This window comes from uncultured Arthrobacter sp. (genome assembly GCF_964021775.1).
Classification (GTDB): Bacteria; Actinomycetota; Actinomycetes; order Actinomycetales; family Micrococcaceae; genus Arthrobacter.
In genome coordinates this window covers 223,397-335,158 of sequence record NZ_CAXHZI010000003.1, presented here as the reverse complement: position 1 = coordinate 335,158, position 111,762 = coordinate 223,397, and the positions used below count along the sequence as shown (strand labels likewise).

The following is a 111,762-nucleotide window of genomic DNA, read 5'->3' as shown; positions in this document are numbered from 1 at the left end:
GCTGCCCGCCGGACGCTCCCTCACCTCTGGCAGCTACCCGCCGGACGCTCCCTCACCTGCTGAGGGAGCGTCCGGTTTTTGCACGCAAAACCTGAGGGAGCGTCTCATGATGCGCTGGGGTCGGACACCTTGCCCATGAATAGCGGCAGCCCGGTCTCGACGTGGACGATCTCGTACTGGAACGGCCGGTCGAAACGGATCACCTTGTCGGCGGCGGTGCCGCTCACTGCCCGCGCGTTGATCTGGGTCGCGGCGGCGGCAATCGTGCCCTTCTCCGCCGCGGTAATGGTGGCGGATTGGCCTGCCTCCGTGATTTTGAGGCCGCGCTGGATCGAGTCGAAGTCGCTCTCGGTCCGGAGCATTTCCTGCAGGCCCAGTTCGGCGAAGACTTGGCGCAGCTCGAAAGTGCTCTTGAGGTCCCACCGCGGCAGGAAGAGTTGCGTCGGTGCCGGGGGCGCGGTCTCAAGGGCCCGCTCCACGTCGGCAAGCTTCTGCGCGTCGAGCCTGGAAGCCCCTGGATCCGGCAGCACCAGCCGCATTACGAAGCCGTCGGCATAAGGCAGGTCCACCGCCTCCCAGCCTTTGCCCCGGGCGGAGGCGAGCTCCTGGACGCCGGACATGGTGGGGACCGAAACCTGCCCGCCGTCCGCCGTCGTGAAGGGCCGGTCGGAGGTGTCCGCCGGGTCGAAGGGGACCTTCCACGCCGAGGCGAAGTACACCGCATTGAGCACGCTGAAAGTGTTTTTGCGGTTGTACTTCGCGGGCGCCTTCTTGATCCGCCCGCCGGTGTTCTTGTTCACCCAGGCGTCGATCGCCGGTCCGGTGGTGTCCTCATCCTGAAAGTCCACCGGGTACACGCCGGTGCCGTAGTACCGGGCCAGGGAATCCAGATACCGTTCCCCGGTGGGCACGCCCTTGTCCACAAACAGGCCGTTTGCGCTGTGCAGGACCGGCCGGCGGGGCGGGTTCTTCTCGTCCACCGTGCCGGGGTCGCCGTCGAAGGCCTCCAGGGATGCGAGCAGTGCATTCAAGGCCTCGTCACGGTGCTGGGTGGGGAGGCCCAGGACTTTGTCCATCTCGGCAGCCGTTGCCCCGGTCGCACCTGTCCGCAGCATGGCGAGGGCAATCAGCAGGCTGCCCGGGGATGAGACCACGTTGCCGTTTCCGGCCGCCCCGCCGTCTGCCAGAAGCGCGGCGCCAAGTTTCCGCGCCGACGCCCGGAGCTGAGCCAGCTCGGCCGGGTAGGCGGAGCGGTCCGCCGCAACGCGTTCGACGCCGTCGGCCTTGAGCAGCGCCGGCGGCGCGGCCGAACAGGCCGAGAGGACCAGCGCCAAGCCCGCCGCGGCAGCCATGAAGCGTGCCGGAATCTTCTGTTTCATTGCGCCCCCAAGGCCTGCCCAACCGCGTGGAATCGCGGAGATCCGCCTAGGGCCAGTCAAGCACCGGGGGCTGGCCCGCGGCTAGCCCTTGGCCATTTCGTTGCTTCCCCGCCCAGTAGATGCGTCGTCCCTGTGTGTCACCCCGCACGGAACCGTCGAAACGAAGGTGGGCCGCCACCGCGCCGGTCCACGAGGGCCCGGCCCGTCAGCGCCGCGGGATGTTGCGCAGGTTGCTGCGGGCCATGCTCACGGCTTCGCCGGCGCCCCGATTGAGGACCACCTTGGACATGGCCGTGGCGAAGCCCAGGATCTGCGCGCCCTTGACCTTCGGCGGGATCGAGAGTGCCTTGGGATCCGTGATCAGCTCCACCAGCGACGGCCCGGGGTGCGCAAACGCCTCCCGGTACGCGGCCTCGATTTTCGCCGGGTCGGTCACACGGACGGCGTGGAAGCCCAGGGCGCGGGCCACGTCGGCGTAGTTGGCGTCGGGCACGTCGACGCCAAAGTCGGGCAGCCCGTCCACCAGCATCTCAAGCTTGACCATGCCCAGGGTGGAGTTGTTGAAGACCACCACGTTGACCGGGAGCCGGTGCGCTGCGACAGTGATCAGCTCGCCCAGGAGCATCGACAGGCCGCCGTCGCCGGAGACCGAGACCACCTGGCGTCCCGGGTAGGCCAGCTGGGCGCCGATGGCGTGCGGCAGCGCGTTGGCCATGGAGCCGTGCAGGTACGAGCCGATCAGCCGGCGGGTGCCCAGCGGGTTGATGTACCGGGCGGTCCAGACGTTGCACATGCCCGTATCCGCGGTGAAGACCGCATCCTCCGCCGCCACCTGATCCAGCAGCGAGGCCGCGTATTCGGGGTGGATCGGCTGGGTTTTTTCGACCTTGCGGGTGTAGGCGCCAACGGCCTTGTTCATCAGCCGGTCGTGCTTCTTGAGCATCGAGTCGAGGAAGCGGCGGCTCTTCTTCGGCTTCAGCAGGGGCATGAGGGCCGCGAGCGTGGGCAGCACGTCGCCGTGCACGGCGACGTCGACGTCGGTCCGCCGGCCCAGGTTCTGCGCGGCGCGGTCGACCTGCGCGGTCCGGGTCCCGGGCAGGAACTGGTCGTAGGGGAAGTCGGTGCCGAGCAGGATCAGCAGGTCCGCGTCCTCGATCCCCTCGGCCGCGGCGCCGTAGCCGAGCAGGCCGGTCATGCCGATGTCGTAGGGGTTGTCGTACTGCATGAAGTCCTTGCCGCGCAGCGAGTGCCCGATCGGCGCGGCGAGCAGTTCGGCGAGCGCGATCACCTCGTCGTGCGCGCCGTCGACGCCGGCCCCGGCGAAGATGGCCACCTTCCCGGCGTCGTTGATGGCGTCCGCAAGCTCCCGCACGCTCGCGGGGTCAGGTACCAGCGCCGCCGGCCGGAAGGCTGCCGGCGCCGGGGTTTCGGCGGTCGCCTCCAGCCCGGCGATGTCGCCGGGCAGGGTCACGACGGCGACGCCTCGGAGGGCGACGGCGTGCTGGATGGCGCTGTGCATCACCCGCGGCGCCTGTTCTGCGGTGCTGATGAGTTCGGAGTACACCGAGCACTCGTTGAAGAGCCGGTCCGGGTGGGTTTCCTGGAAGAAGCTGCTGCCGATCTGCTTGCTCGGGATGTGCGAGGCGATGGCGAGGACCGGCGCGCCGGAGCGGTTGGCGTCGTAAAGGCCGTTGATCAGGTGCAGGTTGCCCGGGCCGCACGAGCCGGCGCAGACCGCGAGCCGGCCGGTCAGCTGGGCCTCCGCCGCGGCGGCGAAGGCCGCGGCCTCCTCATGCCGGACGTGGATCCAGTCGATCCCGCCCTTCGCGGCGCCGCCGGTCTTCCGGACGGCGTCGACAATCGGATTGAGGCTGTCGCCGACAATCCCGTAGATCCGCTGCACGCCGGCAGCTTGGAGTTGTTCGACGAGCTGGGTGGCAAGTTCCTTGGCCATGGGTGCACGCTCCCGCGAGGTGGATCGATGAGCTGACACTGGCCAATATAGTCCGCCCACCTTGGCGCGGGTCCCAGAAGGACGCTCCCTCAGGTTCTGCAGCGGTTCCATGAACGCTCCCTCAGGTTCTGCAGCGATTCCATGAACGCTCCCTCAGGTTCCGCAACAGATCACTACACGCTCCCTCAGGTGATGCGCAGATGCGTCACACTGAAAAACGCCGAATCTGCGGGAGCGTCGCACCCACAGGCGCAGGACCTGAGGGAGCGTCCGGCGAAACCGCGCAGGACCTGAGGGAGCGTCGGACCGGAAACCGTCGGGCTCAGCTCCCCGAGTGGGCCTGCAGGAAGGAGTAGACCTCGGTTTCGTCCACGCCGGGGAAGGCGCCGGGCGGCATCGCCGCGAGCAGGTGCGAGTGGGCGCGGGCCGACGGCCAGGCGTTGCCGGCCCACTCCGCGGTCAGCGACGCCGGGGGCCTGCGGCAGCAGCTCTCGTCCGGACAGGTGGACTTGGACCGCTCCGTGGTGTCGCGGCCGCGGAACCACTTCACCTGCGCGTAGGGCACCCCCACGGAGAGTGAGAATTCCCCGTTCGCGGACCGCTCCGTCCGGGCCGTGCACCAGTACGTCCCGGCCGGTGTGTCGGTGTACTGGTTGTAAGCGCTGAACTTGTCCGGCACATCGAACACCACCCGGGAGGTCCAGTTCTTGCACGAGGGCTGGCCCTCGATGGCGCCGGTGTGGTCCTGCGGGAACGTCACGCCGTCGTTCTCATACGCCTTGTAGATGATGCCGCTCTTGTGAGTCTTCTGAAAGTGCGTGCGCAGGTCCAGGTGCTGCGTGGCGAGGTTGGTGAAGCGGTGCGCGGCGGTCTCGTAGGACACCGCGAACGCGTCGCGGATGTCCTCCACCGCGATTTCCTTCGCCGCTTTGGCCTTCTGCAGGAAATCCACGGTGGCCTGCTCCGGCAGCATCAGCGCTGCCGCGAAGTAGTTCGTCGCGACCCGCTGCATCAGGAAGTCGCCGTAGTTCGTGGGCGTCTGGTGGCCCAGGACGTAGTGGCCCAGGGCCTGCAGCAGCACCGACCGCGGGTCGTGGTCGCTGCGGGCATTCTGCGTGAGGTAAATTCGGCGGTTCTTGAGATCCGTCACCGAACGGGTGGAATGCGGCAGGTCCCCCACGTGGTGCAGGCTGAATCCGAGGTGCCCGGCGATGTCCGCGATCACGTGGTGGGACAACGGCCCGGATGTGTGGCCCACCGACGCGAGGACCTTCTGCGCTTCCGCCTCGTACTCCGGGAAGTAGTTGTTCCGCTCCCGCATCATGGCCCGCAGTTCACCGTTGGCCCGGCGGGCTTCCTCCGGTGTGGCGACCTGCTCGTTGAGCCGGCGTTCCAGCTCATGCTGCAGCCCCACCATGGACTCCAGTACATCCATCGGCAGCCGCGAACTGATGCGGATCCGGGGCAGTTTCAGGGACTCGTACAGGGGGCTGCGCTGGTAGCGCTCCAGCTCGATCTCGAGGGCCGCGCGGCGGTTCGGCGGTTCCGCGCCGAGCAGTTCGTCGATGCTGACGCCCAACGCCGCCGCGAGCTGCTGGAGCAAGCCGAGCTTGGGCTCACGCTTGCCGTTTTCGATCAGGCTCAGCTGGCTCGGCGCCGTCCCGACGGCGGCACTTAGGTCATCGAGCGTGAGCCCGGCGGCCTTGCGCAGGTGGCGGACCCTGCGGCCCATGCTGATGACGTCCACCTCCGGCTCTGCAGAGAGGGGCGCGGAGACGGCCTGACGGTTCCAGCTGTTTGGATGCATTTCTTGAGAATACGGGAAGAAGTGCACTTCTTTCCATAGTTTCCCTCTAGCAACCCCATTGAAAGTGCAGAAAAGTAGGTCTTACGGAAAGATTCACACCCCGGGAACCGCCGGCCGGCCCGCAGCGAAGCGGGCCTGCCGGCCCCGGACCCATCAAGGAGACAAAGATGACTGCAGCAATTGAGCCCACCCAGCAGACGCCCGAAGAGCAGGCTGCCGCCCTGGAGCTCGAGTGGGCTGCCAACCCGCGCTGGGAAGGCGTCACTCGGGATTACTCGGCATCCGACGTCGTCCGCCTCCGCGGCCGCGTCTCCGAGGAACACACGCTGGCCCGCCGCGGCTCGGAGAAGCTGTGGAAGCAGCTCACCGCGGAGCACAAGGAGGGCAAGTACACCAACGCCCTCGGCGCCCTGACCGGCAACCAGGCCGTGCAGCAGGTCAAGGCCGGGCTGCGCGCCATCTACCTTTCCGGCTGGCAGGTTGCCGCCGACGCGAACAACTCCGGCCACACCTACCCGGACCAGTCGCTGTACCCGGCAAACTCCGTCCCCACCGTGGTCCGCCGCATCAACAACGCGCTGCTCCGCGCGGACCAGATCGAGTTCTCCGAAGGCATCCAGACCGTGGAGGACTGGATGGTGCCGATCGTCGCCGACGCCGAGGCCGGGTTCGGCGGTCCGCTGAACGCCTACGAGCTGATGAAGTCCATGATCCAGGCCGGCGCCTCGGGCGTTCACTGGGAAGACCAGCTCGCGTCTGAGAAGAAGTGCGGCCACCTCGGCGGCAAGGTCCTGATCCCCACCCAGCAGCACGTCCGCACGCTGAACGCCGCCCGCCTCGCCGCCGACGTCGCCGGCACGCCGTCGGTCATCATCGCCCGCACCGATGCCGAGGCAGCCACCCTGATCACCTCCGACGTCGACGAGCGCGACCAGGAATTCATCACGGGCGAACGGACCGCCGAGGGCTTCTACAAGGTCCGCAACGGAATCGAACCCTGCATCGCCCGGGCCAAGGCCTACGCCCCGTACTCCGACCTCATCTGGATGGAGACCGGCACCCCGGACCTAGAGCTGGCCCGCAAGTTCGCCGAATCGGTCAAGGCCGAGTTCCCGGACCAGATGCTCTCCTACAACTGCTCGCCGTCGTTCAACTGGCGCAAGCACCTCGACGACGCCACGATCGCGAAGTTCCAGCGCGAACTCGGCGCCATGGGCTTCACCTTCCAGTTCATCACCCTGGCCGGCTTCCACGCCCTGAACTACTCGATGTTCGACCTCGCCCACGGCTACGCCCGGGAAGGCATGAGCGCCTACGTCGAGCTGCAGGAGAAGGAATTCGCCTCCGAAGCACGCGGCTACACCGCCACCAAGCACCAGCGCGAAGTCGGCACCGGCTACTTCGACGACATCGCCACCGCGCTCAACCCGAACGCATCCACTTTGGCCCTCGTGGGATCCACAGAAGAAGGCCAGTTCCACTAATCCCCGCCCACGGTGGGCTGTTGATTCCGCTCACCCAAGGCACGACGGCGGCCGGCACCCATGGCGCCGCTGCCCCCGGGGCCGGGAAAGGTAATCCGGAAGCGTGCGTAAAAGGGGCCCCGTCCCCGCCCGGCCGAGCTCTGCGAGGCCAATGGCGGGGACGGGGAATAGCACGCGGAGGATTGCCTTTTTCGGCCCCAAACCGCCCCACCCGCCGTCGAACTTGCTTCTTCTTTAAGGAGAGATTGAAATGAACAGCTTCACTGACAACTTCACTATCAACGGGGTTACGTTGACGGCCCAGCCGATATGCCGGCAGAGCGAAGTGCTGACGCCGGACGCGCTGGCGTTTGTTGCCAAGCTGCACCGGGCGACGGCGGAGCGCCGCCAGGAGCTGTTGCGGGCCCGGCAGGAACGCCGCCAGCAGATCAGCAAGGGCCAGGACCCGCGGTTCCTCCCGGAGACCGCGTCAATCCGCAACGATCCGGACTGGCGCGTCGCTCCCCCGGCGCCGGGACTGACGGATCGCCGCGTCGAGATCACCGGCCCGGTGGACAAGAAGATGGCCATCAACGCCCTGAACTCGGGCGCCAAGGTGTGGCTGGCTGACATGGAGGATGCGTCCACGCCGTCTTGGCGCAACGTCATCCAGGGCCAGCTCAACCTGACCGACGCGCTGGAACGCCGGATTGATTTCACCTCCCCGGAAGGCAAGGAGTACAAGCTCCGCTCCGCCGAGGATCTGCCCACGGTCGTGGTCCGGCCCCGCGGCTGGCACCTGCCGGAAAAGCACATGATCATTGACGGCACCCCGGTGGCCGGCGGCATCGTGGACTTCGGCCTGTACTTCTTCCACAACGCCCGCCGCCTGATCGCACAGGGCAAGGGGCCGTACTTCTACCTGCCGAAGATCGAGAACCACCTCGAGGCGCGGCTGTGGAACGACATCTTCATCCTGGCCCAGGACCTGCTGGGCATCCCGCAGGGCACCATCCGCGCCACGGTGCTGATCGAGACCATCACCGCCGCGTTCGAGATGGAGGAGATCCTCTACGAGCTGCGCGAGCACGCCGCGGGCCTGAACGCCGGCCGCTGGGACTACATCTTCTCGCTGATCAAGAACTTCCGCACCCGCGGACCCCGCTTTGTGCTGCCGGACCGCGGCCAGGTAACCATGACGCAGCCGTTTATGCGCGCCTACACCGAACAGCTGGTGCGGGCCTGCCACAAGCGCGGCGCCATGGCGATCGGCGGCATGGCCGCGGCCGTCCCCAACCGCAAGGACCAGGAAGCCAACGCGATTGCCTTCGAGAAGGTGCGCGCCGACAAGACCCGCGAGGCAGCCGACGGTTTCGACGGCTCCTGGGTGGCGCACCCGGATCTGGTTCCGGTGTGCCGCGAAGTGTTCGACGGCGTCCTCGGCGACCGTCCGAACCAGCTGGACCGCCTCCGCGAGGACGTCACCCCGGATGACCGCGCGCTGATCGACATCTCCTCCACCACGGGCACCATCACCGAACAGGGTGTGCGGAACAACATCGAGGTGGGCATCCGCTACATCGAGTCCTGGCTGCGCGGCAACGGGGCAGTGGCCATCCACAACCTGATGGAGGACGCCGCGACCGCGGAGATCTCCCGCTCGCAGCTCTGGCAGTGGATCTTCTCCCGCGCCATCACGGACGCGGGCGATGTCATCACACACGAATGGGTCGAAGACATGCTGGATGAGGAGTTCGCCAAGCTGGAACGCTTCGAAGGCGACCGCTTCGCCGACGCCCGGGATATCTTCGAGGAGGTCACGCTCAGCAACGAGTTCCCCGCCTTCCTGACGCTGCCGGCCTACGACCGCTTCCTGCACGAAGCCCGCGACGGCGCCGAGCACACCGCCAGCGGAGCGGGCCTCGTGGCCGCCTAGAATTCCGTCCGCCGGGCTGCCACGCCCTTCGCAACAGGCTCCCCGAGATCCGGGGCGGCAGCCCGGCAACGGAACACCCTCCCCGAACCACCCGACAACGGCGTCGAACGGACACTTGAGGCCCATGTTTTCTTCACAACATGGGCCTCAAGTGTCCGTTCGCGCGGGCGGCTGGCTCGCGCAGACGGCGCGGCCCGCGCAGGTGGCTGGGTCAGTGCGGGCGGCTGGGTCAGTGCGGCTTCGGGATGTGGCGCAGGGACAGCGCACAGCCCAGGATGAACAGGGCTACCGAGCCCAGGATCATCAGCAGCGGCCCGGTCCAGGAGCCGGAGATGCCGTGCACGTAGCCCAGCAGGGTGGGGGCAGCGGCGCCGAAGCAGTATCCGGCGCCCTGGACGACTGCGGACATCCGGCCCGCCGAGGCCTGGTCGCGTGCCAGCCGGATGATGGCGATGAAGATCAGGGTGATGCCGCCGCCCTGGGCCACGCCACCGGAGGAGGACCACAGCCACCACAACTCCGGGGCGAGCAGGAGCCCCAACGGCACCGTCAGCCACAGCGCCCCCAGGGTGAGCCCGACCGTCGTCGTGCTGGCAAAACGCGCCACGAACGGAACGCCCAGCCCGCCCGCGATCGCCAGGATCTGGAAGAGCGAGGATCCGGCGCCGGCCGCCGACGGCGCCAGCCCCAGTTCATCGGCCAGGAGGCTGGGCAGCCAGGCGGTGACGCCATAGTAGGAGAAAGCCTGGCCGGCGAAGCCCGCGGTCAGGGCCACGGTGATCCAGCGCGACGCCGGCCGCCCCGCCGTCCGGGTCGGGTCTGCCCCGGGGATCGCTTCGGGCCGGAGCGAGCTGCTGCCGGCGGCCAGCACCCACACCGCGCCGGCGGCAACCGCGAAGAGGGCGCACGCCGCGATGGCCGGACGCCAGCCGAGCAGCTCCGCCAACGGCGCCGTGATCATGGACGTGACGAAGGAGCCGATGTTCAGGGCGGCGGTGTAGGTGCCCATGGCGGCGGCCTGCCTGGCCGGGCTGAAGTCGCGCCGGATGATGAGCGGGACCACAATGTTGCCGATCGTGATGGCGACGCCCAGGATTACGGTGCCGAGCATTACCAGGGCGCCCCCGCCGGCGGAGCGGACCACGACGCCCAGCAGCACGCCCAGCAGGGTCAGCGTGATCGCGAACTCCGGGCCCAGCTTCCGGCCGGTCAGCGAAGCCAGCGGGGCTGCGAGCGCGAAGCAGAGCACCGGGATCCCGGTCAGGAACCCGATTTCGACCGGTGAGAACCCCAGGTCCTGGCGCATGCTCCCCACCACCGGCGCCACCGCGACGAACGGCCCGCGCATGTTGAGGGCGATGAGTCCGATGGCGATCATCAGCAGCGAGCCGCGCGGGATCCTCGCCAGGGCGTTCACCCTGCCGTCCGCGGGCCGGCAACCGGACAGAAGTATGTTTTCATCAATCCCATTGCTATCACGCGGCCGCCGCGGGGCACGCCGCACCCGCCGGAAGATGACGGCCGCAGCTTCACGAAGGTCACCCCGCGCGGTCCGCAGACTAGGGTTTTTGGCATGACGCACGTGATCCGGAAGGCCACCGCCGACGACGCCGGCCCGCTGGCCGAACTGGCCGCCATCACCTTTCCACTCGCCTGCCCGCCGGAATCCCGCCCCGAGGATATCGCCGCGCACCTGGCGAATACGCTGAGCGAAGCCAACTTCCGGGAGTACCTCGCCGATCCGGATGTCACGGTGCTCGTGATCGACGCGGGCGGGACGCTCCGCGGCTACAGCCTGCTACTGGACCGGCGCACGGAGGATCCTGACGTGGCCGGCGTCCTGGACGCCGCGCCGAGCACGGAGCTGAGCAAGTGCTACGTCCATCCGGACCACCACGGCCTCGGCGCGGCGGCCGAGCTAATGCGGGCCAGCATCGCCGCGGCGGCCGGAACAGGCGCCCGCGGCCTCTGGCTCGGCGTGAACAGCCAGAACGCCCGTGCCATCAGGTTCTACGAGAAGTCCGGCTTCCGGAAAGTCGGTACGAAGTCGTTTAGGCTGGGGAAGACCGTGGAGCACGACTTCGTCATGGAGCGCCCGCTCGCCCCCTGACCGCACACCCTCCCCCGCCAGCCAGCCGGCCAGCGCGAACGTACACTTGGGGCCCAAGAAATCCGCGGTTCCAGGGCCGCAAGTGTCCGTTCGCGCTTTGTGAGATGGCGGGCCGGCGGGAATGGGCCCGGGTCCGGCGCGGTTGTCGCCAGCATGAAGATTGAGATCTGGTCCGACGTGGCCTGCCCCTGGTGCTACATCGGCAAGCGCCGTTTTGAAACCGCCCTCGCGGCGTTCCCTCACCGCGACGCCGTGGAGGTGCAGTGGCGCAGCTTCCAGCTGGACCCCTCCCTGCCGGAGCACTACGACGGCACCGAGTTGGACTACCTGAGCACCCGCAAGGGCATGGCGCCGGACCAGGTCAGCGGGATGTTCGAGCACGTGGCAGCGCAGGCCAGCGCCGAGGGGCTCAACTACCGGTTCGACGACGTCGTGGTGGCCAACAGTTTCACGGCCCACCGCCTGATCCACCTCGCCGCCGCGCACGGAAAGCAGGATGCCGCCAAGGAACGGCTGCTCAGCGACCACTTCGAGCACGGCCGCGATATCGGCAGCCGCGAATACCTCACCTCGCTGGGCCTGGAGCTAGGGATCGACGCCGGCGAGCTGGAAGAACTGTTCAGCACGGACAAATACGCCGACGCCGTCCGGCAGGACTTCGCGGAGGCCCGCGCTCTGGGCGTCAGGGGCGTGCCGTTCTTCGTCATCGACCGCAAATACGGCCTCTCGGGCGCCCAGCCTGCGGAAACCTTCACCGCAGCCCTCGAACAGGCCTGGCAGGAAAGCCACCCGCTGGTCATGGTCGACGCCGGCACGTCCGGTCCGGACGGTGCCGCCTGCGGCCCGGACGGGTGCCCCATCTGAGGCAACTCCCCAAGGCGGACGCCTCCCACTCCTGCGCGGACGCCTCCCACTCCTGCGCGAACGTACACTTGCGGCCCCAATAAACCGCCGGCGCGGGGCCTCAAGTGTACGTTCGCGCCCCAGGTGCCAGGCGGCGCGGGGCCTCAAGTGTACGTTCGCGCTTCAGGCGGGCTGGGCCAGTGCTGCGGTAAGACCGGACCCCAGCCCCGCAGCCGGGGCGCACCGGACGATCTCCAGCGCCTCGACGTCGAGCAGTTTCCGGGCGCCGGTCCGGGCGTCCAGGATCCAGAACAGTTCCATCAGCGGGATGGTCTGCGTGACCCGTCCGCGGTGGAACAGCTTGCCGTTGTGCCACGCCTCGATCTCGTCCCCGGCGGCCAGTTCCCCGCACGTCCGGATTGCCGTGTCTTCGACACCCATTTTCAGCTCCTCCCCATCAGCGCCCCGCCGTCGGGGCTCCGTTTGCCACCAGCATGCACGGGCGAAGTTTCGGGGGCGTTTCCGGGGCGTGATTTTCTCGCGACGCGCGCCGGCCCGACCCCGACTACCACCGGCACGTGCGGGGCTGGATCAGCGCATGCAAGGGCGCGCACGCCGAAGCTTCAGCCCTTTTTACTGACAGATCGCGCTAAAGTGTCCGTATGCCCAGGATTTCGGCCGCGAGCAACGCCGCCCAACGAGCCGAGACCCAGCGCCGCATCCTGACCGCCTTCGGCGAATTGCTCTTCACGCACGGGCTGCCCGGCCTGACCATGACCGACGTCGCCCGGCACGCCCGGATCGGCCGTACGGCCGTCTACAACTACTACGCGGACATCGAAGAGCTCCTCATTGCCTACGCGCTGGACGAGACCGAGCGTTTCCTCGTCGAACTGCGCGATTCCCTCGCGTCACTGGAGAACCCCGTGGAGCGGCTGGCGCTCTATGTGCGCGCCCAGGTGGCGGACCTGAGCCGCCGCCACCTCCCGCCGGGCCCCGCGATGGGCGCCGTCCTGTCCCCCGCATCCTTCGCCAAGCTGGCGGACCACGTGGGAGAACTCAGCCTGCTGCTGCAGGACATCCTGCGCGACGGCATGGCGCAGGGCTACCTCCCGGAGGCGGACATCTCCCAGCTCGCCCAGCTCATCCACGGCACGCTCTCCTCCAGCGCGGCGCGGGGCGACGGGGCCGGCCCAGACCCGGAAGCGGAGGCCCGGATCGCCCGGACCGTGCGCTTTATCCAACTCGGTGCCGGTGCCCGGTTCGACGACGACGGCCGTCCCCTCCGGCTCAGCGCCTAGCCGCGTCAGCCGCGCCGTCGAGCGCGGCACGCCCAACGCCGGCCAACGGCGGCGGCCGGCTCAGGGTTTGGGGCTCACCGGGACGATCGTCGGCACGACGGGCAGGGCCGGGTCCTCAACGATCCGGCGGGTCTCCCGCGGGCAGCTGAGCTTGCCCGGCGTCTGGTCCACGAGCGCCGGCTTGGCCAGTTCCTTGAAGTCCCCGGTCAGGATGACGTCCACGCTCGCGTCCTTGCGCCCGTCCTGGACGTAGTCGGAGCCGGGGAGGTTGCGCTGGACGCTGAACGCTCCGGACTGGCCGGCGGCCCCGGACACCACCAGCGCCACCCCGCGGTAGCCGGATTCGGTATTGCCCACCGCGCCCACCACGAACTTGCGGGCCAGGAATTCGTTGGCGACGGTCCGGGCCAGCCCCGGCCGGCTTGTGGAGTTGTAAACGTTCACCTTGATCTTGCCGTGCGGCGTGTAGTTATAAGTCGCATCCGGGCACAACGACGCCGCGGCCTGGCTGCGCTCCGCCGTCGGGATCTTGATCTGGCCGTTCATGATCGCCAGCGCCACCACAATGGCTCCGGCGACCAGCCCCACCAGGAGCACCAGGACGATGCCGTGCAGGATGCGCCGCCGCGTCCTTGCCGGGTTTTCCAGTTCGTCCCGTTCTGCGAAGGTGGCGCGCAGGTCGGAGCCGGTGATGACATTGTGCCCGTGCAGGACGGTGGGGTCCTTGGGCCGTCTAGCCATTTATTACCAGGACGCGGGCGTGGATCGCGGTGCGCTGGTGCAGCGCGGTGCGGACGGCCCGGTGCAGGCCGTCCTCCAGGTACAAAACGCCGCGGAATTCCACGACGTGCGGGAAGAGGTCCCCGAAGAACGTCGAGTCTTCGGCCAGCAGCGCTTCCAGGTCCAGGGTGCGTTTGGTGGTCACGAGTTCGTCCAGGCGGACCGGGCGCGGCGGCAGCGCCGCCCAGTCCTTGGGCGTGTTGAAACCATGGTCAGGGTACGGGCGTCCCTCGCCCACAGCTTTGAAGATCACCATGCAAGCCTAGGGAAGATCCCTGGCCAGGGGAATCACAGAGGCCACGGCGCCGGAGGTTGTGGCCAAACAGTGACCATTTGTCACTCCCGTGCACGGGTGTGTCACCGGCTTGAACGCCGCTGTCACAGCCCTTCCAGGGCGGGTCACCGCACGTCACGGGGCCGCCGCCGGAGGCGAAGTTCCGGCCCTGCTGAGAGAATGGACGCATGACTGAAACCGAGACTTCCGCCCTGCCGCTTTCGGCCCCGCCATTGGCCCTGCTGCTCGACGTCGACGGTCCGGTCGCGAGTCCGCTCACCCGCACCGTCCAGCCGGGAATCATCTCGGATCTGCTGGCCCTCGCGGCCGCCGGAATTCCGGTCATCTTCAACACCGGCCGCTCCGATGCTTTTATCCGCGAGCAGGTGATGGAGCCGATGATCGCCGCCGGGATGCCGGCCGGGATCCTCATCCACGCCATCTGCGAGAAGGGTGCCGTGTGGTTCAGCTACACCGCAGCCGGGCCGGGCGCGGTCCACGTGGACCGGGAACTCGCCATCCCGCAGGTCTTCGGGGACGACGTGCGGCGGCTCGTGGCGGAGGACTACGCCGCCCATATGTTCTATGACGAGACCAAGCGGGCCATGGTCTCCGTGGAGCAGCACATCGCCGTCGCCAATTCCGAGTACCGCGAGGAACAGGCCCTGTTCGACGCCGACGCCATGGATCTGATGCGCCGGCACGGCCTCGGCGTGGTGCGGCTGGACCATCACGCCCCGAACAGCGATGACCGGATCGACTACCGCGTGGACCCCACCATCATCTCCACCGACATCGAATCCGTCCGGCTGGGCAAGGACCTCGGTGCGAGCCGGGCCGTGGAACTGCTGGCGGCCCAGGGGATCACCCCGCAGGCCTGGCGGACGGTGGGCGACTCGCGCACGGACTACGCCATGGCCGACTGGCTGCACCACAACGACCACGCTGTGAAGCACGTGGACGTCCGTCCCGCCGACGGCGTTCCGGTGAAGCCGTACGGGATCCTGACCGCGGCCGATTTGGGCCTCGGCGACGAGGTCATCCACGACGACGCCGGCGCGGCGTTCCTGCGCCACTGGCGGGACGCTCTGGCCGGCTGAGAGCCGGCGCGCCGGGCGGTTTTGCGCCCCGCGTTATTATGCAAGTAGAGACCCTGCACCTTCACCAGCTCGGAGAATCGACATTACAGACGCATTGATCCAGGACGAGATTTACTACGGCAGCCAGGCAACCGAGGACAACCACGCCCACGCGGAGGTCACCTCACCGGCCGCCGTCGCCAGGCTCCGGACGCGCCCGGACGTGGTGCGCCGGCACGGCAGATATGCGCTGATCAATGAGAACCGCACGCCGTACCAGGCCATGGTTGAGGACCTGCTGTTCCTGCGGTCCGTGCTGGCCGGGGCGAACCTGGACTACCTCCTGGTCCGCGGCAACAACGACCGTCCGGTGATTGCCGTGGACTGGAAGAACCGCCGGGAACTCCGCGCCGCGCTGGTGGAGGCCTGCCGGGACGAGCCGTTTTACTCGATGACCGTGGACGCCAAAAAGAAGTCCTCCGTGCTGGTGGCCGACGGGGAGCTTTCCCTCAACCGCCAGGCCCGGATCTTCCGGCTCTACCGGCCCCGGGTGGAGCCGGAGGGCGGCCTGGAGTTCGGCGCCTCGGCCGGTGTCCAGCTGGAGCTCTGGAGCTTCGAGGGCGACGAGCTGATCCTGCCGATCGAAAATTCCCTGACCCGCCGGACTCTGCTGGCCCAGGACGCCGTCCGCGGCACCGTGGAACGCTACGGCCACACCTGGCCCACCATCGAGAACATGTTCGCCGACCACGCCAGCGACATCAGCTTCGACGTCGACCTGGTCTTCTCCTGGGTGGACGGCAGCTCGCCCGAGTACATCGCGGCCCGCCGCGCCCGGATGGCCGGCGTCGTTGTGGGTGAGGGGGACGACCACGAGGCGCGCTTCCGCCAGATCAATGAGCTGAAGTACGCCCTGCGCTCGGTTTACATGTTCGCGCCGTGGATCCGCCGGATCTTCATCGCGACCGACTCCCCCGCCCCGGAGTGGCTCGCGGACCACCCAGGCGTAACGATCGTCCGCAGCGAGGAGTTCTTCGCGGACCCCTCGGTGCTGCCGACGCACAATTCGCAGGCGGTCGAATGCCAACTCCACCACATCGAGGGACTTTCCGAGCACTTCCTGTATTCCAATGACGACATGTTCTTCGGCCGGGCTGTCCGGCCGGACATGTTCTTCACCCCGGGCGGGATCACCAAGTTCATTGAAGCGGAGACGCGCATCGGCCTGGGAGACAACGACGCCGAGCGCAGCGGCTTTGAGAACGCGGCGCGGGTCAACCGCAAGCTGCTCTGGGACCGCTTCGGACGGATCACCACCCGTCACCTGGAACACACCGCCGCTCCGCTCAGGCGCAGCGTCGTCGCCCAGATGGAGCAGGAATTCCCGGCCGAGTTCGCCAAGACGGCGGCCAGCAGGTTCCGGGCGGCGGACAACATCTCCGTGACGAATTCGTTCTACCACTACTACGCGCTGCTGACCGGGCGGGCCGTCACCCAGACCGCGGCCAAGGTGCGGTACGTGGATACGACCGCCCGCGCGGGCCTGAACTACCTGCCCAAGCTGCTGTCCAAGCGGAACATGGATTTCTTCTGCCTCAACGACGGCAGCTTCCCCGAGGTGGAAGCCGAGGAGCGCGCCGAACTGGTGACCGATTTCCTGGAGAAATACTTCCCGATAAAGGCGCCCTGGGAGAAGGAGCAGCGCCCGGCTAGTCCCCGTTAGTTCCGGGTGGTGAGCCGGCGGTGGCCGGGGGTCTGGGCCGGATCTTCGAGCCTCGCCTGCCGCGGAATCCGGATCCCGGCCGCGGCGATCCGCCGCCGGACTTCTTCGGCCGTGACGAATTCGCCCACCGCGGGCAAAGTGTCGCCGACCTGCACCACGGAGTGCACGATCGTGTGCTCGTAGACGTGGACCAGGTTGAAGGACTGCCCGCTGTCCCGCCCTCGGCTGCCGCCCACGGGGACGTTCAGGTCCTGGGTGTAACACGTGGCCGAAGCTACCGAGACGGGGATGCCGGCGAACATCGCCGTCGTGGAATAGTGAAGGTGGCCGCCCAGGATGGTCCGGACGTCGGAGTTCCTCAGGACCCCGGCGAGCGCCGCCTGGCCACGGAGCTCTACCAGCACGGCGAGCTCCAGCACGGACGGCACCGGCGGGTGGTGCAGGGCCAGGATGGTGCCGTCCGGCGCCGGCGTCGCAAGCTCCGCGGCGAGCCACTCAAGCTGCGCCGGACTAAGTTCGCCATGGTGGAACCCGGGCACCGAGGTGTCCAGCGTGATGATCCGCAGACCGTTGATGAAGTAGCTGTGGTCCACCGGGGCGTCGTCGGCGGGTTGGTCCAGCAGCCCGGTCCGGAAGTTGGCCCGGTCGTCGTGGTTGCCCATCGCCCAAATGACTTTGGCGCCCATCGCCTTGCAGGCGGGGTCCACGATGGCACGGAGCTTCGCGTAGGCCTCCGCCTCGCCGCGGTCGGCCAGGTCACCGGTGAAAATCACGGCTTCGGGTCGCGCGCCGGAGGCACGGACTTGATCGAAAAGTTGTCTGAGCCGGGAGTCGCCGTCCACCACACCGTGCAGGGGATCCGTACCGCCCAGCAAATGCGGATCGCTCAAGTGGAGGAGGAAATGACGTGGCCGGGGGTGCTCGGCCTCGATGAGCTCCATTGCAACCTTCCTGGTTGGGTGGGGGCATTTGCCTCCAGCGTCCCTCTCAGTTAGATCTATCCAACCAGACTTTCGGCCGGCAATGTGCAAACTCCAGTAGGCATGTTTGAAAAACGGCAATAATCGGGTAAGCCGGCGGGCACATACCTGCTCGGGTATATGCCGGTATGTGCCCGCCGGAGAGTGGACTACTCGGTTGTGTAGCGGCTAGCTGAGGTAGCCGTTCGGGTTAAGCACGTACTTCGTGGCGGCACCGGCGTCGAACTCGGCGTAGCCCTTCGGTGCGTCCTCAAGCGAGATCGCCTTGGCGTTGACGTTCTTCGCGATCTGGACCTTGTCGTGCAGGATCGCCATCATGAGCCCGCGGTTGTACTTCATCACGGGGCACTGCCCGGTAGTGAAGCTCAGCGACTTGGCCCAGCCGGTGCCCAAGCTCAGCGAGAGCGCACCCTTCTTGGCGGCCTCGTCGATGCCGCCCGGGTCCCCCGTGACGTAGAGGCCCGGAATGCCTAAGGCCCCGCCGGCGGTCGTGAGCTCCATCAGCGAATTGAGCACCGTCGCCGGAGCCTCCTTGGCGTCGTGGCCGTGCCCCTTGGCTTCGAAGCCGACGGCGTCGACGCCGCAGTCGACTTCGGGGATTCCTAGGATCTGCTCGATCTGCTCGGCCGGTCCGCCCTGGGAGAGGTCCACGGTCTCGCAGCCGAAGCTGCGCGCCTGCTTGAGCCGGTCCTCGTTCATGTCACCGACAATCACGACGGCGGCGCCCAGCAGCTGCGCACTCGTGGCCGCAGCGAGGCCCACGGGTCCGGCCCCGGCGATGTAGACGGTGGAGCCGACGCCGACGCCGGCAGTGACGGCGCCGTGGAAGCCGGTGGGGAAGATGTCAGACAGCATGGTCAGGTCCATGATCTTCTCAAGGGCCTGGTCCCGGTCGGGGAACTTCAGCAGGTTCCAGTCCGCGTACGGGACCAGGACGTAGTTTGCCTGGCCTCCCACCCAGCCGCCCATGTCCACGTACCCGTACGCTGCGCCCGGACGGGCGGGGTTGACGTTCAGGCAAATGCCGGTCTTGCGTTCCTTGCAGTTCCGGCAGCGGCCACAGGCGATGTTGAAGGGGACGGAACAGATGTCCCCCACCTTGATGAACTCGACGTCCGGGCCGACCTCCACGACTTCGCCAGTGATTTCGTGGCCCAGCACCAGGTCTGCCGGGGCGGTGGTGCGCCCGCGGACCATGTGCTGGTCCGAGCCGCAGATGTTCGTGGCAACGGTTTTGAGGATTACGCCATGGCGCACCGGGCGGCCCACGTTGGCGGGGTTGACCCCCGGGCCGTCTTTGAGCTCGAAGGTGGGATAGTCAATGTCGATCAGTTCGACTTTTCCTGGCCCTTTGTAGGCAACGGCTTTGTTTCCTGTCATCACTTTCCTCCTGGTTTCACGGACCCCCAAAGTTGAGTGCCCAGTTGTGACTCACGAAGCATTCTGATGCGCCCTCCACAGGGCCTATGTCGGCTGCGCTGCCGACGGGCGGACGTGTCTGCGCCGCGGGTGTGCCCGGTATGTCGGAGGGTGTCGCCAGTCTAGGCCGGAAGCAGGCTTTGGGGTAGGGCCCCTTGTGCCCTTGCGTGGCCCGCTGCCCGGCCGGGGCGGCCAGTTGCCCCGCTGAGTCGACCGGCGGAGGCCCGGCGCGGCGGCCGGCGGAGGCCCGACTTGGGCTCAGCCGAGCGCCTGCCGCACGGCTTCGATGACCTCCGGCGAGTCCGGCTCGACGGTCGGCGCGAAGCGGGCCACGATCTCGCCGTCGCGGTTCACTAGGAACTTCTCGAAGTTCCACTTCACCAACCCCGGCAGCAGGCCGTTTTTGAACTTGGTCAACTGCGCATAAAGCGGATGCTGGTTCCTGCCGCGGACGTTTGCCTTGGTGGTCAGCGGGAAGGTCACGCCGAAGTTGCGTTCGCAGAACTCCGCGATTTCCGCGTCGGCGCCCGGCTCCTGCCCGGCGAACTGGTTGCACGGAACGCCCAGGACGGTGAAGCCCTCCTCCCGGAACTTGTTGTGCAGGGCCTCCAGCCCGGCGTACTGCGGCGTGAACCCGCACTGGGATGCCACGTTCACCACCAGGACCACCTGGCCCCGGAACCGGCCAAAGTCCGTGTCGGTGCCGTCGTTAAGGGTCAGCGGGATGGAATGCAGGGACGTCATGGGGCGGTTTCCTCACGGGCTCGGTGGCAGGAAGAGTTTTCAACTGTGCTTCGGCACCGGAGGGCGCGGGTATGGGTCCGGGGCGCACCGGACCGTCGGGCTATTTTGTCGGGGACGCGACAGGCGCCAGTGGGTCCGCTGGCTTGGTGGCCGCCGTTTCCTGCGGTGCTGCCGTCAGGATAGGCGCCGGAGCGGGCGCGGCCGGGGCCGACGCCGGAGCGGTCACCGCCGTGGTGGGCGTCGGGGCCGGCGCGGGGGGCACGGCCGGGGCCGGCGCGGTGGACGGCGGGGTTGGAGTCGCCGTTGGGGTCGCAGTCGGCGTCGGCGTCGGGGTCGGCGTCGGCGTCGGGGTCGCAGTCGGCGTCGGGGTCGGCGTCGGGGTCGCCGTGGCGGAAGGCGCCGTGGGCTCCGGCTTCACTGTCGAGGTCGGCGTCGGCGTCGGCGTCGGCATCTCTGTGGCGGCCGGCGTCGGCTTGGCCGCAGCGGTGTCCGGAACCGCGGCCACAGGTGTCTCCTGCACCCCGCCGGTGACGGCGTGGGTGTGGTCCTCCGCCACCGGAATCGCCCAGTCCGCGCCAGTGCTCCCCGCGCCGCCGGAACCCTGTTTGCCGGCGCCGGGGGCATAGCTGACCATCTGGATGTCGTCGAGCCGGTCCACTTGCCGTGTTGGAAGGAATTTCCAGTCCAACGGGTTGGCGTGCGAGCCGTTGAGGATCGTCTCGAAGTGAAGGTGGCAGCCCGTGGACGAGCCGGTCGTGCCCACCCGGGCGATGACCTCGTCCACACCCACCGACTCGCCCTTCTTCACGGCGATGCCCTGGAGGTGGTTGTACGTGGTGATGAGACCGTTGCCGTGGTCGATTTCCACCCGGTTACCGCCGCCCCACGGGTGCCATCCGACCGCACGCACCACACCGGCGTCGGCCGAATACACCCGGGTCCCGCACGGGGCGGCAAAATCCTGGCCCCAGTGGAATTCGCCGGCGGTTCCGGTCAGCGGGCTGGTGCGCAGGCCAAACGGGGATGACTCCGTCAGCGACTCGAGCGGAGCCATCAGGAAACCCTTGGGTGGCCGCTGCAGGCCTGCCGATGCCACCCGGAGCTCGATCTTGCCGGCCTTGGACCTGGTCTGGACCGTGGTCCGGGCAAAGGACACCATTGCCCGGCGGTCGACGGTCAGCACCGATGAGCCCCGCCCGGCGCCCGCCGGATCAGCGGACGCGCTGGTTCCGGGATCCAGCAACGCTGGTCCAGGAGAGCCGGTGGCCAGCGCCGGCTGCGACGCCGCCCGGGCTGCCTCCCGCGCCAAGGGGCCGGCAGGCGCCGGAGGCCCAAAAACCAGCAAGGCGAGGGCCACACCAGAGGCCGCCGCCAGGGAGCGCGCAACAGCCCGTGAAGTCTTGGACTGCCCACTCGTTGAGTTTCCCCAGTGTTTTCCCACGATGTGACTCCCGCGATTCTGTCCGCCAGGCCCCCGTCCCAACGGACCCAACCTCTATGTGAACACACTCCGCCGGGTCTGGGAACCTCCGGAATGCCTTGGTTCGGGGCGGATTTCGGGGATTTGGGGCTAGCGCCCGGCGGGCCGCGGAGCGCCCCAGTAGCCGCACCCGGAAAACAGGTATCGGCCCCGGACCGGCCGGGTAAGAATAGGAGTATGCGCAATGTCCTCAGGGAGTGGCAGGCCGAGCTCAAACAAACGTTCACCGGAACCCGGGACGCGGTTCCGGAGTGGGTGGGTCGTCTCGCCGAGGGCGAGGACGCCGGGTTCCATCTCCCCGGTTCCGCCGTCTGGGCGGTGCACGGGGACATGCCGACAATTGTCGCCGGCATCCGTGCGCTGCTTATGCAGGCCCTGCACCCGGGCGCTTTGGCCGGGGTGCACGACCATTCACGCTTCCGCGAAGATCCCCTGGGCCGGCTCGCCGGGACGATCCGCTGGATTTTCACGGTCTCCTACGGGTCGACCGGGGCGGCCCGCGCCGCGTCCGGCTGGGTCCTGCGGCTGCACGAGTCGGTGCGCGGGGACTACATCGATGGCCACGGTGTAGCCCGGCCCTACTCGGCGAATGATCCGGAACTGCTCCGCTGGGTGCACATCGCCTTCACCGATGCGTTCCTGTCCACGCACAAGATCTGGGGCCGGCCGATTCCCGGCGGCCCGGATGCGTACGTGCGCGAATGGGCGCAGGCAGGGAACCTGATGGGGGTGGAGTCGCCGCCCCTGAGCGAGGCGGAAATGCGCCGGCAACTTGACCGCTGGTACGACGACGGCGAACTCAGCTCGGGCCCGAAGGTCGCCGAAACGGTGGCTTTCATCCGCGATCCACCCCTCCACCCGGCGCTCAAGCCCGGATACCGGGTACTCTTCGCGGCCGCGGTGGCCAGCCTCGAGCCTAAGTACCGGGACATGCTGGGGCTGCGGACAGCGCGGCTGGGCCCCGTCCCGCTGCCGGTGAAGCTGGCGACGAAGCTCACGCTCGGCGTCGTCCACCTTGCCCTGGGCAAAGTCGGCCCGAGCGAGCAGGCCGCCCGCGAACGGCTCCGCCGCCTGGGGTTCGCGGGTTAAGTGTGGCGGGGCTTCGGGTGGCTGGCGCTGCGCGGGCGGCTGCGGGACGGGGACTCGCGGCTGCGCGGTTGCGGGTGGCTGGAGTTGCGCGGGCGGCGGAGCTGTCGGCCCTCTACCCGCGCTGGACGGGGCGGGCGGCACCGGCCCGGAATGCAAAAAGGCCCCGGTCCAAAAGACCGGGGCCAAACGCGGAGAATGGGGGATTTGAACCCCCGAGGGCGTTAACCCAACACGCGTTCCAGGCGTGCGCCATAGGCCGCTAGGCGAATTCTCCAGTAGCTTTTGAATCAAAAGCAGATACTAGACTACCTGAACTTCACGACTAAGCCCAATTGAGCCTCGGACCCGCCGCCGCGGGACATGCCCCGCGCCCAGGCCCAACACTGGACATAGTCCCAATCTGCCCACTCCCCGGCCCGAAGAATGAGCATGTCCCGCGGGGAAACCGGCACCAGCCGAATCCCCCACCCGGCACCCACCGGGCCACCCCGCACCTTCCACAGGACACCCCGCCCCCCCCACCCGCCGCGGGACATGCCCCGCGCCCAGGGCCAACACTGGACATAGTCCTAATCTGCCCACTCCCGGGCCCGAAGAATGAGCATGTCCCGCGGGGAAACCGGCACCAGACCTGAATCCCCCACCCGGCACCCCCACCCGCCGCGGGACATGCCCCGCGCCCAGGGCCAACACTGGACATAGTCCTAATCTGCCCACTCCCGGGCCCGAAGAATGAGCATGTCCCGCGGGGAAACCGGCAGATTCGGGGCACGCCCGATCGTCGGGTAAAGTAGTCGACGGCCCCTCATGTGGCGTCATCCTGTTGAACTCCCCCAGGACCGGAAGGTAGCAAGGGTAAATGGGCTCTGGCGGGTGCATGGGGGGTCTTTTATGTCTGTGCCGATTGGTAGGGTTTAGCTGTGACTGTTACTACCGCTCTTTACCGCAGATACCGTCCCGATTCGTTCGCGGACGTTATCGGGCAGGAACACGTCACCGAGCCGCTGATGACGGCCCTGCGGAAGAACCGCGTCAACCATGCCTACCTTTTTTCCGGCCCCCGAGGCTGCGGCAAAACCACCTCCGCCCGCATCCTGGCGCGTTGCCTGAACTGCGCCGAGGGCCCCACGGACACCCCCTGCGGCGTCTGCCCCAGCTGCGTTGAACTGGCCCGCGGCGGCGCCGGTTCGCTCGACGTCATCGAGATCGACGCGGCCAGCCACGGCGGCGTGGACGACGCCCGTGACCTGCGCGAACGCGCCACCTACGCCCCGGTCCGGGACCGCTACAAGATCTTCATCATTGACGAAGCCCATATGGTGACGTCGGCCGGTTTCAACGCGCTGCTCAAGATCGTCGAAGAGCCTCCGGAACACATCAAGTTCATCTTCGCCACCACGGAGCCGGACAAGGTGATCGGCACTATCCGGTCCCGCACCCACCACTACCCCTTCCGGCTCGTCCCGCCGGAACCCCTTATGGCCTACCTGGAACTGCTCTGCCAGCAGGAGAACGTGCCCGTGGCGCCGGGCGTGCTCTCGCTCGTCATCCGCGCCGGCGGCGGCTCCGTGCGCGACTCGCTCTCCGTGCTGGATCAGCTGATGGCCGGGGCCGGCCCCAACGGACTGAACTACGAACTGGCCGTGGCCCTGCTGGGCTACACCCACGCCTCGCTGCTGGACGACGTCGTCGAGGCCGTCGCTGCCTCCGACGCCGCCACCGTGTTCCGCGCCGTGGACCGCGTCATCCAGACCGGCCACGACCCCCGCCGCTTCGTCGAGGACCTGCTCGAGCGTTTCCGTGACCTGATCATCGTGCAGGCCATGCCGGAGAGCGCCCAATCGATCCTGCGCGGCATGCCGGCGGACCAGATCGCGCGGATGCAGAACCAGGCCCACAACCTCGGCGCCGCCGAACTCTCCCGCGCCGCGGACGTCACCAACACCGCGCTCACCGAGATGACCGGGGCCACCTCCCCGCGGCTGCACCTTGAACTGCTGTGCGCCCGCATCCTATTGCCGAGCTCCGAGCAGACCGAACGCGGCATCGCCGCCCGGATCGACCGGGTGGAGCGGCGCCTCAATTACGCCGGGAACGACGTCGGGACACCCGCCACTGCGCCGGCCGCCGGAGCTGCTGTGGCACCGACAGCCGTTCCTCCGACCCCCGCTGTACCGGCGGCCCGCCCGGTGACTGCCCCCGCCCCGGATGCCGGCCGCCCCGCCGGATCATCGGGAGACAGCGCACCCTCCGGCGTCGACGTGCGGTCGGCCAGCCCCGCCCGGGCAGCGGCCACGCAGGCTGCACAGCCGGAACGGCCGCAACTCACGGCGCCCCGGGTCAGCACCCAGGACTGGCCGGTGGAAGCTCCCACGTCCCTGAACGGGATCTCGCGCCCGCCCGCACCCTCGACGTCCGCCCCGGAAAGCCAGCCCGCCGGGACATCACGCCCGGAGCAGGCACCTGCAGACACCGCAGCAGCGGCCGCGGCACCCGCACCCGCCCAACAGTCCCAGCCGTCCCCGTCGGCTCCGTCGGCTCCGACCGAACCGGCATCACCGGCCGCGCCTCCGGCCGGCAATGTCCCCGCGCCAACACCGGCAACGGCGCCGGCCTCAACGCCCGCTCCCGCACCCGCCGCGGCGCCCGGACCCGACGTCGAGGTCCTGCGCCGCGCCTGGCCAGAGATCCTCCAGACCCTGACCAAGATCAAGCGGAGCACCTGGGCGCTGGTCGAACCCAACGCCCAGGTCGGCCACTTCGAGGGCCAGGTCCTGACACTGTCGTTCACCACGGCCGGGCTTGCCGGCGCCTTTGGCCGGGCAGACCACGCCGAAAACCTGCGCCAGGCGATCCATAAGACGATCGGCATCGACTGCCAGATCACAGCCGTAGCCGGCGGCAACAACAGCGCAGCGAGCTCTGAGCCAAACCCAAAAGCGCCCGCTAGCCGGGAGGCCCCGGCCACCTCGGCGGACGTCGCATGGGGCCTGGCCCCAGCGGCCGGAGCAGCGCAGGAATCCCCGTCCAGCCGCGCGGGCAGCACCGCGGACCTGACCGGGGCCGCCCCAGCCGCAGCCCCTGCCACGCCCGCACCAGCGGAAACGGCCACACCCACACCCGCAACGGCGGAAACACCAGCGCCTCAGCCTGACCGGGAACCGGCGGGCCGCCCCGCTGCCTCCCCGGCGGCGGCACCGCCGTACACCGGCCCGGCCGCCGGACCCGCCGCCGGATCTGCCAGCGAACCAGCGTCCGAACCCGGCGGCTCCTACTCCTACCCGGACGACGACTGGGGCCCGCCACGGGACGAGGATGCGCCGCCGCTGGAGGAAGAGCCGCCGATGGACTGGGATCCCTCAGCCCCGGCAGCTGTCCGGCCTGCGCCCGCAGCCGCCCCGGCAGCCCCACGCACCCCGGCACGCGCCCGCACGGGCAACAACGGGCCGGCCGCCACCGCGCAGGCACCTGCCCGCCCCGCCCAGGACTCGTCCCAGGACCCCTGGGCGCGCGCCGTGGAGGAGTCCCCCGGGGTCTGGACCGTCGGCACGGAACTGAATGTGGGGCGCCGCCCTGCGCCCGAGGCCGAGGCTAATCCGGCGCCGCGCGTTCCGGAACCGGAGCCACCGCACTACGAACCGGCCGCCGCCCAGATTCCCGAACCGGTCGGTGCTTTCTCGGCCGGATCCGGCCACGCCGGACCCGGCCCCGGCAACGCCGGCTCCCCGGACACCCGGGCACCCTCACCCCAGCTCGTCCCGGCCGGCGCCGGGCCCGCGGTGATCACTGCCGCGGCCTCCCCGGTCGTGGCCACGGCTCCCGTCGGCGCGCCTCCGGCGTCGGAACGGCAGAGCCTCTACCAGCGCCTGTCCAACAGCCCCGAAGCGGAGGCCGGACGCGCCAAGGCACCCGCGCGCGCCGCGGTCGCCGCCACCAGCTATGAACAGGACATTCCCAGCGCCGACGATGAAACGATCGAGGAATCGGGCGTCTTCGGCCGCGCCGCCGTCGAGCGTATTCTGGGCGGGAAGCTGCTCGAAGAGCGCTCCCTGGACGGAAGCCCGCTGGCGCCGCGCTTCTAGCCCTCCCGGCGGCCACCCGGCCCGCCACTCCCCCAAACGAACGAGGAAATTGTGTACGAAGGTGCAGTTCAGGAGCTGATCGACGAGCTCGGCCGCCTTCCCGGCGTCGGGCCCAAGTCCGCCCAGCGGCTCGCCTTCCACATCCTCGAAGCCGACCCGCAGGACATGAAGCGCCTGGTCGAGGCCATCACCACGGTCAAGGAACGGGTCAAGTTCTGCACCGTCTGCGGCAATGTCACCGAGCAGGAACTATGCAACATCTGCCGCGATCCCCGCCGCGACCCGTCCGTGATCTGCGTTGTGGAGGAGTCCAAGGACGTGCTCGCGGTGGAGCGCACCCGCTCCTTCCGCGGCCGGTACCACGTGCTGGGCGGCGCGATTAACCCGATTGCCGGGATCGGCCCCGAACAGCTCCGGATCCGGGAACTGCTCACCCGGCTCAACGACGGCGCCATCCAGGAAATCATCATCGCGACGGACCCCAACCTCGAGGGCGAGGCCACCGCCACCTACCTCGCCCGGATGCTCAAGTCGATCGGCATCGCCGTCACCCGGCTGGCGTCCGGCCTTCCCGTTGGCGGGGACCTCGAATATGCCGACGAAGTCACGCTGGGCCGCGCCTTCGAAGGCCGCCGCAACGCGCTGAGCTGACAGGGCCATGACGGCCCTCCGCGGCGCCCCCGCACCCCTGCGCACCGAACGCCTGATCGTGAGGCCGTTGACTGCCGACGACGACGACGCCGTCCTCCCGTTCCGCGGCGACCCGGAAGCCGTGCGGTATCTCTCCCACGCTCCGCTTAGCCCGGCGGAGAACACGGCCAGGGTGCGGAAGGTGCTTGCGGCCTCGGCTGCGTCCACCCCGGCATGGTTCAACTTCGGCTGGGTCATCCAGCTCCAGTCCAGCGGCGAGGTGATCGGCGACGCCCGGACCTGGAACTCCGATGCACCCCCTGCGGCCGGCCGGATCCCGGCTCATGCAGCGAGCCTCGGCTACATCCTGCACCCGGACCACCACGGGCTGGGACTCGGCCGGGAAGCCGCCGGCGCCTTGGTGCAGTGGTTGTTTACCGCCCGCGCCAGCCGGACTGTCTTTGCAGGCGTCTACGAACCCAATCTGCCCTCGCGCAGGCTGCTCGAAGGCCTGGGCTTCCGGCAGGACCACTATTTCACCGCCGCCGAAGACACCGCCGGGAAGAACCTTCCCTCCTGGCGCTACCGGCTCGACCGGCCCGAGTGACCCCGCCTGTCCCGTCCAACCCCACGACCGCGTGACCCAAGTGACCTGTGTGGCCCCTGCGCCGCGTCACGCGCATCGGACATGCCCATCGGGGCCGGCCAGGAATGGACATAGTGGCAATATGCTCATTCCTGGCACCGGGAGCCGGGCATGTCCGCAGGAGCGGTGGAGCATGCTCATTCCTGGCACCGGGAGCCGGGCATGTCCGCAATCCCGGGTTGCCGTGGCCCCTCCCGCCGGGCTGCCGATCGGTCACAATTCAACTCCGGACCCTCGGCGGCGATAAACTTGGCGGAGAAGCCGCCGTCGCGCCGTTTGGCTGCGCCGTCCAGTAGCTTCGCCCAGAACCCCGATGATCCAGTGAGGGTGCGCGCATGAGTTTGCCCACTACCGAAGTCCACCCCGGACCGCAGCCGCAGGAGCTGCCCGCCATCCCTGCCGCCACCAAGCACCTCGTGGTGAAGAAGTTCGGCGGTTCCTCCGTGGCGGACGCGGAAGGTATCAAGCGGGTTGCGCGGCGCGTCGTCGACGCCCACAACGCCGGCGACGAAGTCGTCGTCGTGGTTTCCGCCATGGGCGACACCACCGACGAACTCCTCGACCTGGCCGCCCAGGTCACCGACTCCGCCCCGGCCCGGGAAATGGACATGCTCCTGTCCGCCGGTGAGCGCATCTCCATGGCCCTGCTCGCCATGGCCATAAACAAGTACGGCGCCTCCGCCCAGTCCTTCACCGGCTCGCAGGCCGGCATGATCACCGACGGGATCCACGGCAAGGCCCGGATCATCGACGTCGACCCGCACCGGATCCGCACGGCCCTGGACAAGGGGCACATCGCGATTGTTGCCGGCTTCCAGGGCATGAGCCGGACCACGAATGAGATCACCACCCTGGGCCGGGGCGGCTCGGATACGACGGCGGTGGCGCTGGCCGCAGCCCTCGACGCCGACGTCTGCGAGATCTTCACCGACGTTGACGGGATCTACACCGCGGACCCGCGCGTTGTCCCGTCCGCCCGGAAGATCGACCGCATCTCCAGCGAGGAAATGCTGGAGCTCGCGGCTTCCGGCGCCAAGATCCTGCACCTGCGCTGCGTGGAGTACGCGCGCCGTTTCGGCGTGCCGCTGCACGTCCGGTCCTCATTCAGCCAGAACGAAGGCACCTGGGTCCTGCCCAGCGCCGATGACAAGATCACGATTCAAGAGGGAGTTGCCTTGGAGCAGCCAATCATCTCCGGCGTTGCACACGACCGTTCCGAAGCCAAAGTCACCGTGGTCGGCGTTCCGGACATCCCCGGCAAGGCCGCGGCGATCTTCCAGGTCATCGCCGACGCGCACTCCAACATCGACATGATCGTCCAAAACGTCTCCACCCACGGGACCGGCCGGACGGACATCTCCTTCACCCTGCCGATCGTCGAGGGCGCCGACGCCCTCGCCGCCCTCCGCGCCGCGCAGGCCGAGATCGGCTTTGAGAGCATCGAATACAACGAGCAGATCGGCAAGCTGTCCCTGATCGGTGCCGGCATGCGTTCGCACCCGGGCGTCTCGGCACGGTTCTTCGCGGCTCTCTCCGAGGCGGGGATCAACATCAACATGATCTCCACCTCGGAAATCCGCATCTCGGTGGTGACGCACGCCGACCTGCTGGACGACGCCGTGCGCGCCATCCACAAGGCCTTTGACCTGGACAGCGAGGACGAGGCCACGGTGTACGGCGGCACCGGCCGCTAGGACTTCCACGGGCGACGAAGCGCCCAGGCGGACACAAAGGGGAGCGGCAGTTGCCGCCCCCTTTTTGTGTCCTTTTTCCGGACGAGGTCAGACCTGCTCTTTCGGGAGGTCCTCCCGCCGGACGGCGTAACGGTGTCCGTGAGCGTCGGTCTCCACTTCGAAGCCGGCGAGGTCGGTTTCCGAGGCTGCCTCGAAGCCGTCGTGCCGGTGCACGACCGGTGCGGAGTAATCTCCGCGCGAGGCGGGGCCAAAGAGGAACCGGGCCCAGGACGACGGGTGCAGATGCCGGCTCAGCGCAGCTTTCCTCAGTGCACGTGCCATATTTCCCACCCCCTCTCCTGCTGGAAGGCCAAGCGGAACAGCGGTGGCGCGGGCGGCGCCAGTGCCCTTATTTTACGCCCGACGGCGGCAAAAGGCGCGGCGGGCGGCGGCGGCAAAAGGCGCGCGGCGGGCCGGGCCTTGCCAAGTCAGGCGGCGGCGCGGCGGGCTGCGGCGGGACAAGGTGTGCTGCGGGCCGGGCCGCGTCAGGCGGCGGCCGGCGGCGCGACGGCAACCCGGGACAACCGGGCCTAGCGGAGGGACTTGTCCTCGGGGTTGCGGGGCACCACGTAGGTGCTGCCGTCAGGCCGGTGGAGCGTCTCCCATTGCTGGGTCTCAGCCTCCCGCTGCGCCAGCAGCTGGCGGTTCTGCTCGGTCATTTCATGGCCCAGCGAGGTGCGGCTGGCAGGGCCAAAAACCGCCCGCAGCTTGCCGGTTGCCCGCATGAACCGCTGGGCGGTGTTTTCCTTCGCCATTGCTACCCACTCCTATTCGAACCAGATGTCCTCCCAGTGTACGCTAATCATTAGTGCACTAACTATCTAGAGGAGGCCCCCTTGAGCGATGCCACCGGAACCCCGGGATCCGCCCCCACCGCCCCCGTGGATGAAGACCTCCTGCTCGAACACCAGCTGTGCTTTGCCCTTACCGTCGCCTCCCGCAGCGTGGTGGGTGCCTACAAGCCGGTCCTCGACGAACTGGGACTCACCCACCCGCAATACCTGGTGATGCTCTGCCTGTGGGAATCCAGCCCGCGCTCGGTCCGCGACATTAGTGACGCCCTCGCCCAGGAACCCGCAACGATTTCGCCGCTGCTGCGGCGGCTTGAAGCCGCGGGCTACATCACCCGGCAGCGGGCCGAGGGCAACGAACGCAGCCTCGCCGTGCGGCTGACCCCGCGTGGCGCAGCGCTGCGGCAGCAGGCGACGGCGGTCCCCGGCACCATGATGGCCCTGCTGGGCCTGGACCGGGAGCAGGTGGGCGAGCTGCATGCCGCCATGATGCGGCTGATCGCCGCCACCCGGGCAGCCGGGGAAACGGGACCGCCCTTTAGGGGTACTTCCGGCCCGGCCGAGGACCCCGCCGCGGCGCTAGAATGAGGCTGAGACCGAGGAGAAGAGCCCATGCGCAAGAACCTGATTCCCACCGCGCTCATCCTGATGACGGCCGTCGGACTGGCCGCGTGCGCGCCGGGCGGCGGACCCGCACCGAGCGCGTCGTCCGCCGGTTCGGCGTCCGCCTCGTCACCGGGCAGCACCCCCTCCGCCGACGCTGAAACCACCATCCCGGCCCCCTCGCCGTCGGCCGAGTTTCCTTCCGCCGGCCCCGGGCAGGGCGACGCCGAGCTGGCCATCATGATCACGTCCGGCCAGGGCGCGAAGGCCGTCAATTACACCCTGGTCTGCCGGAACGGGGTACCGGCGGCGGAAAGCAAGCACCCGAAAGCGGCGGCTGCCTGCACGGCCATCAAGAATAATCCGACTATCCTCACACCCGCTCCGGTTAGCAAGGACCGGGCATGTACTCAGCAGGCCCCGGTGGAGTACGGCGGCCCGCAGCAGGCGACCGTCACCGGCTCCGTGGACGGCAAAGCCGTCGAATCGAAGTTCAGCCGGACCGACGGCTGCGAGATCGCTGCCTGGAATGCCGCCAAGGATGTTCTGGGATCCAGCGGTGGAGCCTAAGCTGCAACATCTCCCTCAGGACGACTGGCTGGCGCGAGAGGCCGACCACCAGCAACGCGTCCGGACCTACTCTGACCCCTACCTCGCCCGGCGGTCGGCCGGCCAGAAACACCCCGTGGAGGACTTCCTCTTCACCTACTACACCCAGAAACCCGGCCAGCTGCTGCGCTGGCACCCGGGCGCCGGCGTCGTGCTGTCCGGGCCTGCGGCAGCGGAGCGCTCCGGTTGGAAGTACTACCGTGTCCCCGACGCCGGTGAACTCGCCGCCGCGGGGCTGGCGCCGGGAACGGACGCGGTGACGGTCGACGTCGAACGGTTCGTTACCGAGCGGCGCGATGCCCTCCAGTTTGCCGGCATCATCCTCGCCGGAACAGCGGCGCGGCCAGCCCAGTTCGGCTGTTTCGGGCTGCACGAGTGGGCGATGGTCTACCGGCAGGACAAGTTTGAGCTGCGGCACGAGTACCTGAAGCTGCGGCTCGGTTCCGAGCGGACGGACCGGGTGGTCGAGGACAACAGGATCCGGTGCTCGCACTTTGATGCGTTCCGCTTCTACACCCCGGATGCGGTCCCGCTGAACGCCCTGGCGCCGAGCCGGGAGAACCAGCGGACCATGGAACAACCCGGCTGCCTGCACGCCAACATGGACCTGTACAAGTGGGCCTACAAGCTGGCCCCCGCGCTGCCCAGCGAGCTGGTGATGGACTGCTTTGAGCTGTCCTGGCGGATCCGTGCCATGGATATGCGCGCTTCCCCGTACGAGCTGAGCGAATGGGGGTACCCGGCGATCCGGATTGAGACCCCGGACGGCAAGGCCGAATACGTGGAGCACCAGCGGGAATTCGCTACCGCCTCGCAGGAGCTGCGCAGGCGGCTGCTGCACCAGCTCACGCCGCTGCTGGACGCCGCCGGCACCGCCGCGGCCCCTCAATCTACAGTCCCGGAAGGACGCCCATGACTGACCCCGCCGGACCGGACAGCCAGCCCGACGTCGACCTCACCATCCGGCTGACGGAGGCGCCCGGCGCCCCCGAGTTCAGCTTCCGCCTGCTCGCCGTCGGCGGCGCGGTCGGCGAGGGATCCACGTTGCCGGACCCCGCCGCAGCACTCGAGGCCCTCGGGCAGCACGGCGAGGAAATCTTCTTCCCCCAGCCGGGGCCGCCCCGGCTGTGCACGCAACAGTACGGCGGTCCGCAGGTGGCCGTGGTCACCGGGCGCTACCGGGGCCGGGAGGTGCACAGCGAATTCAGCCGCACGGACGGCTGTGAAATCGCCCGCTGGCGCGCCATGGGGCCGCTGCTGGGCGGCGCCGCCGGCTCCACCGGAGCCAGCTGAGGCGCGGACGTTAAACAGCGATGGCCAGCGGTACCACCGCCGGCCATCGCTGTTGTTAGCTGCCTAACCGCCTAGATGGCGTTGTTGCGGGCCTGGCCTGCGCCCTGGTCCGCAACCGTGGCCGGAGCCCCCGCGGAGGGAGCCACAGTGGCGGTGCCGGCCGGCGACACCACAACGCTGACAAACGTCGGCTCACTGGCTCCGGCGAAGGTCACCCGGCCAATGTAGGAGCCGGTCGCGAGGCCCTTCCAGTTCAGCGTGACCTTGCCGGCCTTGCCGTTGGCCAGCTTGAGCGGGTTCGGCGACAGCGTCGCGTTGCCCACGTTCGCGCCGAGCACCGCGGCGTCCACCGAGGCCTTGCGGGCCTTGCCGTCCGGGCTGGAGTACAGGTTCGCGTAGATCGTGTACTTGCCCGCTGCCGGGTTGCTGATCGACAGCGTCTCGCTCGAGGAGGACGTTGCGACCTGCTCGACACCTCGGGGAGTAACGACCCACATGTCGAAGTCCGAGTCCGGGTCAGAGGAGACCACCGAGAACTTGGCCAGCGGAACCCCGGCCGGAACCGTGACGGTCTTGACGAAGGTCGAGGCGTCGGCGCGGCCGGTGAACGGACCCGGGACCAGCTCAACGGCGGAGGAGTCCGCCTTCGAGAGGCCGTCCAGCGTCATGCTGACCGGGTTGTTGGTGCCGGAGACGACATTGATGTCGCCGGAACCGGTGGCGGCCGTGGTGTTGAAGAAGACATCCTTCGGGGCCACCACGGACTGCGGGCGGACCGAGATGGGCGAGGTGACGGTCTTGCCCGCACCCTGCCAGCTCAGCGAGCCCATGGCGAACTTGCCCAGAGCGGCGCCCTGGTTCTCGAAGCTGACCTTGAAGGTCCGCGTTTCACCGGCCTTCTTGAAGTTCAGGGCGGCCGGAGCCACGCTGACCTTGATGCCGGGGACGTTGGCCGTGACCTTGTAGACACCCGGGGTCAGGGCGGTCACCGTGCGGGTGACCGTGATCTTCCCGGCCAGGTTGCCCAGCGAGAAGGACGGGACGTTCATGTCCCGGGCCTTGGTGCTGGTCGGCAGGCCCAGGTCAATGCCGGTGCCTTGGATGAACTTCAGGTAGTCCTCGAAGCTGGCGTCGTAGACCAGGCCCGGATCGACCATACGGGCCGGATCCACCTCGCCCGCGCCGGTGGCGTGGACGTCCGTGTCTTTGGACCCGTCCGCGAGCTTGACGTCGGAGGCCGTTGTCATCATGGCGGACTTGACCGTGGCCGGGGACCAGTTCGGGTTCTTGCCCAGCAGCAGGGCACCGAAGCCGGCGACGTGCGGGGAGGCCATGGACGTACCGGACATAAAGCCGAACTTGGCACCGCCTTCAGCGATGGGCGAGACGCCGGCCAGGATGGCGACGCCGGGAGCGGCAACGTCCGGCTTCAGCAGGTCCGAATCGGTGGCCAGCAGCGGGCCGCGCGAGGAGAAGCCGGCGATCTGCGGCTGGGCCTCCAGCGGCAGGCCGGTGGTGTCCTTGTTGATCAGGGAAACCTTGATGTCCGGGGTGGCCGTCACCTTGGCCTTGATGGCTTCGGTGGCCGGCGGGTTCACGTGGACGGTGGGGACCGAGTGCTGGTCGGCATCCAGGGAGGAGTTGCTGAGGTTCACCAGGATCATGCCGACGCCGCCGCCGCGCTTGACCTCGGCGCTCTTGGCCACGCGGTCGAAGACGCCGCGGTCGCAGACCACAACCTTGCCGGCAACCTTCGCCGGGTCAAGGGTGTCAGGTCCGCACAGGGCCGCGTTGGCGTTCCCGGCGGTCGCGGCAGCGTTGGCGGCCAGCACGACGCCGGCGTCCTTGACTTCGCCGTTCATGATGCTGGCCCCGCGGAACTTGGTGCCGTCGGCGAATTCGACCGTGCCCTGCAGCTCCTGGGAGAAGGTGCTGGCGGCAACGGTGGTCACCCACGGGCCGCCGTGGTTGACGGTGCTCGCGGTCGGGCCGGAGTTGCCGGCGGACGCGGCCACGAAGATGCCCGTGGCGGCAGCGTTCAGGAAGGCCACCGACACCGGGTCAATGACGGAGGTCGCTGAGCCGGAAATTGAGTAGTTCAGGACGTCCACGCCGTCCTCGATGGCCTGCTCGACGGCGGCCACCGACGAGGAGCTATAGCAGCCGCCCGTGTTGGGATCGGTGTCCTCCCAGCACACCTTGTAGACCGAGAGCTTCGCGGCGGGCGCAATGCCGCTGGTCAGGCCGAAGCTGCGGCCGTCAACGAAGGTCTCGACGTTCTTGTTGCCGGCAGCCGTGCTGGCCGTGTGGGTGCCGTGGCTGGCCACGTCCACCGGGGACAGCTGCTCCTCCGGGGCGCGGTCGCCGGGCGGAACGTAGGCCAGGAAGTCGTCGGCGAAGTAGTGCGCGCTGAGGACCTTGGAGTTGCAGGCGGAACCGTCGAAGGACGCACCCGTTCCGGTGCCCTTCTGGCATTCCCCGACGAAGGTTTCGCCGTCGGCCTTGAGCATGGCGATCTTGCCGTCGGCGGTGCGGTAGGGCACCCCGACGACGGGCGAGCCCACCAGGGGCTTGACCTCTTCGCCGGCAAAGAAGGCGCTGTCCGGGGTGTAGCCGGTGTCAATCACACCGACGACGACGCCCTTGCCGGCTGCGTCCTGGCCGCCGAACTTCGTGTTCCACGTCCCGTTCTCGCCGCTGAGCTTGAGGAAATCGGTGCTGGAGTAGTCCGGGGCGTTTTCCGTGTCGCGGGCCACGGTCAGGACGTTGGGGTCCTTGGCGAGCTTGACGGCCTGGTCCGTGGTGAGGGTGGCGCTGAAGCCGTTGACCGCGGCGGAGAACTGGCGCTGGATCTTGACGCTCTGCTTGCTTGCGACGTCCGACTGCTTCTTCTCAAGGTGGGCCCGGTACTTCTTGACCTCGGCCTTGTTGGCGTCGAGCTTCTTGCCCTTCGCCGGTTTCGTGGCAGGCAGCCCTGCCGTGCTGCCCTCGTAGGTGGCTGCCGGCTTCTCGGTGAGCAGGACGATGTAACGCCCGTCCGGGTAGCTGGCGGGATCCAGATTCTTCTGGGCGACTTCGGCCACTGTCGCTCCCTGGCCGGGAGCCGCCATGGCGGGCGCAATGGCAACGGTTGAAAGGAGAACCGGCAAGCCCAGGGTCAGTGCCACGGCCCTCCGGAGTCCCCCGCTTCGAAGGAAGCTCTTTCCTGGTGATTTCACGAGTGGTTTGAACCTTTCAGAAGGTACGGTCCCGGCGCCATTGCCGGGGACGACGGACTGGTACGGGTTCGGGATGAGGAGTTGACTCCCGCCCCGGCGGATACCAGCCGATTCATACAGTACAGACTGAGAGCCAGATATGACATAGGCCACAGATGACTAATCAGAATTGGTCACACTCCTCGACAAGGCAGCGCGCCGGGGGCGTGGCAAAGCCGGGACGGCAGTGCCGTCCCGGCTGGGGGTTGGGGCGTCCGGGCGGCCTGGCGCAGGCCGCCGGGGGGTGGGCTACTGCCGGGGTGTTCGCACGACCTCGCTGATCCAAGCCTTCGTCTTGTCATCGAGGGGGCCGGCAATCTTGCTTTCCCTAGCGGCGCGGTCCGCGCTGATCTTCTGCCACACCATCCGGCCAAGCCCGGCAAAGACGGCGGCGGCGACCACGGGAAGCAGGACGGATTTGGGTTTCTCAGCCATCTGCCCATCCTACTGAGCCCGCCGGGCGGAGACCACAGCCGCCCAGGGCCCGGGCCGCCTGGAGCACCGACCGGTCACGAATGCGGTGTGGTGCACGGCGCCCGGTAGAATGGGGATGCAAGCTCGCGGAGCGCCCGTTCCATGTTGTTCTTAAACACGGTGTCACCACACACCGGACCGGCGTGAGACGGCACAACTCCGCTGCGCCCTTACCCAATGCTCACGCACAGGAGTTGCCGGATGCCCCGGATCGTTGTCGACGTCATGCCCAAGCCCGAGATTCTCGACCCGCAGGGGAAGGCCATCGTGGGTGCGCTGCCCCGCCTGGGCTTCACCGCTTTCAGCGCTGTCCGCCAGGGCAAGCGTTTCGAACTGACCGTCGACGGCGAGGTGACCGAGGAGATCCTGGCCCAGGCCCGGAACGCCGCGGAAACCCTGCTTTCCAACCCGGTCATCGAAGACGTCGTCAACGTCGAGGTCGTCGAGGCCTGAGATGACTGAACTCCCCCTGATCGGTGAGGCGGTCGCCGTCGCCGCGCACCCCCAGCTCGCTGGTGCGAAAATCGGCGTCGTCACCTTCCCCGGCACCCTCGATGACCGCGACGCCGCCCGCGCGGTACGCCTGGCCGGCGCCACCCCGGTGGCCCTCTGGCACGCCGACACTCACCTGGGCGACGTCGACGCCGTCATCATCCCCGGCGGCTTCTCCTACGGCGACTACCTCCGCGCCGGCGCCATCTCCCGTTTCGCGCCGCTGATGGCGAAGGTCATCGACGCCGCAAACTCGGACGCCAAGCTGCCCGTCCTCGGCATCTGCAACGGCTTTCAGATCCTCACCGAGTCGCACCTTCTGCCCGGCTCGATGATCAAGAACGACCACCTGAAGTTCCTCTGCCGCGACCAGGTCCTGCGGGTGGAAAACAACACCACCGACTGGACCCGCGACTACGCGCCCGGCCAGGAAATCACCGTGCCGCTGAAGAACCAGGACGGGCAGTACATCGCCGACGAGAAGACCCTGGACGCCCTCGAGGCGGAAGGCCGCGTGGTGTTCCGCTACGTCGGCTGGAACCCGAACGGGTCCCGCCGCGACATCGCCGGCATCTCCAACGCCGCCGGGAACGTGGTGGGCCTCATGCCGCACCCCGAGCACGCCGTCGAGGCCGGCTTCGGCCCGGAGCTCGGCTCCGGCACCGAGGGCCTCGGCTTCTTCACCTCTGTCCTGAACAAGATCGTGGGAGACAACAAATGACGGAGACACCCGCAGTGGCGGCGCCCGCGGAGACCGCCAAGAAGTTCAACATCGACACCGTGGAAAACGCGGCCAGCACCCCCGATGTGGAGCTCCCCTGGGCCGAGCTGGGCCTGAAGCAGAACGAGTTCGACGAGGTCGTGAAGGTCCTGGGCCGCCGCCCCACCGGCGCCGAGCTCGCCATGTACTCCGTGATGTGGAGCGAGCACTGCTCCTACAAGTCCTCCAAGAACCACCTCCGCCAGTTCGGCGAAAAGGTGACCGAGGAGATGAAGAAGGACATGCTCGTGGGCATCGGCGAGAACGCCGGTGTCACCAACCTGGGCGACGGCTGGGCCGTGACGTTCAAGATCGAGTCGCACAACTCGCCGTCGTTCGTGGAGCCTTACCAGGGTGCCGCGACCGGCATCGGCGGGATTGTCCGCGACATCATCTCGATGGGCGCCCGCCCGGTGGCCGTGATGGACCCGCTGCGGTTCGGCGCGATCGACCACCCGGACACCGCCCGCGTCATGCACGGCGCCGTGGCCGGCATCGGCGGCTACGGCAACTCCCTTGGCCTGCCGAACATCGGCGGCGAAATGGTCTTCGACTCCGTCTACCAGGGCAACCCGCTGGTCAACGCGCTCGCCGTCGGCGTCATGCGCCACGAGGACATCCGCCTCGCCAACGCCTCCGGCAAGGGCAACAAAGTGGTGCTGTTCGGCGCCCGCACCGGCGGCGACGGGATCGGCGGCGCCTCCGTGCTGGCCTCCGAATCCTTCGACGACACCAAGCCGTCCAAGCGCCCCGCCGTGCAGGTGGGCGACCCCTTCGCCGAGAAGGTCCTGATCGAGTGCTGCCTGGAACTGTTCAAGGGTTCCCTGGTGGAGGGCATCCAGGACCTGGGCGCGGCCGGCATTTCCTGCGCCACGTCCGAGCTCGCCTCCAACGGCGACGGCGGCATGGAAGTCGAGCTGACCTCCGTCCTGCTGCGCGACCCCACGCTGACACCGGGCGAGATCCTGATGTCCGAGTCGCAGGAACGCATGATGGCCGTGGTCACCCCGGAGAACATCGCCGCGTTTGAAGCGGTCATGGACAAGTGGGCCGTGGAGTACTCCTGGCTCGGCGAGGTCACCGACACCGGCCGCCTGATCATCACCTGGGACGGCGAAGTGATCGTCGACGTCGACCCGCGCACCGTGGCCCACGACGGCCCGGTCTACGACCGACCGTACGCCCGCCCGGAATGGCAGGACGCCGTCCAGGCCGACTCCTTCACCGGCTCCGTACAGGACACCGGCCGTCCCGCCGCCCCGGCGGAACTCGCTGCCGCGGTCACCGAGCTCGTCGCCTCGCCGAACATGTGCTCCAAGTCCTGGATCACCGACCAGTACGACCGCTACGTCGGCGGCAACACCGCCATGGCGTTCCCGGACGACGCCGGCGTGGTCCGGGTGGACGAGGAAACCGGCCTGGGCGTGGCCCTGGCCACCGACGCCAACGGCCGCTACACCTACCTCGATCCGTACCACGGCGCGCAGCTGGCCCTCGCCGAGGCGTACCGCAACGTGGCCACCTCCGGCGCCGTGCCGATGGCCGTCAGCGACTGCCTGAACTTCGGCTCCCCCGAGGACCCCGACGTCATGTGGCAGCTCGCCGAGGCCATCCGCGGCCTCTCGGATGCCTGCATGGAGCTGGGCATCCCGGTCACCGGCGGCAACGTCTCGCTCTACAACCAGACCGGAAGCGTTCCGATCCATCCCTCCCCCGTCGTCGCCGTGCTGGGCAAGCTCGACGACGTCGCGCGCCGCACCGCCTCGGGCTGGCGCGAGGACGGCCAGGCCATCTACCTGCTGGGTACGACGGCGGCGGAACTGGACGGCTCCGAATGGTCCAACCTGCGCGGACACCTGGGCGGGCTGCCGCCCAAGGTGGACCTCGCCGCCGAACGCGAGCTGGGTGAGATCCTGATCAACGCCTCCCGCGACGGCATGGTGGACTCAGCGCACGACCTCTCCGAAGGCGGCCTCGCGGCGGCCCTCGCGGAGTCCGCGCTGCGCTACGGCGTCGGCGCCCGCATTTCGCTGCAGGATGTGATGGACCGCGACGGCGTGGACCTGTTCACCGCGCTGTTCTCCGAGTCGCAGGGCCGCGCCATTGTGGCGGTGCCGCGCTCGGAGGAGATCCGCTTCAAGGACATGTGCACCGCCCGCGGCTTCGCACACGTCCGGATCGGCGTCGTGGATGCCGAGAGCGGCAAGCTGGAGATCAACGGCGTGGACACCCTGGACCTGGCCGCGCTCCGCGAAGCCCACGAGGGGACCCTGCCGAAGCACTTCGGCTAGCCCCACCCCGTCGGCTTAAGCGCGAACGGACACTTGGGGCCCTTCCCAAAGGGCCCCAAGTGTCCGTTCGCGCTTTAATGCCGGTTAGTCGTCGCTGCGCAGTTCCCGCTGCCGGGCGCTGAGCAGCTCGAGTTCCGGCCTTGCGGCCACGAAGCGCTCGACGGCGGCGAGCACCTCCACGAGATGGGCGCGGTCGGCTGCGACCAGGCCCGCGCCCAGCTGCGTGCGCCGGTGCTGCTCGTGGTCCCCGACCTCGGCTACGGAGACATCAAAGCGGCGCTTGAGCTCCGCCAGCAGCGGCCGCACCACGGAGCGCTTCTCCTTGAGGCTGTGCACGTCGCCCAGCAGGATGTCGAATTCGATCCATCCGATCCACATGGATCAATTTTCACATCGGTTGCTCCGTAACTGCCGTTTTGAGGGCTCCAAAGGGCAGTTACGGAGCAATCGACGGGGGTGAATCGACGCAGGTTAGATGGTGAGTTCGCCCATCCGGTCCCAACCTTCGCCGTCGAGCTGGCGGCTGATGATCCGGGGCGTCTCGGCCAACGCCTGTGGCATGTCGGCCATGGCCTGCTTGAAGTGGCTGCTGTTGACGTGGTCCCCGGCGGCGTCGTCCTTGAAGGCCTCGACCAGGACGAATTCGTTGGGGTCCTCGACGCTGCGGGACCAGTCGAACCACAGGTTGCCGGGCTCCTGCCGGGTGGCCTGGGTGAAGTCTTCCACGAGGCCGAGCCAGCGCTCGGACCACTCGGGCTTGACCTTGAATTTAACGACGATGAAGATCACGGCGGGGCCTTTCGGTGGGGGGGTACATCGGTCTTCCATTCTTGCAGTTGCAGGCCTGGGGCTCAGCAGGCGTCGATGGCCGCCCGGGCCAGTTCCTGCTGCTGCGGCGTGCCCACCCGCTCCGCCCACTGCTCGGCAAGCTGGAACTCGACCATGGCCTCGGCGCACCGTCCCGCGCCATGCAGGGACCAGCCCAGGTTGTTGTGCAGCGCCACCATCCACCGTTTGGTCCGGGCGTCATGCACCGTGGACGCGTATTCCAGCGCGCTGCGGGTCCACGTCTCGGCGTGCGCGGCGTCGGCGATCGCCAGCATGTGCAGGGCGTCCACGGCCAGGAAGTCCTCGCCCAGGTGGTCGGCCAGTTCGGCGGCCTGTTCGAACAGCGGGACCGCCATTTCGGCGTGGCCGCTGGAGTTCAGCACCCGGCCGCGTTCCAGCAGCACCCGGACGGCCACGGTGGGTTCGTCAGCGTCGACGGCGTCCAGCAGGGCGTCGGCTTCCTCGTAGCGTCCCTGCAGCCCGATGGCCCGTCCCAGCTGGGTGGCGAACTCGGCCCGCTCGTCGTCGTCGTAGGCCGGATCCTCGATCGCCGCCCGGAAGCGGGCCTCCGAAAGGCCGGGATCGTCAAAGTTCCAGAATCGGTCAAGGGTCTGTTGATTCAGCATGTACTGCTCCTCTCAGGTCTCACCTGCGGCCAGTTCCTGTGCACTCCTAAGGTATCGGGAAGTGATGAGTCTTTGGGCCGCCCTGGCCACGGCACCGCCGGCGGCATAGAACCAGTTGGCGTGCCTGCTGAACGCGGTAATGGTGAAAGTCACGGCGCCGGCGGCATCGATGGAAACTTCAAACGCCTCCTCGCCCCTTTCCGGATGACCCGGCAGTGTGCCGTAGCCGAATCCGGCCGACTGCGGGGCGTCTCCGGGGTCCGGGCGGTGGACCCACACGACCTCACACGGCGCGTTGATTCTGAACGGTCCGAGGCCGAATCCGCTGACAATCCGGGCGCCGGACTCCACCGACTCGGTTTCAGTCCGGACCCTTAGCCCGGACCGGCGCTGGATCTGCCAGGCGAGGATCCCGTCGGCAACACGGCGGTAGGTGCGGTACCCCTGGCCCAGGTGGGCGCGGGTCTGGAACCGGTGGAAGCCTTCCGGCGCCGTGCCGTTCTGGGTGGCGCCGATTCCGGGATAGTTCAGTTCGCCGCGGGCAATCCGCGGCCCCGTCACGGCCGGCCCTCCCCGCGGGCGAGCCGGGCCCAGCCGAGCTGCTCCTGCTGGCGGCGGCTCAGGGTGGCGACCACGAGGTCGTAGGAGTCTTCGACCATGTCCCGGACCATCGCATCCGGCAGGGCACCGTCCAGCCGGACGCCGTTCCAGTGCCGTTTGTTCAGGTGCCATGCTCCAGTGATTTCCGGGTGCGCGGCGCGGAGCTGTTCGGCGAGCGCGGGTTCGCATTTCAGGCTTACGGCCAGGTCATCCGGATCCAGTGCGGACAGGGCGAACATCTTCGCTTCGTGCCGGGCCCCGCCGGGCACCGCGGCGCGGACCTTGAAGACCGCGGTTTCCGGTCCGAACGGGTAGTCCTCGAAGGCCCCGGGGAAACCCAGGCAAAGCCCGCGGAGTGCTGCTGCGTCCATGCCCCCAGCCTAGCCGGGGCGGTTGTGGCCGGCAGGAGCCCGGCGTCAGCGTCCGGCCGGGACGGGGCACCAAAGCCCGGTGTCAGAGCCCGAGGCGCGGTGCCAGCTGCGCCGGGCAGGCATTCATGACGACGTCCAGGCCGGCCGCCTTGGCGCGGGCGGCGGCGGCCTCATCGATGACGTCCAGCTGCAGCCAGACGGCCTTCGCCCCGACCGCGATCGCCTGGTCCACCACGTCCCCCACTTTCCAGGAATTGACGAAGCAATCCACGACGTCGAGCGGTTGCTTCGCGTCCGGGATGTCGGACAGCCTGGCGTAGCCCGTCTCGCCGTGGACGGGGTCGGCCGGGAGGTTGACCGGGATGATCTCCATGCCGAGCCGGTCCCGGATGAACAGGGAGGTGTCGTAGGCGGCGCGCCACTGGTTGGTGGTCAGTCCCACGACCGCCCACCTGCCTTTGGTGCGCAGGAGGCGTTCGATGACTGCTGGGTCGTTCACGTGGGTCATCTGCACAGCCTACGTCCCGCCCCCGGCAGAACAGCGGCAGGGCCCTACTCAACCGGGGCCGTCCGAACAATCGAATGACCGCCCGGGACCCAGCGGCCAGGTGTCCGAATATTACGCGGCAGATTTGGGGGAATCCGCCGCATCCGTTTTAGTGGATAGTGACCATCCCGAGCGGCCGAGAGACCTGGATCGATGAAGCCGCAGCAACCCTGGTCGTCGGATTCCCTCCCCGGGATCCGCCGATAGCAAGGTACTGAGCCATGGGAACGGCCGGACTGACCACCCGGACCGAAGGCTCGTTCCGTAGGGTGCTACTGCCAGGACCGATGGAGTATCCCTATGACTGCTGTCCTGTCCACCTCCCCCGCAGAGGCGTCCGCGGACGCCCGCGCCGGTGAGCCCACCCGCACCCCGGCCCTGCCGGTGTCCTTCCGCGGCCTGCGCCGCGCGTTCGGTTCCGGCGGCGAGGCGCACACCGTGCTCCGCGACGTGAACTTCGACGTCCGCGCCGGTGAAGTCCTGGCCATCCTCGGCACGTCCGGCTGCGGGAAATCCACGCTGCTGCGCGCCGCCGCGGGCCTTGATGCCCCCAGCGCCGGCAGCGTCGAGATCGACGGCGCCCCGGTCCAGGGCGTTGATCCCCGCTGCGCCTTCGCCTTCCAGGAGCCCCGCCTGCTGCCGTGGCACACCCTTCAGGCCAACATCGCCATCGGGCTGCCCGCCGGGGTCAGCGCCAAGGACGGCAAAGCCAAGGTGGCCCGGCTTCTTGAACTCGTGGGGCTGCAGGACTTCGCCAAGCACCGGCCGCGCGAGGTCTCCGGCGGCATGGCCCAGCGCGCCTCGCTGGCCCGGGCCTTGGCCCGCAACCCCGGCGTCCTGCTCCTCGACGAACCCTTCGGCGCCCTCGACGCCCTGACCCGGATCAAGATGCAGGACCTGCTGCTGGATGTCCACCGGGCGGAGCCGACCACGGTGCTGCTGGTGACGCACGACGTCGACGAGGCCCTTCAGCTTGCCGACCGCATCATCGTCCTCGGCAGGGAAACGGAGGCGGCCCCGGGCGCCACGATCGTCCGCACCGTCGCCGTCCCCGGAGGACGCCCCCGGGACCGGGCCTCGGCCGAGCTGGCCCGAATGCGGGCCTCGCTCCTGGCCAGCCTCGGCGTCGACGGCCACTAGCAGCCCCCGCCCCAACCGTCTCTGCCGGCACCTCGCCGGCCGCCCCCCCTGCCTGCCGGGGCGGCCCGCCGCACCGTTCTTCACACCTCCGCACCGTTCGCACCGTTCTCAAAGGAACCTCTATGCCATTGCGCAAAACCAGCCTCCGCCCGGCTACCCGCCGCTCGTTCCTCACGGCCACCGCCGTCTCCGCCGCGTTGGCCCTCACCGGCTGCGTCGCCGGCGAAGGCTCCGGCCAGGCCGCCGCCAACGCAGCAGCCGGGAGCGGCACGCTGAACATCGACTTCGCGACGTACAACCCGCTGAGCCTCGTGATCAAGAAGAAGGGCTGGCTCGAGGCCTCCCTCAAGGACCAGGGCGTGAGCGTCAAATGGGTGCAGTCGGCCGGCTCCAACAAGGCCAACGAGGCGCTGCGGTCCGGCGCGATCGACGTCGGCTCCACCGCCGGCTCGGCCGCCCTCCTGGCCAAGGCCAACGGGTCCCCGATCAAGGCCATCGACATCTTTTCCCAGCCCGAGTGGGCTGCTTTGGTGACCAAGCCCGGCTCCGGCATCACCAAGGTCGCCGACCTCAAGGGCAAATCGGTGGCCGCCACCAAGGGCACCGATCCGTATTTCTTCCTGCTCCAGTCCCTCTCCGAAGCCGGGCTGTCCGCCAAGGACGTCACCGTACAGAACCTGCAGCACGCCGACGGCCGCGCCGCCCTGGAGAACGGCTCGGTGGATGCCTGGTCCGGGCTCGACCCGATCATGGCCGGCGCGGAGCAGAAGGGCGCCAAACTCTTTTACCGCAACCTGTCCTTCAATACTTACGGCTTCCTGAACGCCACCGAGTCCTTCCTCAAGGACAAGCCGGCGCAGGCTCAGGCCGTCGTCAACGCCTACGAGAAGGCCCGCGCCTGGGCCGCGGCCAACCCGGATGAAACAGCGCAGATCCTTGCCGAGGCCGCCAGCCTCGACCCCGCCGTCGCGAAGACCGTCGTGCTGCAGCGCAGCAACCTCGACGTTGACCCGGCGCCGGGCGAGGCGCAGCGCAAGGTCCTCGCCAAGATCGGCCCCACCTTTGTGGAGACCGGGGACGTCGCGAGCCAGAAGCAGATCGACGACGCCGTCGCGAGCCTTCTCGATGACTCGCTGGTGAAGAAGGCGGACCCGTCCGCCATCAAGGATTCCTGATGAGCGACCTCGGAAATCCCCTCCTCACCGGCACCAGTGTTGCGGACGGGCGCGCTGCAGCCGTCCCCGCAACTCCTGCAGACGCCGCCCGGCCGGCTTCCCCCCTCACGGGCGGAAGCGGCTCCCCGGCGAACGGATGGTCCCCCGCCGGGATCCTGGCCAACGGCTGGGCGCGTCTGCTCCTTGGATTGATCATTCCCGCAGCGGCGCTGGCCGCCTGGCAGCTGTCCACGGCTGCCGGGGTGTTCAGCGTGGTCCAGCTCCCGCCGCCGGCCATGGTGCTGGAAGCCGGTCTGGACCTGCTCCAACGCGGCCAGCTCGGCCAGCACATCGCCATCTCCACCCAGCGGGTGCTGATCGGCTTCGCGGCCGGCGCGGCGCTGGGGCTGGTGTTCGGGTCGCTGGTGGGCCTGTCCCGGTTCGCCGATGCCCTGCTGGCCCCCACCGTCGGCGCGCTCCGGGCCGTCCCGTCGCTGGCGTGGGTGCCGCTGCTGATCCTCTGGATGAAGATCGGCGAGGATTCCAAGATCACGCTGATCCTGATCGGCGCCTTCTTCCCGGTCTTCACCACGGTCGCCGTGGCGTTGCGCCACGTGGACCGGAACCTCGTGGAAGCTGCGCGGGCGTTCGGGCTCAAGGGCGTGAAGCTGCTGACCACGGTCCAGCTCCCCGCCGTCGTGCCGGCCGTGTTCTCCGGCCTCCGGCTCGCGCTGGCCCAGGCCTGGCTGTTCCTGGTGGCGGCCGAACTCATTGCCTCCTCGATGGGCCTCGGCTTCCTGCTCACGGATTCGCAGAACAACGGCCGCACGGACCGGCTCTTGCTGGCCATTGTGCTGCTGGCCGTGATCGGCAAGGTCACCGATGCGCTGCTGGGCCTGGCCGAAAAGTGGGCGGTGAAACGATGGGCGTAGCCACCGAGACAGCACCGGCAGCCCACCCGGCCACCGAGGCTGAACGCGTCTCCTTCTGGGAGGCGGCAGCGCTCCGGCTCGACTGGGAGGACGTGCCGGGCCAGGACAAGCCCTGGCACACTGCGCACCGCCGCGTCCCGGCTGACGCGGACGCCGGCACCGGCCCGCAGATCAGCTGGTTCGACGGCGGGAAGCTCAACGTCGCCTACAACTGCGTCGACCGCCATGTAGCGGCGGGACGCGGGGACAAGGTGGCCTTGTTCTTCGAGGGCGAGCCGGGCGACCGCCGGAGAATCACCTACGCCGAACTGCAGCGCGAGGTGGCCAGGGCCGCCAACGCCCTGCAGGCCCTCGGCATCAGCAAGGGCGACCGGGTGGTCATCTACCTCCCGGTGATCCCCGAAACGGTGATCGTCACCCTCGCCGTGGCCCGGATCGGCGCCATCCATTCGCTGGTGTTTGGCGGTTTCTCCGCCGAGGCGCTCAAGTTCCGGGTCGAGGACACCGGCGCCAAACTGCTGGTCACCACCGACGGGCAGTTCCGCCGCGGCGCGGCCGTCCCGGTCAAGGCGAACGCCGACGCGGCCGTCGCCGGGGACAACGCGATCGAGCACGTCCTTGTGGTCAACCGCACCACCGCGCCGGAGCTGTTGGACAGCGTGCCGATGACCGCGGGCCGCGACGTCTGGTGGCACGACGCCGTCGGGACCGCCTCCGACGTCCACTACGCCGAGACGTTCGACGCCGAGACGCCGCTGTTCATCATGTATACCTCCGGCACCACCGGAAAGCCCAAGGGCCTGGTCCATACCTCCGGCGGCTACCTCACCCAGGCGTCCTGGAGCTTCGAGCACCTCTTCAGCAACCCGGACCCGGCCCTCCGCGGCCAGGACGTCCACTGGTGCACGGCGGACCTGGCGTGGGTCACCGCGCACACTTACGAGCTCTACGGCCCGCTCTCCAACGGCGCCACCCAGGTGATTTTCGAGGGCACCCCCAACACCCCGCACCCGGGCCGGCACTTCGAAATCATCGAACGCTACGGCGTCACGCAGTACTACACCGCGCCCACCCTGGTCCGCTCGCTGATGGGCTGGTTCCCGGACGGCGTCCCGGCCGGCTACGATCTGTCCTCCATCCGCCTGCTCGGCACCGTCGGCGAAGCCGTCAACCCGGAAGCGTGGCGCTGGTTCCGCGACAACGTCGGCGCCGGCACCGCCCCCGTGGTGGACACCTGGTGGCAGTCCGAAACCGGTGCCACCATCCTCTCCCCCGCCCCGACCGACGCCGCCTTCAAACCCGGCTGCGCCGCACGGCCACTGCCCGGCGTCGGCACCCGGATCGTGGACGAGGCCGGCAACACCGTCCCGCCCGGCGTCCAGGGCTTCATCGTGGTCGACGCCCCAGGGCCTGCCATCGCCCGGACCGTTTGGGGCAACCCCCGACGCTACTTCGACTCCTACTGGCGCCAGTACGCCGAACAGGGCTGGTTCCTCGCCGGCGACGGCGCCAAATACGACGACGACGGCGACATCTGGATCCTGGGGCGGGTGGACGACACCCTCAACGTCTCCGGGCACCTGCTCTCCACGATCGAGATCGAATCGGCCCTCGTCGCACACCCGGACGTGGTGGAGGCCGGCGTCTGCCCCGTCGCGGACCCGAAGACCGGTCACGCGGTCGTCGCGTTCGTCGTCCTTCGGGAATCGGCGGCTAGCGCGGACATCGCGTCCGAATTGAAGGCACACGTCGCGACGCAGATCGGGCCGATCGCAAAGCCGCGCGACGTCGTCGTCGTTCCCGACGTGCCGAAGACCCGCAGCGGCAAGATCATGCGCCGGTTGCTGACCCAACTGTCCGAGGGAACCGCCCTCGGTGACACCACCTCCCTGCAGAACGAACCGTCAATCGCCGGCATCCAGGCCGTCCTGCGCAACCGCAATAACACCGGAAATACCCAGAAGTAAGGAACACCCATGACTGACATCAGCAGCGTCGCCCGTCTTTCCGAACCCCTCAAGTTCGCCTACTGGGTCCCCAACGTCTCCGGCGGCCTGGTGGTTTCCACCATCGAACAGCGCACCGGCTGGGACTTCGAGTACAACAAGAAGCTCGCCCGGATCGCGGAAAACTCCGGCTTCGAATACGCCCTGACCCAGACCCGTTACGCCGCGTCCTACGGTGCGGACAAGCAGCACGAGGCCACTTCGTTCAGCCTGGCCCTGCTGGCGGCCACCGAGCGGCTCAAGGTCATCTCCGCCGTGCACCCGGGTATGTGGCACCCCGGCGTGCTGGCGAAGTTCATCATCACCGCGGACCACATCTCCAACGGGCGCGCCGCGGTGAACATCGTCTCCGGCTGGCTCAAGGCGGAATTCGAAAACTTCGGCCTCGAGTGGCTCGAGCACGACGAGCGCTACGTCCGGACCGAGGAATTCATCCGCGTCCTCCGCGGGCTGTGGACCGAGCAGGACTACAGCCAGTCCGGCAAGTACTACAACATCACCGACTTCACCCTGCAGCCGGCGCCCGTGGACGTGCCCGGACGGGCGCACCCGGAGATCTTCTTCGGCGGCAACTCCACCGCGGCGCAGGCCACGGCCGGCCGGGTGGCGGACTGGTACTTCTCCAACGGCAAGGACCTGGAGGGATTCAAGGAGAACATCGCCGGCGTCGTCGCCGCTGCCGGTGACACCGGGCGCGGCGCCCACGGATCCCTCCCGGCCCCCAGGTTTGGCCTGAACGGCTTCGTGATCGCCGGCGATTCGGAGCAGGAAGCCCGGGACACCCTGCGCGAGATCGTCGAGAAGGCGCACAAGCCCGCCGTCGAGGGTTTCCGCGCAGCGGTCCAGGAGGCCGGCGCGTCCACGAAGGACGGCAAGGGCATGTGGGCCGACTCGAGCTTCGAGGACCTGGTCCAGTACAACGACGGGTTCAAGACCCAGCTGATCGGCACGCCGGAGCAGATCGCCGAGCGGATCGTGGAGTACAAGAAGATCGGCGTGAACCTGTTCCTCACCGGCTACCTGCACTTCCAGGAGGAGGTCGCCGCGTTCGGTGCGGACATCCTGCCGATTGTGCGCGAGCTCGAGGCGGACCTGGCCCGCAAGCACGGCACCGAACTTGTCCCCACCCGCCCCCTAGCCTCGCAAGCTCGGCCAGGGAACCCTGCGGGCGTGGGCCCATCCGCCGCGCCCGTGGCCAAGATTGAGGTGAACGCGTAATGGCCGACCGCACCTTCGGTTTCCGCACCCGCGCCCTGCACGCCGGCGGCACCCCCGACGCCGAGCACGGCGCCCGGGCCGTGCCGATCTACCAGACCACCTCCTTCGTGTTCAAGGACACCCAGGACGCCGCGAACCTCTTCGCGCTGCAGAAGTACGGCAACATCTACTCCCGGATCGGCAACCCCACGGTCGCGGCCTTCGAGGAGCGCATCGCCTCCCTTGAAGGCGGCATCGGCGCGGTGGCCACGTCCTCGGGCATGGCCGCGGAATTCATCACCTTCGCCGCCCTCACCCAGTCCGGGGACCACATCGTCGCCGCCTCCCAGCTCTACGGCGGCACGGTCACGCAGCTGGACGTCACGCTGCGCCGCTTCGGTGTGGACACCACGTTCGTCGCCGGCACCGATCCGGCGGACTACGCCGCCGCGGTCCGGGAGAACACCAAGGCGATCTTCGTCGAGGTGGTGGCCAACCCGTCGTCGGAGGTACAGGACCTTGAGGGGCTGGCGAAAGTGGCGCACGACGCCGGCATCCCGCTCGTCGTTGACGCCACCTTGAGCACGCCGTACCTGGTGCGCCCGATCGAACACGGAGCGGACATCGTCATCCACTCCGCCACCAAGTTCCTTGGCGGCCACGGCACCACGCTGGGCGGCGTGATCGTCGAGAGCGGACGCTTCGACTGGGGCAACGGCAAGTTCCCGACCATGACCGAGCCGGTTGCCTCCTACGGCAACGTCTCCTGGTGGGGGAACTTCGGCGAGTACGGCTTCCTGACCAAACTGCGCTGCGAGCAGCTGCGCGACATCGGGCCTGCGCTCTCCCCGCAGTCGGCGTTCCAGCTGCTGCAGGGCGTGGAGACGCTGCCGCAACGGCTGGATGAACACCTGAAGAACGCCCTGGCCGTGGCCGAGTGGCTTGAAGCCGACGAGCGGGTGGCCTACGTGAACTACTCCGGCCTGCCCTCGCACCCGCACTTCGAACGGGCCCGGAAGTACCTGCCGCTGGGCCCCGGCTCGGTGTTCTCCTTCGGCGTGAAGGGCGGCCGCGCCGCGGGGCAGAAGTTCATCGAGTCCCTGCAGCTGGCCTCGCACCTGGCCAACGTGGGCGACTCGCGGACCCTGGTGATCCACCCCGGCTCCACAACCCATCAGCAGCTCAGCCCGGAGCAGCTCGAATCCGCCGGCGTCCCCGAGGACCTGGTCCGGATTTCGATCGGGCTGGAAGACCTTGAGGACATCCTCTGGGACCTCGACCAGGCCCTCGACGCGGCCTCGGAGGGTTCAGCCTCGGAGGCATCCGCACCGGAAGCCCTGCCCGCGGAAACCTGCACGATCGGAGCACACGCATGAGCACGCAAGAACCCCGTACCTGGACCGGACCGTCGGCGCCGGAGCGGCTGGCCCTGCTGCGCCAGGCGAAGTCGATCGCGATTGTGGGCGCCTCGGACAAACCCTCCCGAGCGAGCTACTTCGTGGCGACCTACCTGCAGTCCTCCACCCGCTACAAGGTCTATTTCGTGAACCCGGTGGTGAAGGAGATCCTGGGCGAACCGACCTATGCGTCACTCGCTGACCTGCCGGAGAACCCGGACATCGTGGATGTGTTCCGCAAGCACGACGACCTGCCGGGCGTGCTGGACGAGGCCATCGCCGCGGGCGCCAAGACGCTCTGGCTGCAGCTGGGCTCCTGGCACGAGGATGTGGCGAAGGAGGCCGAGGCGGCCGGGCTCGACGTCGTAATGGACCGCTGCGTGAAGATCGAGCACGCCCGCTTCCACGGCGGACTGCACCTGGCCGGCTTCGACACCGGGGTCATCTCCTCGAAGCGGCAGGTCCTGGCCTAAACGAGGTCCCTTAACCCAACTGGCTCGCAGTTGTGGCCGTTTTGAGCGCTCAAAACGGCCACAACGGCGAGCTACTTGGGTTAACCGGGGCGCGGGTGGGGCGGGCTACGGCTTGGTGGTGGGGGCCGGCGTCGGCAGGCCGGGAAGCGACGGTACGGCCGGCAGCGGGCTGGGGGCCGCTCGCCGGCCGTTCTCGCCGGGAAGCCGGGGCGTGACGGGGCGCCGGTCCGGGGTCGGCAGTGATCCGCCGCGGCCGACGGCGGGAGGTGTGGCGGCAGCGCCGCCGTGCTTTGGCGCCTTCACGGTCGCCTCGGGCGACGGCGCAGCGGCGGACGCCACCGCCGCCGGGGAGGTGCCGGCCGGGACCGGAGCCGGGGCTGCCGGCACGGCGGGGAGGTCCGACGGCGTGGGGCTGGAGGGCGCCGGCGTCCGGACGGGGGCTGCGGGCTGGAAAATGACGCCCAGGGTGTGACCCACGTTTTCGCGGAAATCGTGGCTGGAGGCCGCCACCGCGCCGGCGCCCAAGCTCATGGCACCGACGACAGCGCCGCCGATGAGGGCCATCCGGCGTTTGCGGGCCCGACGGCGGTCGGCCAGGCTGCTGACACCGGTGGGGAGGTCCCCGGTGCCAGGCTCCGCATGGGAGTCCGCGGCCGGGGAGGCCGAACCGGCTGCCGACCCTGCGGCGAGCAGCGCCGCGAGGTCCGCCCGGGGCTCTGGCGCCTGCTCCGGGACGAGGGCCTGCAGCTGCTCGAGGGTGCTGCGCAGTTCGCCGGCAGCGTCGAGGCCGGAGTCACGGAGCATCGCCTGGATGCTGCCATCCTGCTGGGGGTTGCGCGTGCCGGTCATGATGCTGCGTGGTCCTTTTCGGTTACGAGTTCGCGCAGGGCACTGAGCCCGCGCCGCTGAAGCTGTTTGATGGCACCCGGGGTTTTGCCCATGATGCCGGCCACCTGATCGATGGAGAGGTCTGCGACGATCCGCAGGACCAGGACTTCCCGTTGCTCGTCGTTGAGCCGGGAGAGTGTGTGGGACAGACCGCCCAGCGAACCGAGTGCTTCGTCCTCGGCCGAGGCGGAAGACCGGGCGTCGTTCAGCGGATCGTATTCGGCCAGCTGCGGTGTCCGTTCGGCGCGGCGGTGGTGGTCGACCAGCCGGGCGTGGGCGACCGAAAAGATGAAGGTCCGCAATCCGGCGTGGCCGCCGGTGACGTTGGCCAGTTTCGGCAACACGTCCACGAAGACGTCCTGGGTGAGGGCCTCGGCGTCGTCAACGCCCTTGGCCCGGAAGTAGCCAAGCACCGCCGGGGACAGCACGGTGTAGACGGCGCTGAATCCTGACGGCTCGCCAGCCAAAGCTGCTGACAGATCGTCATCGCTCAGCTGCTCTGCCAAGAAGCGTTCCTTCCGTTTACTGCTGGGGGTGCGGCCCCCGATAGTTTAGCGGCCGCACCCCGTCGCCTCCGAAGAGAGGCGTTTGTTGCCTACTTGTCGAGCTTGGGCAGCTCAACCGACGGGTCGGCCGGCACGGCCGGGACAGCCGGGGTGGCCGGGGCGCCCTTGGCGGCCGGGACAGCCGGGGTGGCAACGGTCACGCCGGCGTGGGCCTTGGCTTCGGCAGCGCCCTTGGCGTTGGCGGCACCCTCGACGGCGGCGCCGTCCTTGTCAGCGGACACGGCGCCCTCAGCGGCGCCTTCGGTTTCCTCGGTGCCCTCGACGTCGGCGGTGCCCTCGGCGTCAGCGTCGGCGTCGGCCTTCGCGGAGTTCTCAACGTCCGGGGTGGCCGGAGCAGCCGGAACGGCGGGGGTGGCCGGAGCGGAGGGCAGCTCCGCGGTGGCCGGGACAGCCGGCACGGCGGGGGTGGCGGGCGTAGCGTGGTTCACTTCAGCCTGCTGGGTGCTGGAGGTCTGGGCCGCGTTGGCCAGGCCGATTCCGGAGAAACCTCCGACCGCGAGAATCGCGGCGCCGACAGCAATCTTGGTGGTCTTGCTAACACTCTTCATGTAGAACGTACATCCTTTGGTTGTTTGAAGGCCGGCCGGCGCCTGATGGGGGCAGGCGCCGGCCGGCACTTACGGTCGAAGTCCTGTCGGCGCCTGATGGGGGCAGGCGCCCGTCGGATCTCTCGGTCGAAGTCCGCAGCGCCTGATGGGGGCAGGCGCCGGGCGGATCTTTCGCTACAAGGCCGTCCGTACCTGGTGGGGGACCAGGGCCCGGGCGGCGCTTACAAAGGAGTAATCGCCGGGGCACCCCGAAAGGTTACGCACCGGCCGGAAATTTTTTGGTTTCCTCATCTGCGGCGCGGCGGGGACCCGTCTCCGGCCCTAAACAACCGCCCCTAGCGACGGCCCTTAACCACGACGGCGGCGGGCCACCCTTGTCAGGTGACCCGCCGCCGTCGGACGCCAGTTGGCCGGTGTTAGTCGTTAATCAGGTCGTTGACCACGATCGTCTGGTCGCGGTCCGGGCCGACGCCGATCGCGGAGAAGCGCGTGCCGGAGAGCTTCTCGAGGGCCAGCACGTAGTTCCGGGCGTTCTCCGGCAGGTCGTCCAGGGTGCGGGCGCCGGTGATGTCCTCGGTCCAACCCTCGAAGTACTCGAAGATCGGCTTGGCGTGGTGGAACTCGGTCTGGGTCATCGGCATCTCGTCGTGCCGCACGCCGTCGACGTCGTAGGCCACACACACCGGGATCTGCTCAATGCCGGTGAGCACGTCCAGCTTGGTGACGAAGTAGTCGGTGAAGCCGTTCACGCGCGAGGCGTGGCGGGCCAGCACGGCGTCGTACCAGCCGCAGCGGCGCGGCCGGCCGGTGTTGACGCCGAACTCGCCGCCGGTCTTCTGCAGGTACACGCCCATCTCATCGAACAGTTCCGTGGGGAACGGGCCTGCGCCGACGCGCGTGGTGTAGGCCTTGATGATGCCGATGGAGCGGGAGATCCGGGTGGGGCCGATGCCCGAGCCGACGGAGGCGCCGCCCGCGGTGGGGTTGGAGGACGTCACGAACGGGTAGGTGCCGTGGTCGACGTCCAGGAACGTGGCCTGGCCGCCCTCCATCAGGACCACCTTGCCCTCATCCAGCGCCTTGTTCAGCACGAAGGTGCTGTCAATGACCAGCGGGCGCAGGCGTTCGGCGAAGGACAGGAAGTAGTCCACGATCTCGTCGACCTCGATGTCCCGTCGGTTGTAGACCTTGACCAGCAGTTCATTCTTCTGCCGCAGCGAGCCTTCGACCTTCTGGCGCAGGATGGAGGCGTCGAAGACGTCCTGCACGCGGATGCCGAGGCGCGCGACCTTGTCCATGTAGGCCGGGCCGATGCCACGGCCGGTGGTGCCGATCGCGCGGCTGCCGAGGAACCGTTCGGTGACCTTGTCCAGCACCTGGTGGTAGGGCGCCACCAGGTGGGCGTTGGCGGAGACGCGCAGCTTGGAGGTGTCCGCGCCGCGCGCTTCCAGGCCGTCGATCTCCTGGAACAGGGCTTCAAGGTTCACCACGCAACCGTTGCCGATCACCGGGACTGCGTTCGGGCTCAGGATGCCGGCAGGAAGGAGCTTCAGCTCATACTTCTCACCGCCCACGACGACGGTGTGCCCGGCGTTGTTGCCGCCGTTGGGCTTGACGACGTAGTCGACGCGGCCGCCGAGCAGGTCGGTGGCCTTACCTTTGCCTTCGTCGCCCCATTGGGCTCCGACGATCACGATTGCTGGCATGGGATCCTCCCCCATTCGTTCGGGCCGAACTGTACGTGAATGACCGGGTGGTCAGCGCAGCTCAGCGCCGTTCATGAGAATGCCCCGAATCTACCGCTGTGCTCTTACCATCAACGCCAGAGTCCGGGGCTCTTACCACCCAAGTTTAGCCGAAAACGGTGGGCGGCACCGTTTTGACTCCCTGCGTGGAGGGCCGCGACACATAGTGGGCACAACTTGCGGTGCGGGCACGGCGTGGAATTAAGTGGGAGTGACCATCCCGAGCGGCCGAGGGACCTGGACCGTTGACGCCGCAGCAACCCCGCCGTACGCGGCCCGCCACGCGCGGCCCCGTCCGGCCACGGTGCTACCGCCAGGACCGATGGAAAGGAACCGCACCATGTCCCAGAACACCGACCACATCCGCGTCACCCACGCCGGGTCGTTGCCCCGCACCCCCGAACTCATCGCCGCCAACGAGGCCAAGGAAGCCGACGGCATCACCCCCGAGTTCCTGGACCTGCTGGAAACCTCGGTGGTGGACGTCGTCCAGCGCCAGAAGGACCTCGGCATCGACATCCCGAACGACGGCGAGTACGGCCATGCCATGGCCAGCTCGGTCGACTACGGCGCCTGGTGGAACTATTCATTCGCCCGGCTCGGCGGCCTTGAACCGACAGACGTGGACCGCTGGGCCGACGCCGCGGTGCACCGCTCCAGCCCCGGGCACATCGTCCTGACCTCGTTCCCGGACCGCCGCGACCGGCAGGCCTTCAACGACGCCTACAACGACCCCTCCTCCGGGATCCTGGCCCACCGCAAGGCCGTCACGCAGCCGAAGATCGCGGGCCCACTGACCTACACCGGGCAGGAGCTTGTGGCCTCGGACATCACCAACCTCAAGACCGGCCTGGCCGCGGCCGGACTCACCGAGGGCTTCGTCGCGTCGCTCTCCCCCGGATCCTGCGCCCGTGTCGCCAACGAGTACTACAAGAGCGATGAGGAACTCCTCTACGCCTGCGCCGACGCGATGCGCGAGGAATACAAGGCCATCATCGACGCCGGGCTGACGGTCCAGCTCGACGATCCCTCCCTGGCCGAGAGCTGGGACCAGATCAACCCGGAGCCGAGCCTTGAGGACTACCTGAAGTTCATCCAGCTGCGCGTCGAGGCCACCAACTGGGCGCTGCGCGACCTCCCGCAGGACAAGATCCGGCTGCACGTCTGCTGGGGCTCCTGGCACGGACCGCACACCACGGACATCCCCTTCGCGGACATCATCGGCTCCGTCCTGCAGGTCAACGCCGGCGCGTACTCCTTCGAGGCCGCCAACGTCCGGCACGAACACGAATGGCGGGTCTGGGAGGACACCAAGCTTCCCGAGGGCAAGTCGATTATCCCGGGCGTTGTCTCGCACGCCACCAACGTCGTGGAGCACCCCGACCTCGTGGCCGACCGGATCGTGCGCTTCGCGGAACTGGTGGGCCGCGAGAACGTGATCGCCTCCACGGACTGCGGCCTCGGCGGCCGCGTCCACCCGCAGATCGCTTTCGCCAAGCTCGATGCCCTTGGTGAGGGTGCCCGCCGGGCCAGCAAGCGGCTCTGGTAACCGGTCTAAGCGGACGGTGTTAACCGGTCCGGGCAGCCGGCAGTTGCCGGCTGCCCGGACGACTCGCCGGACATTTCGCGGGGCTTGATAGACTGGAAAAGACCGAACAGGAATCGGTCCACACCACATTTTCAAACCACACCGGCCTCCGCGCGCCCTCCCTTTGGCGTGCCCGGGATCGGTCTGGCAGCTTTACCAATCCCGCAGGAGACCCAGCAATACATGACAGCCCTGGCCACTGAAAATTTCCGCGAACAGCTCCTGAGCCGCCGTTACGAAGCAAACGTCGCGCCGGTGAACGAACTGTGCGACACACTGCAGACCGCCAAAGCTGGCACCACGGTCCCCTACGTGGATCCCGCCCACGACATTGACGAGTGCCGCATCATCAGCCTCTTCTCCAACATCGGCACCGCCGATCCGTCCGGCTTCATCACCGCCGGCGACGAGGAAGCCGCCACCCGCATGCTGGGCATCCAGTGGAAACTGGGCCTGCGCCCGGAATTTGTGATGCCGTGGAACGTCCACCCGTGGCACGTAGACGGCGAGCCGAACGGCAAGTTTACGCCGGACCAGATCTCGGCGGGCCTCAAGCCGCTGCTGAAGTTCCTCGCCCTGGTTCCGCGCGCCTCCGTGATCGTGGCGCACGGCACCGAGGCCAACCGCCTGGCCAACCTCCTGCTCAAGACCGAGGTGCCGATGATCTGGCGCCGCGGCCTGAAGACGTACAAGGTCCGCTCGCTCAGCGGCCGCGCGTTCGCCGGCACCCCGGCCCGCCAGGAGCAATACCTCGAGGAAATGCGCGTCGCCTACGCCGACGCCATGGCCCGCACCGGGCTGGCCAAGGCCTAATCCGCCCGCAATAACGACGGCGGGCGCCCACCGAATGGTGGACGCCCGCCGTCGTCGTTTAACCCGTCAGCCCTGGGCTTCGATGGCCGCCCTGGCGGTGGGGTCGGATTCCTTGAGGAACTTCTCGATCCGTTCCGGCTCCTCGGCCTCGCCGATCGCCGCGGAGGCGCGGCCCAGCGAGTACAGGGCGCGCAGGAAGCCCCGGTTTGGTTCGTGCTCCCACGGGATCGGGCCGGCGCCGCGCCAGCCGTTGCGGCGCAGCGAGTCCAGGCCGCGGTGGTAGCCGACCCGGGCGTAAGCGTAGGAGTCGATGGTCCGGCCTTCCTTCCACGCTTCCTCGGCCAGCACGGCCCAGAGCAGCGAGGACGTCGGGTGCTTCTCCACCAGGTCCAGCGCCTCCTGGCCCGCGTCCAGGCCCGCGTTGACCTCGATCTCGGCAGGGAGCAGCGTGGGCTCGGGGCCCATCAGGTTCCGGCGGAACTCGTCCGACACGGCTAGAACGTCTTGCCGGTGGAGCCGAGCTGCTGGGCTGCCTCCACCACTCGGGCAGCCAGGCCGGCTTCGGCGGACGCGCCCCAGACGCGGGGGTCGTAGAGCTTCTTGTTGCCGACTTCGCCGTCGACCTTCAGCACGCCGTCGTAGTTGCGGAACATGTGGTCGGCGACCGGGCGGGTGTAGGCGTACTGGGTGTCGGTGTCGATGTTCATCTTGATCACGCCGTAGGAGACCGCGTCCGCGATTTCCTGCTCCGAGGAGCCGGAGCCGCCGTGGAAGACGAGGTCGAACGGGCTGGTCTTGCCGATCTTCGCGCCGACCTGCTCCTGGATGTCCTTGAGGATCTCCGGGCGCAGCTTGACGCCGCCGGGCTTGTACACACCGTGCACGTTGCCGAAGGTCAGGGCCGTGATGTAGCGGCCGTTCTCGCCGGAGCCGAGGGCGTCGATGGTCGCGAGGGCGTCCTCGACCGTGGTGTAGAGCTTGTCGTTGATGGCGTTCTCGACGCCGTCTTCCTCGCCGCCAACCGTGCCGATCTCCACCTCGAGGATCATCTTGGCCGCGGCGGTGCGCGCCAGCAGCTCCTGCGCGATCCGGAGGTTCTCCTGCAGGGTTTCGGCCGAGCCGTCCCACATGTGCGAGTTGAAGAGCGGGTTGCGGCCGGCCTTGACCTCGGCCTCGGAGGCGGCGAGCAGCGGCAGGACGAAGCCGTCCAGCTTGTCCTTGGGGCAGTGGTCAGTGTGCAGGGCGATGTTGACGCCGTAGTTCTTGGCGACCTCGCGGGCGAACGCGGCGAAGCCCAGCGAGCCGGCCACCATGTCCTTGGTGGAGGCACCGGACCAGTAGGCGGCGCCGCCGGTGGAGACCTGGACGATGCCGTCGGACTCGGCCTCGGCGAAGCCGCGCAGGGCGGCGTTCAGGGTCTGGGAGGAGGTGACGTTGACGGCCGGGAATGCGAAGCCGCCCGTCTTTGCGCGGTCGATCATCTCGGAGTAGATCTCTGGGGTTGCAATGGGCATGCTGACTCCTAAAGTGAATTTCGTCTGCGGGCTGGGTTGACCCTGGAGTGAACCTCGTCGGCTACGAACCATCCTAGTCATTCCTGCGCCACGGCAGTGTCTCCGGTCACGCCGGAGGTGTAACACTCGCCCGGCCGCCCCCGCCGAGATGGCAGGTCGCGGCAGTGTTTCCGGAAAACACTGCCGCGAAGTGTCATCTCGGGCGCCACCCCCGGCTCTCCAGCGCTGCCCGGACTTTCCGGACGACGGCGGGACGGTCGCCGGCCAGGTCGAAGCGCGAGACCCTGAGCTCCTGCCAGCCGGACCGCGCTGCGGTGTCGGCCCTTCGAATGTCCCGCAGGTACTGCTCGTCCCTGTTGTGGTGCGGTCCCTCGTACTGCAGCGCGAGCCGCCACTGCGGGTATGCCGCGTCGGGCCAGAGAACAGGCGCTGCGCCCCCGCCCCATTCGACCTGACCCCAGACCACATGGTTCAGCACCGGCTCGGGCAGCCCCGCCTGCACCAGGGCCAGCCGCATCTGCGTTTCCGGCGCCGAATCGGCCCCCACCCGGACGAGTTCGACGGCGGCTCTGGCTGTGCGCACACCGCGGGACCCCGGATGCCGGGCAACCATCCCCCTCAGGTCCGCGATGCTGCACAGGGCCCGACGCGGAAAGGGATGCTCCGGCCCGTGTTCGCAGACCAGGGAATCGGCCACTGCCACAAGGTCCTCCACCGGCAGCATCCTGGCCAGATCCAGAAAAGTCCGGGCCGGCGAGGTGAGCCGGACGCCGTCGAGCTCCACCACTTCATCCGGCAGAAGCGTCAGAAGATGCCCCACGACGTTTACCCGGCGCGGCATGCTGGCACCCCGGCGGCGGGCCAGGTGGATGCGCCAGTCCTCGCCCTGCCAGGGTGGCAGCGGGGCTTTCCAGAGGCGGGCGGCCGAGCCGAGCGCGAGGATGGAGCCGTCGTCGAGCTCCGTGTAGGCGCGCAGGGCCACGGTGCCGGCGGCCCTTGACGCCAGCGGCATCCGGATGCCGCGCGACACCGTGACCAGGTCGCCGGCGCGGGTGCGCGTCCGGGTGACGCCGGCCTTGTCCGCCGCTCGCAGCGAGAAGGACCCGGCGGAGAGGTGAGGGGGAAGCGGCGCCCGGCGCATGGGCTCATTCTTGCCGCTCCTCGCCCCTTCTGCTCCGGTTATCCACAGGTCCGGCCTTCCGCTGCGCCGAGATGGCATGTCGCGGCAGTATTTCCGGGAAATACTGCCGCGAAGTGTCATCTCGCGCGGACCGGCGGAGCTGACCGGCGGAGCGGAGGGTGCCGGGGCCCGGGGCGGTTACCCCGGCAGCTGGTTGAACACGTGCCGGCGGATCCAGGCGTGCATCGCGATCGCGGCCGCGGAGGCAGCGTTGATGGAGCGCGTGGACCCGAACTGCTCGATCGAGAGCGTCGCCACGGCGGCCTCGTGGACCTCCGGCGTCAGGCCCGGCCCCTCCTGGCCGAACACCAGCACACAGTCCCGGGGCAGCTCGTAGGTTTCCAGCGGGACGGAATCGGGGAAGATGTCGATCCCGATCACGGCCAGCCCCTCCGCCTGGGCCCAGGCGACAAATTCGTCCACGGTGGCGTGGTGGCGGACGTGCTGGTAGCGGTCCGTGACCATGGCCCCGCGGCGGTTCCACCGGCGTCGTCCGATGATGTGGACTTCCTTGGCCAGGAACGCGTTGGCGGTGCGGACCACGGTGCCGATGTTCATGTCGTGCTGCCAGTTTTCGATGGCGATGTGGAAGTTGTGGCGCCGCGAGTCCAGGTCCGCCACGATCGCCTCGTGCTTCCAGTACCGGTACTTGTCCACCACGTTGCGGCGGTCACCGTCCGCCAGCAGGTCCGGGTCCCAATGTTCGCCCTCCGGCCACTGACCCTGCCAGGGCCCGACGCCGACCTCCGCCTTAGGCTCCGCCTCACCGTCCGGAGCGGCCGGGGTGCCGGCGGGGTGTTCGCTGGGTGTCTCGGGTTCAATCACGACTCAACAGTAGACTGGGACCTGTTGCGGCACACTATTGGCGGAGGGCACCATGGCGGATCAGCACGAAGACCACGGGACAGACCGGCGTTCGGACCCGGACGAGGTGCAGTCCACGTCCTCGGTGTACCGCAGCGGCCAGGAAATCGAATGCTGGCTGACGGACATGGACGGCGTGCTGGTCCACGAAAACCAGCCGATCCCGGGAGCCTCGGAACTCATCCAGCGCTGGGTGGATACGTCCAAACGGTTCCTGGTCCTCACCAATAATTCGATCTTCACGCCCCGCGACCTTGCCGCCCGGCTGAAAAGCTCCGGCCTGGAAATCCCGGAGGAGAACATCTGGACCTCGGCCCTCGCGACGGCCCAGTTCCTCAAGGACCAGGTGCGCGGCTCCGAATCCGGCAACCGCGCCTACACCATCGGTGAGGCCGGGCTGACGACGGCGCTGCATGAGGCGGGCTTCATCCTCACCGACCAGGACCCGGACTTTGTGGTGCTCGGCGAGACCCGGACCTACTCCTTCGAGGCCATCACCATGGCCATCCGCCTGATCCTGGGCGGCGCGCGCTTCATCGCGACCAACCCGGACGCCACCGGCCCGTCCAAGGACGGCCCGATGCCCGCCACCGGTGCGATCGCGGCGCTGATCACCAAGGCGACCGGACGTGAACCCTACATTGTGGGCAAGCCGAACCCGATGATGTTCCGCTCCGCGATGAATCAGATCGACGCCCACTCGGAGACCACCGCCATGATCGGTGACCGGATGGACACCGACATCATCGCCGGTATGGAGGCGGGGCTGCACACGGTGCTGGTGCTCAGCGGCATCACCCACAAGGACGACGTCGCGGCCTACCCGTTCCGGCCCAACCAGACCCTGAACTCGGTCGCGGACCTGAAGAACCAGATCTGAGCGAACGCCGGGTGCCGGCCGGGGGCTACTTCGGCTAGACCGCGGTCTTTTTGCCCCCGCCGGAGGCGAGCGGCAGGAACTCGTCCTGGAGCTCCTCGATGAGCGGCCGGTAGACGAAGGGGTTCCACTGCGGGCTGGCGTGGGCCGGCCGTGCACCGTCGGTTTGCAGCGAATCCGAGACCATGTTCGCCTTGAACCGCAGCATCCAGGTGTCCCGGGCCGTCTCGTAACTGACGGTCTGGTCCCTGGGGTTGCCGATGAACGCCATCTTCGCGTCCCCCAGCCGGCCGACGAACCGGTTCAGGTCGAAGTGGTAAATGTAGGCCGATTCCGTCTGGATCAGCACACTGGACGGGGCGATCGGCGAGAGCTGCTCCATGGTCTGGTCCAGGATCTGGCCCCAGCTGCGTTCGTGCTTGTTGAGCACCCGCTCGCCGAGTTCATAGCCGCCGCGCAGCACGGTGGGAAACCGGAATCCGCTCTCGTAGAGAAACACCACCCCGTCGAACCAGCTCTGGTCCAGCACGTCGTACCGGCTGGCCGGGCTGGAGTCCAGCAGGATGAACGCCACCTGGACGCCGTGCAGCTCCAGGAGCCGGGCGGCGACCTGCACCGCCACCATGCCGCCGAAGCTGTGGCCATAGAAGTAGACGGTGTCCAGCTGGTGGGCGCGGATGTGTTCGATGACCGCGATCACGATCTTGTCGATGTCCATGCCAACGTTGGAATATCCGACGGCGGCCAGCTGGCCCCGCTTGGTCAGCGCACCGCGCAGCGAGTTCAGGATCCACTGCGCTTCTTCCCAGCTGGTCTTGTACCCCGGGAAGAGGAACCAGGCAGCGTGGGGGAAATACAGCTCCGCGACGTCGTCGGGCACCATCAGGATCTTGTTGACGCGCCGCTCGGCCTGCACCCGGCGGGTGAACAGCATGTCCGCGGCAAGGACGGAGGCAGCGCCGGTTCCGATGAGGAAGTTCCGCCGCGAAAACCGCTCAAGTTCGGCGGCGTGCCGGAGCACGCGGGCCTCCTCGTTCCGGGGTCCGCGCCCGTCGTTCGCTTCGGTCTCATGCGGCACACCTCTACCGTAGCCATTGTGCCGCTGCAGCAGAAAACGCAGGGTGGATCCCCGCTCCGGCGGCCGCGCCGGCCCGGACTCAGGCGGGTTCGGGCTCGCGCCCGGCTTCGCGCCGGCTGAGTTCCAAGCTGATGTCCTCGTACCGGGCCAGCAGTTCCGAGGGCGCACCGGTGGCGGGATCGTCGAGCTTGCCGAAGACGCAGTCGCTGGCAGCCAGCAGTTCGTCGTCGGAGTAGCGGGCCAGCGTCCGGGTGCCGGACGGGTTGATGGAGGCGGTGAAGTCACCGGAGAGGTCCAGCGGCTGGAACACCTTGCCGAAGTCATCGCCGAACATCTGCAGTTCCAGCGATACTCCGGCCGCGACGGTCAGGGCGCCGGCCACATCCAACTGGCTGAACCGGCCGTCAATGGCGTTCAAGTCGTTGCGCAGGCCCGCCAGGGCCGCTGATTCGACGAACTCGGCGTGGCCGAGGTCCACCCGGATATGGGAGCTGATGCCCATGCGGCGGATGCGCTGGATCAGCTGGATCAGGGCCGGGCGGGAAGTTTGGCTGAGGCGCCCCCGGACATCAATCCGGATGACATCTGAAGCGACGTCGAGCTTGACCTGGGCGTTAAGAGAGTGGTCCATAGGTACTCCAAAGAAAGTGTCTATGGCCGACGGCTCAACCTCACTCAGCGTATCTGCACGATGTAAAGGGCACAAGTCCCCTATTTTTGCCGCTCGTTCACCGGCCCTTATCCGGTGGCCTGCCGTCCGGGCTCCTGGAAGTGGGTCCGCGTGGCGGAGCCGCCGACCGACTCCACCAGCGAGGTGGCGATGTCGCGCAGCTTGACGTTGCCGTTGCTTGACGCGTCCATGAGGATCCGCACCGCCGTCTCCTGGCTGCAGCGGTTCTGGGCCATCACAATCCCGATGGCCATGTCGATGACGGTGCGCGATTCCAGCGTGGCCCGCAGGTTCGTGGCGCTGTCCGTGTGCAGCGAAAAGCGCACGGCCATCCGCAGGGCCTGGGAGATTTGCCGGGTGAAGTCACGCGCACGCGCCGCGACGTCGCCGTCGAATTTGTGCGGCGCGTCCGAATACAGGTTCAGGGCTGCCTGGGCTTCGCCTTGGAGGTGGAACGGTACGGACAGCACCGAGCGCAGTCCGTGGGAGGCCACGGCGGTGGCGTAGTCCGGTCCCCAGCGGTCTTCCTCGAACAGGTCCGGGACGTAGACCTCGCGTTCCTCCTGCGCCGCCGTCAGGCACGGCCCCTGCGCCAGCCGGTACTGGATTTCGTCCACTTCGCGGGCCGAGTCGCTGCTCCAGCCGATGGTGGCGGCCTTCCGGTCCCGCAGCAGGGTGATGCCGCAGAGCGCGTCGTCGCCCTCACCGGCCACCTGGTGCGCGGAGAAGCGCGCGAGTTCGTTAAGGAACTCTTCGAAGTCGGTGCTGTCGAGGATCAGGTTCTGGACCTGGTCAACGGTATTGACGGATGCAGGGGATTCCTGGGGCGGGAGCATAGCGCGTTTCTCCAACTACGGGTACGAATGTACCGACTGGGGGTATGTCAAAAGGATAAGTCACCCCTATAGCACCGTCCACACGTGTCCGCCGCCGGTGAAATGCCTAGTTCAGGCCGAGTTCATCCTTTCCGAAGGCGAACAGGTAGGGGACGCCGGCCTCGGCTTCGATCTTTTCCTTGGCGCCCGTGTCGCGGTCCACAATCACGGCTACGGCGACGACGTTGCCGCCGGCCCGGCGCACGCCCTCAACGGCGGTGAGCGCGGAGCCGCCCGTGGTGGAGGTGTCCTCCAGGACCAGGACCTTGCGGCCCTCGACCGAGGGGCCCTCAACCTGGCGGCCCATGCCGTAGGACTTCTGCGCCTTGCGGACCACGAAGGCGTCCACCGGACGGCCGGCGTCGACGGCGGCGTGCATCACGGCGGTGCCCACCGGGTCTGCCCCCATGGTCAGTCCGCCGGCGCACTCAAAGTCGATCCCGGCGTCGTCCATCAGCGACAGCATGACCTGGCCGACCAGCTTGGAGGCCTCGTGGTGCAGGGTGATGCGGCGCAGGTCGATGTAGTAGTCGGCTTCGGCGCCGCTGGAGAGGATGACCTTGCCGCGGACGACGGCCAGCTCCTTGATCAGTTCCAGGAGGCGGGCACGGGCGGCAGCAGCGTCGGCTGCAAAGTCACTGGTGGCAGTCATGGGACCCAGTTTAGTGGCTGGCCGCGGCCCGAATCCCAGTCCGGACCGCAGATGTCGGGGCGGGCCGCACGCCCCGGCGCGTGCACGGGACTTACGGCACTGGCAGCCGGCGCGGGGCGGGCGTCCGATGTAAGCATGACGGCAGGAACCGAACCTTCCACCCGCTGGCCGGCGATCCCCAAGGACCCGGGCAGCTTCCGGGTCCGGCCCAACCTGCTGGATTATGACGCGAGCTGCGCGGCCTTTTCATGGGAGGACGCCCGCCGGGAACTGTCCGGACTGCCCGGGGGCCGGGGCCTGAACATCGCCTTCGAGGCCGCGGACCGGCATGCGGCCGGCGGACGCGGCGGCCGGGAGGCGCTGCGGTTCATCCGCGCCGACGGGACCAGCCATGCGCTCACCTACGGGCAGCTGGCCGAGCAAAGCAGCCGGTTCGCCGCGGTGTTGCGCAGCCTCGGCGTCGGGCGCGGCGAGCGCGTCTTCTCGCTCAGCGGCCGCACCCCCTCCCTCTACATCGCGATGCTCGGCACCTTCAAGAACGCGAGCGTGTTCTGCCCGCTGTTCTCGGCCTTCGGGCCGGAGCCCGTGCGGCAGCGGCTGCAGCTGGGCTCCGGGCGGGTGCTCATCACCACCCGCGCACTGTACCGGCGGAAGGTGGCGCAGCTGCGCGGCTCGCTGCCGGAGCTGCGGCATGTGCTGCTGACCGACGCCGGCGGCGGCGCGGAGCCGGGCACCCTGGACCTGGAAGAGCTGATGCAGGCAGCCCCCACGGACGCGGAGATCGCGGCGACCGGGCCCGAGGACATGGCCCTGCTGCACTTCACCTCCGGCACCACCGGCACGCCCAAGGGCGCCATCCACGTGCACGACGCCGTCACCGCCCACCACGCGACCGGCACCTTCGCGCTGGACGTGCATCCGGACGATGTCTACTGGTGCACGGCCGATCCCGGCTGGGTGACCGGGACGTCCTACGGTGTCCTCGCCCCGCTCAGCCACGGCGTGACGAGCATTGTGGACGAGGAGGAAATGGACGCGGACCGCTGGTACCGGATCCTCGCCGAGCAGCACGTCACGGTCTGGTACACCGCGCCGACCGCGCTGCGGATGCTGATGAAGGCCGGGGCGGAGCGGGCCGCCGGGCACGACCTGTCAGCCCTGCGCTTTGTGGCCAGCGTCGGCGAGCCGCTCAACCCGGAGGTGGTGGTGTGGGGCAAGGAAGCCTTCGGCCAGCCGGTGCATGACAACTGGTGGCAGACCGAAACCGGCGGCATCATGATCTCGAACTTCGCGGCCACCGAGATCCGGCCGGGTTCCATGGGCCGGCCGCTGCCCGGCATCGAGGCTGCCCTGATGGCCCGGGACGCACAGGACAAGCTGGTGGTCCGCGACGGGCGGGCGGTACTGGTCACCGAGCCGGACACCATGGGCGAGCTGGCCCTCCGGCCCGGCTGGCCCTCGATGTTCCGCGGCTACCTGCACGAGGAGGAACGCTACCGCCGGTGCTTCGTGGGCGGCTGGTACCTCACCGGCGACCTCGCCAAGCGCGACGCCGACGGCTACTACTGGTTCGTCGGCCGCGGCGACGACGTAATCAAGTCCTCGGGGCACCTGATCGGCCCGTTCGAGGTGGAGAGCTCCCTGATGGAGCACGAGGCCGTCGCCGAGGCCGGCGTCATCGGCGTCCCGGACCCGGTCGCCGGCGAGGTGGTCAAGGCCTTTGTGGAGCTGCGCCCCGGCTGGGAGCCGTCCGAGCAGCTGCAGCTGGACATCATCGGATTCGCCCGCAAACGGCTGGGCCCCGCCGTCGCGCCCCGGCTGCTGGACTTCACCACGGCGCTGCCAAAAACCCGCAGCGGGAAGATCCTCCGCCGCCTGCTCAAGGCCCGCGAACTGGGGCTGCCGGAGGGCGACACGTCCACCATCGAGTCCCCGCCGGGGGCGGTGCCCGAAGGCACTGCGCCGGGCTCAGCACCGGGCGGGGCGGTGCCCGGCAGCCAGCCAGGAGTAGCGCCGGAGGGCCGGCAGTGACCGGGCCCATGGCGGCGCCCGCCGGCCCGCTGGATGCCGCGCACGGCCGGCACCTGCTGCTGCAAATGCTTCGCGTGCGCCGGTTCGAGGAGAAGTGCGTCGAGCTCTACAGCGCCGCCAAAATCCGCGGCTTCCTACACGTCTACATCGGCGAGGAAGCCGTGGCGGCGGGGGTACTGGAGGCGCTGTCGCCGGAGGACGCCGTCGTCGCCACCTACCGGGAACACGGCCACGCGCTGCTGCGCGGTGTGTCAGCGGGGTCGATCCTGGCCGAGATGTACGGCTGCGTGGAGGGCTGCTGCCGGGGACGCGGCGGTTCCATGCACCTCTTCGACGCCGCCACCCGCTTCTACGGCGGGAACGCGATCGTCGCCGGGGGCCTGCCGCTCGCCGTCGGGCTGGCGCTCGCGGACAAGATGGCCGGGCGTTCCCGCGTCACCGTGTGCTTTTTCGGTGAGGGCGCCGTCGCGGAAGGCGAGTTCCACGAAAGCCTTAACCTGGCCGCGCTCTGGCAGCTGCCGGTGCTGTTCTGCTGCGAAAACAACCTCTACGCGATGGGCACGGCGCTGGGCCGCTCCGAGTCGCAGACGGACATCGCGCTGAAGGCCGCCGGGTACGAGATCGCCGCGTGGGCCGTGGACGGGATGGACGTACTGGCCGTGGAGGAGACCGCCCGGCGCGCGGTCGACGCGGTGCGGGCCGGCGGCGGCCCGCACTTCCTGGAACTGCGCACCTACCGTTTCCGGGCGCACTCGATGTTCGACCCGGAGCGGTACCGGGAGAAGGCCGAGGTGGCCCGCTGGCTGGAACGGGATCCGATCGCGCTGCTGCGCTCGGCGATGGAGTCCGCAGGCCAGCTCACCGACGAACAGTGGCAGCAGCTGGAGTCCGACGCCGACGCGGAAGTCACGGCCGGCGTCGAGTTCGCGGATGCCGGCACGCCCGAACCGCTCGAGGACCTCACGCGCTTCGTCTACGGCGAGCCCGGCGCCTGGCCGGAAGGGCGCGGATCATGAAATCCAGCTACCGGGAGGCGCTCCGGGCCGGAATCCGCGACGCGCTGCAACGCGACGAGCGGGTGTTCCTGATGGGCGAGGATGTGGGGGCCTACGGCGGATCCTTCGCCGTGAGCCTGGGCCTGCTGGAGGAATTCGGGCCGGAACGGATCCGCGACACCCCGCTGTCCGAGTCCGGCTTCGTCGGCGCCGGAATCGGTGCCGCGCTGGGCGGGATGCGCCCCATCGTGGAGATCATGACCGTGAACTTCAGCCTGCTCGCCCTGGACCAGATCGTGAACAACGCCGCGTCCCTGCTGCACATGTCCGGCGGCCAGTTCCACGTGCCGCTCGTGATCCGGATGACCACCGGCGCCGGCCGACAGCTCGGCGCCCAGCACTCGCACAGCCTGGAGGGCTGGTACGCGCACATCCCCGGCCTGCGGATCCTCACCCCGGCCACCCTCGAAGATGCCCGCGGAATGCTCTGGACCGCGCTTCAGGACCCTGATCCGGTGCTGATCTTCGAGCACGGTTCGCTGTACAACGTCCCGGGCGAGCTGCCCGACGACGCCGGCGCGGTGGACATCACCAGTGCCGCCATCCGGCGCCCGGGTACCGACGTCTCACTCATCACGTACGGCGGGACGCTTCCGCTCACGCTTGAGGCCGCGGCGCAGCTTGCCGCCGACGGCATCGACGCCGAGGTGCTGGACCTGCGCACCCTGCGCCCGCTCGACGACGCCGCGATCCTCGCCTCCGTGGCCAGGACGCACCGCGCCGTGGTGGTCGATGAGGGCTGGCGCAGCGGCAGCATTTCGGCCGAAATCAGCGCCCGGATCAGCGAACACGCGTTCTTCGAGCTGGACGCGCCGGTGGGCCGGGTCTGCAGCGCGGAGGTGCCGATCCCCTACTCCAAGCACCTTGAACTCGCCGCGCTGCCCTCCGTGGAACGGGTGGTCGCGGCGGCGCGGGAGGCGGCAGGGACGCGTGGCTGATTTCCTGATGCCCTCGCTCGGGGCGGACATGGAGCACGGCAAGATCGTCGAATGGCTGGTCAAGCCGGGCGACTACGTCCGCCGCGGGGACCTGGTGGCCGTGGTGGACACGGACAAGACGGTGATGGATGTCGAGTCCTTCCAGGAGGGTGTGGTCGCGGACCTGCTGGTGGAGATCGGCGAAACCGTGCCGGTGGGGACGCCGCTGGCCCGGATCACGCAGACCCCGGCCGAGGTCGGGGCCCCCAGCCATGAGGGACCGCCGGCCCGGACCGTGGCCGCGAAGCCGGAGTCCGCGAAGGCCGTACCTCCCCCGGCAGCGCCGCCGATCGCGCCGCCGGTCCGGCACCTGGCGCACCGGCTCGGCGTGGACACCGGACGGATCCACGGCACCGGCAAGGACGGAGCCATCACCCGCGCCGACGTGGAACACGCGGTGGCCGCCCGTCCGGCGGTCGCAGGGCGGGTGCGGTCCTCGCCGCGGGCCAGGCGGCTCGCTGCCGAGCTCGGCGTCGAGCTTTCCGCAGTTCCGGGTACCGGGCCGGAGGGCGCCGTGACCGTGGAGGACGTCCAGCGCGCCACGGCCCGCCCGCCGGCCGGTCCCCCTGAGGCTGAGGCGACGGCGGCTGGAGTGCCTCCCGCGGCACCGCCGGCGGTTCCGGCGGCAGAAGCCCCGGCTGCGGCGGAACCGGCGACTGCGGCCCCGGCGTCAGGACCGGCGTCGGAGGCGCGCGACCGGGTGGCCTCGCTGCGCCGGGCCATCGGGGCGCTGATGTCGCGCTCCAAGCAGACCATTCCGCACTATTACCTAAGCACCACCCTGGACCTGCGCGCCGCCGTCGCCTGGATGCAGACCGTCAACGCGCAGCGGCCGGTGGCATCCCGGCTGGTGCCCTCCGCCCTGCTGCTCAAGGCTGCGGCGCTCGCGGCCAAGGACGTCCCGGAGGTCAACGGCTTCTACGTGGACGGCGCGTACCGGCCCAGCGCCGCGGTGCATCTGGGCGTGGCGGTGGCCCTGCGCCAGGGCGGCCTGGTGGCGCCGGCGATCCACGACGCCGACACCCTGCCCCTCGACGAGCTGATGGCACAGCTGCGCGACTTAGTGGGCCGTGCCCGGGCCGGGCGGCTGCAGCGCGCCGAGATGGCAGACCCCACCATCACCGTGACGAACCTCGGCGACCTCGGGGTGGACAGTGTCTACGGCGTGATCTATCCGCCGCAGGTGGCGATGGTGGGCTTCGGCCGCGTGCTGGAGCAACCGTGGGCGGAGAACGGGATGCTGGGCGTCCGGTCCGCCGCGATCGCCACCCTGTCCGCGGACCACCGGGTCAGCGACGGGCTGCGCGGCGGCCGCTTCCTGGCCCGGATCGAAGAGCTGCTGCAAAAACCGGACGAACTGTAGAGACGGAGACCCCATGAACGAACAGGATGCCCGGGCCGCGGTCCGTGCCGCGCTGGGCAAGGTCGCACCCGAGGTGGAGCTGGACGACGTCGACGGCGACGCGCGGCTCCGGCAGGACCTCGAGTTGGACTCGCTGGATTTCCTGCGGCTCGTGGAGACCATCGACGAGGGCACCGGTGTGGACATCCCGGAGCGTGACTACCCCGCGGTCGCCACGGTCGACGGCCTGATCAGCTACCTCGCCACGCACGGCTGACCTGCATCCGCTGCCCCGTCCTCCCGTCGAGGTCAGGGGTGCGGCTGCGGCCGGGCCTCGGCACGCCGCGCGAACGCGGGGGCGTGTTCCGGGCGGGGTCCGAAGCCAATGAGTCTGGGAATGATCCTGCGGAGCGCCGGAACGCGCCGGACCAGGAAGAGGGCCGCGGCGGGAAACGTGGCCCGTCTGCCGGCCATGATCGGGCCGAAGACGGCGCGGTGCATCAGCCGCTGGCCGGTCTGCACGATCACGGTGGGGAGCCGCCGTCGTCGTTCCACGCGTCTGAGATCCGCCGCCGTGACCCTGCCCCGGAGCAGCGCCGGGGCCAGGAGCTCCGCCGCCGCCACGGCATCCTGGATGGCGAGGTTGATGCCGACGCCGCCGGCCGGGGACATTGCGTGCGCGGCGTCGCCGATGCAGAGCAGGCCGTTGATGTGCCAGGACTGCAACCGGTCCAGGCGGACGTCGAGCCAGTGCAGGTCGGCGAGGGAACGGATCGCGTCCACCCGGTCCGCGAGATCCGGCCGAAGCCCGGCGATCCGGCGCCGGAACGCTTCGATGCCCTCCGCGCGGATCCTGGCGTCGGTGCCCTTCGGGGCAAGGTAGCCCATCTGGTAGTAGTCGGTGCGGGACAGTGCCACCAGCGCCTCGCCCGGGCCGAAGGCCGGCACCAGCCCGGCCACCTCGCCGGCTTCGGCGGGATACTTGGGCAGCCGGAACCACCAGGTGTCGAACGGCACCGGAAACTCTTTGGGCGCCAGCCCGACGGCGGCCCGGAGAACCGAATGGCGGCCGTCCGTGGCAACCACCAGGTTGGCCCGGAGCTCGCCCGGTGTGCCGTCCGGGGCGCGGAACCGGACCCCGCGGACGCGGCCCCCGTCGCGGACCAGCCCGGTGGCCGTGTGGCTCATCAGCAGCGTGAACCCCGGCTCCTCGGCAGCGGCGGCGGCCAGGAAGTTCAGGAAATCCCACTGCGGCATCATGGCGATGTAGTTGTACGGCGGCCGCAGGGAATCAAAGTCGCCCATGGTCACCGGCGGCCCGCCCGGGACCGGGAACACGACGCTCCGCAGCCGGCTTTGCGGCAGCCGGCGGAACTCCTCGCCGAGGCCGAGCTCGTCGATCAGCCGGATGGTGGACGGGTGCACCGTGTCGCCGCGGAAGTCACGCAGGAAGTCCGCGTGCTTTTCCAGGACCGTCACCTGCACGCCGGCCCGGGCCAGCAGCAGGCCCAGCATCATTCCGGCCGGACCGCCGCCGACCACCACGCATCCCGTCGTCTCCATGGCCATACGCTACGCCTGCCACCGGTGCCGCGGGAGGGGTTTTCGCGGCGGTTCCGGTCACGGGCGGCGGTTCCGGACCGGGGCGCCCGGGATCCGCGTAGCGCTGGTCCGGATGAGCAGCGGCGGTCCGGGAACGCGGCGGAAGCCAGCGCCGGAGCCGCGCCTCGCCGGGCAACAGTTGAGCCGCGTTGACACGGCTGGCTAGGCTGTGAGGCATGCGTGAACTCCAGGCGAAGATCATTGAAGAAATGGGCGTGCAGCCCCGGATCGACCCTGCCGGGGAGGTGCGCAAACGCGTTACGTTCCTCAAGGACTACCTCAAGGCCAGCCACACCAAGGGCTTCGTCCTGGGCATTTCCGGCGGCCTCGATTCCTCGCTGGCCGGGCGGCTGGCGCAGCTGGCGGTCGAGGAGCTGGACGCCGAGGGAGTGGAGGCGAACTTCGTGGCGGTGCGGCTTCCGTACGGCGTGCAGCACGACGAGGACGACGCGCAGGCGGCCCTGGACTTCGTGCGGGCCAAGACGGAATGGACCTTCAACATCTCGGCCGCGGTGGATGGCTTCGAGGACGAATTCGAGAAGACCGTGGGCAACGGCATCTCCGATTTCCACAAGGGCAACACCAAGGCCCGCACCCGGATGATCGCTCAGTACGCCCTGGCCGGGGAACACAACTACCTGGTGATCGGCACCGACCACGGCGCTGAATCCGTCACCGGGTTCTTCACCAAATACGGCGACGGCGGTGCGGACATCCTGCCGCTCTTCGGCTTGAACAAGCGCCAGAACCGGGCCCTTCTCGCCGAACTCGGCGCCCCGGCGCGCATCTGGGAGAAGGTCCCGACGGCGGACCTGCTGGACCACAAACCCGGCCGCACCGACGAGGAAGAACTCGGCCTGAGCTACGACACCATCGATGACTACCTTGAAGGCCGGGACGTCCCACACGCCGCGGCCGAGCTGATCGAGCAGAAGTACCTGCGGACCCGGCACAAGCGCGCCGTTCCGGTCACCATCTTCGACACCTGGTGGAAGCAGTAACACGTCCGCAGGTGTTCCTGCCCGGACCAGCGCCCGGCTACCTCCTGACTTCCACGGTGCCCACCATGCCCATGAAGTCATGCAGGCCGCAGATGTAATCAAACTCGCCGGCCTTGGTGAAGGTCACGGTGAACTTGCTGTGCGGGGGCATGATTCCCGAGTTGAGGTCTCCGCCGGCAAATTTGGCCGGATTACCTCGGGGGACGAAGAGATTCGCGGGTTCCTTGCCGAAGGTGACGGTATGCGGGGCGCCCATACCGTTGTTGACGAATGTCACTTTCTCGCCCACACGGATTTCGACCTTCTGCCGGACGAAGCGCATCACCATGGACGTTCCGTTATCCGTTCCCGCGATCACGGTGTGTTCGTCCGCCTGGTCCCGGGCCTCTTCCCAGGCCTGGCGACCGTCCCGCAGGATGGCCCGTTCCTGCTTCTCCGCCTGGCGGTCGTACTGGGACTGGCTGTACGGGTAGTCGGTTCCGGCCGCCCGGACGTGGACCACTCCTTTCATCGCCGCGCCATGGACCAGGCAGTAATAGGTGAAGTTGCCCCTGTGCGGGAACGCCAGGGTGTACTTCTCGACTTGCTTGAAGCCACTGTCGGACACGTTCGTCATGACGCCGGAGTTGTAATACGAGTGCCCGTCGTAACTTTTCCCGCCCCGCTGGAAGATGTTCTGCGGCAACGACGGGTTGAAGGGCTGGGTGGACCTCAGGGACTGGCCCTTGGCCAGGAACGTCACGGTGTGGATCTCCGCGGAGTTCGCCTCCCACGTGACCTTGTCGCCCGCATTGATGTAAATGTTCGCGGGCAGGAAGGCCATACCCTGGATGGCCTGACTTGAGGATTCGGATCCGACCTGGACGGTCCACGTCGTAGGCGAGTCGTCGTCGGTGGCGGCGGCGCCGCTGACCGCCACTGGCAACAGCAGGGCGGCGGTGAAAGCGATGAGAAGGCGCAGCAAGCGCGGCGCGTGGTGGGGTTCTGCTGGGAGAGTCATGAGACTCATTCCTTGATAGCGGGGCTGACAGGGGGACAGCCGGGGAACCGGCTCGTCGGGTGCGCCGGCACCGCCTTGGGCGACACCGGTTCGCTCCGGCATGGACTGCGTCCGCCGCGCTCTTCTCCTGCTCCCAGTCCCCCAGCATCAAGGCGGGGAAGTAGTTCGTGGGCCAGACGCGCCACCCGGATTAGGTAATGGGCGCTGTCCAAAGCGCATGCAGCTGCGGCTGCAATTTCCATCGTGCTCCGGGCCTGCCGGTTTGTCGAGAGGAGGGCGGCGCTGCGGCCCTCGCTGCCCGTTTAGGTGCCCTGAAGCTGCAGCGAGATCCGGTGCGCCTCGTCCATCAGCAGGCGGCCCAGGTGTTCCCGGCGGTCTTCGCGGAAACGCGGTTCAATCCCGGTCAGGGACAGCGCCCAGGCAGGCCTGCCCCGCTGGTCGAAGACGGCGGCGCCCATCCCCCAGCTGCCTTCCAGCACCAGGCCCGGGTTAACCGAATAACCCGCCTGCCGGGTCGCCTCCAGATTCGCCCGGACCACTTCCTCGCTGTGGGCAGCGGCAAAGCTCCCGGCATGGGCGGCCCAGCCGGCCAGCAGCGCCTCCTGCTCCGCTGCCGGCAGGAACGCCATGATGGCGGTGCCGGCGGAGGCGACGCCCAGCGGAAAGCGGACGCCCTCATGCAGCACAAAGGATCGCACCGGAAAGCTGCCCTCCTCGCGGAGCAGGCACACCGTTTCTGCGCCGCGGCGGATCGAGAAGAAGGCGCTCTCTCCGGTTTCCTCGGCCAGCCGGCGCAGGCTGGGACGTGCAATGTCCTCCAGCGGGAAGCGCGCCGAGGCCACCGACCCCATCAGCAGGATCTCGGGGCCCAGCACCCAGTTGCCGCTCTGCGGGTCCTGGTCCAGCAGCCCCTCGGCCGCCAGGGACGTCAGCAGCCGGTGGGCGGTGGGCCGGGTGAGCCCGGATTCGCGGACCAGCTCCACCAGCGGGGACCCCTCCGGCTTCCGGCCAACGATCCGCAGCAGGGCCGCGGCACGGCTGACCACCTGCGCTCCCTGAACGGGGACTGGGTTCATCTTTTTCCTCGCGATCCCTCAGAATATTCGTCAAAACATCCACATTGTGGACAGCTCTAAGTCTAGCGTCCACACTGTAAAAAGGCACCGCATGAAGCGTAATTCCAGCGTTGACAGTGCTCCATGCCACACCATAGGCTCCTTCCTCAGGCGAACAGTCCACAACGTGGATCACGGCGGCGGCGCCAGGCCCGGCCGCCGCTGACAACAGGCTCAATGAGGAGATGTAAATGTCAAAGGTGAAATCCGGCGCGGCAGCCGCGCTGCAGGACGTACTGCGGGACGGCATGACGCTCGCGGTCGGCGGCTTCGGCCTCAGCGGCATCCCGGCGGACCTGATCGAGGCCGTCCGCGATTCCGGCGTCAAGGACCTGACCGTGGTCTCAAACAACATGGGCGTGGACGGCAAGGGCCTCGGCGTACTCATCGAGGCGGGCCAGGTCCGCAAGGTCATCGCCTCCTACGTGGGCGAAAACAAGCTCTTCGCCGAGCAGTACCTCGCCGGCAAGCTGGAGGTCGAGTTCACCCCGCAGGGCACCCTCGCCGAGCGCCTCCGCGCCGGCGGCGCCGGCATCCCGGCCTTCTACACCAAGACCGGCGTCGGCACCCTCGTCGCCGAAGGCAAGCCGCTGGCGGAGTTCGACGGCGAAACTTTCGTCCAGGAACGTGCCATCAAGGCCGATGTCTCCCTGGTCCACGCGCACACCGCCGACACCGACGGCAACCTCATCTACCGCTACACCGCACAGAACTTCAACCCCGTGGTCGCCACCGCCGGCACCGTCACCGTCGCGGAGGCCGAGGTGATCGTGGAACCCGGCGAGCTCGACCCGAACCACATCGTCACCCCCGGAGTCTTCGTCCAGCACCTGGTGCAGGCCAGCGACCGGGTCAAGGACATCGAACAGCGCACCGTCCGGCCCCGCGCCGAAGCCGCCGAAGCGACCGACACCGCCGCCACCGCCGTCGCCGTCTAACCAGGCCTAAACGCCGCCACCCACACTTCAGGAGAATCATCATGGCTTGGACCCGGAATGAAATGGCTGCCATCGCGGCCGAAGAACTCAACGACGGCGACTACGTCAACCTCGGCATCGGCATTCCCACGCTGGTCGCCAACAACCTGCGCGACGGCGTCCGCGTGGTGCTGCAGAGCGAGAACGGCCTGCTCGGCATGGGCCCGTTCCCGTATGAGGGCGAGGAGGACGCGGACCTGATCAATGCCGGCAAGCAGACCGTCACCGTCCTGCCCGGCGGCAGCATCTTCGACTCGGCAACCTCCTTCGGCATGATCCGCGGCGGACACGTCAAGGTCGCCATCCTGGGCGCCATGCAGGTCTCCGGCGCCGGCGACCTGGCCAACTGGACCATCCCCGGCAAGATGGTCAAAGGCATGGGCGGCGCCATGGACCTCGTCGCCGGCACCCCGCGCGTTGTTGTCCTCACCGAACACAACGCCAAGGACGGCACCGCCAAGATCGTCAAGGAATGCACCCTGCCGCTCACCGGCCTGAGCTGCGTGGACCGGATCATCAGCGACCTGGCGGTGTTTGACCTTGAAAAGGTCGACGGCGGCCGCCGCCTCACGCTCACCAGGCTCGCCCCCGGCGTCACCGTGGCGGAGATCCGCGAAAAGACGGAGGCGGAGTTCGACGTTGACCCCTCCCTCGACGGAACCCCCGACCACGACGCCAGCAGCCTGGAAGGAGCCACGGCATGAGCCTCAAGGACCAGTTCGGCAAGGATGTCCTGCTCACCGGCTGGGGCCACAGCCGCTTCGGCAAGCTCACGGAGGAGACCCTCGAGTCCCTGATCGTCCAGGTGGCCAGCGAGGCGATCGGCAACGCGGGGATCGAACCCGGCCAGATCGACGAGATCTACCTGGGCCAGTTCAACTCCGGGATGATGCCGCTGGCCTTCCCGTCCTCCCTGGCGCTGCAGGTTTCCGAGCAGCTGGCCAATGTGCCGTCCACGCGCGTCGAGAACGCGTGCGCGTCCGGCTCGGCCGCGTTCCAGCAGGGCACCAAGTCGCTGCTGGCCGGCACCGCCAAGACGGTCCTGGTGATCGGCGCCGAGAAAATGACGCAGGCCGGGGCCGACGTCGTGGGCGCGGCCCTGCTCGGCGCGGACTACGACATGGCCGGCAAGCCCTCCAGCACCGGCTTCACCGGCCTCTTCGCCGAAGTGGCCAAGCACTACGAGAAGCGCTATGGGCCGGTGTCGGACGTCCTGGGCACGATCGCGGCGAAGAACCACCGCAACGGCGTGGACAACCCCTACGCGCAGCTCCGCAAGGACCTCGGCGAGGCGTTCTGCCAGACGGTCTCGGATAAGAACCCGATGGTCGCCGACCCGCTGCGCCGCACCGACTGTTCGCCCGTCTCCGACGGCGCCGCCGCCGTCGTGCTGAGCGTTGCCCCCACCGGCGGTGCCACCGCGCCGGTGCGGCTCGCCGGCTTCGGCCAGGCCAACGACTTCTTCCCGACCGACCGCCGCGACCCCACCGCCTTCGCCGCGACCCGCGCGTCCTGGCAGCGGGCCCTGGCCATGGCTGGCGTCGGGCTGGAGGACCTGGACTTCGCCGAAGTGCACGACTGCTTCACGATCGCCGAACTGCTGATGTACGAGGTCATGGGCCTGACCGAGCCGGGCCAGGGCGCCCGCGCGGTCAAGGAAGGCTGGGTCTTCAAGGACGGCAAGCTGCCGGTCAACGTCTCCGGCGGACTCAAGGCCAAGGGCCACCCGGTCGGGGCCACCGGCGTCTCGCAGCACGTCATCGCGGCGATGCAGCTCACCGGCACCGCCGGGGACATGCAGCTGGCCGCCCCGCGCCGCGCCGCGGTGCAGAACATGGGCGGCGTGGGCATTGCGAACTACGTCAGCGTGCTTGAAGCCGTCTGACGCGCCGCCCGCGGACATGGTGCAGGCCACCAACTGGCTTGGCCTGGCGGCCGGCGCGCCCGTACTGGTGCGCCGGCCCGGCCGCGTCCCCGCCCCCGCGACGGTGGAACTCGCGACCCCGGACGGAAAGATCCTCTGGGTCAGGTACTGGACCTCGGCCGAGCGCGCCATGCTTCACAAGGCCGACGGCACCCAAGTGTGGTGTGGGGCGAATCTTGGCTGAGACCAGCATTGAAGACGTTGCTGACCTGCTCTTCCGCGACCTGCAGTTCCTGAAGGCTGGCAGCGTGGAGCGCTGCGTCACCGAGGTGGCCGGCTACCGGGGCGTGGCCGAGGCGGACATCAGCTCCTCCGTGGAACAGAATCTGCGGATGGCCATCCAGGCCGTGAAATCCGGGACCGTGCCGGAGTCGTCGCAGCTCGCCCTCGAAGCCAGGGTGGCGCAGGTGCGGTTCCACCAGGGCCTGCGGATCGATGACGTGCTGCGCGGCTACCGCCTGTCCATGGCCGTGATCCAGGACCGGTTCCTCGACATCGCCCAGGAGCTCCGGCTCGGCGACCGGGAGGTCCTCGCCGCGCACCGGGTGCTCTGGGGCGTCAGCGATTCCTACACCGCCGCGCTGGTGCACTCCTACCGCGAGAGCAGCGTGCAGCAGGCCGTGCGCGACCACGAACGGCGCCAGGCCTACCTGCGCGCGGTGCTGGCCGGGGCCCTCGCCGGCGCGGAACTGGTGTCCCGCTCCGCCGACTTCGGCATCGATCCGCGGCGCGAATTCCGCGCCCTGCGCGCACGCCCCCGGGCTGGAACGTCTCCGGACGAGCTGCTCGGCGAGCTGGTGGCGCCGCTGCGCAGCGGCGACGGGGTCCTGACGGTCCAATCCGGCGACGTCGTCGGTTTCCTCGCCGCCAAGCCCCCGGCCGGCCGCGCCTCGGCGACCATTGCCGTCGGTCCCCCGCGCCCGCTCACCGCCCTGGCCCAGTCCGACGCCGTCGCAGACCGTGTCTTCGCTGCCGCCTGGCGGCGGCTGGACGGCGGGTCGTTTTGCCTGGAGGACCTGACCTGGCGCACCGCGGCCAGCGATCCGGACGTCACCGCGGTGCTGCGCCGGCGTTACCTGGCGCCGTTCGCCGACGACGCCGAATTCGGCCGGATCGTGCTGGACTCGGTGCAGTCCTACCTGGCCCACGACCGTCGGATTTCCGCCGCCGCGAGGGCCTTGTCCGTGCACGAGAACACGCTGCGCTACCGGCTGCAGAAGTTCGAGCAGCTCACCGGCTCCCGGCTCGACGCGACCGGGACGCTTGTGGAACTCTGCTGGGCGTTCGAGGGCTGCCGGGACGGGACCGCCGCCCCCGGCGACAGGCCGTTGTAGGAATCCACAACCGCCCCCCGAATCCCTTTGAGGTGGCTCCATGTCCGGGGCTGCAGCGCCTCCGTAACGTGGTCTGCATCACAGCCGGACGAACTGCTGACCCTGTGCCCTGCCGGGCCCGGACGGTGCGGCACCCTCGTCCGGACCCATCGGATCTGGGAGTCACCGGATGAGCGTCATCACCGCAGCACCACCTGTCAGCAGGAGCCGCCAACTCGCGGCGGCCACCGTCGGCAACATCGTCGAGTGGTTCGACTGGTACGTCTATTCCATGCTGGCGCTGTACTTCTCCAGCCAGTTCTTCCCCAAGACCGGCGACCCCGTGGTCCCGCTGCTCAGCGCCATGGCGATCTTCGCCGTCGGCTTCTTCATGCGGCCGCTCGGCGGCCTGCTGGGCGGCATGGTGGCGGACCGTATGGGACGGAAGAAGGCGCTCACCGCGACCGTCATGCTGATGGGCGTCGGCAGCCTGTTGGTGGCCGTGGCGCCCACCTACGACCAGGTCGGCGTGCTCTCCCCGATCCTGCTGGTCTTGGCCCGGCTTCTGCAGGGCCTGTCCACCGGCGGCGAATTCGCGGCCTCCTCGACCTTCCTGGTCGAATCGGCTCCGGAGGGCCGCCGCGGCTTCTTCTCCAGCTTCCTCTACATCGGCGCGACGCTCGGCAACGTGGTGGCGATCGCGTCGGTGGCGACGCTCGTGGCCGTGCTGCCGGACGATGCCATGCACGAGTGGGGGTGGCGCGTGCCGTTCGCCATCGGCACCCTCGGCGCCGTCGCCGGCCTGTTCATCCGCCGCTTCGCGGAAGAAACGCTGTCGGTCAACGACGACGCCGACCCGTCACTCCCGGCCGGGACCAAGGCCGCCCGGCCCTCGGCCTTCGAATTCATGCGCACCCACCCCAGGGAATGCCTGCTGGTGTTCGGCATCAACGCCGCACCCACCCTGTTCTTCTACGTCTTCTCCTCCTACCTGCCCACCTACGCGCACATCACCGTGGGCTTCGACATGAAGAATGCGCTGTTCGTCGGCCTGATCTCGCTGAGCTACTTCGCGATCCTGCAGCCGCTGATGGGCATCCTCTCGGACCGGATCGGCCGCAAGCCGCTGCTGCTGGCGTTCGGTGGCGGGTTCACGGTGCTGACCATCCCGCTTCTCAACATGCTGCAGAACAGCTTCCTGTCCCTGCTGCTGGTGCAGATGGCAGCCCTGACGCTGCTCGCCTGCTATACCTCCATCACCTCCGCCGTGATGTGCGAGCTCTTCCCGGCCCGCATCCGGGCCGCCGGCATCGGCCTTCCCTACGCCCTGGGCGTGGCGCTGGTCGGTGGCACCGGGCCGTACGTGGCCACCTGGCTGGCCGACGCCAAGATGATCGACGCCTTCGGCTGGTACCTGACCATCCTCGCGGCGATCACCACGGCCGTCTTCCTGCGCCTCAAGGAGAGCTACCGGACGGGGCTGCCCCAGTGAGCGTGATCGGATTTTTTGACCGCGGCTGGAGCTGCAACCCGAACGGCGTGGCCTACGTGCAGGAACACAACGCCTTCACGTTCACCGAGGCCGGCGAACTGTCCTGCCGGATCGCCAACGCCTTGCTGGACTCCGGCCTCTCCCCCGACGCCAAGGTCGCGGTGCTCTCTCCAAACGACCCGCTCGCCTGGATCTGCGTGCTCGGTATCTGGCGGGCCGGACTGACCTGGATCCCAGCCAACCCGGCAAGCCCGACAGTTGAAACGGCGCACCTGCTAGCCGGCTTCGACGCCGAACTGGTGATCTTCCACGCCGACCTCGATGAGGCGGCCCGGCAGCTCCAGAACCGACTGCCCGGCGTCCGTCAGTGGATCCGCTTCGGGCCCGACGCCGGTGCGGAGGCCGCCGAAGACGCCGCCCAGCCGGCCGGACCGGCGCCAGGGACAACCGCCTTTACCCAATGGATCGCAGCCCAGCCGGCGACCAAACCCGCCGTCAACGCCTCGCCCGACGACGTCGTCTCACTGGCCCCCACCGGCGGCACCACGGGCTTGCCGAAAGGCGTGATGAACACCAACCGGAGCCTGTCCGCCTTCGTGGCGCTCCTGATGATGGCGGCCCACTACGGTTCCGAGGACGCCGTGGTGAACCTCGCCGCCGCGCCCATGACCCACACCGCGGGCCTGCTGAGCCTGGCTGCCACAGCTCGCGGCGGGACCGTCGTCGTCCTGCCCAAAGCGAGCCCGCACGCGGTCCTCGACGCGATCGAGACGTACGCGGTGACGGACCTGTTCCTGCCTCCCACCGTGATCTACCGGCTCCTGGAGGTGCTCAAGGAGCAACCACGGGACCTGTCCTCGCTGCACTACCTGATCTACGGCGCGGCCCCGATGTCGGTGGAGAAGCTGCGCCAGGCGCTGACCTCGATCGGCCCGGTGATGATGGAACTTTACGGACAGATGGAAGCCCCGGCGTCGGTGACCTTCCTGCGCCCGGACGAGCACTTCGTGGCCGGCGCGATCGCCCCGGACTCCCGGCTCTCCTCCTGCGGACGGCCGTATCCGCTGGTCCAGGTCGAAATCCGCGACGACGACGGCCGGGCCGTTCCGGCCGGGACGCCCGGCGAGATCTGTGTCCGCGGCGACCTGGTCATGAAGGGCTACTACAAGAACCCGGAACAGACGGCGCAGGCGCTGCGGGACGGCTGGCTGCACACCGGCGACATCGGAGTCTTCGACGACGAAGGCTACCTGCACCTGACCGACCGGCGGCGGGACCTGATCATCTCCGGCGGTTTCAACGTCTACCCGAGCGAAGTGGAGCAGGTGATCTGGAGCCACCCGGCCGTGCGCGACTGCGCGGTGGTCGGCTCCCCGCACCCGGACTGGGGCGAGGCAGTGACCGCCGTCGTCGAACTGAACGAGGGCTGCACCGTCACGGAAGCGGAAGTCATCGCCCTGTGCAAGCAGGAGCTGGGGAGCATCCGGGCGCCGAAAGCCGTGCACCTGGTCCCCGCGCTGCCGCGCAGCGTCAACGGCAAAGTCCTGAAGAAGACCATCCGCGAAACCTTTTGGCGCAACGAGAAATCCAAGATCTAGGAGAACACTGATGACGAAGAGACTGCAGGGAAAGATCGCTTTGGTGGTGGGGGCCGGTTCCAGTGCCCCGGGAATGGGCAACGGCAAGGCCACGGCCATCGCATTTGCCCGCGAGGGCGCCACGGTAGTGTGCGCCGACGTCAACGAGGCGGCAGCCAAGGAGACGGAGCGACTGATCCTGGCCGAGGGCGGCCAGGCGCGGCATCTCGCCTTCGATGTGACGGACTCCGGTGCGGTGGGCCACGCCGTCGCGTCCGTCATCGACGAGTTCGGCCGGATCGACGTCCTCGACAACAACGTGGGCATCGCCAAGGTGGGCGGCGTGGTGGAGCTGGACGAGGCCGAGTGGGACCGGGTCCATGCCATCAACTTAAAGGGCCCGTTCCTGACCATGAAGCATGTTATTCCGCACATGGTTGCCCAGGGCGGCGGCTCCATCATCAATATTTCGTCGCTGGCGAGTATCCGCTGGACCGGGGTGCCCTATTCCACCTATTACTCCTCCAAGGCGGCGCTGAACCACCTGACCCGCACGACGGCGGCGGAGTACGCTGCAAAGCACGTCCGGATCAACGCCATCCTGCCGGGCCTGATGGAAACCCCGTTTGTCACGGAGTCCGCCGAACTGGCCGGCGCCTACGCGGAGGGGAAGCGCGAGGAAATGCTCAAGAAGCGGCATGCCCAGGTGCCGATGGGTCACATGGGCACGGCCTGGGACGTCGCGAACGCCGCGGTGTTCCTGGCCAGCGACGAATCCGCCTACATCACCGGCATCGAACTGCGGGTCGACGGCGGCATTTCGCTGGGCTTCTAGGGCAACTCTTAGGAGCCCGCGTTGGGGTCAGGAGTAGTCGTTGTAGAAACCGCGGCCGCTCTTGACCCCCAGCCAGCCCTTCCCGATGTAGTCCTGCAGCAGCGGCGCCGACTTGTTCTCCATGCCGGCCAGCTCGCAGTAGTGGTTTTCGATGTCGAGGACCACGTCCAGGCCCACCTGGTCCATGAAGCGGAACGGTGCGGTGTCGGCTTTGAACACGTCGAGGAACAGGGCGTCGACGTCTTCGGGTTCGGCGACCCCCTCCGCCACGACCAGCAGGGATTCGCGCTTGATCGCGGCCCAGACACGGTTGAAGATGAAGCCGGTGCTCTGCTTGCGGACCAGGTGCGGGGCCAGGGCGTACTTCGGCAGCTCGGCCATCAGTAGCTCCATGATCGACGGATCGGTGAGGCCGCTGGACATCAGCTCCACCGAGCGCACCGCCGGGGGCATGTAGAAGTGCAGGTTCAGGACGCGTTCCGGCGCGTCCACCCCGTCGATGAACTCCGACGACGCGAACGAGGAGGAATTGCTCGCCAGCACGGCGTCGGGCGCGGCCAGACGGTCAAGGTCCGCGAAGATTTTCTTCTTGAGTTCGAGCTTTTCCGGCACCGCCTCGACGACGAGCCAGGCGTCCCGGAGGGCGGCGGCGAGATCGTCGCTGGCCGTGAACCGGCCCTCAGGTGTGCCGCCGAACTCCTTCGCGACGCCGGGCCGCTCGGTTCCGATGTAATCGACGGCGGCCTGTGCCACGGCAAGGTTGGTGTCGAAGACGCGCACCTCGGCACCCCGGAGCGAGAGCATCAGCGCGATGCGGCGGCCCAGCGTGCCGCCGCCGATCACGGTGATGGGGCGGCCTGCCATGTCGGCCGGAAGGGTGAAGCTCATGTCGGTTCCTTTCAGGAGGCTGCTGACGTTCCAGCAACCAGGTCGATGGGGTTGTTGCCGGTCGTCGCCTTGGCGGTCAGCACCAAGGCTGGGACGGCGGCCAGCACCAGGGCGGCACCATAGATCAGCGTCGTGCCCTTCATGCCGGCCACGGCGACCAGCAGTCCGGCGGCCACTGCGGGGACGCTGAAGCCGAGGTAACAGATCAGGTAGATGCTGGAGAGCATCCCGATGCGCTCGTGCGGCCCGCACAGCGGCAGCGTCATCCGCATCGCGCCGAAGTAGCCGCTGCCGAAGCCGACGCCGGCCACCATGGTGCCGGTGAAGTAGAGCGGCGCGGACCCCAACTGGACGGCGAGGACGGTCAGGGATATCCCGGCGATCAGGGAGACGACGCCGGTCAGGAGCGTGTTCCGGTCGGACCAGGGGCGGACGACGAGGATCGCCAGGGCCCCCGGGACGAAGAGAGCGAACAGGGCCAGCCCGCCCACCAGCACGGAGCTGTCCTTCGTGATCGAATGCGCAAGGGCCGGCCCGAGGGAAAGATAGAACCCTGCGAGCGCCCAGGTCGCGGCCGCCACCGGCATGGTCGCAGCCATCGTCTTGCGCGCGGAACTGGGGACCTTCGCTTCGGGAACCAGGGAACGGAGCCAGCCGGGGGCTTTCCGCCCCGCGCTCGGCAGCCACAGCAGGGCGGTCCCGAGGACCAGCAGCAGGGCAGCGAGGAAAAAGTACACGGTCTTGGTTGGTTCCGGCAGGAACCGGACAAGGCACGCCGAGCCGAGCGCGCCGATGGAGAGCCCGACCGGCGAGGCGGCACTGTTCACGAGGGAGCCGCGGCCCCGGCGGCCGGCGCCTTCGAAGGCCAGCAGCGCGGCCCCGGCCGCGCCCATGGCCGCGCCGGTAGCGACGCCCTGCAGGGCCCTCGCCGCGAGGAGCATTTCCGGACCGGGTGCGAACGCGAAGGTCATCATGGCCCCGATCTGCAGCGCCACGGCCCCCAGCAGCACGGGCCGCGTGCCGAGATGGTCCGCCAGCGACCCGACCACCAGCAGCGTCAGCAGCACGGCCACCGCGTATACGGCGAAGACGACCGTCACGGCGGCGGAGCCGAGCCCCCATTCCCGCGCGTAAAACTCGTACAACGGCGACGGCGCCGACGAGGCCCCGATGAAGACCGTCAGGAGCGCCGCGTGAAGCCAGAAGGCGGTACCGGTGTTCTTCAATGCTTTCCCTGCCTACTATCAAGAAGGACTAATGCACAATCTATGCATTAAGAGATTAGCACCGGAAACCGCTGCTAAAGCAGAGGTTTTGCTTTAGCATGGTGTGATGATGGCTACAGCGACTCCGCGCCCGGGCGGCCGTAGCGCACGGGTCCAGCAGGCAGTGCACCAGGCGGTCCGCGCGCTACTGGAGGAGAACGGCGGCGACCGCTCGGTCCTGTCGGTGCCGCTGGTGGCCGAACGCGCCGGAGTGAACTCCTCGACCATCTACCGGCGGTGGGGGGACCTGCCGCGGCTGCTCGCCGCCGTCGCCTCCAACCGGATGCTGCCCGAGCAGGTGGAGGACACCGGGTCGCTCAAAGGGGACATGGAGGCCTGGTTTGTCCCGTACGTCGAGGAATTTTCGTCCCCGTTGGGGCGGCAGGTGCTGCGCGACATGCTCGCGGACGGCGCCGTGACCCGGGACTATTTCGCACTCATGCAGGGGCATGTCGAGGAGATCCGGAGGCTGGCCCAAGCGCGCGGCGAGACCGCGCCAGCGGCCCGGGACATCGTCGACACCGTGGTGGCGCCGGTCATTTACCGCATCCTGTTCAACCATGAGTCTGCCCCGGAATTGAGGGTCCAGGACCGGATCAGCCGGTTGCTCCGCCTCGGGACCGCTTCCGACGTCCGGGACTAGACTCGGTTTCACCCCCATCCGTTATTCAGGCGAGGAGCCCTCATGCGCGCCACCATCATCCACGGCCCGGGCGACATCCGGGTCGAAGACCGCGAGTACCCCACCGTCCAGCAGCCCACCGACGCCGTCGTGAACGTCACCGCCTCCTGCGTCTGCGGCTCCGATCTGTGGCCGTACCGGGGCGTCCGGCCCACGCACGAGCCGCGTGCGATCGGCCATGAGTTCATCGGCCTGGTCGAAAGCATCGGCGACGCGGTGACCGAACTGGCCGTGGGCGACCTGGTGATCGCGCCGTTCGTGGTCAGCTGCGGCAAGTGCCCGCAGTGCCTCAACGGCGTCACGGTCGCCTGCGACCACCTGGCCGGCTGGGGCGGCAAGGACGACACAGGGCACGCGATCGACGGCGGCCAGGGCCAGGCGGTCCGGGTTCCGCTGGCCGACGCCACCCTGGTCAAGGTGCCGGGCGTCACCGAGCCCGACGACGCGCTGCGCGCCAGCCTGCTGACCCTCTCCGACGTCATGGCCACCGGCCACCATGCTGCCCTCGCGGCGAAGGCCGGCCCCGGCCGGACCGTCGTCGTGGTGGGCGACGGCGCCGTCGGCCTGTGCGGCGTGCTGGCCGCCAAGCGGCTGGGCGCGGAACGGATCATCGCCATGTCCCGGCACGCGGACCGGCAGGCCATCGCCCGCGAGTTCGGCGCCACCGACATCGTGGCGGAGCGCGGAGACGACGGCGTCGCAAAAGTCCGCGAACTTCTTGGCGGGGTGCTGGCCGATTCCGTCCTGGAATGCGTCGGCACCAAAGAATCCATGGACCAGGCGCTGCACAGCGTCCGCCCGGGCGGCGCCCTCGGTTTTGTCGGCGTGCCGACCGGCGGCGCCGAGATCCCGCTGCGCTACCTCTTCGACACCAACATCTCGATCGGCGGCGGAATGGCCCCGGCCCGGACCTACATCCCGGAACTGCTCGCCGATGTGCTCGACGGCAGCATCAACCCGGGCCGGGTGTTTGACGTCGTCATGCCGCTGGAGGAGGCGCCGGAGGCCTACCGCGCGATGGACGAACGGCGGGCCATCAAGGTCCTGCTCACGCCGTAGCCGCGGGACGGCCGGCGGCGCGCCGGCCGTCCGTCAGCCGGGTGCGTCGGCGGGGTCCCGGGGCCCTTGCACTGCCGGGGCGGCGGGTCTAGCGTGATGCGCATCAGCACCCGCAGCCGTCAAGGAGCCGTCATGGCCAGGTTTGTGCAGATCATTGAATTCCAGTCGTCCCGCATCGAGGAGATCGAAGCCCTCGGCAGGCCTTCCCGGACCGAGGGGGACACCGCCCCGACCTTCCGCCGGATCCTGAACACGGCGGACCGCGATCGGCCCGGCACGTACCTCACCATCGTCGAATTCGATTCCTACGAGTCGGCGATGGAGAATTCCGGGCGGCCGGAGACCTCCGAGTTCGCGGCGCGCATGGCCGCCCTGTGCGACTCCCCGCCGGTGTTCCGCAACCTGGACGTCCAGTGGGAGGACGCCGGCGACGCGGCGACCGCTTAGGCGGCCGGCCCATGCGCACCGAACCGGACGACGATGAACTCAACAACTATGTGCTGACCCTTGGCCGGGCGGGCTCCGCGCCCCTGCGGCTGGTCGGCGGCAAGGCCCTGAACCTTGGGAAACTCATTTCCGCGGGTTTTCCGGTGCCGCAGGGTTTCTGCCTGACCACCGGTTCCTACCGCCTGACGGTTCCACCTGCGCTGGATGCCCTGGCCGCCCGGCTCGACGAGGGCGACGGCGGCGGCCCCGGCACCGACACAGCAGCCGGTTCCACGGCCGGGCCGGACCCTGCGGAGCTGGACAGGCTCGCGGCCAGCGCCCGTGAGCTGATCGTTTCAGCGGCTGTTCCCGCCGACGTCGATGCGGCAGTCCGGACGGCCTACGCGGCGCTGGGCGCCCAGCCGGCCGTCGCGGTGCGCTCCTCCGCCACCGCCGAGGACCTTCCGTTCGCCAGCTTTGCCGGCCAGCAGGATTCCTTCACCGACATCACCGGCGCCGACGCCGTCGTCGACGCCGTCCGGCGCTGCTGGGCTTCGCTGTGGACCGACCGGGCGGTCGCGTACCGGTCCGCCAACGGGATCAGCCACCGCGAGGTGGGGCTCGCCGTCGTCGTCCAGATCATGGCCGACGCCGCCACTGCCGGCGTGATGTTCACCGCCAACCCGGTGACCGGAACCCGGACCGAAACGGTGATCAACGCCAGTCCCGGGGCCGGACAGGCAGTGGTGTCCGGCGCGGTGAACCCGGACCAGTTCACCCTGGACACGGCGACGGCGGCGGTCCTGCGCCGCGTGCGCGGACATGGCGATCCGGCGCGTGGGTTCAGCCTGGCTGAGAAGGAACTCGGCGAACTGACCAGGCTGGGGGATGCCGTCCAGCGTCTCTTTGGCGCACCGCAGGATGTGGAGTGGGTCATCGACACGGCGGGCACCCTGTGGCTGACCCAGTCCCGGCCGATCACCACGCTGTATCCGCTGGAGGATCCGCTCTCCGGCGACCCGTCCGCCCTGAACCCGGATCCCGACGGCGGAACCCGGGTCTACCTGTGCGGGACACTCCTGCAGGGGCTCACCCGTCCGATCACACCGATCGGGCTGGCCGCCCTCGGCCTGATGCGGAACCGCAAGGGGCCCTGGCGCTACATCAACCCCGGGCTGAGGATGTACGTGGACCTGACGGCGGTGGTGCACAACAAGTGGGGCCGCCGCTACCTGACCCGGATCCTCCCGCTGGCGGACGGCAGGTCCGCCGCCATCTTCCCCGAACTGCTGGCCGACCCGCGGTTCGCGGCCGCCGAGCAGCCGCGGAAGTCCCGGCCCCGGACGCCCCGGCCCGGCCGCAGGGCGGGGACCCGCGGCACCGAAACCGGCGCCAGCCTCGGCATGGTCCTGGGCCTGGTCCCAGCGCTCATCGGCGCCACGCTCCGGCCCGCGGCGGAACTCCGCCGGGTGGACGCCTACGGAAAACGCCTCGCAGCGGAACTCGTGTTGCCTGAGCCCGCCACCGCGTTGCAGCGGCTCGACTACGCCGAACAGATCACGAACCGCACCATCGACGGCCTGATCCGGGCCACCCTGCCCGCCCCGTCCGTGGGCTACATCATGCTGGCGGTGGCCCGGCGGCTGCTGCGCGGCATTGCCCCGCCCCGCGAGCTGGAGGCGGTGCTGCGCGGGCTGCCGCACAACGTGACCACGGAGATGGACCTTGAACTTTGGCAGCTGGCCGTGGACATCGGCGCCGCTCCCGCCGCGCGGGAGGCTTTCCTGGCGGAGCAGCCGGCCCAGCTGGCCGACACCTACCGCGCAGGCTCCCTCCCCGCACCGGCGCAGGCCGGAGTCCGGGATTTCCTGGCCCGGTATGGCCACCGAGCGGTGGCCGAGATCGACCTCGGCATGCCGCGCTGGTCGGAGGAACCGGACCACATCCTGGGCATGATCTCCAACTACCTGCGCGTGGAGGACCCCGAGCAGGCCCCGGACCGGCAGTTCCGCCGGGCCGCCGAGCATGCGGAGGACAGGATCCGCAGCCTGGTGGACCGGGCCGCCGAGCACGGCAAGTGGCGGGCCCGGCTGCTGGAACTGTCGCTGCATCAGGTCCGCGAGCTGTCCGGCCTGCGCGAACTGCCGAAGTTCCACATTGTGAAGATCCTCGGCGAAATGCACCGCCAGCTGCTGCTGGTCGGCGCGGAACTGGTCCGCACCGGGGGCCTGACGGCGGCCGGCGACGTGTTCTTCCTGGACTTCGCCGAGCTCCGCGTGGCCCTGCGGGGCGCCGGAATGCAGGATCTCGTCGCCGGGCGCCGCCGCCTGTACGACGTCGAACTGCGCCGACGCCACATCCCCCGGCTGCTGCTCTCCGACGGGACGGACGTGGAGGCCGCCGTGATGGCGAAGAGGCCGGCCACGGGCGCCTTGTCCGGGACGCCGGCCTCGGCCGGCACCGCAACCGGGACGGTCCGGGTGGTCATGGAACCGGTGGGCGCCCGCCTCGAACCCGGCGAGATCCTGGTGGCCCCTTCGACGGACCCCGGCTGGACCCCGCTGTTCATGACGGCCGGCGCGCTGGTGATGGAGATGGGCGGCGTGATCTCGCACGGCGCCGTCGTCGCCCGCGAATACGGCATCCCCGCGGTGGTCGGCGTGCCGGACGCCACCACCCGGCTGCACACCGGCCAACGCGTCACCGTCGACGGCGCCGCCGGCACGGTCCGCGAACTGCAGGACTGAGCGCAGCCGCGGAGCCAGGACAGGCTGCCCTCACCGTGGTAGCACAGCCGTGCCAGTTAGAATGGGAGCATGACCCCGGCGGTCCAGCCCCCACCCCAGCAGCACCCCGCGCTTCCGTCCCGGCCGATGCCCCCTGCCCGTTACCCTGCGCAGCCGGCCGGCGGGGCCTTCGGCCTGGCCCGCCGCGCCCGCGGTGTGCTGCGCCGGGTTCCGGTGTGGGCCTGGCGGGCCCTGATGCACTCGTTGGGCCCTGGCGAAAAGGCCCGCTTCAACGCCCAGCCCATCACCGGCGTCGACTACGTCCACGACATTGACTTCGTCGGGGACGGCATCAGGGCCCACCGCCTGGACGTGATCACCCCCGCCGGCGCAGCGGCGGCTGACCGCACTGCCGCCGACGACGGCACTGTTGACGGCGCCGGCCCGCTCCCGGTCTACGTCTACTTCCACGGCGGGGGCTGGACCTCGGGCGACAAGGCCCCGCTGACCAAGTACTGCGCAAGCCAGGCCGAAGGCGGGATGGTGGCGGTCAACGTGAACTACCGCCGGGCGCCGCGCTTCCACATGGGCCACGTCCTCCAGGACGCCAATGCGGCGCTGGCCTGGGTCCGCGACAACATCGCCGGCTACGGCGGGGATCCTGCGCGGATTGTCCTCGGCGGCGACTCCGCCGGCGGCCAGATCGCAGCCCTCCTCGCCGCGGCCAGCTTCCGCCCGGAACTGGCCAGCCATTACGCCCTGGAACCGGCAACCCCCGCCCCGAGCCTGCGGGGCCTGGTGCAGCACTGCAGCGTGACGGACTTCTCCGTGTTCTTCGACAAGGGCTTCGTGCTCAGCTTGAACTTCGTCCGGATGCTCCTGCCCCGGGCGGCGCGCGGCCCCGGCCGCCGTATTGCCAGGCTGCGCGCCGCGGCCGGCTTCCTGTCCCCGATCGAATGGCTCGATGCGCGGTTTCCGCCGGTCTTCGTGACCACCTCGGAACGGGATTTCTTCTACGCCGCGAACCTGAACTTCATCGAGCGCCTGCGCGGACATGAAGTCCACGTGGACACGCTGATTTACGGCTGGGACGCGCCGAACACCGAACACACCTGGCAGCAGGACTTCCGCTACCCGGAGTCGCAAGAGGTCTACCGCCGCCTGCACGCGTTCGTGCGCCGGGTGGCCGGCGCCTGAGGCCCACGCCCCGGGTCTATGTTTAGTCCATGGCGTCAACAGGCCGCAATCTTCCGGGCGTACCGGAACCAGACCCCGGGGTTTTCGGCTCCGGGCTCATCGACGAGGCCGCCCGGCTGGACGCCGCCCTGCCCGACGTCGACTGGTCCGCCCCGCCGCCGGGCTCCATCCGCGGCGAGTTCCGGGCACCCAGTGGTGCGCTGGCGACCTTGTCCATGGGCGAGCCGGGACGTCCGCGGGTGCTGCTGGTTCCCGGGGTCACCGGCTCCAAGGAAGACTTCTCGCTGATGCTGCCCCAGCTCGCCGCGGCCGGCTATTTTGTGCTCAGCTACGACATCGCCGGCCAGTACGAATCGGCCGCCGCCGGGCCGGAGCAGCTCGACCCGCCCCGGGAACACTACGACTACCGGCTCTTCACCGACGACCTGATCGCCCTGCTGGAAGCCGGGGAAGGCGCCGCGCACGTCGTCGGCTACTCCTTCGCCGCGATCGTCGCGCAGCTTGCCTTCGCGCAGCGGCCCGAGCTGTTCCGCAGCCTGACGCTGCTCAGCTGTCCGCCCGAACCCGGCAACAGCTTCCGGGGCGTCCAACGGATCGGCCGGTTCAGCGGCCGGGCCGGCGCCGGGGTGGGTGCGGCGCTGATGGTGTGGGGCATCCGCAGCAACGTGGTCCGTGTGGCGCCGAACCGGATCCGTTTCGTGCGGTACCGGTTCCGCTTTACCCGCCGGGCATCCGTGCGGGACATCTTCGGGCTGATGCAGCACGCCCCGGATCTGCGGCCGGTCCTGGCCGCGGCGGCGGTGCCGAAGTTTGTTGCCGTCGGCGAACACGACCTGTGGCCGCTCGCCCTGCACCGCCGCTTCGCCCAGGCGATCGGCGCGAAGATCGCCGTCTACCGGGGCGGCCACAGCCCCAGTGAAACGTCCCCGCACCAGATGAGCCGGGACCTGACCGCCCTCTACGCCGACCGCTGACCGCCGCGGCGATTAGCGCCGGTGGGTACGGTTCCAGCGCCCGCGACGGCGGCGTCGCCGCAGCGGGGGTTCCGACCGGAACTCGACGGCGAACGTCGTCCACGCCATGGACAGCCGGCGCCCGGCGGCGTGCCAGCTGTCGAACGGCCGGGCCGAAACGCCTACCCGCAGCGCGGGCTCCCAGAGCACGGACACCTCGGGAGGAATCTGGTAGGACATGTCGAGGTCGTCGTGGACCGGCGGCCAGCCCCGGTGGACGCGCCCCCGGATCTTCTCCCAGGCGCCGGCCCGCAGTGCGAAATTGGAGCCGAACAGCGGCGGGTGCCCCAGCAGGAGCCCGACGGCCCAGCGGTAACCGGGAATCCAGACGTTTCCGCCCAGCCAGCGGCCGAATCGCGTCCCGCCGTAGAACTCCCCCGGACCGCTCACCGCTGTCAGCGGACCGGCCCGGTCCAGGATGGCCTCGACGCGTTCCAGCCAGTCCGCAGGCGGGACGGAGTCGGTATCCAGGCGCGCGATGATCTCCGACTCCGCCTCATCAAATCCCCGGGCGGTGGCGGCCGCGATCCCGGGCAGCTCAACAGCGATCCGCCGCACCCCCGCGGCCGCGCAGACCTCGGCAGTGTTGTCCGTGCTGCCGTTGTCCACCACAATCACCTCGTCCGCGCGGCGGCTCTGCCGGGCGAGTGCCTCAAGGCACACCGCCAGCGGCTGCGCATCGTTCCGGGTGGGAATTACCACCGAAATTGTTGACATGGTGAGCCGACTATAGCTTCCACCCGGGACTAACTCCCGCACTCAGACTCTTGCACCGCGGCCCGGCGCCCCGTACGTTGGGGACAGCGGACGAATGTCTCCGCAGCCGTTGGCCTCGTGGCCGCCGGAGATCAGAAGCGTTTCAGAAGGATAAAGGCATGGCTACAGGCACAGTTAAATGGTTCAACGCCGAAAAGGGTTTTGGCTTCATTGCCCCGGATGACGGGTCGGCCGACGTTTTCGCCCACTACTCGGCAATCGCTTCCAGCGGTTACCGCTCGCTGGACGAGAACCAGAAGGTCGAGTTCGACGTCACCCAGGGTCCGAAGGGCCCGCAGGCCGAGAACATCCGCCCGCTCTAAGCTTTCAGGAAAGCCCGGCCTGCCGGACTACTTCTCCTAGAAGAACAGCAGCCCCTCCGGAGAAATATCCGGTGGGGCTGCTGTGTTCCCGGCCGCGCCGGCGGGAAACACAGGCTGGCGGCAAAGAGCCGCGCGTGAGAAAGGCGCCGCATGATCGAGATCCTTAATCCCGCCGAACTGACCCGGGCAAAGGCCGCAGGCGCCCTGGTCGCTGACATTTTGCAGTCACTGAAGAGCCGGAGCCTGGTCGGCACCAACTTGCTGGAGATCGATCAGTGGGCCAGGGCCATGATCCTCGAGGCGGGAGCGCAGTCCTGCTACGTCGACTACGAGCCGTCTTTCGGCCGCGGGCCGTTCGGCCACTACATTTGCACGGGCGTCAACGACGCGGTGCTGCACGGCCTGCCGCACGACTACGCACTGGCCGACGGCGACCTGCTGACCCTCGACCTCGCCGTCTCCCAGGACGGAGTCGCTGCGGATTCGGCGGTCAGCTTCATCGTCGGCGCGTCAAAGCCCCCGGAGAGCGTGGCGATGATCAGCGCCACCCAACGGGCCTTGAGCGCGGGGATAGCCGCTGCCGGACCCGGGGCCCGCATCGGTGACATCTCCCATGCCATCGGTTCCGTCCTCAGCGCGGCGGGGTACCCGATCAACACCCAGTTCGGTGGCCACGGCATCGGATCAACGATGCACCAGGACCCGCACGTTCCCAACACCGGGCGGCCCGGCCGCGGGTACCAGCTGCGCCCCGGGCTGCTGCTGGCCCTGGAACCCTGGGTGATGGCGGACACCGCCACCCTTGTTACGGACGCCGACGGGTGGACGCTCCGCAGCGCGACAGGCTGCCGGACAGCGCACAGCGAGCACACGATCGCCATCACCGACGACGGAGCCGAAATCCTCACCCTGCCGACGCCCTCGCGGGCTTGACCGAGGTTGCCGCCCGGTCCGCCTAGCCAACGTGCACCCAGGGCCGCCGCGTGACATCGGGTTCGGCTTCGCGCAGCACCTCGCGGGTGACCGGCGCGATTTCGCCTTCGCCGAAGGCCAGGAAGCGCAGCAGGTTGGTGAGCGGATTGCCCTCGGTCCAGCGGAAGTAGATGTGCGGCATCAGCCCTGTTACGTCCCGGATGTGCAGCAGCACCGAGGCGATGGTGTTGGCGACGGCGGGTCCGTGCACTTCGAGGATCCGGTAGCCGTGCCGGGTGATGCCGCGGACTTCCAGTTCGGTTTCGAAGTCCGAGGAATCATCCACGACGACTTCCAGGAACAGGGCCCGGTAGTCCAGCGGCAGATGGCTGACCTCAATGGCGGACTCCAGCTTCTGCCGGTACGCCTCCGCGCTGAGGCGCAGCGGCTCGTGCGCGACAATCCGCAGCGGACCCTCCAGCTCATCGGACATGAATTCCAGCGCCTGCCGGTCCAGATGGACGTGGGTGGCGTGCAGCTCGAAGGAGCGCCGGGCACGCGAGAGCAGGGAAATCACGATGATGCCAAGGATGAAGATCGACGCGATCCGGATACCTTCGGGGCGTTCAATGATGTTGGCCACGGTGGTGTAGATAAACACGACGGCAATGACGCCGAAGCCCGCGGTCCGCTTGCGCTGCCGCTGCCGGCGGGCCGAGAGGGTCACGGCCACGGCTGCCGACGTCATCAGCACCAGCACGCCGGTGGCGTAGGCACCGCCCTGGGCGTCGACGTCGGCGTCGAAAATCCACGTGATCAGGAAGCCGATCAGGGTGAAGACCAGGACGAGGGGGCGGACGGCGCGGGCCCAGCCCGGGGCCATGCCGTAGCGCGGCAGGTAGCGCGGAACGAGGTTCAGCAGCCCGGCCATGGCGGACGCTCCGGCGAACCAGAGGATGGCGATGGTGGAGACGTCGTAGACGGTGCCGAAGCCTACGCCGAGCTGTTCGTGGGCCAGGAACGCCAGGGCGCGGCCGTTGGCCTGGCCGCCTGGCTGGAATTCTTGCTCCGGGATCAGCATCACGGTGGTGAAGCTGCTGATGATCAGGAAGGTGCTCATGATCAGCGCCGCCGTCGTCAGCAGCTTGCGGGCGCCCTGGATCCGGCCCTCCGGGTTCTCCTCGGTGTCCTCCGGGTGGCCCTTGATCTGCGGCATCACCGCGACCCCGGTCTCGAACCCGGACAGGCCCAGGGCCAGTTTGGGGAAGACCAGCAGCGCGAACCCAACTGCCAGCAACGGATTCCCGTGGGAGGTGGAGATCGCCTGCCACCAGTTGCCGACCGCCAGCGGATGGGTCAGTACCTCCCCCAGCGACACCGCAACCACCACGACGTTCAGACCCAGGTAAACGCCCACAATCACGACCGCGACGCCGATTGCCTCCTTGAAGCCGCGGAGGAACACCGCGGCGAGCAGGGCCAGCAGGATCAGCGTGATGGCCACGTTTTGGCCGTGAAGCCAGTCCGGGCTGATCGGGTTCTCGACCAGGTGGGCTGTCGCGTCAGCTGCGGAGAGCGTCATGGTGATCATGAAGTCCGTAGCGGCGAAGCCCAACAGCACCAGCACGAAGAGCTTCCCGCCCCAGCGCGGCATCAGCCGTTCCAGCATGGCGATGGAGCCTTCGCCGCGGTGGCTCTCGCCGGCGACCCTCCGGTAGACCGGCAGCGCGCCGAGCAGGGTGATTGCCACCAGGACGAGGGTTGCGAGCGGCGAAATCACCCCGGCGGCGAGCGCGGCGATGGCCGGCTGGTAGCCCAGGGTGGAGAAGTAGTCCACGCCGGTCAGGCACATGACCTGCCACCACGTGTGCTTCTTCTCGTGGGTGGTGGGCACGCCGCCCGGGCCCTGGTGCGCGCCCTTGCTGTCCTGCAGCCCCACCAGCAGCCAGGTCCGCAGCGTGGTGAGGCGGTCCGGTTTCGGCGCCGACGGGTCGGCCGGCGGCCTGCTCAGCGTGGTCATGTCGTCCTTTCTTCGCGGCGCCTCTCTTAACGGGTGGGTTAACGGGCGGGCGCTGCGTTTTGCCCTCCAGTTGCGAAGCTAGCAGCGGCCGTGGCCCCGGCAGCCACCCGGGCGCGGATCTTGATGAATCCTTGACGCCGCGCTCCCCCGCCGGCCTGCGGCCGGAATGGAACAATGGCTGCATGGCACGTGGAACGCTGCGCATCTTCCTGGGATCCGCCCCGGGCGTCGGCAAGACCTACGCCATGCTCCGGGAAGGGCACCGGCTCCGGGGGACCGGCGACGATGTGATCGTCGCCTTCGCACGCGACCGCGGCCGCCGTGACACCCGCGAACTGCTGGCCGGGCTGGAGGCCATCGGGCCCCGGCGGGTGCCCGTTGGCCTGGTCGACGTCGAGGAACTGGACCTGGACGCGGTCCTGCGCCGGGCGCCGGCCACCGCCCTCGTGGACGAGTACGCCCACTCCAACGCCCCCGGCAGCCGGAACCGGCACCGCTGGCAGGACATCGACGAATTGTTGGCGGCCGGGATTAACGTCCTGTCCACCCTCGACATCCACCAGCTTGACTCCCTGGCCGACGTCGTCAGCGCGATCACCCAGGGCCGGCCCGCGGAGACCGTGCCCGACGCGATCGTCCGCCGGGCCGACCAGCTGCAGCTGGTGGACCTCTCCCCCGACCTCCTGCGGCAGCGGCTCGCGGCCGGCAAGATCGTGCCGCCGGACCGGATTGACGCGGCACTGTCCAACTACTTCCGCCCCGGGAACCTGGCGGCCCTGCGTGAGCTCGCGCTGCTGTGGCTGGCCGACCGGGTGGACGAGGGCCTGGCCAGTTACCGGGAGGGAAACCGGATCGATGCCCGCTGGCCGGCCCGGGAACGCATCGTCGTCGGGCTGGCCGGCGGCACGGAGGGTGAGGCGCTGATCCGCCGCGGCGCCCGCCTGCTCAACCGCGTCAGCGGCAACGACCTGCTGGCCGTCCACGTGCGGGCCGCGGACGGGGTCGCCGCCGAGTCGCCGCAGGCGCTCGAGGCGCAGCGGCAGCTGGTCCAGGGCCTCGGCGGCAGTTACCACGTGGTGGTCGGCGAGGATCCGGCCGAGGCACTGCTGGACTTCGCCCGCAGCGTCAACGCCTCCCAGCTGGTCCTCGGGGTCTCCCGCGACGGCGGCGGCGCCCGCCTGGAGGCGCGCCTTCGTGGCGGCGGCACCACCGCCAGGGTGCTCCGCGCCTCCGCCGGACTTGATGTCCATCTGGTGCCGCAGGAGCGTGCGCCAAGCGGTGCACGCCGGAACCGGTACAGGGACCTGGGCCGGCTGCGGGTGGGGGTCGGTTTCGGCCTGGCCGTAATCGTCCCGGCGTTGCTCCAGCTGCTGCTGGCGGTCAATCCGGACAAGAACCTGGCCACCTCCATGTTGGTGCAGCTGACGGGTTCCGTGGCCGTGGCGCTGGTCGGAGGGCTGTGGCCGGCGATCCTTGCCGCGCTGTGGAGCAGCCTGCTGGTGAATTACTTCTCCACCCCGCCGCTGGGAAACCTGACCATCAGCGACGCCCAGAACGTGCTCGCCCTGACGGTGTTTGTGGGGGTGTCAGCCGCCGTCGCCGTCGTTGTTGACCTCTCCGCACGCCGTTCCAAGGAGGCCGCCCGGGCACGGGCCGAAGCCGCCACCCTGGCCGAGCTCTCGCGCGGGGCGGCCGGTTCCGAGGACACCGTCACGGGCCTGCTGGAACAGTCGCTGGACGTCTTCCAGGTCCGCGGCGCCGCCCTGTTCGGCCTGTCCGGCGGCGATGCCGACGCCGAACCGGGCGCGGTCCCGCATGGCGGGGCGCCGTCCGGAGGCGAGATGCCGCACGAGGGGGCGGGGCAATGGCGGCTGCTGGCCGGCGTCGGCGAGTTTGCATCCGCGGCAGCCACCGACGGCGGCGCTCCCGCGGAGGCGTCCGGCCCGCACGGGGACAACGTGGAGCAGATCAATGCCGGCACGCGGCTGGTGCTGTCCGGCCGCGTGCTGCCGGCCAGCGACCGGCGCCTGCTCGGCGCCTTCGGCGTGCATCTGCTGGCCCAGCTGGAGAACCAGCAACTGCTGGCCAGCCGGAGCCAGCTGGCCCGCCTGGCTGAAAGCAACACCGTGCGCACCTCGCTGCTCCGCGCCGTCTCGCACGACCTCCGCACCCCCCTGGCCGGCATCAAGCTTGCGGTCGGAGGCTTGCGGCAGCCCGGTGTCCACTACTCCAAGGAAGAGGAACAGGATCTACTGGAGACCATCGAGGAGTGCTCGGACCGGCTCGATACCCTGGTGGGGAACCTGCTGGACATGTCCCGGATCACCTCCGATTCGGTTGCACCCCTGCTCCGGCCCGTGCGCTGGTACGAGGTGGTGGGCGGCGGCCTGCACGGGGTCGCGGCCGACCGGGTCCGGGTGGAGCTGCCGGCGAACATGCCCGAGGTTGACGCGGATCCCGGAATGCTTGAGCGCGTCATCGCCAATATCGTTGAAAATGCCGTCAAGTACGCCGCGGATTCGGACATTGTGATCACGGGCAGCTCCGGCGGGCTCAGCCCCGCGATGGTGGGCGGGCGGCCCACCGGGGAGTTGCGGATCATCGACCACGGCACCGGGGTCCCGGCGGACAAGGTGGTGCAGATGTTCCGTCCCTTCCAACGGCTCGACGACGCGGGGAGCGCCGGCGGCGTTGGCCTGGGCCTGGCCGTGGCCAAGGGGTTTACTGAGGCGATGGGCGGCCGGCTGGGGGCGGAAGCCACGCCGGGCGGCGGCCTGACCATGGTGGTCAGCCTGCCGCTCTCCGAGGGCGCTCCGTTCCGGGAGGACCGTGACCAGGCGCCGCTGGAGCCCCAGTCCGCGCTGGTCCGCCGCCACCACGCGCCGCCGATCCTCTCCTCCCCGACGGACGTGCCGTGACCGCGGTGCTGGTGGTGGACGACGACCCCTACCTGCTGCGCGCGCTTCGCATCACCCTGCGGGCCCACGGATACGACGTCACCGTGGCCGAGGACGGGCAGTCCGCGCTGGCGGCGGCGGCACGGACCCCGCCAGCGCTGGTCATCCTGGATCTTGGCCTCCCGGACATGGACGGCACGGCTGTCCTGGCCAAACTCCGCGGCTGGAGCCAAGTCCCCGTGCTGGTGCTCTCGGCCCGGCACGGCTCCGAGGACAAGGTCCGGGCCCTTGACGCCGGCGCGGACGACTACATCACCAAGCCCTTTGGGCTGGACGAACTGCTGGCCCGGCTGCGGGCACTCCTGCGCCGCAGCGCGGACGGCCCGGAGCCGCCCGTCATCACCACCGACGCCTTCACCGTGGATCTGGGACGGCACCGCGTCACCCGCGACGGCGAGGACGTCCGGCTCACCCCGACGGAATGGAAAATGCTCGAAGTGCTGGTCCGGAACCCGGAGAAACTCATCACGCAGCAGCAGCTGCTGTCCGAGGTCTGGGGCCCGGCCTACGCGAAGGAGACCAATTATCTCCGCGTGTACATGGCTCAGCTGCGCCGCAAGCTTGAGCCGGATGCCGGCAATCCCCGGCACCTGCTCACGGAGGCCGGGATCGGCTACCGGTTCCTGCCCTGAACGCCGGCGGTTTCACGGCGGGTGTTACCGCAATAGATACTGGGGCAATGAACATTCACAGCGCTCTCGACCGGGAGAACGCACAACCCCCGCGGCTGCTGCCCGAGGTGCCCGCCCAGCTGCGCGCCGTGCTCAACGGCATCCCGGCGATGGTGGGCTACTGGGACTCCGGGCTGCGCAACCGGCTGGCCAATGACGCCTACCGTGACTGGTTCGGGGTCACGCCGGAGGAACTGCACGGCATCCACATCCGGGACCTGCTCAGCGACGCAGTCTACGAGGCCAACTATCCCTACATCGCCAAGGTGCTCGACGGCGAGCCGCAACTGTTCAAGCGCACGCTCACCGACGCCGCCGGGGCAACGCGTTTCGCCGAGGTCTCGTATATGCCCGACCTGCGCGACGGTGACGGCGGCGGCGGGGCGGACAGCCGGGTTCAGGGTTCTTTGTGATGGTCACGGACATCACCGAGCGGGTGCTGGCCGAACGCCGCCAGCAGCGCGACACCGACCGGTACCGGGCGCTGGCGCGCAGCGTCCCCGGCGTCTTTGTGCTGCTGTTCGATTCGGACCTGCGCTACCTGATCGCCGAAGGCCAGGAGCTGGAATCCTTCGGCTACCGCTCCGCCGAGCTGGAGGGGCGCCGCATCCATGAAGTGCTCGACGGCGCCCTGGCCAACGAACTCGAGCCCCGCTACCGCGCCGCCCTGTCCGGCCAGGAGGTCTCGTGGACCCGGCAGATCGGGCCCCGGACCTACCGGCTGAAGGCCGGCCCCGTGCACTCCGCGGACGAGGCCACCACCGGCATGGTGGTGGCCGTGGACGTCACCGACCGGCTCCAGCAGGAACAGACGTGGGCCGCGCTGCACGAGATCGCCACCGCCGTCGCCCGCAACGCCGCACCGGCGGCCATCTCGGAGCAGGTCGCCTTTATTGTCCGGGACCTCTTCCACGTGGATTCGGCCGCCGTCGTCCGCTTCACCGGGGCGCTGTCTGCGGAAGTCGTGGCGATGGCCCCCGCACTGCCTCCCACGCTGAGCCGCACGCACGTTTTTTCACCCACGGACACCTCGGCCACCGTCCGCGTCGCGGTCACCGGCAAGCCCGCCCTGGTGGTCTACGGACCGGAAGGCGGCGCGGCCGCGGACCAGATGCGCGCCGGCGGCTTCCAGTCCGCTGCGGGCGCCCCCATCAGGGTCCACGGCAGTCTTTGGGGCGTGGTCAGCCTGACCTCGAAGTCCAGCACCGGCGTCACCGAGGACATGCTGGAGCGGCTCGCCCAGTTCGCCGAACTGGTCGAGATCGCCATCGGCAACACGGAGGCCCGCGCCAGCCTGGAACTGCAGGCAACCACGGACCAGCTCAGCGGCCTGCCCAACCGGCGCGCCCTGGAGCAGCACCTCTCGCACGAGATCGAGCTGGCGGCATCCCGCGGCACCAGCCTGAGCGCGATCGTGCTCGACATTGACCACTTCAAGAAGGTCAACGACACCTTCGGCCACCTGATGGGCGACGTGGTGCTCGCCGACGTCGCGAACCGGCTCCGCGGCGTCGCCCGCCAGGACGAGATCGTGGCCCGTTTCGGCGGGGAGGAGTTCGTCTGGCTGCTGCCCGGGACGGACTGGCCGGAGGCGCTGGTGGCAGCGGAACGGGCCCGCACGGCCATCGAGGCGGAGCCGTTCGGCGAGGTCGGCATGATCACGGTGTCCGCCGGCGTCTGCGAGCTGCGGGATGCCGGCAGCCACAGCCTGCTGGCCTGCGCGGACCGGGCGTTGTACGCGGCCAAGCACGCCGGCCGCAACCGCAGCGAACGCTACGGCGCCGCCGGCTGAACCCGTCCTAGACGAAGGCGGACTTCCCGGTCACGGCCCTGGCCACGATCAGGGAGTTGATCTCGTAGCTGCCCTCGTAGGTGTAAAGGATCTCGGCGTCGCCGAAGAGCTTGCCCATCTCGTAGTCGCTGCTGATCCCGTTGCCGCCCATCAGCGAGCGCCCCATCGCGACGGAGGCCCGGGCCAGCCGGGTGGTGGTGGACTTCGCCATGGCGGCCTGCACCATGTCCAGCCTGCCCTCCTGCTGGATCCGCGCCAGCTGGGCCATCAGCGCCAGCGAGACGCTGGCGTTGCCCAGGATCTCGGCCAGCTGCTGCTGGACGAGCTGGAAGCGGGCCAGCTCCTTGCCGAACTGCTTGCGTTCCAGCGAGTAGGCCCGGGCGACGTCGAACGCGGCCAGCTGGATGCCGGCGGCCTGCCAGCCCACCCAGGCCCGCGAGTCCCGCAGCAGTTCGTTGGCCCGGGAGAAGTCCGTAGCACCGGGCAGCAGGTTGGCTTCCGGGATGCGGACCTCGTCCAGGACAATGTCCGCGTTCTGCATGATCCGCAGACCGATCTTGTTCGCGATCTTGGTGGCAGTGTAGCCGGGCCGGTCCGTCTCCACGATGAAGCCCTTGATCTGCTGGTCCGCGACGTCGCGGGCCCAGACCAGCGCGAAGTCCGCGATGGTGCCGGCGCCGATCCAGCGTTTGGCCCCATTGATGACCCATTCCCCGTTCTCCAGCCGCGCCGTGGTGGCCAGGCCGCCGGCAATGTCCGAGCCGTGGTCCGGCTCCGTCAGGGCGAACGCGCCGAGCTGCGTGAACGCGGTGAGACCGGGGAGCCAGCGGGCCTTCTGCTCTTCCGAGCCGAGTTCGTCGATCATGCCGACAATCAGCTCGTTGTGGATGCCTACGAGGGCGGAGAGCGAGACGTCGGCGCGGGCCACCTCGACATACATCAGCCCCTTGAAGAGCTTGGAGCTGCCGTCCGTCTGCAGGCCGCCGAGGCCGTGCTTGCCCAGTTCGGCGAGCAGGCCGAAAGGGAACTCCTCCCGGTTCCAGTAGTCGATCGAGGCGGCACGGATCCGGGTTTGCAGGAACTCCCGGATCTGCTGGTAGCGCGCCTGCTCGTTCGCGGGCAGCAGGTCCACGATGTACATCAGGTCCGCGTCCGGGAACGGGGGTGCCGCCGGCACCCGGGCTGGGCTTTCCGCGGCGCCGCTGCGGCTTGCGGCGGACTGGACGGCGGTCTGTCCGCTGGCACTTCCTTGTGACTGCACGGGCACGTATCCCTTCGTAATGTGCCGCGCACCGGCAGCAACATCGGCTCTTCCAAACCCTTGGATGTCCTAGTATATTGCACAGTGATGTGGATCACTAGGCCAGCGGCGGCCGGCACCGGCCCGCTGGCTGCGACCGGCTGCGAAAGGTGCACCATGACCGTCACTGAGGATTTCCGCGCTGCGAGGGACAGGCTGCTGGCCCTGCGCGGGGACTACACTGCCGCCCGCCAGGAATTCGAATGGCCGCGCTTCCAGGAGTTCAACTTCGCCCTGGACTGGTTCGACCAGATCGCGGCGGATCCCGCCAAGGCGGACCGGCCGGCCCTGGTCATCGTGGAGCAGGACGAAACGGCCACCCGGCGCAGCTTCGCGGATCTCTCGGCGCGCTCCGCGCAGGTGGCCAACTGGCTCCGGGCGCAGGGGGTGCGGCGCGGGGACCGGATGATCATCATGCTGGGCAACCAGGTGGAGTTGTGGGAACTGATGCTGGCCGGCATCAAGCTCGGCATCGTGATGATCCCCACCACCACCCTGATGGGGCCGGCGGACCTGCAGGACCGGGTGGAGCGCGGCGGGGCCAACTGGGCCGCCGTCGGGAGCGCCAACATCGATAAGTTCACCGGCGTTCCGGGCGACTACACCCTGATCGAAATCGGCGGCGGCGCCGGCACCGCCACAGCAAACGGCAACGGCGCCGGCACCACCGCCGCGGCGCTGCAGTACAGCGAAGCCGCGGGCGCCGCGGAAGACTTCACCCCGGACGCGCCGACGCTGGCGGACGAGACGCTGCTGCTCTACTTCACCTCCGGCACGACGTCCAAGGCCAAGCTCGTGGAGCACACGCACACCTCCTACCCGGTGGGCCACCTGTCCACCATGTTCTGGATCGGGATGGAGCCGGGCGACGTGCACCTGAACGTGGCCTCCCCCGGCTGGGCCAAGCACGCCTGGTCCAACGTGTTCACGCCCTGGATCGCCGAGGCCTGCGTGTTTATCTACAACTACGAGCGTTTCGACGCCAAGGCGCTGATGGAGCAGATGGACCGCGAATCCGTGACCAGCTTCTGCGCCCCGCCGACGGTCTGGCGGATGCTGATCCAGGCCGATCTCACACTGCTCAAGAATCCGCCCACCAAGGTGGTCTCCGCCGGCGAGCCGCTCAACGCCGAGGTCATCGACCAGGTCCAGCGCGCCTGGGGCCAGACCATCCGGGACGGCTTCGGCCAGACCGAATCCACCGTGCAGATCGCCAACACCCCGGGCCAGCCGATCAAGATCGGGGCGATGGGCCGCCCACTGCCCGGCTACGACGTCGTCCTCGTGGATCCCGCCACCGGCGAGGAGGCCGACGACGGCGAGCTGTGCCTGCGCCTGGACCCGCGGCCCGTCGGGCTGATGAAGGCCTACTACGGGGACCCGGAGAAGACGGCCGAGGCCTTCCGCGACGGTTACTACCACACCGGGGACATGGCGAGCCGGGACGAACGCGGCATCATCACCTACGTCGGCCGGGGCGACGACGTCTTCAAGTCCTCCGACTACCGGCTCTCCCCGTTCGAGCTGGAGAGTGTGCTGATCGAGCATCCGGCGGTGGCGGAGGCCGCCGTCGTCCCCTCCCCCGACGCGCTCAAGCTGTCCGTGCCCAAGGCCTTTGTGGTGCTGGCGGCGGGCCACGAACCAGGCCCGGAGCTGGCCGAGGACATCCTGCGCTACTGCCGCGAGCACCTGGCACCGTTCAAGCGGATCCGCCGGCTGGAGTTCGCGGAGCTGCCCAAGACGATCTCAGGCAAGATCCGGCGGGTGGAACTGCGGCACAGCGAGGAGCTGCGGCACGGGGCCGGGGGCGTTCCGGAGGGCCTCGGCACGGAGTACTCGGAGGCGGACTTCCCCGGGTTGAAGGGGCAGGCCTAGCCATGGGCACACCGCTGCCGCGTGACCCGATCGCCGATGCCCAGCGGAACTGGGAACGGCACGGCTGGGCCGACGTCGCCGCCCCGATGGCGGCGATCACGGCCATCATGCGGACCCAGCAGATCCTGCTGGCCCGGATCGAAACCGCCCTCAAGCCCTTCGGCCTGACGTTCGCGCGCTACGAACTGCTGGCCCTGCTCAGCTTCGCCCGCAGCGGGGCGCTGCCCATGAACAAAGCGAGCGCTCTGCTTCAGGTCCACCCCACCTCGGTGACCAACGCCGTCGACCGGCTCCAGGACGCCGGGCTGGTGCTCCGCTCCCCGCACCCCACCGACGGGCGGACCACACTGATCGAGCTCACTTCGGAGGGGCGCACTCTCGCCAAACGGGCGACGGCGGTGCTCAACGCGGAGGTGTTCGGCCAATCCGGTTTCGAGGAGCAGGACGTGGAGCAGCTGATCCGCATCCTGGGCAACTTCCGGCGCAATGCCGGGGACTTCAGCGGCTGAGCCTTACACTTCGTTTGCGGGGCCGTCAGCCGGACGGCCCGGAGCCGAGGAGGGCCCCATGATTCCGGAGATCAACATCTGGGCGGTACTGCTGGCCACACTGTCCAGCATGGTGGTCGGGTCCGTCTGGTACACGCCCAAAGTGTTCGGCAACTACTGGATGCGCATCGCCAAGGTCAGCCCCAGCGGGGATGCCAGGGACGCCGTCAAGCCCATCCTCATCACCCTGCTGGTCAGCTTCGTCAGCGCCTGGGTGCTGGCCGGCTCCGCCGCCATCTCGCAGCACTTCTACGGCGGCAACTTCCTCGCCAACACGCTGGTCACCGCCCTGATCCTCTGGGCCGGGTTCACCGCGGCCCGTTTCATCACGCACGACGCGTTCGAAGGCCGCCCCGTGGGCCTGACCGTGCTCAACTGCGCCCACGAACTCGTCACCCTGATGGTGATGGCTCTGATTATCGGCCTGTTTGGGATCAGCGCCGCGTAGCCAGTCAGCGGCGGCAGGTGCTGCCGTTCCGCGCCCCGGGAAGGTGCGGGCGTGCCTACACTGGATGGGCGGCAGGCGCCCTGCCGCACGGCACGGGCCCCGGAGGAGAGCTGCATGGAATTCGACGAATCGTTCTGGGATGAGCGGTACCGCCAGCACGGCCAGCATGCCCCGGTGTGGAGCGGGCAGCCGAACCCGCAGCTGGTGGCCGAGGCGGCGGACCTGGTGCCCGGTTCCGCGCTCGACGTCGGGGCCGGAGAGGGCGCCGACGCCGTCTGGCTTGCCCGGCGCGGCTGGCGGGTCACGGCGGTGGACATCTCGTCCGTGGCCCTGGGCCGGGCCGCCGCGGCGGTCGACGGCGAGCCGGACACCGCTGCCCGCATCACGTGGCAGCACCAGGACCTGACGGTCTCGCCGCCCCCGGCCGGGACCTTCGACCTCGTCTCGGCCCAGTTCCTGCACCTGCCCGCACCGCAACGGGACGGCGTCTACAGCCGGCTCGCCGCGTCGGTGGCACCCGGAGGGACGCTGCTGATCGTCGGCCACCACCCCTCGGACCTGGAAACCAGCGTGCGCCGTCCTTCCGCCCCCGGGCTGCTCTTTACGGCCGAGCAGCTCGCGGCGCAGCTCGATCCGGACGAGTGGGAGATCGTGACCTGCACCTCCCGGCCGCGGTCCGCGACGGATTCCGACGGTGCCCCGGCCACAGTCCAGGATGCCGTGCTGCGCGCCAGGCGCAGAGCCTAGCGCCCCCGCATCACCTCCGGACGCCCAGCCTTTCCCGCAGCCCGGCCGCGAGCCCGGCGATGGTGAGGAGATCGAACAGGCCGCCCCCGAGTTCGACGAGACGGCGCCGTTTTACACCGGCGAGCCGGAGCCGCAGGTGCACCCGCGTCCCGGTCGCCGGGTCCGCCGTTGGCCTCAGCACAACCGCCCAGCTGATGGCGAGCGCACCGCGTTGCGAGCGGTGCACCAGCGCCCTTGGCGGGTCCACCTCCACAATCTCGAACGTGGCACCGGGGCCGCCCCAATCGGCAATGACGTCCCCGGCGCTGAGGTCCTGGAGTGCGGGATCAATGATCCGGAGGGCGCGGCGCCGGGCCGGAATGAGGGCTTCCGCCCAGCCAGGCAGGTACCAGCCGGAACGTTCCTTGCCCAGCTGGACGATCCACGGCCAGACGGCAGCGGGCGGGGCCGGCAGCCCGAAACCCCGGTCCATCACCACATCCGGGACCGGCACCAGCCCGTCGCCGGGAAGAGGCGCCCGGACCTCCTCCGGCGTCGCCCCTACCCCCAGAAAGCCTGCGTGCATGACCGCCTCGCTGTCGAAATAGGAACGCTGCAGCAAGCAGGCGCCGCTTTAGCGGTGGGTGAAGTCGGGCTGCCGCTTTTCGCTGAAAGCCGCCATGCCTTCCTTCTGGTCCTCGGTGGCAAAGAGCGAGTGGAATACCCGCCGTTCGAACAGCACACCCTGGGCCAGCCCGGTTTCAAAGGCGGCGTTGACCGCTTCCTTGGCCACCATGGCTACCGGCTTGGACTTGGAGGCAATCACTTCGGCGGCCTTGACGGCCTCGTCGACGACCTCGGCGGCCGGGACCACGCGGGACACCAGGCCGGCACGTTCGGCCTCCGCGGCGTCCATAAAGCGGCCGGTGAGGATCATGTCCATCGCCTTGGCCTTGCCCACCGCGCGGGTGAGCCGCTGCGAGCCGCCCATGCCGGGGAGCACGCCGAGGTTGATCTCCGGCTGGCCGAACTTGGCGTTGTCCCCGGCGATGATGAAGTCGCACATCATCGCCAGCTCGCAGCCGCCGCCCAGGGCGAAGCCGGACACCGCCGCCACCACCGGAACGCGCAGCCGGGTGAAGTCCTCCCAGCCGCGGAACCAGTCCGCCGCGTACATCTCCATGTAGCCCTTGGACTGCATCTCCTTGATGTCCGCGCCGGCCGCGAACGCCTTGGCCGAACCGGTCACCACGACGGCGCCGACCCCGGGGTCGGTGTCCATCGCTGACACGGCGGCCACGAGTTCGTCCATGGTCGCCTTGTTCAGGGCGTTCAGCGCCTCGGGCCGGTTGAGCGTCACCAGGCCCACGCGGCCGCGGCGCTCCACCAGAATGTTTGCGTACTCGGTCATGCCTGTCCCCTCGGCTGGTGTTCGGATTTGTCCCGGATGTCGGTGATGATGCCGGAGAAGTCCCGGCCGGCACCGCCTTCCGCGGCAAAGGTATCGTAAATTTCGGAGGCCAGCGGCCCCAGCCGGGCGGCGACGCCGGTGCTCTGGAGCGCGTTGAGCGCCAGTTTCAGGTCCTTGGCCATCAGCGCCCCGGCGAATCCGGGCTGGTAGTCGCGGTTGGCCGGGCTGGTCGGCACCGGGCCGGGCACGGGGCAGTTGGTGGTCAGCGCCCAGCACTGGCCGGACGCCGCCGAGGCGACGTCGAAGAGCGCCTGGTGCGTCAGACCGAGTTTCTCGCCGAGCACGAAGGCCTCGCTGACGGCGATCATCGAGACGCCCAGGATCATGTTGTTGCAGATCTTGGCGGCCTGCCCGGCACCGTGCCCGCCGCAGTGGACCACCCGCTTGCCCATCACCTCCAGCATCGGCTTGACCGCTTCGAAGTCCTCCTCCAGCGCGCCGACCATAAACGTCAGGGTGCCGGCTTCGGCTCCCACCACGCCGCCGGAGACCGGTGCGTCGACGGCCCGGTGGCCGGCCGCGACCGCCAGGGCGGAGGCCTCCCGGGCCTCGTCCACGTTGATGGTGGAGCAGTCCAGGAACAGGGTCCCCGGCGCCGCGGCGGCCAGCAGGCCCGGCTGCGAGGGTTGGCCTTGCCCCTCCGAAGTCCCGCGGTACGCGTCCAGCAGGTGTTGGCCGCTGGGCAGCATGGTCAGCACGACGGCGGCGCCCGCCACGGCGTCGGCGGCGGTGTCCGCGGTGGTGATCCCGTGGGCGCGGGCCGCTTCCAGCGCGGCCGGCACCACGTCGTAGCCGGCCACGGTGTATCCGGCCTTTACCAGGTTGACGGCCATCGGGCCGCCCATGTGGCCCAGGCCGAGGAAGGCGATGGTGCCGGCCTGCGCACCGGGCCGGGCCGGTGCGGATGGCGATGCTTCAGACATTGTCGCGCTCCTTCGAAAGTTTCAGTTCACGCGCGCCCAGCGGCGCGAAGTAGGCCTCGACGTCGTCGCGGCTGACCTCCGCCAGCCTGGCGGGCTGCCAGTGCGGGGTGCGGTCCTTGTCCACCACCTGGGCGCGGATGCCCTCGCGGAAATCCGGGCCTGCGAGGAACCGCAGGCCCACCCGGTACTCCTGTTTCAGGGCCTCGGCGAGGTTTAGGCCGTGGGCGCGGCGCAGCGAGGCGAGCGCCACCTTGACGGCAGTCGGGGACTTGGCCGCGATGGTGTCCGCGGCGTCGGTGGCCTCGCCGCCCACGGTCCGCAACCGGTCAAGGATCTCCTCGGCGTCGTCGCCGACGTAGCAGGCGTCAATCCACTCCTGTTGGGCGGCCAGCACCGACGGCGGCGCCGGTTCGGCGAAGCGGGCGACGGCGGCGTCCACCGGCTCGGTTTCCAGCGCTGCGGCCAGCTCCGCGAGCTCTGCAGAGGGCACGAAAGTGTCCGCGAGGCCCAGGAACAACGCGTCGGCGCCGCTCAGATGCGCCCCGGTGAGGGCCGCGTGCGTGCCGGTTTCGCCCGGCGAGCGGGACAGCAGGAGCGTCCCGCCGACGTCGGGCACGAACCCGATGGTGGTCTCCGGCATGCCCATCCGGGTGCGTTCGGTAACAATCCGGACCGAGCCGTGCGCGGAGATTCCCACCCCGCCCCCCAAGACCAGGCCGTCCATGAACGCCACATAAGGCTTGGGGTATTCGGAGATCAGCAGGTTCAGCCGGTACTCGACGGCCCAGAAGTCAGCCGTGGCGTCGCCGCCGTCGAGCATGTCCCGGTAGATGGCGACGATGTCCCCGCCGGCGCACAGCCCCCGCTCGCCGGCGCCGCGAACCAGCACGGCGGCCACGGCGTCGTCGTCAGCCCAGAGCGTGAGCGTCTCCAGCATCGCCGCCGCCATGCCGGCGGTCAGGGCGTTGACGGCCTTGGGCCGGTTCAACGTGACGACGCCGAGGCGGCCGCGGCGCTCAAACAGGACCTCGGAGGGCTCTCCGGCCGTCTGCTCCGCCATCAGCTGCCTTCCGGCATCACGAAGCTGGCGCCGGTGCGGATGCCGGAGGGCCAGCGGGTGGTGACCGTCTTGGTCTTGGTGTAGAAGCGGAAGGCGTCCGCGCCGTGCTGGTTGAGGTCGCCGAAGCCGGAAGCCTTCCAGCCGCCGAAGGTGTAGTACGCGATCGGCACCGGGATCGGGACGTTGATGCCCACCATGCCGACCTGGACACGGCTGGCGAAGTCGCGGGCGGCGTCGCCGTCGCGGGTGAAGATGGCCACGCCATTGCCGAACTCGTGCTCGCTGCACAGGCGCAGCGCCTCGTCGTAGTCGTCGGCGCGGAGCACGCTGAGCACCGGGCCGAAGATTTCCTCCTGGTAGATCTTCATGTCCTTGGTGACGTTGTCGAACAGGGTGGGACCGACCCAGAAGCCGCCGTCGTAGCCCTCCACCTTGAGCCCGCGCCCGTCCGTGACCAGGCTGGCGCCTTCCTCGACGCCGGAGGCGATGTAGCCCTCGATCCGCTCCTTGGCGGAGGCGGCCACGACGGGGCCGAAGTCCGAGTCCTTGGCCAGGCTGTGGCCCACCTTCAGGTCCGCGATCCGTTCCTGCAGCTTCGCCACTAGCGCGTCGGCGGTCCTTTGGCCCACCGGGACGGCGACCGAAATCGCCATGCAGCGTTCGCCGGCGGACCCGAAGCCGGCGCCGATCAGGGCATCCGCGGCCATGTCCAGGTCCGCGTCCGGCATGATCACCATGTGGTTTTTGGCTCCGCCGAAGCACTGGGCGCGTTTGCCGTGCGCGGCGGCGGTGGCGTAGATGTACTGCGCGATCGGGGTGGAACCGACGAAGCCGATGGCCTGGACGCGGGGGTCCTCCAGCAGAGCGTCCACGGCTTCCTTGTCCCCGTTGACGACGTTGAACACGCCGTCCGGCAGCCCGGCCTCGGTGAACAGCTCGGCCAGCCGCAGCGGCACGGAGGGGTCCCGCTCGGAGGGCTTGAGGATGAAGGAGTTGCCGGCGGCCAGGGCGGGGCCGGACTTCCAGAGCGGAATCATGGCCGGGAAGTTGAACGGCGTGATGCCGGCGACGACGCCGAGCGGCTGCCGCATAGAGTGGACGTCGACGCCGGTGCCGGCGCTGTCGGAGAACTCGCCCTTGAGCAGGTGCGGGGCGCCGGCGGCGAACTCGACCACTTCGATGCCGCGCTGGATGTCGCCCTTGGCGTCCAGGAAGGTTTTGCCATGCTCGGAGGACAGCAGGGTGGCCAGCTCGTCCATGTTCTGGTTGACCAGGTCCACGAACTTCAGCAGGACCCGGCCGCGGCGCTGGGGGTTCATCGCAGCCCATTCC

Annotated in this window: 105 protein-coding genes, 1 tRNA gene and 1 other RNA gene (1 of these 107 running past the window's edge); 60 read left to right on the top strand and 47 right to left on the bottom strand. The window is 69.0% G+C overall.

Annotated features, from left to right (window positions below; translation table 11 throughout):
• Positions 1-104: 104 nt before the first annotated feature.
• The 3 genes from ABIN76_RS05190 to ABIN76_RS05180 all read right to left on the bottom strand — a co-directional run bounded on the left by ABIN76_RS05190 (position 105) and on the right by ABIN76_RS05180 (position 5,167).
• A complete protein-coding gene (locus ABIN76_RS05190) occupies positions 105-1,379 on the bottom strand; it encodes a serpin family protein (RefSeq protein WP_346958642.1) in 1,275 nt (424 codons plus the stop codon).
• A 205-nt stretch (positions 1,380-1,584) separates the two neighbouring features.
• Positions 1,585-3,333, bottom strand: coding sequence for a pyruvate dehydrogenase (locus ABIN76_RS05185; protein WP_346958641.1), 1,749 nt, complete (start codon positions 3,331-3,333; stop codon positions 1,585-1,587).
• 322 nt (positions 3,334-3,655) lie between these two features.
• Positions 3,656-5,167, bottom strand: coding sequence for a helix-turn-helix domain-containing protein (locus ABIN76_RS05180; protein ID WP_346958640.1), 1,512 nt, complete (start codon positions 5,165-5,167; stop codon positions 3,656-3,658).
• A 140-nt stretch (positions 5,168-5,307) separates the two neighbouring features.
• Between ABIN76_RS05180 and aceA the strand changes: the two genes are divergently transcribed.
• Together aceA and aceB are read left to right on the top strand one after the other, a co-directional pair.
• Positions 5,308-6,624, top strand: coding sequence for an isocitrate lyase (gene aceA, locus ABIN76_RS05175; protein WP_346958639.1), 1,317 nt, complete (start codon positions 5,308-5,310; stop codon positions 6,622-6,624).
• A 250-nt stretch (positions 6,625-6,874) separates the two neighbouring features.
• Positions 6,875-8,539, top strand: a complete 1,665-nt coding sequence (gene aceB / locus ABIN76_RS05170; RefSeq protein WP_346958638.1) for a malate synthase A — start codon at positions 6,875-6,877, stop codon at positions 8,537-8,539.
• A 229-nt stretch (positions 8,540-8,768) separates the two neighbouring features.
• On the opposite strand, the gene ABIN76_RS05165 is transcribed toward aceB, so the two are convergent.
• Positions 8,769-9,917, bottom strand: coding sequence for an MFS transporter (locus ABIN76_RS05165; RefSeq protein ID WP_346958660.1), 1,149 nt, complete (start codon positions 9,915-9,917; stop codon positions 8,769-8,771).
• Positions 9,918-10,112: 195 nt separating this feature from the next.
• On the opposite strand from ABIN76_RS05165, the gene ABIN76_RS05160 reads away from it, so the two are divergent.
• Both ABIN76_RS05160 and ABIN76_RS05155 read left to right on the top strand, forming a co-directional pair.
• Positions 10,113-10,649, top strand: coding sequence for a GNAT family N-acetyltransferase (locus ABIN76_RS05160; protein WP_346958637.1), 537 nt, complete (start codon positions 10,113-10,115; stop codon positions 10,647-10,649).
• Between the two features lie 153 nt (positions 10,650-10,802).
• Positions 10,803-11,513 carry a DsbA family oxidoreductase gene (locus ABIN76_RS05155; protein ID WP_346958636.1) on the top strand — a complete coding sequence of 237 codons (711 nt, stop codon included), beginning with the start codon at positions 10,803-10,805 and terminating at the stop codon, positions 11,511-11,513.
• 162 nt (positions 11,514-11,675) lie between these two features.
• On the opposite strand, the gene ABIN76_RS05150 is transcribed toward ABIN76_RS05155, so the two are convergent.
• Positions 11,676-11,933: a hypothetical protein gene (locus ABIN76_RS05150; RefSeq protein WP_346958635.1), complete on the bottom strand. Its 258-nt coding sequence runs from the start codon at positions 11,931-11,933 to the stop codon at positions 11,676-11,678.
• Positions 11,934-12,154: 221 nt separating this feature from the next.
• On the opposite strand from ABIN76_RS05150, the gene ABIN76_RS05145 reads away from it, so the two are divergent.
• A complete protein-coding gene (locus ABIN76_RS05145; protein ID WP_346958634.1) occupies positions 12,155-12,793 on the top strand; it encodes a TetR/AcrR family transcriptional regulator in 639 nt (212 codons plus the stop codon).
• Positions 12,794-12,853: 60 nt separating this feature from the next.
• On the opposite strand, the gene ABIN76_RS05140 is transcribed toward ABIN76_RS05145, so the two are convergent.
• Together ABIN76_RS05140 and ABIN76_RS05135 are read right to left on the bottom strand one after the other, a co-directional pair.
• The gene (locus tag ABIN76_RS05140) at positions 12,854-13,534 is read right to left on the bottom strand and encodes a LytR C-terminal domain-containing protein (RefSeq protein WP_346958633.1); all 681 of its coding nucleotides are present in this window, start codon (positions 13,532-13,534) and stop codon (positions 12,854-12,856) included.
• The gene (locus ABIN76_RS05135; protein ID WP_175322235.1) at positions 13,527-13,826 is read right to left on the bottom strand and encodes a type II toxin-antitoxin system VapB family antitoxin; all 300 of its coding nucleotides are present in this window, start codon (positions 13,824-13,826) and stop codon (positions 13,527-13,529) included. The genes ABIN76_RS05140 and ABIN76_RS05135 overlap by 8 nt, the downstream gene beginning before the upstream one ends.
• A gap of 209 nt (positions 13,827-14,035) precedes the next feature.
• Between ABIN76_RS05135 and ABIN76_RS05130 the strand changes: the two genes are divergently transcribed.
• Positions 14,036-14,947 carry a hypothetical protein gene (locus tag ABIN76_RS05130; RefSeq protein ID WP_346958632.1) on the top strand — a complete coding sequence of 304 codons (912 nt, stop codon included), beginning with the start codon at positions 14,036-14,038 and terminating at the stop codon, positions 14,945-14,947.
• Between the two features lie 262 nt (positions 14,948-15,209).
• Positions 15,210-16,649, top strand: coding sequence for a stealth family protein (locus ABIN76_RS05125; protein ID WP_346958659.1), 1,440 nt, complete (start codon positions 15,210-15,212; stop codon positions 16,647-16,649).
• On the opposite strand, the gene ABIN76_RS05120 is transcribed toward ABIN76_RS05125, so the two are convergent.
• From ABIN76_RS05120 to ABIN76_RS05105, 4 genes are all read right to left on the bottom strand, one after another.
• Positions 16,646-17,590: a phosphodiesterase gene (locus tag ABIN76_RS05120; RefSeq protein WP_346958631.1), complete on the bottom strand. Its 945-nt coding sequence runs from the start codon at positions 17,588-17,590 to the stop codon at positions 16,646-16,648. The genes ABIN76_RS05125 and ABIN76_RS05120 overlap by 4 nt on opposite strands.
• Positions 17,591-17,797: 207 nt before the next feature.
• Positions 17,798-19,009, bottom strand: a complete 1,212-nt coding sequence (gene fdhA, locus ABIN76_RS05115) for a formaldehyde dehydrogenase, glutathione-independent (RefSeq protein WP_346958630.1) — start codon at positions 19,007-19,009, stop codon at positions 17,798-17,800.
• 297 nt (positions 19,010-19,306) lie between these two features.
• Positions 19,307-19,792, bottom strand: coding sequence for a glutathione peroxidase (locus tag ABIN76_RS05110; protein WP_346958629.1), 486 nt, complete (start codon positions 19,790-19,792; stop codon positions 19,307-19,309).
• 100 nt (positions 19,793-19,892) lie between these two features.
• A complete protein-coding gene (locus tag ABIN76_RS05105; RefSeq protein WP_346958628.1) occupies positions 19,893-20,975 on the bottom strand; it encodes a M23 family metallopeptidase in 1,083 nt (360 codons plus the stop codon).
• Between the two features lie 474 nt (positions 20,976-21,449).
• On the opposite strand from ABIN76_RS05105, the gene ABIN76_RS05100 reads away from it, so the two are divergent.
• On the top strand, positions 21,450-22,361 hold the full coding sequence (locus ABIN76_RS05100; RefSeq protein ID WP_346958627.1) for an oxygenase MpaB family protein: 912 nt from the start codon (positions 21,450-21,452) through the stop codon (positions 22,359-22,361).
• A gap of 189 nt (positions 22,362-22,550) precedes the next feature.
• Here the strand turns inward: ABIN76_RS05100 and ABIN76_RS05095 are convergent.
• Positions 22,551-22,635, bottom strand: a tRNA-Ser gene (locus tag ABIN76_RS05095).
• A 522-nt stretch (positions 22,636-23,157) separates the two neighbouring features.
• On the opposite strand from ABIN76_RS05095, the gene ffs reads away from it, so the two are divergent.
• The 5 genes from ffs to ABIN76_RS05070 all read left to right on the top strand — a co-directional run bounded on the left by ffs (position 23,158) and on the right by ABIN76_RS05070 (position 29,413).
• An RNA gene (gene ffs, locus ABIN76_RS05090) (signal recognition particle sRNA small type) lies at positions 23,158-23,254 on the top strand.
• Between the two features lie 27 nt (positions 23,255-23,281).
• Complete coding sequence (locus ABIN76_RS05085) at positions 23,282-26,443, top strand: DNA polymerase III subunit gamma and tau (protein WP_346958626.1); 3,162 nt, start codon at positions 23,282-23,284, stop codon at positions 26,441-26,443.
• Positions 26,444-26,494: 51 nt separating this feature from the next.
• Positions 26,495-27,094: a recombination mediator RecR gene (gene recR / locus ABIN76_RS05080; protein WP_146335883.1), complete on the top strand. Its 600-nt coding sequence runs from the start codon at positions 26,495-26,497 to the stop codon at positions 27,092-27,094.
• Between the two features lie 7 nt (positions 27,095-27,101).
• Positions 27,102-27,680, top strand: coding sequence for a GNAT family N-acetyltransferase (locus ABIN76_RS05075; protein WP_346958625.1), 579 nt, complete (start codon positions 27,102-27,104; stop codon positions 27,678-27,680).
• Between the two features lie 374 nt (positions 27,681-28,054).
• Positions 28,055-29,413 carry an aspartate kinase gene (locus ABIN76_RS05070; protein ID WP_346958624.1) on the top strand — a complete coding sequence of 453 codons (1,359 nt, stop codon included), beginning with the start codon at positions 28,055-28,057 and terminating at the stop codon, positions 29,411-29,413.
• 87 nt (positions 29,414-29,500) lie between these two features.
• On the opposite strand, the gene ABIN76_RS05065 is transcribed toward ABIN76_RS05070, so the two are convergent.
• The gene (locus tag ABIN76_RS05065) at positions 29,501-29,734 is read right to left on the bottom strand and encodes a hypothetical protein (RefSeq protein ID WP_346958623.1); all 234 of its coding nucleotides are present in this window, start codon (positions 29,732-29,734) and stop codon (positions 29,501-29,503) included.
• A 248-nt stretch (positions 29,735-29,982) separates the two neighbouring features.
• Positions 29,983-30,207, bottom strand: a complete 225-nt coding sequence (locus ABIN76_RS05060; protein WP_346958622.1) for a hypothetical protein — start codon at positions 30,205-30,207, stop codon at positions 29,983-29,985.
• An 81-nt stretch (positions 30,208-30,288) separates the two neighbouring features.
• On the opposite strand from ABIN76_RS05060, the gene ABIN76_RS05055 reads away from it, so the two are divergent.
• From ABIN76_RS05055 to ABIN76_RS05040, 4 genes are read left to right on the top strand one after another with little or no spacing between them, the layout of a single operon-like run.
• Entirely contained in the window at positions 30,289-30,831 is a 543-nt protein-coding gene (locus ABIN76_RS05055) for a MarR family transcriptional regulator (RefSeq protein ID WP_346958621.1), read from the top strand.
• 24 nt (positions 30,832-30,855) lie between these two features.
• Entirely contained in the window at positions 30,856-31,416 is a 561-nt protein-coding gene (locus ABIN76_RS05050) for a serine protease inhibitor (RefSeq protein ID WP_346958620.1), read from the top strand.
• On the top strand, positions 31,388-32,371 hold the full coding sequence (locus ABIN76_RS05045) for a 3-methyladenine DNA glycosylase (RefSeq protein ID WP_346958619.1): 984 nt from the start codon (positions 31,388-31,390) through the stop codon (positions 32,369-32,371). The genes ABIN76_RS05050 and ABIN76_RS05045 overlap by 29 nt, the downstream gene beginning before the upstream one ends.
• Positions 32,368-32,748: a serine protease inhibitor gene (locus tag ABIN76_RS05040; RefSeq protein ID WP_346958618.1), complete on the top strand. Its 381-nt coding sequence runs from the start codon at positions 32,368-32,370 to the stop codon at positions 32,746-32,748. Before ABIN76_RS05045 ends, ABIN76_RS05040 begins: the two co-directional genes overlap by 4 nt.
• Positions 32,749-32,819: 71 nt before the next feature.
• Here the strand turns inward: ABIN76_RS05040 and ABIN76_RS05035 are convergent, their stop codons facing one another.
• Positions 32,820-35,858, bottom strand: coding sequence for a S8 family serine peptidase (locus tag ABIN76_RS05035; RefSeq protein ID WP_346958617.1), 3,039 nt, complete (start codon positions 35,856-35,858; stop codon positions 32,820-32,822).
• A gap of 396 nt (positions 35,859-36,254) precedes the next feature.
• Positions 36,255-36,440 carry a hypothetical protein gene (locus tag ABIN76_RS05030; protein WP_346958616.1) on the bottom strand — a complete coding sequence of 62 codons (186 nt, stop codon included), beginning with the start codon at positions 36,438-36,440 and terminating at the stop codon, positions 36,255-36,257.
• Positions 36,441-36,680: 240 nt separating this feature from the next.
• Here ABIN76_RS05030 and purS point away from each other — a divergent pair, with 240 nt between their 5' ends.
• The 3 genes from purS to purL are packed head-to-tail and all read left to right on the top strand — an operon-like array spanning position 36,681 to position 40,022.
• A complete protein-coding gene (gene purS / locus ABIN76_RS05025) occupies positions 36,681-36,932 on the top strand; it encodes a phosphoribosylformylglycinamidine synthase subunit PurS (protein WP_056427643.1) in 252 nt (83 codons plus the stop codon).
• Position 36,933: 1 nt separating this feature from the next.
• Positions 36,934-37,692 carry a phosphoribosylformylglycinamidine synthase subunit PurQ gene (gene purQ, locus ABIN76_RS05020; RefSeq protein ID WP_346958615.1) on the top strand — a complete coding sequence of 253 codons (759 nt, stop codon included), beginning with the start codon at positions 36,934-36,936 and terminating at the stop codon, positions 37,690-37,692.
• Positions 37,689-40,022 carry a phosphoribosylformylglycinamidine synthase subunit PurL gene (gene purL, locus ABIN76_RS05015; RefSeq protein WP_346958614.1) on the top strand — a complete coding sequence of 778 codons (2,334 nt, stop codon included), beginning with the start codon at positions 37,689-37,691 and terminating at the stop codon, positions 40,020-40,022. The genes purQ and purL overlap by 4 nt, the downstream gene beginning before the upstream one ends.
• Before the next feature lie 84 nt (positions 40,023-40,106).
• On the opposite strand, the gene ABIN76_RS05010 is transcribed toward purL, so the two are convergent.
• From ABIN76_RS05010 to ABIN76_RS04985, 6 genes are all read right to left on the bottom strand, one after another.
• Positions 40,107-40,400, bottom strand: a complete 294-nt coding sequence (locus tag ABIN76_RS05010) for a DUF503 domain-containing protein (RefSeq protein ID WP_346958613.1) — start codon at positions 40,398-40,400, stop codon at positions 40,107-40,109.
• A 93-nt stretch (positions 40,401-40,493) separates the two neighbouring features.
• Positions 40,494-40,811 (bottom strand): putative quinol monooxygenase, encoded by a 318-nt coding sequence (locus tag ABIN76_RS05005; RefSeq protein WP_346958612.1) that lies wholly within the window; start codon positions 40,809-40,811, stop codon positions 40,494-40,496.
• Positions 40,812-40,873: 62 nt separating this feature from the next.
• A complete protein-coding gene (locus tag ABIN76_RS05000) occupies positions 40,874-41,476 on the bottom strand; it encodes a hypothetical protein (RefSeq protein ID WP_346958611.1) in 603 nt (200 codons plus the stop codon).
• Between the two features lie 12 nt (positions 41,477-41,488).
• Positions 41,489-42,037: a DUF1990 domain-containing protein gene (locus ABIN76_RS04995; protein ID WP_346958610.1), complete on the bottom strand. Its 549-nt coding sequence runs from the start codon at positions 42,035-42,037 to the stop codon at positions 41,489-41,491.
• On the bottom strand, positions 42,034-42,447 hold the full coding sequence (locus ABIN76_RS04990) for an MmcQ/YjbR family DNA-binding protein (RefSeq protein WP_346958609.1): 414 nt from the start codon (positions 42,445-42,447) through the stop codon (positions 42,034-42,036). The genes ABIN76_RS04995 and ABIN76_RS04990 overlap by 4 nt, the downstream gene beginning before the upstream one ends.
• A gap of 82 nt (positions 42,448-42,529) precedes the next feature.
• Positions 42,530-42,955, bottom strand: a complete 426-nt coding sequence (locus tag ABIN76_RS04985) for a CoA-binding protein (RefSeq protein WP_346958608.1) — start codon at positions 42,953-42,955, stop codon at positions 42,530-42,532.
• A gap of 339 nt (positions 42,956-43,294) precedes the next feature.
• On the opposite strand from ABIN76_RS04985, the gene ABIN76_RS04980 reads away from it, so the two are divergent.
• The 7 genes from ABIN76_RS04980 to ABIN76_RS04950 all read left to right on the top strand — a co-directional run bounded on the left by ABIN76_RS04980 (position 43,295) and on the right by ABIN76_RS04950 (position 51,293).
• On the top strand, positions 43,295-44,134 hold the full coding sequence (locus tag ABIN76_RS04980; RefSeq protein WP_346958607.1) for an ABC transporter ATP-binding protein: 840 nt from the start codon (positions 43,295-43,297) through the stop codon (positions 44,132-44,134).
• 122 nt (positions 44,135-44,256) lie between these two features.
• The gene (locus ABIN76_RS04975) at positions 44,257-45,309 is read left to right on the top strand and encodes an aliphatic sulfonate ABC transporter substrate-binding protein (protein ID WP_346958606.1); all 1,053 of its coding nucleotides are present in this window, start codon (positions 44,257-44,259) and stop codon (positions 45,307-45,309) included.
• Positions 45,309-46,220 carry an ABC transporter permease gene (locus tag ABIN76_RS04970; RefSeq protein ID WP_346958605.1) on the top strand — a complete coding sequence of 304 codons (912 nt, stop codon included), beginning with the start codon at positions 45,309-45,311 and terminating at the stop codon, positions 46,218-46,220. The genes ABIN76_RS04975 and ABIN76_RS04970 overlap by 1 nt, the downstream gene beginning before the upstream one ends.
• A complete protein-coding gene (gene acs, locus ABIN76_RS04965) occupies positions 46,211-48,187 on the top strand; it encodes an acetate--CoA ligase (RefSeq protein WP_346958604.1) in 1,977 nt (658 codons plus the stop codon). The genes ABIN76_RS04970 and acs overlap by 10 nt, the downstream gene beginning before the upstream one ends.
• 9 nt (positions 48,188-48,196) lie before the next feature.
• Positions 48,197-49,444 (top strand): dimethylsulfone monooxygenase SfnG, encoded by a 1,248-nt coding sequence (gene sfnG, locus ABIN76_RS04960; protein ID WP_346958603.1) that lies wholly within the window; start codon positions 48,197-48,199, stop codon positions 49,442-49,444.
• Positions 49,444-50,799, top strand: coding sequence for an O-acetylhomoserine aminocarboxypropyltransferase/cysteine synthase family protein (locus ABIN76_RS04955; RefSeq protein ID WP_346958602.1), 1,356 nt, complete (start codon positions 49,444-49,446; stop codon positions 50,797-50,799). Before sfnG ends, ABIN76_RS04955 begins: the two co-directional genes overlap by 1 nt.
• Positions 50,796-51,293: a CoA-binding protein gene (locus ABIN76_RS04950; protein WP_346958601.1), complete on the top strand. Its 498-nt coding sequence runs from the start codon at positions 50,796-50,798 to the stop codon at positions 51,291-51,293. The genes ABIN76_RS04955 and ABIN76_RS04950 overlap by 4 nt, the downstream gene beginning before the upstream one ends.
• Positions 51,294-51,398: 105 nt before the next feature.
• On the opposite strand, the gene ABIN76_RS04945 is transcribed toward ABIN76_RS04950, so the two are convergent.
• The 4 genes from ABIN76_RS04945 to ABIN76_RS04930 all read right to left on the bottom strand — a co-directional run bounded on the left by ABIN76_RS04945 (position 51,399) and on the right by ABIN76_RS04930 (position 55,001).
• The gene (locus tag ABIN76_RS04945) at positions 51,399-52,142 is read right to left on the bottom strand and encodes a hypothetical protein (protein WP_346958600.1); all 744 of its coding nucleotides are present in this window, start codon (positions 52,140-52,142) and stop codon (positions 51,399-51,401) included.
• A complete protein-coding gene (locus tag ABIN76_RS04940; protein ID WP_346958599.1) occupies positions 52,139-52,687 on the bottom strand; it encodes an RNA polymerase sigma factor in 549 nt (182 codons plus the stop codon). The genes ABIN76_RS04945 and ABIN76_RS04940 overlap by 4 nt, the downstream gene beginning before the upstream one ends.
• 89 nt (positions 52,688-52,776) lie before the next feature.
• Positions 52,777-53,295, bottom strand: a complete 519-nt coding sequence (locus ABIN76_RS04935; RefSeq protein ID WP_346958598.1) for a hypothetical protein — start codon at positions 53,293-53,295, stop codon at positions 52,777-52,779.
• Positions 53,296-53,711: 416 nt separating this feature from the next.
• Positions 53,712-55,001: an adenylosuccinate synthase gene (locus ABIN76_RS04930; RefSeq protein ID WP_346958597.1), complete on the bottom strand. Its 1,290-nt coding sequence runs from the start codon at positions 54,999-55,001 to the stop codon at positions 53,712-53,714.
• A 379-nt stretch (positions 55,002-55,380) separates the two neighbouring features.
• On the opposite strand from ABIN76_RS04930, the gene ABIN76_RS04925 reads away from it, so the two are divergent.
• Positions 55,381-56,589 carry a cobalamin-independent methionine synthase II family protein gene (locus ABIN76_RS04925; RefSeq protein WP_346958596.1) on the top strand — a complete coding sequence of 403 codons (1,209 nt, stop codon included), beginning with the start codon at positions 55,381-55,383 and terminating at the stop codon, positions 56,587-56,589.
• Between the two features lie 222 nt (positions 56,590-56,811).
• Positions 56,812-57,441, top strand: coding sequence for a uracil-DNA glycosylase (locus ABIN76_RS04920; protein WP_346958595.1), 630 nt, complete (start codon positions 56,812-56,814; stop codon positions 57,439-57,441).
• Between the two features lie 66 nt (positions 57,442-57,507).
• On the opposite strand, the gene ABIN76_RS04915 is transcribed toward ABIN76_RS04920, so the two are convergent.
• The 4 genes from ABIN76_RS04915 to ABIN76_RS04900 all read right to left on the bottom strand — a co-directional run bounded on the left by ABIN76_RS04915 (position 57,508) and on the right by ABIN76_RS04900 (position 60,960).
• Positions 57,508-57,933 carry a DUF3151 domain-containing protein gene (locus tag ABIN76_RS04915; RefSeq protein WP_346958594.1) on the bottom strand — a complete coding sequence of 142 codons (426 nt, stop codon included), beginning with the start codon at positions 57,931-57,933 and terminating at the stop codon, positions 57,508-57,510.
• A 2-nt stretch (positions 57,934-57,935) separates the two neighbouring features.
• The gene (gene fbaA, locus ABIN76_RS04910) at positions 57,936-58,955 is read right to left on the bottom strand and encodes a class II fructose-bisphosphate aldolase (protein ID WP_346958593.1); all 1,020 of its coding nucleotides are present in this window, start codon (positions 58,953-58,955) and stop codon (positions 57,936-57,938) included.
• A gap of 193 nt (positions 58,956-59,148) precedes the next feature.
• Positions 59,149-60,096, bottom strand: coding sequence for a hypothetical protein (locus ABIN76_RS04905; protein WP_346958592.1), 948 nt, complete (start codon positions 60,094-60,096; stop codon positions 59,149-59,151).
• 177 nt (positions 60,097-60,273) lie between these two features.
• Positions 60,274-60,960, bottom strand: coding sequence for a TrmH family RNA methyltransferase (locus ABIN76_RS04900; protein ID WP_346958591.1), 687 nt, complete (start codon positions 60,958-60,960; stop codon positions 60,274-60,276).
• A gap of 52 nt (positions 60,961-61,012) precedes the next feature.
• Between ABIN76_RS04900 and ABIN76_RS04895 the strand changes: the two genes are divergently transcribed.
• A complete protein-coding gene (locus tag ABIN76_RS04895) occupies positions 61,013-61,879 on the top strand; it encodes an HAD-IIA family hydrolase (protein ID WP_346958590.1) in 867 nt (288 codons plus the stop codon).
• A gap of 34 nt (positions 61,880-61,913) precedes the next feature.
• On the opposite strand, the gene ABIN76_RS04890 is transcribed toward ABIN76_RS04895, so the two are convergent.
• The 4 genes from ABIN76_RS04890 to pyrE form a co-directional block, all read right to left on the bottom strand.
• Positions 61,914-62,954, bottom strand: a complete 1,041-nt coding sequence (locus ABIN76_RS04890; RefSeq protein ID WP_346958589.1) for a thioesterase domain-containing protein — start codon at positions 62,952-62,954, stop codon at positions 61,914-61,916.
• 79 nt (positions 62,955-63,033) lie between these two features.
• Positions 63,034-63,585, bottom strand: coding sequence for a hypothetical protein (locus ABIN76_RS04885; protein ID WP_346958588.1), 552 nt, complete (start codon positions 63,583-63,585; stop codon positions 63,034-63,036).
• A 107-nt stretch (positions 63,586-63,692) separates the two neighbouring features.
• Positions 63,693-64,460 (bottom strand): GAF and ANTAR domain-containing protein, encoded by a 768-nt coding sequence (locus ABIN76_RS04880; RefSeq protein WP_346958587.1) that lies wholly within the window; start codon positions 64,458-64,460, stop codon positions 63,693-63,695.
• A gap of 106 nt (positions 64,461-64,566) precedes the next feature.
• Complete coding sequence (pyrE, locus tag ABIN76_RS04875) at positions 64,567-65,151, bottom strand: orotate phosphoribosyltransferase (RefSeq protein ID WP_346958586.1); 585 nt, start codon at positions 65,149-65,151, stop codon at positions 64,567-64,569.
• 135 nt (positions 65,152-65,286) lie between these two features.
• Here pyrE and acsA point away from each other — a divergent pair, with 135 nt between their 5' ends.
• The 5 genes from acsA to ABIN76_RS04850 are packed head-to-tail and all read left to right on the top strand — an operon-like array spanning position 65,287 to position 70,833.
• Positions 65,287-67,182 carry an acetate--CoA ligase gene (gene acsA / locus ABIN76_RS04870; RefSeq protein ID WP_346958585.1) on the top strand — a complete coding sequence of 632 codons (1,896 nt, stop codon included), beginning with the start codon at positions 65,287-65,289 and terminating at the stop codon, positions 67,180-67,182.
• A gap of 8 nt (positions 67,183-67,190) precedes the next feature.
• Positions 67,191-68,198, top strand: coding sequence for a pyruvate dehydrogenase (acetyl-transferring) E1 component subunit alpha (pdhA, locus tag ABIN76_RS04865; protein ID WP_346958658.1), 1,008 nt, complete (start codon positions 67,191-67,193; stop codon positions 68,196-68,198).
• The gene (locus tag ABIN76_RS04860; protein ID WP_346958584.1) at positions 68,195-69,175 is read left to right on the top strand and encodes an alpha-ketoacid dehydrogenase subunit beta; all 981 of its coding nucleotides are present in this window, start codon (positions 68,195-68,197) and stop codon (positions 69,173-69,175) included. The genes pdhA and ABIN76_RS04860 overlap by 4 nt, the downstream gene beginning before the upstream one ends.
• Positions 69,168-70,577 (top strand): dihydrolipoamide acetyltransferase family protein, encoded by a 1,410-nt coding sequence (locus ABIN76_RS04855; RefSeq protein ID WP_346958583.1) that lies wholly within the window; start codon positions 69,168-69,170, stop codon positions 70,575-70,577. Before ABIN76_RS04860 ends, ABIN76_RS04855 begins: the two co-directional genes overlap by 8 nt.
• 13 nt (positions 70,578-70,590) lie before the next feature.
• Positions 70,591-70,833 (top strand): phosphopantetheine-binding protein, encoded by a 243-nt coding sequence (locus ABIN76_RS04850; protein ID WP_346958582.1) that lies wholly within the window; start codon positions 70,591-70,593, stop codon positions 70,831-70,833.
• A 32-nt stretch (positions 70,834-70,865) separates the two neighbouring features.
• Here the strand turns inward: ABIN76_RS04850 and ABIN76_RS04845 are convergent, their stop codons facing one another.
• The gene (locus ABIN76_RS04845) at positions 70,866-72,119 is read right to left on the bottom strand and encodes an FAD-dependent oxidoreductase (protein WP_346958581.1); all 1,254 of its coding nucleotides are present in this window, start codon (positions 72,117-72,119) and stop codon (positions 70,866-70,868) included.
• A gap of 215 nt (positions 72,120-72,334) precedes the next feature.
• Here ABIN76_RS04845 and nadE point away from each other — a divergent pair, with 215 nt between their 5' ends.
• Positions 72,335-73,159, top strand: a complete 825-nt coding sequence (nadE, locus tag ABIN76_RS04840) for an ammonia-dependent NAD(+) synthetase (protein WP_346958580.1) — start codon at positions 72,335-72,337, stop codon at positions 73,157-73,159.
• Positions 73,160-73,196: 37 nt separating this feature from the next.
• On the opposite strand, the gene ABIN76_RS04835 is transcribed toward nadE, so the two are convergent.
• Positions 73,197-74,159: a plastocyanin/azurin family copper-binding protein gene (locus ABIN76_RS04835; RefSeq protein ID WP_346958579.1), complete on the bottom strand. Its 963-nt coding sequence runs from the start codon at positions 74,157-74,159 to the stop codon at positions 73,197-73,199.
• Positions 74,160-74,461: 302 nt separating this feature from the next.
• Positions 74,462-75,235, bottom strand: a complete 774-nt coding sequence (locus ABIN76_RS04830; protein WP_346958578.1) for an IclR family transcriptional regulator — start codon at positions 75,233-75,235, stop codon at positions 74,462-74,464.
• A gap of 230 nt (positions 75,236-75,465) precedes the next feature.
• On the opposite strand from ABIN76_RS04830, the gene ABIN76_RS04825 reads away from it, so the two are divergent.
• From ABIN76_RS04825 to ABIN76_RS04790, 8 genes are all read left to right on the top strand, one after another.
• Positions 75,466-76,212, top strand: a complete 747-nt coding sequence (locus tag ABIN76_RS04825; protein WP_346958577.1) for a CoA transferase subunit A — start codon at positions 75,466-75,468, stop codon at positions 76,210-76,212.
• 41 nt (positions 76,213-76,253) lie between these two features.
• The gene (locus ABIN76_RS04820) at positions 76,254-76,955 is read left to right on the top strand and encodes a CoA transferase subunit B (RefSeq protein ID WP_346958576.1); all 702 of its coding nucleotides are present in this window, start codon (positions 76,254-76,256) and stop codon (positions 76,953-76,955) included.
• Positions 76,952-78,136: an acetyl-CoA acetyltransferase gene (locus ABIN76_RS04815; protein ID WP_346958575.1), complete on the top strand. Its 1,185-nt coding sequence runs from the start codon at positions 76,952-76,954 to the stop codon at positions 78,134-78,136. Before ABIN76_RS04820 ends, ABIN76_RS04815 begins: the two co-directional genes overlap by 4 nt.
• Entirely contained in the window at positions 78,123-78,359 is a 237-nt protein-coding gene (locus ABIN76_RS04810) for a hypothetical protein (protein ID WP_346958574.1), read from the top strand. The genes ABIN76_RS04815 and ABIN76_RS04810 overlap by 14 nt, the downstream gene beginning before the upstream one ends.
• Positions 78,352-79,509: a helix-turn-helix domain-containing protein gene (locus tag ABIN76_RS04805; RefSeq protein WP_346958573.1), complete on the top strand. Its 1,158-nt coding sequence runs from the start codon at positions 78,352-78,354 to the stop codon at positions 79,507-79,509. Before ABIN76_RS04810 ends, ABIN76_RS04805 begins: the two co-directional genes overlap by 8 nt.
• 169 nt (positions 79,510-79,678) lie before the next feature.
• The gene (locus ABIN76_RS04800; protein WP_346958572.1) at positions 79,679-80,980 is read left to right on the top strand and encodes an MFS transporter; all 1,302 of its coding nucleotides are present in this window, start codon (positions 79,679-79,681) and stop codon (positions 80,978-80,980) included.
• A complete protein-coding gene (locus ABIN76_RS04795; protein WP_346958571.1) occupies positions 80,977-82,578 on the top strand; it encodes an AMP-binding protein in 1,602 nt (533 codons plus the stop codon). The genes ABIN76_RS04800 and ABIN76_RS04795 overlap by 4 nt, the downstream gene beginning before the upstream one ends.
• A gap of 10 nt (positions 82,579-82,588) precedes the next feature.
• Complete coding sequence (locus ABIN76_RS04790) at positions 82,589-83,392, top strand: SDR family oxidoreductase (RefSeq protein WP_346958570.1); 804 nt, start codon at positions 82,589-82,591, stop codon at positions 83,390-83,392.
• A 27-nt stretch (positions 83,393-83,419) separates the two neighbouring features.
• Here the strand turns inward: ABIN76_RS04790 and ABIN76_RS04785 are convergent, their stop codons facing one another.
• On the bottom strand, positions 83,420-84,280 hold the full coding sequence (locus ABIN76_RS04785; RefSeq protein ID WP_346958569.1) for a 3-hydroxyacyl-CoA dehydrogenase family protein: 861 nt from the start codon (positions 84,278-84,280) through the stop codon (positions 83,420-83,422).
• Positions 84,281-84,291: 11 nt separating this feature from the next.
• Positions 84,292-85,506 (bottom strand): MFS transporter, encoded by a 1,215-nt coding sequence (locus tag ABIN76_RS04780; protein WP_346958568.1) that lies wholly within the window; start codon positions 85,504-85,506, stop codon positions 84,292-84,294.
• Positions 85,507-85,612: 106 nt separating this feature from the next.
• Here ABIN76_RS04780 and ABIN76_RS04775 point away from each other — a divergent pair, with 106 nt between their 5' ends.
• The 6 genes from ABIN76_RS04775 to ABIN76_RS04750 all read left to right on the top strand — a co-directional run bounded on the left by ABIN76_RS04775 (position 85,613) and on the right by ABIN76_RS04750 (position 92,609).
• Positions 85,613-86,188 carry a TetR/AcrR family transcriptional regulator C-terminal ligand-binding domain-containing protein gene (locus ABIN76_RS04775; RefSeq protein WP_346958567.1) on the top strand — a complete coding sequence of 192 codons (576 nt, stop codon included), beginning with the start codon at positions 85,613-85,615 and terminating at the stop codon, positions 86,186-86,188.
• Between the two features lie 42 nt (positions 86,189-86,230).
• Positions 86,231-87,286, top strand: a complete 1,056-nt coding sequence (locus tag ABIN76_RS04770; protein ID WP_346958566.1) for a zinc-dependent alcohol dehydrogenase family protein — start codon at positions 86,231-86,233, stop codon at positions 87,284-87,286.
• Positions 87,287-87,418: 132 nt separating this feature from the next.
• A complete protein-coding gene (locus tag ABIN76_RS04765; protein WP_346958565.1) occupies positions 87,419-87,733 on the top strand; it encodes a hypothetical protein in 315 nt (104 codons plus the stop codon).
• A gap of 11 nt (positions 87,734-87,744) precedes the next feature.
• Positions 87,745-90,459 carry a PEP/pyruvate-binding domain-containing protein gene (locus ABIN76_RS04760; protein ID WP_346958564.1) on the top strand — a complete coding sequence of 905 codons (2,715 nt, stop codon included), beginning with the start codon at positions 87,745-87,747 and terminating at the stop codon, positions 90,457-90,459.
• Between the two features lie 69 nt (positions 90,460-90,528).
• The gene (locus ABIN76_RS04755) at positions 90,529-91,635 is read left to right on the top strand and encodes an alpha/beta hydrolase (protein WP_346958563.1); all 1,107 of its coding nucleotides are present in this window, start codon (positions 90,529-90,531) and stop codon (positions 91,633-91,635) included.
• A gap of 29 nt (positions 91,636-91,664) precedes the next feature.
• Positions 91,665-92,609 (top strand): alpha/beta hydrolase, encoded by a 945-nt coding sequence (locus ABIN76_RS04750; protein ID WP_346958562.1) that lies wholly within the window; start codon positions 91,665-91,667, stop codon positions 92,607-92,609.
• 12 nt (positions 92,610-92,621) lie between these two features.
• Here ABIN76_RS04750 and ABIN76_RS04745 read toward each other — a convergent pair whose 3' ends face one another.
• Positions 92,622-93,365, bottom strand: a complete 744-nt coding sequence (locus ABIN76_RS04745) for a glycosyltransferase family A protein (RefSeq protein WP_346958561.1) — start codon at positions 93,363-93,365, stop codon at positions 92,622-92,624.
• A 158-nt stretch (positions 93,366-93,523) separates the two neighbouring features.
• Here ABIN76_RS04745 and ABIN76_RS04740 point away from each other — a divergent pair, with 158 nt between their 5' ends.
• A complete protein-coding gene (locus ABIN76_RS04740; RefSeq protein ID WP_013599688.1) occupies positions 93,524-93,727 on the top strand; it encodes a cold-shock protein in 204 nt (67 codons plus the stop codon).
• A gap of 150 nt (positions 93,728-93,877) precedes the next feature.
• On the top strand, positions 93,878-94,660 hold the full coding sequence (gene map / locus ABIN76_RS04735) for a type I methionyl aminopeptidase (RefSeq protein WP_346958560.1): 783 nt from the start codon (positions 93,878-93,880) through the stop codon (positions 94,658-94,660).
• Positions 94,661-94,682: 22 nt separating this feature from the next.
• On the opposite strand, the gene ABIN76_RS04730 is transcribed toward map, so the two are convergent.
• Positions 94,683-96,659, bottom strand: coding sequence for an amino acid transporter (locus ABIN76_RS04730; protein WP_346958559.1), 1,977 nt, complete (start codon positions 96,657-96,659; stop codon positions 94,683-94,685).
• A gap of 182 nt (positions 96,660-96,841) precedes the next feature.
• Here ABIN76_RS04730 and ABIN76_RS04725 point away from each other — a divergent pair, with 182 nt between their 5' ends.
• The 4 genes from ABIN76_RS04725 to ABIN76_RS04710 are packed head-to-tail and all read left to right on the top strand — an operon-like array spanning position 96,842 to position 102,079.
• Positions 96,842-99,577: a DUF4118 domain-containing protein gene (locus ABIN76_RS04725; RefSeq protein ID WP_346958558.1), complete on the top strand. Its 2,736-nt coding sequence runs from the start codon at positions 96,842-96,844 to the stop codon at positions 99,575-99,577.
• A complete protein-coding gene (locus tag ABIN76_RS04720) occupies positions 99,574-100,248 on the top strand; it encodes a response regulator (RefSeq protein ID WP_346958557.1) in 675 nt (224 codons plus the stop codon). The genes ABIN76_RS04725 and ABIN76_RS04720 overlap by 4 nt, the downstream gene beginning before the upstream one ends.
• A 47-nt stretch (positions 100,249-100,295) precedes the next feature.
• Positions 100,296-100,700, top strand: a complete 405-nt coding sequence (locus ABIN76_RS04715) for a PAS domain-containing protein (RefSeq protein WP_346958556.1) — start codon at positions 100,296-100,298, stop codon at positions 100,698-100,700.
• Positions 100,700-102,079 carry a diguanylate cyclase gene (locus ABIN76_RS04710; RefSeq protein WP_346958555.1) on the top strand — a complete coding sequence of 460 codons (1,380 nt, stop codon included), beginning with the start codon at positions 100,700-100,702 and terminating at the stop codon, positions 102,077-102,079. Before ABIN76_RS04715 ends, ABIN76_RS04710 begins: the two co-directional genes overlap by 1 nt.
• Positions 102,080-102,086: 7 nt before the next feature.
• Here the strand turns inward: ABIN76_RS04710 and ABIN76_RS04705 are convergent, their stop codons facing one another.
• Complete coding sequence (locus ABIN76_RS04705; RefSeq protein ID WP_346958657.1) at positions 102,087-103,220, bottom strand: acyl-CoA dehydrogenase family protein; 1,134 nt, start codon at positions 103,218-103,220, stop codon at positions 102,087-102,089.
• Between the two features lie 276 nt (positions 103,221-103,496).
• Here ABIN76_RS04705 and ABIN76_RS04700 point away from each other — a divergent pair, with 276 nt between their 5' ends.
• The 4 genes from ABIN76_RS04700 to ABIN76_RS04685 all read left to right on the top strand — a co-directional run bounded on the left by ABIN76_RS04700 (position 103,497) and on the right by ABIN76_RS04685 (position 106,997).
• A complete protein-coding gene (locus tag ABIN76_RS04700) occupies positions 103,497-105,254 on the top strand; it encodes an AMP-binding protein (RefSeq protein WP_346958554.1) in 1,758 nt (585 codons plus the stop codon).
• A gap of 2 nt (positions 105,255-105,256) precedes the next feature.
• Positions 105,257-105,763, top strand: coding sequence for a MarR family transcriptional regulator (locus ABIN76_RS04695; RefSeq protein WP_346958553.1), 507 nt, complete (start codon positions 105,257-105,259; stop codon positions 105,761-105,763).
• A 58-nt stretch (positions 105,764-105,821) separates the two neighbouring features.
• Positions 105,822-106,250 (top strand): DUF1761 domain-containing protein, encoded by a 429-nt coding sequence (locus ABIN76_RS04690; protein WP_346958552.1) that lies wholly within the window; start codon positions 105,822-105,824, stop codon positions 106,248-106,250.
• Between the two features lie 114 nt (positions 106,251-106,364).
• Complete coding sequence (locus ABIN76_RS04685) at positions 106,365-106,997, top strand: class I SAM-dependent methyltransferase (protein ID WP_346958551.1); 633 nt, start codon at positions 106,365-106,367, stop codon at positions 106,995-106,997.
• Positions 106,998-107,007: 10 nt separating this feature from the next.
• Here the strand turns inward: ABIN76_RS04685 and ABIN76_RS04680 are convergent, their stop codons facing one another.
• The 5 genes in view from ABIN76_RS04680 to ABIN76_RS04660 are tightly spaced (at most 48 nt apart) and all read right to left on the bottom strand, a layout consistent with a single transcriptional unit that may run on beyond the window.
• Positions 107,008-107,562, bottom strand: coding sequence for a hypothetical protein (locus ABIN76_RS04680; protein WP_346958550.1), 555 nt, complete (start codon positions 107,560-107,562; stop codon positions 107,008-107,010).
• A gap of 48 nt (positions 107,563-107,610) precedes the next feature.
• Entirely contained in the window at positions 107,611-108,387 is a 777-nt protein-coding gene (locus tag ABIN76_RS04675; protein ID WP_346958549.1) for an enoyl-CoA hydratase, read from the bottom strand.
• Complete coding sequence (gene mmsB / locus ABIN76_RS04670; RefSeq protein WP_346958548.1) at positions 108,384-109,370, bottom strand: 3-hydroxyisobutyrate dehydrogenase; 987 nt, start codon at positions 109,368-109,370, stop codon at positions 108,384-108,386. Before mmsB ends, ABIN76_RS04675 begins: the two co-directional genes overlap by 4 nt.
• Complete coding sequence (locus ABIN76_RS04665; RefSeq protein ID WP_346958547.1) at positions 109,363-110,430, bottom strand: enoyl-CoA hydratase/isomerase family protein; 1,068 nt, start codon at positions 110,428-110,430, stop codon at positions 109,363-109,365. The genes mmsB and ABIN76_RS04665 overlap by 8 nt, the downstream gene beginning before the upstream one ends.
• Positions 110,430-111,762, bottom strand: partial view of a CoA-acylating methylmalonate-semialdehyde dehydrogenase gene (locus ABIN76_RS04660; protein ID WP_346958546.1) — the 3' portion only. It continues 167 nt past the right edge of the window; 1,333 of the gene's 1,500 nt are visible here — the last part of the coding sequence; the start codon falls outside the window, past its right edge; its stop codon occupies positions 110,430-110,432. Before ABIN76_RS04660 ends, ABIN76_RS04665 begins: the two co-directional genes overlap by 1 nt.

What these genes read in the sequence shown, in the direction of transcription:
- ABIN76_RS05190 (WP_346958642.1), bottom strand. Translation starts at nt 1,379, where the DNA reads ATGAAACAGAAGATTCCGGCACGCTTCATGGCTGCCGCGGCGGGCTTG.
- ABIN76_RS05185 (WP_346958641.1), bottom strand. Translation starts at nt 3,333, where the DNA reads ATGGCCAAGGAACTTGCCACCCAGCTCGTCGAACAACTCCAAGCTGCC.
- aceA (WP_346958639.1), top strand. Translation starts at nt 5,308, where the DNA reads ATGACTGCAGCAATTGAGCCCACCCAGCAGACGCCCGAAGAGCAGGCT.
- aceB (WP_346958638.1), top strand. Translation starts at nt 6,875, where the DNA reads ATGAACAGCTTCACTGACAACTTCACTATCAACGGGGTTACGTTGACG.
- ABIN76_RS05165 (WP_346958660.1), bottom strand. Translation starts at nt 9,917, where the DNA reads ATGATCGCCATCGGACTCATCGCCCTCAACATGCGCGGGCCGTTCGTC.
- ABIN76_RS05160 (WP_346958637.1), top strand. Translation starts at nt 10,113, where the DNA reads ATGACGCACGTGATCCGGAAGGCCACCGCCGACGACGCCGGCCCGCTG.
- ABIN76_RS05155 (WP_346958636.1), top strand. Translation starts at nt 10,803, where the DNA reads ATGAAGATTGAGATCTGGTCCGACGTGGCCTGCCCCTGGTGCTACATC.
- ABIN76_RS05150 (WP_346958635.1), bottom strand. Translation starts at nt 11,933, where the DNA reads ATGGGTGTCGAAGACACGGCAATCCGGACGTGCGGGGAACTGGCCGCC.
- ABIN76_RS05145 (WP_346958634.1), top strand. Translation starts at nt 12,155, where the DNA reads ATGCCCAGGATTTCGGCCGCGAGCAACGCCGCCCAACGAGCCGAGACC.
- ABIN76_RS05140 (WP_346958633.1), bottom strand. Translation starts at nt 13,534, where the DNA reads ATGGCTAGACGGCCCAAGGACCCCACCGTCCTGCACGGGCACAATGTC.
- ABIN76_RS05130 (WP_346958632.1), top strand. Translation starts at nt 14,036, where the DNA reads ATGACTGAAACCGAGACTTCCGCCCTGCCGCTTTCGGCCCCGCCATTG.
- ABIN76_RS05125 (WP_346958659.1), top strand. Translation starts at nt 15,210, where the DNA reads ATGGTTGAGGACCTGCTGTTCCTGCGGTCCGTGCTGGCCGGGGCGAAC.
- ABIN76_RS05120 (WP_346958631.1), bottom strand. Translation starts at nt 17,590, where the DNA reads ATGGAGCTCATCGAGGCCGAGCACCCCCGGCCACGTCATTTCCTCCTC.
- fdhA (WP_346958630.1), bottom strand. Translation starts at nt 19,009, where the DNA reads ATGACAGGAAACAAAGCCGTTGCCTACAAAGGGCCAGGAAAAGTCGAA.
- ABIN76_RS05110 (WP_346958629.1), bottom strand. Translation starts at nt 19,792, where the DNA reads ATGACGTCCCTGCATTCCATCCCGCTGACCCTTAACGACGGCACCGAC.
- ABIN76_RS05100 (WP_346958627.1), top strand. Translation starts at nt 21,450, where the DNA reads ATGCGCAATGTCCTCAGGGAGTGGCAGGCCGAGCTCAAACAAACGTTC.
- ABIN76_RS05075 (WP_346958625.1), top strand. Translation starts at nt 27,102, where the DNA reads ATGACGGCCCTCCGCGGCGCCCCCGCACCCCTGCGCACCGAACGCCTG.
- ABIN76_RS05070 (WP_346958624.1), top strand. Translation starts at nt 28,055, where the DNA reads ATGAGTTTGCCCACTACCGAAGTCCACCCCGGACCGCAGCCGCAGGAG.
- ABIN76_RS05065 (WP_346958623.1), bottom strand. Translation starts at nt 29,734, where the DNA reads ATGGCACGTGCACTGAGGAAAGCTGCGCTGAGCCGGCATCTGCACCCG.
- ABIN76_RS05060 (WP_346958622.1), bottom strand. Translation starts at nt 30,207, where the DNA reads ATGGCGAAGGAAAACACCGCCCAGCGGTTCATGCGGGCAACCGGCAAG.
- ABIN76_RS05050 (WP_346958620.1), top strand. Translation starts at nt 30,856, where the DNA reads ATGCGCAAGAACCTGATTCCCACCGCGCTCATCCTGATGACGGCCGTC.
- ABIN76_RS05045 (WP_346958619.1), top strand. Translation starts at nt 31,388, where the DNA reads ATGTTCTGGGATCCAGCGGTGGAGCCTAAGCTGCAACATCTCCCTCAG.
- ABIN76_RS05040 (WP_346958618.1), top strand. Translation starts at nt 32,368, where the DNA reads ATGACTGACCCCGCCGGACCGGACAGCCAGCCCGACGTCGACCTCACC.
- ABIN76_RS05035 (WP_346958617.1), bottom strand. Translation starts at nt 35,858, where the DNA reads ATGGCGGCTCCCGGCCAGGGAGCGACAGTGGCCGAAGTCGCCCAGAAG.
- ABIN76_RS05030 (WP_346958616.1), bottom strand. Translation starts at nt 36,440, where the DNA reads ATGGCTGAGAAACCCAAATCCGTCCTGCTTCCCGTGGTCGCCGCCGCC.
- purS (WP_056427643.1), top strand. Translation starts at nt 36,681, where the DNA reads ATGCCCCGGATCGTTGTCGACGTCATGCCCAAGCCCGAGATTCTCGAC.
- purQ (WP_346958615.1), top strand. Translation starts at nt 36,934, where the DNA reads ATGACTGAACTCCCCCTGATCGGTGAGGCGGTCGCCGTCGCCGCGCAC.
- purL (WP_346958614.1), top strand. Translation starts at nt 37,689, where the DNA reads ATGACGGAGACACCCGCAGTGGCGGCGCCCGCGGAGACCGCCAAGAAG.
- ABIN76_RS05010 (WP_346958613.1), bottom strand. Translation starts at nt 40,400, where the DNA reads ATGTGGATCGGATGGATCGAATTCGACATCCTGCTGGGCGACGTGCAC.
- ABIN76_RS05000 (WP_346958611.1), bottom strand. Translation starts at nt 41,476, where the DNA reads ATGCTGAATCAACAGACCCTTGACCGATTCTGGAACTTTGACGATCCC.
- ABIN76_RS04990 (WP_346958609.1), bottom strand. Translation starts at nt 42,447, where the DNA reads ATGGACGCAGCAGCACTCCGCGGGCTTTGCCTGGGTTTCCCCGGGGCC.
- ABIN76_RS04985 (WP_346958608.1), bottom strand. Translation starts at nt 42,955, where the DNA reads ATGACCCACGTGAACGACCCAGCAGTCATCGAACGCCTCCTGCGCACC.
- ABIN76_RS04980 (WP_346958607.1), top strand. Translation starts at nt 43,295, where the DNA reads ATGACTGCTGTCCTGTCCACCTCCCCCGCAGAGGCGTCCGCGGACGCC.
- ABIN76_RS04975 (WP_346958606.1), top strand. Translation starts at nt 44,257, where the DNA reads ATGCCATTGCGCAAAACCAGCCTCCGCCCGGCTACCCGCCGCTCGTTC.
- ABIN76_RS04970 (WP_346958605.1), top strand. Translation starts at nt 45,309, where the DNA reads ATGAGCGACCTCGGAAATCCCCTCCTCACCGGCACCAGTGTTGCGGAC.
- acs (WP_346958604.1), top strand. Translation starts at nt 46,211, where the DNA reads ATGGGCGTAGCCACCGAGACAGCACCGGCAGCCCACCCGGCCACCGAG.
- sfnG (WP_346958603.1), top strand. Translation starts at nt 48,197, where the DNA reads ATGACTGACATCAGCAGCGTCGCCCGTCTTTCCGAACCCCTCAAGTTC.
- ABIN76_RS04955 (WP_346958602.1), top strand. Translation starts at nt 49,444, where the DNA reads ATGGCCGACCGCACCTTCGGTTTCCGCACCCGCGCCCTGCACGCCGGC.
- ABIN76_RS04950 (WP_346958601.1), top strand. Translation starts at nt 50,796, where the DNA reads ATGAGCACGCAAGAACCCCGTACCTGGACCGGACCGTCGGCGCCGGAG.
- ABIN76_RS04945 (WP_346958600.1), bottom strand. Translation starts at nt 52,142, where the DNA reads ATGACCGGCACGCGCAACCCCCAGCAGGATGGCAGCATCCAGGCGATG.
- ABIN76_RS04935 (WP_346958598.1), bottom strand. Translation starts at nt 53,295, where the DNA reads ATGAAGAGTGTTAGCAAGACCACCAAGATTGCTGTCGGCGCCGCGATT.
- ABIN76_RS04930 (WP_346958597.1), bottom strand. Translation starts at nt 55,001, where the DNA reads ATGCCAGCAATCGTGATCGTCGGAGCCCAATGGGGCGACGAAGGCAAA.
- ABIN76_RS04925 (WP_346958596.1), top strand. Translation starts at nt 55,381, where the DNA reads ATGTCCCAGAACACCGACCACATCCGCGTCACCCACGCCGGGTCGTTG.
- ABIN76_RS04920 (WP_346958595.1), top strand. Translation starts at nt 56,812, where the DNA reads ATGACAGCCCTGGCCACTGAAAATTTCCGCGAACAGCTCCTGAGCCGC.
- fbaA (WP_346958593.1), bottom strand. Translation starts at nt 58,955, where the DNA reads ATGCCCATTGCAACCCCAGAGATCTACTCCGAGATGATCGACCGCGCA.
- ABIN76_RS04905 (WP_346958592.1), bottom strand. Translation starts at nt 60,096, where the DNA reads ATGCGCCGGGCGCCGCTTCCCCCTCACCTCTCCGCCGGGTCCTTCTCG.
- ABIN76_RS04895 (WP_346958590.1), top strand. Translation starts at nt 61,013, where the DNA reads ATGGCGGATCAGCACGAAGACCACGGGACAGACCGGCGTTCGGACCCG.
- ABIN76_RS04885 (WP_346958588.1), bottom strand. Translation starts at nt 63,585, where the DNA reads ATGGACCACTCTCTTAACGCCCAGGTCAAGCTCGACGTCGCTTCAGAT.
- ABIN76_RS04880 (WP_346958587.1), bottom strand. Translation starts at nt 64,460, where the DNA reads ATGCTCCCGCCCCAGGAATCCCCTGCATCCGTCAATACCGTTGACCAG.
- pyrE (WP_346958586.1), bottom strand. Translation starts at nt 65,151, where the DNA reads ATGACTGCCACCAGTGACTTTGCAGCCGACGCTGCTGCCGCCCGTGCC.
- acsA (WP_346958585.1), top strand. Translation starts at nt 65,287, where the DNA reads ATGACGGCAGGAACCGAACCTTCCACCCGCTGGCCGGCGATCCCCAAG.
- pdhA (WP_346958658.1), top strand. Translation starts at nt 67,191, where the DNA reads ATGGCGGCGCCCGCCGGCCCGCTGGATGCCGCGCACGGCCGGCACCTG.
- ABIN76_RS04860 (WP_346958584.1), top strand. Translation starts at nt 68,195, where the DNA reads ATGAAATCCAGCTACCGGGAGGCGCTCCGGGCCGGAATCCGCGACGCG.
- ABIN76_RS04850 (WP_346958582.1), top strand. Translation starts at nt 70,591, where the DNA reads ATGAACGAACAGGATGCCCGGGCCGCGGTCCGTGCCGCGCTGGGCAAG.
- ABIN76_RS04845 (WP_346958581.1), bottom strand. Translation starts at nt 72,119, where the DNA reads ATGGAGACGACGGGATGCGTGGTGGTCGGCGGCGGTCCGGCCGGAATG.
- nadE (WP_346958580.1), top strand. Translation starts at nt 72,335, where the DNA reads ATGCGTGAACTCCAGGCGAAGATCATTGAAGAAATGGGCGTGCAGCCC.
- ABIN76_RS04835 (WP_346958579.1), bottom strand. Translation starts at nt 74,159, where the DNA reads ATGACTCTCCCAGCAGAACCCCACCACGCGCCGCGCTTGCTGCGCCTT.
- ABIN76_RS04830 (WP_346958578.1), bottom strand. Translation starts at nt 75,235, where the DNA reads ATGAACCCAGTCCCCGTTCAGGGAGCGCAGGTGGTCAGCCGTGCCGCG.
- ABIN76_RS04825 (WP_346958577.1), top strand. Translation starts at nt 75,466, where the DNA reads ATGTCAAAGGTGAAATCCGGCGCGGCAGCCGCGCTGCAGGACGTACTG.
- ABIN76_RS04820 (WP_346958576.1), top strand. Translation starts at nt 76,254, where the DNA reads ATGGCTTGGACCCGGAATGAAATGGCTGCCATCGCGGCCGAAGAACTC.
- ABIN76_RS04815 (WP_346958575.1), top strand. Translation starts at nt 76,952, where the DNA reads ATGAGCCTCAAGGACCAGTTCGGCAAGGATGTCCTGCTCACCGGCTGG.
- ABIN76_RS04800 (WP_346958572.1), top strand. Translation starts at nt 79,679, where the DNA reads ATGAGCGTCATCACCGCAGCACCACCTGTCAGCAGGAGCCGCCAACTC.
- ABIN76_RS04790 (WP_346958570.1), top strand. Translation starts at nt 82,589, where the DNA reads ATGACGAAGAGACTGCAGGGAAAGATCGCTTTGGTGGTGGGGGCCGGT.
- ABIN76_RS04785 (WP_346958569.1), bottom strand. Translation starts at nt 84,280, where the DNA reads ATGAGCTTCACCCTTCCGGCCGACATGGCAGGCCGCCCCATCACCGTG.
- ABIN76_RS04775 (WP_346958567.1), top strand. Translation starts at nt 85,613, where the DNA reads ATGATGGCTACAGCGACTCCGCGCCCGGGCGGCCGTAGCGCACGGGTC.
- ABIN76_RS04770 (WP_346958566.1), top strand. Translation starts at nt 86,231, where the DNA reads ATGCGCGCCACCATCATCCACGGCCCGGGCGACATCCGGGTCGAAGAC.
- ABIN76_RS04765 (WP_346958565.1), top strand. Translation starts at nt 87,419, where the DNA reads ATGGCCAGGTTTGTGCAGATCATTGAATTCCAGTCGTCCCGCATCGAG.
- ABIN76_RS04760 (WP_346958564.1), top strand. Translation starts at nt 87,745, where the DNA reads ATGCGCACCGAACCGGACGACGATGAACTCAACAACTATGTGCTGACC.
- ABIN76_RS04755 (WP_346958563.1), top strand. Translation starts at nt 90,529, where the DNA reads ATGACCCCGGCGGTCCAGCCCCCACCCCAGCAGCACCCCGCGCTTCCG.
- ABIN76_RS04750 (WP_346958562.1), top strand. Translation starts at nt 91,665, where the DNA reads ATGGCGTCAACAGGCCGCAATCTTCCGGGCGTACCGGAACCAGACCCC.
- ABIN76_RS04745 (WP_346958561.1), bottom strand. Translation starts at nt 93,365, where the DNA reads ATGTCAACAATTTCGGTGGTAATTCCCACCCGGAACGATGCGCAGCCG.
- ABIN76_RS04740 (WP_013599688.1), top strand. Translation starts at nt 93,524, where the DNA reads ATGGCTACAGGCACAGTTAAATGGTTCAACGCCGAAAAGGGTTTTGGC.
- map (WP_346958560.1), top strand. Translation starts at nt 93,878, where the DNA reads ATGATCGAGATCCTTAATCCCGCCGAACTGACCCGGGCAAAGGCCGCA.
- ABIN76_RS04730 (WP_346958559.1), bottom strand. Translation starts at nt 96,659, where the DNA reads ATGACCACGCTGAGCAGGCCGCCGGCCGACCCGTCGGCGCCGAAACCG.
- ABIN76_RS04725 (WP_346958558.1), top strand. Translation starts at nt 96,842, where the DNA reads ATGGCACGTGGAACGCTGCGCATCTTCCTGGGATCCGCCCCGGGCGTC.
- ABIN76_RS04715 (WP_346958556.1), top strand. Translation starts at nt 100,296, where the DNA reads ATGAACATTCACAGCGCTCTCGACCGGGAGAACGCACAACCCCCGCGG.
- ABIN76_RS04710 (WP_346958555.1), top strand. Translation starts at nt 100,700, where the DNA reads ATGGTCACGGACATCACCGAGCGGGTGCTGGCCGAACGCCGCCAGCAG.
- ABIN76_RS04705 (WP_346958657.1), bottom strand. Translation starts at nt 103,220, where the DNA reads ATGTACATCGTGGACCTGCTGCCCGCGAACGAGCAGGCGCGCTACCAG.
- ABIN76_RS04700 (WP_346958554.1), top strand. Translation starts at nt 103,497, where the DNA reads ATGACCGTCACTGAGGATTTCCGCGCTGCGAGGGACAGGCTGCTGGCC.
- ABIN76_RS04695 (WP_346958553.1), top strand. Translation starts at nt 105,257, where the DNA reads ATGGGCACACCGCTGCCGCGTGACCCGATCGCCGATGCCCAGCGGAAC.
- ABIN76_RS04690 (WP_346958552.1), top strand. Translation starts at nt 105,822, where the DNA reads ATGATTCCGGAGATCAACATCTGGGCGGTACTGCTGGCCACACTGTCC.
- ABIN76_RS04685 (WP_346958551.1), top strand. Translation starts at nt 106,365, where the DNA reads ATGGAATTCGACGAATCGTTCTGGGATGAGCGGTACCGCCAGCACGGC.
- ABIN76_RS04680 (WP_346958550.1), bottom strand. Translation starts at nt 107,562, where the DNA reads ATGCACGCAGGCTTTCTGGGGGTAGGGGCGACGCCGGAGGAGGTCCGG.
- ABIN76_RS04675 (WP_346958549.1), bottom strand. Translation starts at nt 108,387, where the DNA reads ATGACCGAGTACGCAAACATTCTGGTGGAGCGCCGCGGCCGCGTGGGC.
- mmsB (WP_346958548.1), bottom strand. Translation starts at nt 109,370, where the DNA reads ATGTCTGAAGCATCGCCATCCGCACCGGCCCGGCCCGGTGCGCAGGCC.
- ABIN76_RS04665 (WP_346958547.1), bottom strand. Translation starts at nt 110,430, where the DNA reads ATGGCGGAGCAGACGGCCGGAGAGCCCTCCGAGGTCCTGTTTGAGCGC.